The following is a 115343-nucleotide window of genomic DNA, read 5'->3' on the forward strand; positions in this document are numbered from 1 at the left end:
ATCGTCAGCTCTCTATTCCTAGAAAACCCCCAACGTTAATTCGTTGGGGGTTTTCTTTCGTGTGCGGTTTACTTCTTTACAAACATTCGTTGTTTAAAATATTTTGCTTGCAGTCGGTAATCCGTCGAAATTTAGTATCTGAGAGTACTATTAGATTTGTCCATTGAGTTTCGTTAATCTATGCTTATTTTTGAATGGATTATTACCTTATATGCTCAAAATGATTTGACTTATATCATTATAGCTGCTAATTTTATATAGTATATTTATTGCAGATTTATTAGAAAGACGTTTTTACTTTGTAAATGATTAATTATTTCATCGACTTAGAGTGCTAAACGTAAGCTCTACTCCTCATCTCATAATTATCAAAAGGAATTGATAATGAAGCTAGCTCCTCTTTTTTCAATTGGTGCCTTGGCAGCGATTAGTCTTTTAGGCTGTTCTAACCAATCCGCTGATACTACTGATGGCTCATCAGCAACTTCTCAAGAAACCACCGTTTTACGCTTTTCTCACTTTTGGCCAGCAACATCATCTATTAGTACGGAGGTTTTTGAACCTTGGGCTAAACAAATAGAGACAGATTCTAATGGTCGCTTGAAAGTAGAATTGTATCCCTCAGCAGGTCTTGCTAAAGCAGATGTTACCTATGAATCTGCTGCGAAAGGTACGATCGATATCGGCTCACAGGCTCATGGCTACACTAATGGTCGATTCCCTTTAACTCAAATTACTGAGCTCCCCGGACTATCAAATTCAGCCACTCAAATGGGTTGTATGCTCCAGACCCTTTATGATGATGGCACACTTGCTAGTGAGTATGAAGATTCTCATCTCCTGTTTATGTACGGTGCTGGTCCTGGTGCACTTCATACCACTGACAAGCTAATTCGAACGCCTGAAGATATGAAAGGTATGCGTATCCGTCGTCCTTCAGCCGTGGCTGGTGATATCATCGAAAGTGCTGGCGCTTCACCGGTAGGTCTACCTGCTAATGACATGTATACCTCTTTACAGCGCGGAGTTGTGGATGGCTTGAGTTTCCCTTGGGAAGCAGTAACCGCTTTCAAAATCGATGAGATTACGAAATATCATACCAATATTCCTTTTTATAGTTCAGCGCTTATGGTGACGATGAACAAAGATAAATATGATAATTTGCCTGATGATCTAAAACAAGTCTTGGATAAAAACTCAGGGATGGCATTGGCTAATAAGGTCGGTGAAGTGTTTGATAAGCATGACCAGATGGCAATTCAAGCTGCCAAAGATAAGGGTGACGAAATTATCGAAATTCCTGATCCACTAAATGATCCAGATTGGAAAGGTCCGCTCGAAAGAGGAACGCAAAAATATCTAAAAGACGTTAATGCTTTAGGTTTGGATGCTGATAGTGTCTATGAAAAGGCCAAAGCTGCCAGTGCTGCCTGTAAGGTATAACCTATTGGAGGTGTCACATGGCATTTTTAGTCAAAATCAGTACCTTTATTTCTAGATTATGCCAATTTTTTGGTGGTGTCAGTCTTATTATTATTGTTCTAACCACCATGTTGGATGTGACGGCTCGTTATATATTCAAGCTCACTGGTGGTGAGTTTGGATTTACGGTCAAGGGTAGCGTGGAAATTGTGTCTTATTTCATGCTATTTTCCTTGCTTGCCGCCTTTGCCGCTTTCGTCGAACGCTCACAAATCATCGTTGATGTCTTTACTCAAAAGATGCCTCAAGCCGTTAAAGGCTACATGATGGGCATCTTTATGATGGGCTTTTTTGTCATTGGTATTGTGTTCTCATGGGGTCTCTATGAGAGCGCCATTGATGCCATAGAATACGGTAAAGTTACCCAAGATCTTCGACTATCAATGATGCCCATCTATGCATTTAGTGCATTCTTAAGTCTTTTACTCGCTATTCGCTCGCTAATCGAATCCATTAATATCTTTAAAACGGGCGAGTTCTTTGACGCCGAGGAGACAGGCGCATGAGTCCAGAAATTATTGGAGCCATTGGCTTAGTCATCATGATCCTGCTTGTTGTCCTGCGAGTGCCAGTGGCACTTGCCATGTTGGGTGTGGGATTGGTTGGTTTTGGGGCAGTGACTGCGCCAAGCGGTGCTTTACAGATGCTCAAAGACATTCCGGTAGATGTCTTGGCAAAATATGACTTTAGTGCTATTCCGTTGTTTATTTTAATGGGAGTCTTTGCCACACATTCAGGTATGGCAGGAAAGTTGTTTGAAGCTACCCGAACCATTTTTGGTGGAGTACGAGGGAGTCTTGGTATCGCGGGTATCGGATCATCTGGTATTTTTGCTTCTATTTCCGGCTCATCATTAGCTACTGCCTCTACTATGACGAAAGTTGCGTTGCCACAGATGGAGAAGTATGGTTATCAACCTGGTTTTGCTTGTGGTATTTTAGCAGCAGGTGGCACATTAGGTATTATGATTCCGCCTAGTATTGCGCTACTGGTTTATGCCATTCTAACTCAGCAGTCCGTTGGTGACATGTTTATTGCAGGCTTTTTGCCTGGTATGTTAGGGATGGTGATGTACTCAATCACTGTCATGATTATGGTACGCTGGAAACCGCATTTAGCGCGTCGTGGCGAGTCGACTACTTGGAAAGAGAAGCTCATATCGTTAACTGGTTTGATACCGTTTAGCTTTATTTTTATCGTGATTATTGCGGGTATTTTCTTTGGGCTATTTACTCCCACAGAAGGCGCAGCAGTCGGTGCATTTGTCTCTTGGGCTTACGCTTTTGTTAAAGGCATGCGTATGAAAGGCCTTAAGCAATCGTTGATTGAGACGCTCGCATTATCAGCAGTAGTCTTCTTTATGCTACTGGGTGCAGAAGCCTTGGGCTATTTTATCTCAGTGTCACGTTTGTCTTATACATTAGCGACATGGATTGGTACGTTAGCAGTGAGTCCAATGGTCGTACTGATCTGTATCTTGATCATGTACTTCCTCTTAGGGTTGTTCATGGATGCTTTAGCGATGCTGGTTATTACCATTCCAGTGGTGTATCCAATCATTGTTGCTTTAGGCTTCGATCCAGTATGGTTTGGTATTATTGCCGTATTGACGGTAGAGCTTGGATTGATAACGCCGCCGATGGGAATGAATATTTTCGTGATTAAGGCAATGGCTCCGCATATCAAACTGTCCGATATGTTCCGTGGGGTAGCACCATTCATTGTTTCTGATGTGATTCGATTGGTTATTTTGGTCGCGTTTCCAGCGATATCTTTAGTGCTATTAAGTTAATTCCTACATAAAATAACACTGAAGCATTGTTGCGTACTATGTATAACGCTAGAATAAATGAGAGACATCGCTTTTAAGTATCATTATCTACGATAAGCTTGTCTTAAAACACTCATTTTAGAATCACATGGATGCGAGAAATATTATGACTATTGCCAAGAATATCGAGATCAGTAGTACCTCTGAAACCAGTTTTGAAGATGCTATTCAACAAGGTATTGAGCGGATTTCTAAGACCGTTAACAATGTTGAAGGCGCTTGGATAAAAGAGCAAAAAGTAGGGGTTACTGATGGAAAAATTAGTAAATATCATGTCATTATGATTGTAAGTTTTGTCATTAACGATGGTACTGATATTAGCTAAGTGTTGCTTGAAACCTAAAAAAGACTGCGATTGCAGTCTTTTTTTTGTCATAAAAAATATATATTGAGGATTGTTGTGATTAGCAGGAGTAGCCACACAGCTTGCCTATATATGTAGTAAAATAAAACGCTATCATTTTGAATATTTAGAATAGAAGTAAACATTTATGGCTGTCGATTTTAGTAACACGCTCATAGTCGCGATTTCTGCAACCGCGCTGTTTGATTTAGCAGAATCAGAAAATTATTTATTACAGCTATTAGAGCACCGGCCTGAAAGCGCTATAAAAGAGTTTCGTGACTATATGGCAGCGCGTGAAAACGAGCCGTTAAATATTGGCGCGGGCTATCCGCTTATCAAAGCACTGCTAAATTTGAATCATTATTGTGAAGACGATACTGTACAGCTCCCTGATATTGAAGCGCCTTTGGTCGAAGTAGTGATTGTCTCGAAGAGTAGTCCAGATACGGGCATTCAAGTACTCAATGCCATTCGTGAACATGGGCTCAATATTTCTCGATCGGCATTTATATCGGGCAGTCCTGTTTCGCCTTATATCAGAGATTTTAATATCGATCTGTTTTTGACCACCAATCGTGAGGATGCGCAGCAAGTTGCTGATGCCAATATTTGCGCTTGTGCGATACTCGATGCGACCCCTGTTAATACTTATAAATTGGATACCAATCAGCTGCGTATCGCTTTTGATGGTGATGCCGTGCTGTTTGATGATTCAGGTGAGCTACTCTATAAGCAAAAAGGATTGCGTGCCTTTCATGATCGTGAAGCACAAATGCGTGACTTGCCAATTGAGAAAGGGCCTTATGCTGAATTATTAATTAAGCTATCGAACTTGCAAGAGCGTCTACCAGCAGGCCTTCAATATTCTCCCATAAAGATTGCGTTGGTGACGGCTCGCAATGCACCCGCTGACCTGCGTGCGATTAAGACATTGCGAGAGTGGGGCGTCAATGTTGATATGGCATTTTTCTTAGGAGGTCTGGAAAAAACGGCTGTACTTAGAACGTTTGCGCCACATATCTTTTTTGACGACTCTATTAAGCATATCGATGCCGCGCGCAGTTTTGTTCCTACCGCCTTAGTGCCTTATCATTCAACGTCGTTACTGCATGCTAATAGTTATTTAGCAGCGGACAAAGATGCTTCATTATTATCATTTAAGCCGATACAGCAACCACTGTTTTCAGTGAACCATTAGAGTCTGTTGAATAAAATAAAATCAATAGGATAAAAGATTATATGAAGTGGCGGCAATTACTCACGTTGATATTGGTACGAATCAAGCAAGTTATCGGCTTATATGCTTTTGTCTTAGTGCCGATGTGGGGTATGTTTTTTCTCAATAAGTTTGCGCTGTTTGGACTGTGGAATATCTTTGGCATCGTGCCGCGTGCTCTTGATATCGGTAGCATGATTGGGGTGTTTGCTTCATGGACGATGCATGGCAATTTTTCACATTTGCTTGGCAATAGTGTAACTTTATTACAAATTTTATTTTTATTTGGGCTTTTTGAGAACAATGCTTATCGTACGATTGTTAAGCTCATTATTGCTTCCGGTTTGGTCACTTGGGTCATTGGCTCGCCGTTATCAATTCATATCGGGGCGTCGGGGTTATGCTTCGCGATGCTTGGTTATATGATAGGGGGAGCCGTGTTCGCTCGGCGTTGGGGTTATTTAATCGCTTGTATCGTTATGGGGGCAGGGTATTGGCTCACTATCAAAGAAGGCTTAATGCCGCAAGAAGGTATCTCTTTTGCCGCCCATTTTGGTGGTTTATGTGCGGGGCTACTGCTAGGTGCCAATTCTAAACATACTTATACGACAACGTCTCGTCAGTGAAAAGCAAAGCAGATAAATAAGGCGGTATTTTCGGATTTTTTATTCGTCTAAAATATTGCCTTATCATCACATGTCTCTTTGAAGACTTCCCTGTTGATGGATTGACTGTTCCAAATCTCTCTTAATCCGTTAGCTTTGCTTATCAGTGCAAATACTGATAAATAGCGGATCATCTGTTGCTAGGTCACGCCATGCAGTCGTCTGCTTTACATGCTCATCAATGGATAGCGTATTGCCTTTCTCAGGTATCACGTAGTCTGCACGTGCAGGAATACTACAATCGATAACTTGAGGGACTGTCTCTACGGCTCTTCGTCTTTCAAATAAATATAAATTGAATAAATGTATATCTTGGTTATCTACTTGTACACTCGCATTTCCAATATCGGCAGCGATAAACCGTAATATTTGCGGCTTAGCATAAGACCATGGGCGGAACCACTCAGTGCTTTTAGCTGTTTTGATGACTTCTACACCTTTTGGTAGCTTCTCCACTTGTTGACCATACCAGCTGTACTCCTGATTTATCTGAAATGCAAACATACCAATAGCAGCAAATAAGGGAATCAGCCATTTAGGGGCGCGTTTGCCTGCCAGTTTGCTGAGGTGAGTTATGATAAGTGCTAGTCCCGCCATGCCAAATGCGGCAGCGATGGTAGCGATAAACTCAAAAAGCATAAAATATTCCTTAATGCGTGAGATATGTTTAATTGAACTTATTGGATAAATTAAAAATCTAGTTATTATAGCTATAGGATAAAAAAATCACTCACAAGCAGTAACTGCCTGTGAGTGATATATTAACAGAAGATATATCCTCAGTTACAAGCTTAGTGGTCGACTGCACCGCCAGCGCCACGTGGAGAACGTACGCTCTCAACCAACTCTTGGATATGTGCTGGTGGAGGCGCAGTAGCATAAGAGACAGCAAATGCTACGATGAAGTTAAGCAGCGCACCAACTGCACCAAATGATAATGGTGAGATACCAAATAACCAGTACTCTTCGGTATCAGGGAAGTTAGCAGTACCACTGATGAAGAACCAACCTTTGAACATAAAGATATAGACAAGAACGACGATTAAACCAGTCAACATACCTGCAATAGCGCCAAGATTGTTGATGCGTTTAGAGAAAATACCCATCATCAATACAGGGAACAATGAAGAGGCTGCAATACCGAAGGCTAAGGCAACAACCTGCGCAGCAAACCCTGGTGGGTTGATACCCAGATAAGTCGCTACTACGATTGCCACACCCATCGTAATACGAGCATATTTTAGCTCTTGTTTGTCCGTGATATTTGGGTTTAGGTTACGTTTGATTAAGTCATGACTAATCGCTGATGAAATAGCAAGAAGTAGTCCAGCTGCTGTTGATAGTGCTGCTGCCAAACCACCTGCAGCGATAAGACCAATAACCCATGATGGCAGATTCGCGATTTCTGGGTTAGCAAGTACTAAGATATCAGCGTTTACATCAAGCTCGTTACCTGCCCATCCGGCATCAGCAAAACGACCATCAAGTTCTGCATCATGTGCAATGCGAGCTTTTTCTACCGCTGCAGTTGCGGTAGCAACATCGCCACCGTCAGCTTGAGCCGTATTTAGGGCTATTTGAGCGGCACCAAGTCCACTGTCGCTATATAACTGGATACGACCATCATTATTTAGATCGTTATACTTAATAAGACCAGTCTCTTCCCATGTTTTCATCCAGTCAGGACGCTCATCATTGAGAATAGGTTGATTTTCAACACCTTGTGGATAGATAGTATCTACTAGGTTTAAGCGTGCCATCGCACCAACGGCAGGCGCTGTGAAGTACAGTAGCGAGATGAATACCAGTGTCCAACCTGCGGTCCAGCGTGCATCAGCCACTTTAGGAACTGTAAAAAAGCGAATGATAACGTGTGGTAAACCTGCAGTACCGATCATGAGTGTCAAGGTAAATAGCACCATGTTTAGCTTATTAGGCACATCAGCAGTATAGGATGCAAAACCTAAGTCAGTAACCACTTGATTCAACTTGGTCAAGATAGGAACACCTGATTCAACATGATTTGAGAACAAACCAAGGCCTGGAATAGGGTTACCTGTTAATTCAAGTGAGATAAAAACAGCAGGAATGGTATAAGCAATCATTAGAACGACATACTGTGCAACCTGCGTATAAGTAATCCCTTTCATACCGCCCAATACCGCGTAAAAGAATACAACGACTGCCGCGATAATCAGACCAGTGGTACTTTCAACTTCTAAGAAGCGCGAGAATGCAACACCAGCACCGGTCATCTGACCAATAACGTAAGTGGTCGATGCGGTAATCAAACACACCACAGCAATCATAGCTGCCGTCTTGGAATAAAAGCGATCACCGATAAAGTCAGGAACGGTGAACTTACCAAATTTACGTAAGTAAGGGGCTAAGAGCATCGCGAGTAGAACATAACCGCCTGTCCAACCCATCAAATAGGTGGAAGCGCCATAACCGCCAGCAGCAATAAGACCTGCCATTGAGATAAATGACGCCGCACTCATCCAGTCAGCAGCGGTTGCCATACCGTTGACGACTGGATGGACACCGCCGCCAGCCACATAAAATTCACTGGTCGAACCAGCACGGGCCCAAATCGCGATACCGAAATACAGAGCGAAGGATAGACCCACAAATATAAGATTAACTACAAATTGACTCATGGGACTATTCCTCGTCTACGCCATATTGTTTATCTAACTTATTCATACGCCATGCGTAAAAGAAAATCAGAATAATAAACACTCCGATGGATCCTTGTTGGGCAAACCAAAAGCCCAAGTCAGTACCACCGATCTTGATACCAGCTAAGAGGGGACGTAATAAGATAGCAAAGCCGTACGAGCATAGTGCCCAAATAACTAGGCTACCTATGATGAGACGGATATTGGCACGCCAATAACCGGATGGATCGTTATGATTTTCCATAGGACAACTCCTTTTGTCTTACCTAAAAAATACCAACAATATAAAAAAGACAGTGGTTATTTCTTATCAAAAAAATCAATATAAAAAATAGACACGTACTGCTTTATATAATGAAAACGATGACGCGCAATAGTATGTTTATTTATTGGTGGTTTTTTACTTAAAATAAAAGCAACTACTCTTGTAGGCATCAAATTGATTCAAACCATTGATCTAAACCATCGAATGGTAAAAACAGCATTTCTTGAGGAAGGCAGAAAGGGTGGACTATCCAGTGTCTTTTTTGCAATCTCGTCTTCCTGACAAGAGTTTTAATGTTTTGAGCACTCTAACTCTTTGTGCTGACTGGTAATTATAAAAGCAGCACAAATAGGTATGAAATTCATCTTAGCACGATTCAATAAATATCATTGCAAACAACTGAGCATAGATTGTGGGAAATATACTGATAATTAGTTTGGCTACTATTATAAAAGCGACATTACTGAAATTGAACGAAAAATGTTCAGTATATGCAGCTAAATTATTATTTATTTATATTCTATATAATATGAGATACAAGCATTATTTATTTTAGAAATAAATATATGAAACTGATAACCAAACGTGATACTCGCAAGTCATTTAATATCTATATCATGCACAGGATGTTTTAGTATCAAACATTTTGTCCATAACCTTGTGAGGTTTTGAATCGTTAAAATATGATATTAATATAAAATTTAAGTAACGTATATAAAGAGTGAGTAGGGAGCCCATATGAACGAAGGGATAGTAAGTTGGTTTAATAACATCGTAAATTATGGTGTCAGTATTATCTGGGGTAACAATGACTGGTTAATTGCGAGCAATCCTTGGTATGGATTACTGATGTTCGTGCTGATTGGCGCAGGTCTTTATTTTACCGTGGCCACACGTTTTATACAGTTTCGCCACTTTGGTCATATGTGGCAGCTGTTACGTGTCTCAAACCAAGGGCGCAAAGATGGTGGTATCAGCTCGTTTGAAGCCTTGATGACCTCACTCGCGGCGCGCGTTGGTACGGGTAACTTGGCAGGGGTCGCAATTGCTATTTATCTCGGTGGTCCGGGTGCTGTTTTTTGGATGTGGATGACAGCGATAGTCGGCATGTCGACCAGCTTTATTGAGTCTACTTTGGCGCAAGCATACAAGGTGCCGCATAACGACAATGTTTACCGCGGTGGACCAGCTTACTATATTGAAAAAGGTCTGGGGAAACGCTGGCTAGCGATATTTTTCTCGTTATGTTTGTTGGTGGCTTTTGGTTTGGCGTTCAATGGTGTGCAGTCAAATACCATTGCTCAAGCAACCAATGAAGCCTTTGGTATCCCAACATGGATGACAGGCTTAATATTAGTAGTACTGGTGGCGCCAGTGGTGTTTGGTGGTTTACGCTCAGTGGCTCGTATCGCGGGTAAAATTGTGCCGGTGATGGCGATTTTATATATCTTATTGGCACTATTCATTATCGTTACTAACTTTAGCCAATTCCCCGCAGCGATTGCGTTAATTGTAAAATCCGCCTTTGGTTTTGAGCAGGCAGCGGGCGGGGTCATCGGTTACGGTATTGCTCAGGCGATGATTAACGGTATCAAGCGTGGTCTGTTTTCTAACGAAGCAGGTATGGGGTCAGCCCCGAATGCGGCGGCAACGGCCAAAAGTCATCCTGACCATCCAGCAGTGCAAGGATTTATGCAAATGCTGGGCGTATTTATGGACACGCTGATTATTTGTACTGCCACCGCATCGATTATTATCTTATCGGGTGTGGTTGACCCGAACGTTGAGCAAGAAGGTATTCAGCTTACGCAGTTGGCCTTGTCCCAGTATGTTGGCGATTTGGGTGTGGTCTTCGTTGCAATTGCTATTTTCTTTTTCTCATTTACGTCCATTATTGCCAATTACAGCTACGGTGAATCAAATCTTGAGTTTATCTCTGGTGCCAAAAACGCCAAAGTGATGATTATGATTTTCCGTTTTATGGTGTTGGGTATGGTCTTTGTCGGTGCGATTGCTAGTTTGCCTGCCATCTGGAACTTCGCTGATTTGTCGATGGGTCTGATGGCCTTGGTCAACTTAGTGGCGATTTTGCTTTTGTCTCCAGTAGCACTTAGAATTTTGCGTGACTACGAGCGCCAAGTGAAAGAAGGCAAAACAGGAGATCAGATTAAGTTCAATCCTGACGATTTTGTGAAGTTAAAAGATGAAGCCAATCGTGATGCGTGGACGGATTAAGTTGACAGATTAGTTGCGATTGTTAAATAAAATGTATAAGTACAAAAAAACCGCCCTTATGATTAAGAGCGGTTTTTTATTGATTTCTATTTATCTCAATCATGACTTACATGTTTGGATAGTTAGGACCGCCGCCACCTTCGGGCGTTACCCAAGTAATGTTCTGCGAAGGATCTTTGATGTCACAGGTTTTACAATGCACGCAGTTTTGCGCATTGATAACAAACTTAGCACCTTCCGCATCTTTGACCACTTCATAGACACCCGCTGGGCAGTACAAACGTGCTGGCTCAGCATATAGGGGTAAGTTGATTGAAATAGGCACCGTTTGATCAGTGAGTTTCAAGTGCGTTGGTTGATCTTCGGCATGGTTGGTGTTAGAAATAAATACCGACGACAACTTGTCAAATATCAGCTTACCATCAGGCTTGAGGTAGGTTGGCTGATAAGCGTGGTTGGCACGCTCTAACTGATCGTAATCTGGAAGGTTATCGTGCAAAGTAAATGGCATTTTACCTTTCAATAAATTGTGCTCGATAAAGGTAAACGCTCCACCCATGAACAGACCCATACGATGTATCGCAGGTGAGAAGTTGCGTGACTCGTAGTTATCTTTATACAACCATGACTCTTTATACATGGTGGTATAAGCAATCACTTCATCATGCTGACGATCTGCTTGTAATGCTTCAAAAATAGCTTCGGCTGCCAGCATACCTGACTTCATCGACGTGTGCGTGCCTTTGATTTTTGCTGGGTTCAAGAATCCAGCATCATCACCGACCAATACACCACCTGGGAAGGTGAATTTTGGTAGTGAGTTTAAGCCACCTTTAGTCAAAGCACGAGCACCGTAAGAGATGCGCTTACCACCTTCGAGTACATTTTTAATAACAGGATGCGTCTTTAGGCGCTGCATTTCATCAAATGGTGACATGTATGGGTTGTGATAGGACAGATCTGCGACGAGACCAAAACTGACTTGGTTGTTTTCATCGAAGTATAACCACCACCCACCAGTAGAGCCTGTTTCGGTCAATGGCCAGCCAAGTCCGTGCATGACCACGCCTTGCTCGTGTTTCTCTGGGACAACTTCCCACAATTCTTTTAGACCAATACCGTAATGCTGAGGATCAGAGTCTTTATCAAGATCAAAACGGCTGATTAAGCGTTTGCCTAAATGACCACGGCTGCCTTCGGCGAAAATAGTGTATTTTGCAAGCAGCTCATAACCTGGCTCAAAGCTTGGCTTGGCTTCGCCATTGGCGGCGACACCCATATCACCAGTTAAGATACCGCGTACCGAACCATCATCGTTATACAAGATATCATCAGCTGGGAAGCCTGGGAACATCATGACTTCTAGCTCTTCAGCTTGTACTGCTAACCAACGAACCACATTACCTAGCGAGACAATATAATTACCGTCATTGTGCATCGGTGCTGGAATCAATGGATCAGGCACTTTAGTAGAGCGCGTGGCTGAATTTAAGTAGTAGAAGCGATCTTCGGTCGCTGGCACGTTAAGCGGTGCGCCTTTTTCTTTCCAGTCTGGTATCAGCTCATTTAAAGCACGTGGTTCGATGACCGCGCCAGATAAGGTATGAGCACCAAATTCAGAGCCTTTTTCGACCACACAAACCATAAATTCATCGTTGCCAGCTTTAATAGCGAGCTGACGCAGACGAATCGCAGCAGATAGACCAGCAGGTCCACCGCCAACGATAATAACGTCAAATTCCATGGATTCGCGCTCAATCTCAGGCTCTGCCGCGACAGGTTCTACTACTGGCTCAGGTGTTTTTTCAACCACTACTTTCTCAGCAGGCTCTTTATCCACGGCGACAGGTTCGACTGCTGCTTCTGTCGCAGTTTCATTGGTCTCTGCTTTATCGAGGTCGGCGGTTTCGACAGCAACTTCTTCAGCTGGCGCTTCTTTGGTCAGCGTCGTTGACTCGGGTGTTGTGGTGTCTGGCTTGGCCGTATCTGTCGCGACTGGTGCATCAGTGTGAACGCTATCACCGTCGACGACTGGCTTTTGATTGTCTTGCTCTTGCATACCTACTCCTAAACTTTTAGTGGCTTATCTCAGGGCATCATTAGCTTAACAATTGCATAATAAGGCTTGCGGCGCTAATTTCACTCAGACATATGGCTGCTCGACAGAAACTGTCTTTGCGGCATCAATTGACAACGTTGCTAGTAAACTAAACCCAGTTAATGAAAAACTATTAACACATCAGCTAAAATGTGTTGTTAATGCAACGCTCACTTGACTGTTTCAATAAAAAATCGTTACTCATTATAAAAGAAAAGTCCTATAAACACGATACGCATTTACGAGTATCAGTGTTAAGGTGAAATTCATGTAGCAAAGGTATAATGTTGATATGGTCTCATCATACCCGAAACTAAAATTTATAGTAATAACAGATTTGCCAAACTTTAATTACTAGGTAAAGGATCAACTGATGAGTAATGATAATAGTAAGATGGATAATAATACACAAAGTAGCGCTAATAGCCCACAGCACGTGGCATCCAACCAAAATCCGATGAAAGCACTTAACCAGTATTTAAAGTCTGCCGCAGGCACACGCGAGGGAAGAGCGATACCACCACTGGAAAAATGGCACCCTGAACAAGTGGATGATATGGATTTGGTGATTAAAGCCAACGGTGAGTGGTGGCATGAAGGCGGACAAATGACCAGAGAGTCATTGGTGAGCTTATTTGCCACTATCTTATGGAAAGAAGAAAATAATGGCGTAGCAGAGTATTTTTTAAAGACACCCGTACAAAAACTTCGCATTCAGGTAGAAGATGCACCATTATTAATTAATGATGTCGGTATCGTCGATGAAGCTAATAATAGCTGGCTAGAATTTACCACAACGACTGGTGATGTGGTACGTTTAGATGACGCGCATCCAATTACTTTACGGGCTTATAGCCTTGATGGTACTACTGACGACCAATCTGACGTGCAAGTAAGACCTTATATGCCAGTCAGAAACGGTTTGACTGCATTGATTGGTCGTAATGTTTTTTATCATTTGACTGAAATCGGCGAACTGACAGAGCAAAAAGGTGAGACGATACTAACCTTGCAAAGTGGTGGTCGATCTTACGAGCTTTCTATGCCAACTGGCTAATTATTACTAAGTCTTATTTATTATTGCGATAAGCTGCCTTTCTATTTATATTAAGAGTAATATTCTACATTAAGAGTAGTATTCTACATTAAGAGTAGTATTCTACATTAAGAGTAGTATTCTACATTAAGAGTAGTATTCTACATTAAGAGTAAAGCTCTATATTAAGAGTAACATTTGAAAATTGCTATCAAAATGAAGGTATCGATATGAAGACAGCGGTAGCGTACCGATGAATATTGCTGCAACCAATCTATTAAACATGGTTGAGAGGTCATCTATTTCTGTTAAAAAGCGAGATTCTAAAAAATCTGTTATTGATACCGCTAAAAATGCCACTTCGGTTAGCCAAGCTATGATTAATCAAGAGCGCAACGCCCCGATTGGCTTATTTGATTCTGGTATAGGCGGTCTGTCTGTCTATCTGCATTTAGCCCAGCAACTGCCTGCCGAGCGTTATATTTATTATGCAGATACCTTGCATGTGCCGTATGGCAATCGTGATAGTGAAGATATCGAAGCCTTGACCCTGACAGCAGTAGAGTGGCTGTATCAGCAGGGCTGCAAGCTCATTGTGATTGCCTGCAACAGTGCTTCTGCCTATGCTTTAGAGACAGCTAGACGATGTTATCCGCAGTTGCCTATCGTCGGTTTGGTACCAGCGCTCAAGCCAGCAGTGTTGGCCAGTAAGAGCAAACACGTTGCTGTATTGGCTACCAAAGCAACTTTGAATGGCATGTTACTGAATGAAGTCATTACTGCTATTGCCAGTCCTAATCGCACACTAGTGACCAAATATTTCGATCCACAGTTGGTACCTTGGGTAGAGGCAGGTATGCCAGAGAATTGTGAGACTGCGAAGCGGTTACGGCAGCAGCTACAGATATTTGCACAAGATGGAGTGGATCAGTTGGTACTAGGCTGTACCCATTATCCATTTTTTAAAGCATTTTTGTTGGATGGGATTGCGCAGCAGCAACTATCGATACAAGTGGTGGATTCAGGACAAGCGATCGCTGAGCGGGTCAAGCAACTCTTGGTTGCAAACCAGTTGTCTGCCTTACTTGATAGTCGTGCGAAAAATGATGGTATAGAAGGTAGGGAGACGGGTAAAAAAAATCGACCTCCGTTGACTTTTTATGCGACCAAATATGATGATAAGTTGGTTATGCTAATACAGCGCTTACTGGGTAAAGAGACGTGCTTACAGTACTATACTCAGGGCGTGTCCTAAATTCAATTGATCATATATAAACGGAAGCAACCAGATGAGCCAAAATAGCTAAATCTTGCCAAATGGCGTTAAATAGCTGGTCAATAGATTGATATTATCTGTGCTGTTTTTCTTATCTTTATTACTGTTTTCAAAATGAAGATACGGCCTAGTAAGCGTTGACATTGATAGGCGAAGAAAAAACTGTTTATAACCATCTCGCTATATCTGTATTAGACAGCATAGACCTGATTATAAAATAAGCTGAGCGTACCTCCATAGGATTATGCTGGGCTGTGCAAGACATGATATTTGTGCTATTTTTACGTTCATATTTATTCCTGTCATCACCCAAGCGCAGAGGTTATTTTGCCAAACCGTCGTTATCACATTCATGTCATATGCGCTGACAACGATCAGTTGCTAATGCTGGACAGTTTGGCGGTTTTTTTTCAGGCGCGCGCATTTCTAACCTACGATGTTTCCAGCAAATTGCCAAAAGCCTCGTTGTATGGCCGCCAATGTATCGATGCGTGCGATTATGCGCTAATGGTCGTCGGGGATAGCTACGGCACAGTACAAAATACTGGTGTCAGTCAAATGCATTTAAGCTATTTGAATGCCAAAGCCAAACTCAAGCCCTTACTAATATTAGTCAAAAAGCATCACCAGGGTGCAGATATCAGTCGGCAGTTGCAAGAGTTTATCAACACAGTCACCCAGCAAGCCAAGCATGTTCATTATTATGATGCGGATACAGATATCGAGCAACTGCTTATCCAGGCCTACCATAATATGGTGATTCACTATAATGTAAAAGACGTGTGGTTAAAGGTCAGCGAAGAATCGATAAGATTAATCAAACAAGCTTCACCTGATTCGATAATCTCTCGGCCTCCTATGAATACGCCGCTGAAACAAAATAGCGGTGTTGTCGACGGAGGTGTTGCGGATAGTGTTAGCAAGCCGATTGTCTTAACAGATACTTTTTCTATTCAGTATAGCGCGCAAGCCTATGCTGGTGGCAACTTGACAGATGTCACTAGATCGATGACATTAAGTTGGCAGGAAGTATTGTGCACGCTGATGAAGATACCTGCGACTTTCTCAAGTTACGGTTTACAAAGTGCCATGAATCGTCTCATCGCCTCCAAGGCTGAGCATGACATCAAACAAGAGATGCCCAATGTACACGCCGTAGCACGCTGTCAAATCTCCCAAAAGGACCTGAACCATTTGCAACGCCAGCTGGTCGCGGCTAACTGGATACAGTTAACGACTTATGGTACGCGGGTCTCGCAAGAATTGTGGAAATTAACTTTCTATGCTCAAAACCTATTAAAAAATAAACAACCGGCCATTCGGACTCAGTGATGGTCATCATAAGCTTTAATCAATGGCATGGTAAGGATTGTCAACAGATTTCCTGTGCTTCCTACTACGTTTTGTAATACAAAGCATACGCGGTAACGGTTGTGAATTTAGCCAAGACTCTTGATAATAAAGCTCATTAACGTAAAAAATATTTTATGATATTGGTTATTGGAACAATAGTTACTGAGATAATAACTGAGATAAAAACGATTCAAATGATGTACTAGCCTATATAAACTTATCTACCGTAAAAACGACAAACATAAAAGCGCATAATAATATTGACTGATTAAGGAGCACTATCATGAGTAATGATAAACATGACGAGTTAAGAAAAGAGATTGATGGTTTAGAGAAAACCATGCACGATGCTGAACAGTATCACACACTAGAAGAGCAAGTGGCAGACATGAAGCGCCGTGGCATCGACCCTAGTAAAGCCTATAAAGATTGGGACAAAAAACAGGAAGACGAAGATTGGGGCGACGATACTTGGAAAGAAAATGGTAAATGGGAGCCGAAGACGCCTGCGGATTTGGATGATAAAGCCCGTGAAAATTGGGATGGTGATAATGGTAAACCCAATCCACCACCGATCGTATAAATAATTTTAGTAGATAATCGATATCTATAGATAGTCGATTGATCAAAAAAAAGCCACGCTAATCATATTAGCGTGGCTTTTTTTAATCCATAACAATTAGGTTTATCAGAAACTTAGCGCATGTTCTCATTTTAAAAATAGTAATAAAAATGAGGACATGCCGTCGTGCTATGAACCTTCGTCAACACGTACGAGCTTCACGCTACCATCAGCACTCGTCACGCGACGATAACGCGTATTGCCAGAACTCGATGGTTGAACCGATGACTGAGGTGAGTAAGTGTTGGGAGTGCTCGTCTGTCGTTGAATCAACTGTCCCATGCGATCAGCAGAGGCAGGCTGTAAAGGCTGACTGTTCGCTGGTTGACCATATTGATTGCCATATTGTGTACTTCTTGGAGCCGCTTTTCCTGCATTTCCAATGATTGAACGGTAAAATTTCTGTCCTGCGCGTCCATCAGCGGGGAAGATGCCCTTACTGGTTTGGTACTGCTGAATCGCAGTGCGAGTATTGTCTCCAATAATGCCATCGACTTCACCAATATCATAACCAGCATTTAACAGCGCTTGCTGAATGTCTTTTGCTTGCTGGCGACTGATACCCGGATCGTCGGTAGGCCAAGCAGTGACGAAGTCAGTTTTGCTGCTGTCTTCTTTAGTGATTAGGTCTGATAAATGTGCGATGGCTAAAGCGTAATTCTCTGACGCATTGTACGAATAAAACGTATCGAAGTTTTTACCCACTAAGAAAGCAGGACCTTCAGCGCCTGCAGGTAATAGTAATCCTGCACTATTCAAATCGTAGGGCAGTGGACTGCCATTGGCGAGCGTTAGACCTTGATCGCGCCAGTGGCTGATAGACTTTTTGTTCTTTCGGTCAGACGCGGCCCAATAACCACTGGGCAATTTGACTTCATAACCCCACGGCTCGCCAGTACGATAACCACGATTGTCCAAGAAGTTAGCGGTAGAGGCTAGCGCATCAGGGACACTATTAACTAAGTCGCGACGACCATCGCCATCAAAATCAACGGCCAATTCTAAAAAAGTGCTCGGCATAAACTGCGTTTGCCCAAAAGCACCTGCCCATGAGCCAGTCATATCACTTGGCGCGATATCACCATTTTGGACGATTTTTAGCGCATTGGCATATTCACCTTGGAAGTAGCTCTGACGACGGTCAAAACAAGACAGCGTCGCTAACGATTCAAACAACGGCTTTTTGCCCAATGTCTGACCGAAGTTTGACTCAACACCCCAGACGCCTAGCACATGCTCGGCTTTGACCCCGTAGCGTGATTCGATTTTACGCAAAGTATCTGCCCACTGGCGCTTAGCACGAATACCGTCTTCTACGCGCTCGCTATCGACCAGCGATGAGAGGTAATCCCAAACGTCTTTTTGAAACTCTGGTTGATAGTTCAACGATTGAATGACGCTAGGATCAGGCTGGCTCGGGCGATAGTTGTTAAAGGTATAACCATCAACTCCGCTAAACTTGCTAGAGTTTTTTAATCCATCTAGACATTGTTGTAGCTCGGCATTAGACAAGTTTGGTGCTTCTGGTCGGGCGGCTTGGGCAGTGCTAGCAAAACTCAGACCAACAGCAAGGCTAAGTAGCGATAAAGTAGAAACTGGAGTCAAACGCATGAAAATATCCTATAAACGTCAAAGTGGTCATTAAGAAAGGATGCAGAACTGGTTAAGGCAGTATGGACTTAGAGTAACCAATCTAAATAGTAAAGAAAAGGTATCGAAGCACTCAGTTACTATAAATGGACGTTGGCGTGAGGTTGGGATAGGGTTTTGGGTAAGTTGAGGCTTTTTTCCCAAAACAATAGCATTCCTTACTTGTCTTTTAAGTTGTTATACTGATAGGTAAGAATTACCACAGAAATTGATAAAATACCTAAATATTTACTACCTATAAAAATAAGGTAAACAATGAAAGTCAAACACTTACACCTACAAAACTATGGTCGCTTTGAAGACTTAAAAATAGACTTTGCGCCAACTTCTGAAAAGGCGGGTAATGTCACTGTTATCGTGGGTAATAATGGCGCGGGTAAGTCGCAAATTTTGCAGTCACTAGCGACGAGTTTGAGTTGGTTTGTAGGTTCTTTAAAAACGGGTGAAACCATCGGGTCTAAAATAGATCTGCACTCAATAAAAAACGAAAAAAACGAAGCTTCAATAAAAGTGATAATGGATTGTGCAAAAGATAACGAACATGATAATTCTAAATCTCAGTTATCTTGCGTCCAATGGCAATTGTCTGAAGTAAGAGATGGTAGGGTTCGACAACTTGGTAACAACTTCTCTCAACTAAATGCTTTAGCAAAGAGATATAGAAATAAATTAACTCATGTAGAAAAATTATCACTGCCTTTAGTAGTCTTTTACCCAGTCGAAAGAACTATATTACAACATGTTGAAGCTGATATTGTGTCTCATGGTTATGACCAACTTAAAGGATATTATGAATCTTTAGATGGTGCTAGTATAGATTTTTCTAATTTTATTAGCTGGTTTAGGAATGCTGAAGATATTGAAAATGAAGTTAATGTTAGTAGAAATCTAAATACAATTCAGCACCTAAACGCTTCTAGTGAAGAAAGAAGAAGTCAGCTTGAGAGTGAAATCTCTCAAATTAAAAAATCTATCGAGCTAGAAATAGATATAAATGAAAGAGTTAAATTATCAGAGAGTGTAGTTCACAAGTATGAAGAAATCATTAATACAATCAATCTGGAGTCTCAAAATATAACTCTAGCTCTTAATTTACATACCCAAAACTTATCCTTTATATCTGCTAAAGATGCAATAAAGTATTTCACTGACTTTAAAAACATTCGAATTCGCCGTCAAGGCACACCTACTATGATAGTAGAAAAAGACGGTGAAGAGTTAGACGTCAACCAACTTTCACAAGGTGAAAAATCCTTATTTGCCTTAGTCGGTGATATTGCACGCCGTCTGGCTTTTCTGAATCCTGGCCTTGATAATCCGCTAGAAGGTGAAGGCGTGGTTATGATTGATGAAGTGGATTTGCATCTTCATCCAAAGTGGCAGCATGACTTAATTGATAAATTCGTCAAAACTTTCCCCAATGTGCAATTTATTTTAACTACACATTCGCCACATGTTATCAGTGATCGGCCTGATATTTTGGTTTATTCTCTTGATGATGGTGAGCTAACTCAAGTACCAAATATTTATGGTGAAGATGTCAATACGGTTCTAACTAAAGTATTTGATGTGCCAATTAGAGATCCAGAAGCACAAGCAGACTTCGATAATGTTGCAGAACTTATTTATCAGAAAAATTTTGAGAGTGCAGAGAATTACATTATAAAATTAGAAAAACAGATGCCAGAGAATTTAGAATTACTGCGCTGTCGATTGCATCTCACTCAAGCCCAACTTGCAGCAAAAAAAGAGGGCTAGAAAGTTATGCAGAAGATTAATAAAACAGGCTCTATGCCCGATATAACTGCTAAGTGGATTAAGAAACATAATACGCTCAATTGGAACGATTTACCTTTCAATGAAAAAGAGATTTTAAGAGAGCATTTACATACTGAGCAGCATGGACTGTGCTGTTACTGTTGCAAAAAAATATCTACCAAAAGCGCGAGCGTAGAACATTTGCAAGATAAGCATCAACATCGAAAACTCCAGTTTAGTTATGATAACTTACTGTTAAGCTGTGTTTCGAACAAGCATTGCAACATAGCAAAGCAAAGTAAGGAGATAAAAGTTCATCCGCTGCATACTGACTGTGACGATAGCGTTAAAATGAATCCCTTATCCGCTCAGTTGTTCGGTGATAAACATAAAAAAGATGCCGATGAATCAATAGATATATTAAAATTAAACCATAATGAGTTGATTAATCACCGAGCTGATTTAATTAAGTTGGTTCAAACATATCTACCATTATTTAATGTGTGTGATGATATCTATCAATTGCAAGAAAATAGCACTTTCAAAGATAGTTTTCTAGCATTGGTTAAAGATTTCCCACAGTATAGGGAACTTGAGTATATCGTGAATAAATTGGCATAATACTGCCATTTGAAACCGATGCTTGCTGCCTTTTATGTAGCAAGCATCGCTGATTCTTATAGTTAACCAAACCCAACTACTCCCCCAAAACCCCATCCAACTCATTAATAAAGTTATGAATGCGCTCAGAATTTTTGCCCAAATCACTACCGCCAACCCGTGATTTACTGCGAATATCAAGCAAACGCTCATTGCCGTTATCCGTCACACGTACGACAACGTCGTCTTTAAAGCCGAACCACATCGTACTATCTGTCGCTTCGACAATGCCTTTATCCACATCACTATTTACCAAATCCCAGCCTAAATTATTGACGGCTTGTTCGGTCGCCTTGACCAATTCAGATTGTGATTGCGCATAGCTCAAGGTTTTCAGATCCGGATAGGCGTCACGCTGTTGTTTTGCAGTTGCTTCACCTGCGTACTCAACGGGATTTGGCGCATCAGCGCGTAGTGGGGCAATGGCATCAAACTTAGGTGGATTGATCAAGTCGGTCGATATATCGTGAATATGCGGTACACTTTTGCCTTTATTCATCATGCTAAGCGGCATAGCTATGGCAATAGCCGACAGTAGCAGCGCTATTACCGTGCTACCAAGCGTCACTGTTTTGCGTTTAAATATCATTTGTAAAACGAGCAAGATAAGGGCGGCGATGCCAGCAAACACACCGAATTTAAATCCTGTAAAGGCGGTACCCAAATCGACGATGCCATATTTATAAAGCGGACCGGGTAACGCCACCAATAAAAAAGCGATTAAGCTTACGAGACTAACTAGAACTTTCATTAGGTTTCTCCGTTATGATTTAATCGTCGCTTAATCACTATCGAATCACTGCGATAATTAAGCTTATGTTTAATTCAACAGCCAAATATGCTCAGTGACTTTTAGCTCAGGTGCGGAGCCAATAGTAGCAGGTTCATTTATCAGTTCGTTAATTTGATAGTGCTCGCCATAGTATTGCTGTATTTGTTCGCTACTGATGGAGAAGGGCGGTCCATTCTTTTTATTTTGATCATAATTGAGCGTGATTAATAATTGCGGTGCAAATTTTTTATCAGCAGTATCGCTAAGCTGTCGCACTTGCTCGCTATATTTCACACGCATATTGGCTGGTAAGGCAATCAATGCCGCTTTATCGTATACCGCATCGACAAAGCCAATATCCTCAGCCGATAGCGCAAAAATATCAGCAACCCATAGCGTGATGGTTCGTCCTGCCAGCTGACCTTGATAGGATTTAATGATTGGATTATCCGCATGTTGATATACAGTAGGCACGATATTTTGCTCAGCAAAGAACTCTTGCACGGCTGTCTCAACCAATTCAACGCCAACGACATTATAGCCCTGCGCTGTTAGCCATGCCATATCGATCGACTTACCACATAAAGGCACAAATACTCGACCACCAGCGGGCACGTTCAAATGGTTAAAGTACTTCGTTAATAACGGATTAACTTCAGACTGATTAAAACCAATGCGTTTCTCTTGCCAGCGCGTTTGCCAAAATTCAGGGTTCATACGTTCGCCTTTATTGGTTAAGGTTTATATTATTAGTTATTTTTATAATAATCTTTTGGGTGATGATGCTAAAGGTATTAAAAAGCCAAACACTTATATAATAAGCATTTGGCTATGATTAAAATTTGCTCTAAAAACTATGCTTTTTCAGCAGTTTCTTATTCAACGTTTTGCTTAGCTCACCATGTATTTACTGAACTCTTTACGCAATTTGGCAAGCTTTGGCGGTATGGCGAAGTTGCAATAAGCCTGTCCCGGATTTCTATTAAAGAAGTCTTGATGTGTCTCTTCTGCTTGATAAAACTCAACAGCAGGATGTATTTCTGTGACCACATTGACACCCATATCACGCAATTTATTAATGGTACGGTCGACGGTTGGTTTTTGATCTTCTTCGGTGTAAAACACGACACTGCGATATTGGCTACCGACATCATTGCCTTGACGATCCATCGTGGTGGGATCATGAGTGGCAAAGAAAACATCTAGGATGACTTCTAGCGGGACGATAGAGTCATCGAACTCAACCTTGATGACTTCAACGTGTCCTGTCGTACCACTACAGACTGCCTCATAGTTGGCAGATACCGCGTCACCGCCCATGTAGCCTGACACGACAGATTGCACGCCTTTTACAGATAAAAATACTGATTCGGTGCACCAAAAACAGCCACCGCCTAATATAATGGTTTGCATAATTTTTCCTATTATTATAGATGTTGTTATAGAGATGGGCTAAGGTCTTTATTTGGATGCAATATTGTCATTTTTCAATGACCTATTACTTTGAAGAATTTATTACCCTTAGCGCTACCTAATCAGCTTAGCAGGGCATCTGACCGCGATAAGTAACAAACAGTAATGTTATAATGGGCTTTTGCTACGTTGAGCAGCTTCCAACTAAATTATGACAAGTAAGACTATCAATTGTTTCCTACTTTAAGTTCTATTATCCAAAAACGAGTCGCACCATGAGCCAATCCAAGTCTGCTATCAAACATGACACCCTATTTGACAAACCGTTCACCACGCCACTCGACAAAGCAGCGCGCTTTTCTTTCGATGAGCAAGTGGTGGCTTGTTTCCCTGATATGATTCGTCGCAGTGTGCCTGGTTATGGTCAAGTGCTCGCGATGCTACCTATCTTTGCTCGTCGTCATTGTAAATATCGCCAGCAGGATGATAATGGTCAGCGTGTCAGTCGCATTTATGATTTGGGCTGCTCACTTGGTGCCGCAAGTATGACCTTGGCAGGCGAGTTTGAGCCGCAAGACTTGCAGATTAAGGCGATTGATATCTCACCGGCGATGACGACAGAGGCGACCACGCTGCTAAGTGAGAACTATCCTGAGCACGATATCGAAGTGATTACTGCTGATATTCGTGACGTGACGCTTGAGCCATGCGATATGGTGATTTTGAATTTAACGCTACAGTTTTTGCCAGCGGCCGATAGAGTCGCGGTACTAGAAAAGATTTATGCGGCATTAAGTGAAGGCGGTATATTGGTACTGACTGAAAAAACGCACGCCTTTGATGAGCAATATGATGCATGGTTGGTTGAGCGTTATTACGACTTTAAACGTGCCAATGGCTATACCGAGATGGAAATTAGCGGCAAGCGTAATGCGCTAGAAAACGTCCTTATTACTGATACCTTAGATGAGCATCATGCACGGTTGAGTGATGTTGGTTTTAAGCGTCATCTGACATGGTTTCAGTTTTTGAACTTTGTCTCTATTGTGGCGTTTAAGTAGAATTCATTCTGGGAGCTAACAAGGCACTAATATGATTCCATCTATAACTGAACAAAATATTCATCAAGTGTTAACACAAAAAATGAGCATACAATCATTTGAGCAATGGTTATATGAAGATGATGTATTAGAGTCTAGCAACCCTGCTTTGTATCTTGAACTGATTTCATTTGATTATAGTTCTGAAGATAATTTTTATTACCGTTTTTATGATAATTTTGCGAAATACGTCCATTTTTATAAATTTGAAGCAGGCCGAATAACAGAATATCTACACTCAATTATCAATAAAGATGAAAGTTGTGGTAATGCGATTTGGGTGATGTACGAGTTATATTGTGACGGTTATGGGTTTCTCGGCAAGCTAGGAATTATATATGGGCTCTGCCTAGTAGACTACGAAACTTTGGAATCAAACCATAATATAGATAATATCTTAGATAAGTTATATCCCGAGATTATTGATGATGCTAAAAATGTCTTAAATTGGTTAGAAGAGGGTAAAATTGTTTTCAAGAGTCAGGACAATGGCTATGGTGTTTTTGAATATGAAGACTTTCGTAGTGAAGCGGAAATTCTACAAGGACATGCGTAGTTCACAAGAACTTATATATCAAAACTTATCTTTCTTTGTTCTAACTTCTTTTAATTTTATTCATTTAAATAACAATTAATACGGTAATCTGCTTTTATGCTCAACGACACTATCATCAATGCTGAACGCGAACTATATTTAACTTTATTAAGGCTCGCTCAAACGCATCCAAATGCTTATGAGTGGCTGTCACAATTACCCATTTGGTTAAATGACATAAAGGATAAAGCCAATTATGCGCACGCGCCTGCTTACCAAGCGTCAGTCGCTCGTTTGCCAAATCTAAACGTCAACAACGTTGATCTAAACAGCGATACATTGACTATTGATGCCAGTCTCAATGAGTCTCAGCGTAAGCAAGCAATGGCACTACTAAAGCAATTGATGCCGTGGCGTAAAGGGCCTTTTCAGATTGGCAGTCAAATTGGCAGTCAGATCGGTAATGATGAATCAGCGATAAAAATTGATACCGAATGGCACAGTGATTGGAAGTGGCAACGAGTGGCGCCGCATTTGGGTAAGCTAGAAGGCCGTCGCGTATTAGACGTGGGCGGTGGTTCTGGTTACCATGGTTGGCGTATGGCAGGGGCTGGCGCTGAAACAGTGATTATCGTTGATCCGTCATGCTTGTTTTATCATCAGTTTATGGCGATTCGGCACTTTGTGGGTAATGCCGATAATTATAGGACGCACTATATTCCCGTACCGCTTGAAGCCTTACCTGCGCACAGCCAATTGTTTGATACCGTATTTAGCATGGGCGTGCTTTATCATCGTCAGTCACCGTTTGAGCATTTACAGCAGCTACGTGGTCAGCTCGTCAAAGGCGGTGAGTTGGTACTTGAGACGTTGGTCATCGAAGGCGATGCCAATACCGTACTCGTACCGCACGACCGCTATGCGCAGATGAATAACGTGTATTTCTTACCGTCAGTGGCAGCACTAATTGGCTGGTTAGAAAAAGTAGGATTCTCAGACGTACGCTGCGTGGATGTGGCAGTGACATCGACGAAAGAGCAGCGTAAAACGGAGTGGATGACCTATCATTCGCTAGCAGACTTCTTAGATCCCAATGATTCGACTAAGACCATGGAAGGGTATCCAGCACCAATGCGCGCGACCTTGATTGCCAAGAGGTAGAGCGCTATTAGTATCTTCCATGAATAAATAGACTTCTTGCACAAGTCATTACTAACCCTAGTGACAAGCTAGGTGTTTATGACCCGTCATTGGAAGGTGAAAATATACCCGAATTAAATGAGCCACTTCTTAAAAGCGACTTCTAATAATATCTTGAGTAAAAATCCTACAAAGCCCGCACCCAGCGCCAAGAAAATCCAAAAAGTACCTGCTCGCCCAGCTTCAGATTTTTTAGAGATATCCCAAACAATAAAGAATAAAAACGCAATGAATATAGGTAATAATACGTATAGTCCCCAACTGGTGACGGTACTGGCGGCAATGGCAAACATGGCATAATCCTATAAAGTGGTAACATACCGTCTATTTAACGCTATCATTCTATGGTTTCTTTGATAGAAATCGCCCTAAGAAAAGCGTATCACCCTCAAATAATGAGCAGTAATAAATAAAACAATAAATGAAAATTAAATAGAAGGGAAAAATACAAAGCATCATTATAACGCGGAAGCAAGTGGGTATAAACTGATGCTAATGAGTCGACAACAGTAACGCTACAATTAGCAGGGCTAACTGTTCATGGCCCATCTTAAATTTCAGCCTATTTATACCGTCTCTTTGGGATTTATAATGAACGATAGCATAGGTAGGCCTTTTAACTGCATAAATTACTCGCGTTAACTATTATAACCGTAAGATTTTAGTGCTAATTTTGGTGCAAATGGTGCAATAAAGCGCAAAGATTGTTATATTTACAGGTTACTTATCCTTTTGTACTATTTTATCCCTTGCAATGTCGGTCGCTATTATAATGGGCAGTTATCGACTGCTCGCATTCGCCACATTTTTACACCGTTTTTGTTGTTTATTTAACTGAGTTCAAATCCTTATGTCACAAGCCCAAATTGATACACTTGCATCACTATTCAACGATGCTATTCATACCTTACAAGCCGATGGCTCACTACCTGCTGACTGGCAAAATAACAGCCAAATCACCCGTACTAAAGACTTAAGCCATGGTGATTTTGCCAGTAATATCGCGCTTACTGCTGCCAAAGCTGCCAAGGCCAATCCACGCCAGCTTGCCGAAAAAATCGTCAACGCCTTGCCTGAAAATCAAGACATTCGCCAAATAGAAATCGCAGGGCCAGGGTTTATCAATGTCTTTTTAAACGCTGAAGCCAAATTTGCAGTGTTAGACGATATCTTTAACTTGCAAGATCGTTTTGGTCTAAGTAATCAGTTTGAAGGGCAAAAAATTCAAGTTGAGTTTGTCTCTGCCAATCCAACGTCTAGTTTGCATGTCGGTCACGGGCGTGGTGCTGCATTTGGCATGAGCGTGTCAAACCTGCTAGAAGCGATTGGCTATGACGTCACCCGCGAATATTATGTCAATGACGCTGGCCGTCAAATGGACATCTTAGCGACCAGTACGTATCTACGCTATCTAGAAGCCAACGGCGAGGAAATACAGTTTCCCGTTAATGGTTATCAAGGCGACTATGTCAGTGATATCGCAGAAACGCTAAAAGCGCAACATGGCACGAGCTACGTGCATCGCTTTACAGACGTTGCTAAAGATGCGCCAGAAGATGCACAGTTTGAAATCAATGCCGATGGCGAAAAAGTTTTGCTATCAGGTGATAAAGAAGCCCATATCGATGGTTTGATTGCCAATAGTAAAGCATTGCTTGGCGATGGCTATGAGCTGTTTTTAAATGCCGCATTGAGCAGTATTTTGGCTGATATTAAAGACGACTTAAATGACTTTGGTGTGCGTTACGAGTGTTGGTTTAGCGAAAGATCGATCGATAGCGAGATTGAGCCAGTACTACAAGTTTTAGATGACAAAGGTTATCTGTACGAAAAAGACGGTAATATTTGGTTTAAATCGACCGACTTTGGCGATGAAAAAGACCGTGTGGTACGCCGTGCTAATGGTCAATCTACCTATTTTGCTTCTGATATCGCTTATCATAAAAATAAGTTTGATCGTGGTTTTGATAAAGTCGTCAACGTTTGGGGCGCGGATCACCATGGTTATGTGCCACGGGTAAAAGCGGCTTTATTAGCTTTGGGAATTGATGCAGAACGCCTCGATGTGGTGTTGGTACAATTCGTAGCGCTATGGCGTGGTAGTGAAAAAGTACAAATGTCATCGCGTTCTGGTCAGTTTGTTACCTTGCGCGAGCTGCGTGCAGAAGTCGGTAATGACGCTGCGAGATTCTATTATGTGGCACGTAAGCCTGAAGTGCATATTGACTTTGATTTAGAGCTTGCCAAATCACAAAGCAAAGACAACTTGGTTTATTATATTCAATATGCGCATGCACGGGTTTGCCGCGTATTAGAAAAACTGGCAACCTATGATTTGACAGTAGATGATGCCGTTGGTTTGGCGCATCAAAATCTGCTTAGTGCACCCAATGAAGATGAGCTGATTAAACTGCTAGCAGGATATCCAGCGACACTGTTACGTGCAGCGACAGGCTATGAGCCGCATGTACTGACCAACTATCTAAAAGAGTTGGCAGCGCTATTCCATGGCTGGTACGATACCAATCGTATTTTGCCGGTGAGCTTAACTTCAGGCGAAACACCAAGTCAGGAAGAGATTGAATTGATGCAAGCACGTCTGCGTTTGTCTAAAGCAGTACGCCAAGTATTGGCCAATGGGCTTAGTTTATTAGGGCTATCCGCACCGTCTAGCATGTAGTGTCTTTCTAACATGTGGTAATTTTCTAACATGTAGAATGAGTATAGGCGACCGATAGCAATAATTCGATAATGATAGATTCAGTAGGGAGAAAGAGATCCATGCTAGCCAAAAAACCTAAAGGCGCGACCGAAAAGCGCAAATCAAGTAGCGTATCAGGTTTATTATGGATGTTTGTCGGGGCAGTATTGACCTTAATGATTGGGGTGTTTTTGTACCTTTCGCCATTATTCGATTTCAGCCCCGCTGATAGTACTGCCGGCAATGATCCTGATCGTCAGGTAGAGCCTCGCATCGATACTGACACTGATAATAGCGATTACGAGTTCTACGATATCTTGCCCAATCAAGAGATGGCCACTATTCCTGATGAAAATATCAGTGAGACAGGTAATGATGGTTTGGGTAGTATCGGTGCTTTTGAACCGGACGTCGTCGTTACTCAACCAGAGAACAACTCAGCCAGTCGCAATGATGATACGGGTAACTTCGGTATTTCTGAAAGCACCTCTATCGAGCCGAGCCGTGGTAGCAATGCTGGCACGAGCAATAATAGCGATGATATTGTTATCGTTGAAGAAGACGCTACCTATGACAGTGCGCCGGCTAATGGCAATACAGCAAACCGTACCAATAATGCAGGGGCGAATACGGCTAGTATTCAACCTGCGAAGCCTGCAGCGACTTATATCTTGCAGATTAATAGCTTCGGTGATGCTGATGAAGCCGATCGTCGCCGTGCCCAAGTGCTGATGGCAGGTGTAGACGCTAGAGTGGTCAAAAACACCACAGGTAATGGCTTGCCTATCTATCAGGTTATTTCGCGCCCGATGAATAACCGTCAAGCAGTCACTACCGCTCAGCAGCGCCTGCAAAATAATGGCATTGATTCTATTATTGTTGAGCAGCGCCGCTAAGTTGAGTCTAATAGCTGCCATACTCATTTATTACTAATAAAAAAAGCGTCGCAATGGCGTTTTTTTTATCTCTGTTTTTTGGCAAAGTTATTTTTTCTGTTGGTTTATCATCTCTCATCAAAAATTTCATAAAGAGCGTGGCTATGACTGTCTCTGATTCAGCAACACCGCCTAACGGCTTGATAAAAGCATTTTTCCAAAAGTATTTCATCGATGCATTTACTGGTATGGCTTTAGGGCTATTTGTCACATTGATTGCTGGTTTGATTATTTCACAAATCGGTGGTTGGTTAGACATGCCAGCACTCATTGCGGTCGGGAAATTGGCCTCTATATTAATGGGGGCTGGTATCGGTGTGGGCATTGCGTATTATCTCAAAGCACCGACTTTGGTTATGCTCAGCTGCTTGGTCGCAGGGATGCTTGGTGCTCACTCTGAAGCGTTAATGGCAGGCACGCTTTTTACCCCGCAAGTGGGTGGACCGGCGACGTTTGTGGCTTTGCCCGGCAATCCTATTGGCGCATATTTGACCTCAGTATTTGCTTATCGCGCTGGCACTTGGGTCGCTGGCAAGACCAAACTTGATATTTTGTTAATTCCTTTATTGGTCTGTGCCGTCGCATTGGCAGTTTGCGCCTTGCTTAATCCGCCTATCGTTGCGGCTGTCGCTGCTATTGGTCAAGGTATTCAAGCAGCCACTGAGCTACAGCCACTACTAATGGGCATTGTCATCGCAGTCGTGGTCGGTATTTTGCTGACAATGCCCACTTCAAGCGCTGCCATTTGTATCGCGATTGGACTTGGTGGTGTAGCAGGTGGCGCTGCTGTGGTTGGCTGTGCGGCGCATATGATTGGCTTTGCCGTTGCCAGTTTTAAAGACAATGGGGTTAGCGGTGTGATATCTCAGGGTCTAGGCACGAGTATGCTGCAAATTCCCAATGTGTTAAAAAAACCTGTGGTCCTATTGCCTGCTGTTGTCGCTAGTGCCATCGTTGGTCCTATCGCCACGGTAGGCTTTGGCTTGGCGTGTACGGCGACAGGCGCGGGTATGGGCACTGCTGGACTGGTCGGGGTGTTTGGGGTCATTGAAGCGTCACAAGAGATTATGAGTAGCGCTCAGTTATGGACAGCGATTATTTTATTGATGTTCGTATTGCCTGCACTGATTGCTGGCGTCGTCGCTTATATGATGCGCCGGCTGGGCTGGTTAGTTGATGGTGATATGAAACTGCCTTAATCCTCAAAGACTATTTGACCTTTTCGATATTTCGATAAGGCTAAAAATCAAAAAAGCCCTGCTAGTGTAGCGGGTCTTTTTTGACTGTCTTTATCTTTATCTGAATCTTATAGCGATTAGGCCGATTTACGAGCACCAGTTCTGGCAGGTTTCTTGCCTTTGAATTTGCGTGATAGCTTATGGACGTCATTCAGTATCTTGCTATAGCTTGATGGAAACACGCGCTGTACGGCGTCGATTATTTTGGCATCGTTACCGATCAAGCAGCGTGGCTGATTGGTCGCGGCGGCTTGCAGAATAATCCAAGCCGCTTCACTGGCATCGAACTTTAAGAATTTATTAAAACTACTGATCGCTTTGCTGCCACCCCGCATGCCGAGGTCACTGATGCTGTCATTACCACGCGCACTATTGGCGATATTGGTTTTGATGCCACCTGGATGGATGCAAGTGGCTGAGACGCCGCAGCGCTGAATATTCAGCTCTTGACGCAGACTTTCGGTAAAGCCACGTACCGCAAATTTGCTGGAATTATAGGCAGATTGCGAAGGCTGAGCGGTCAAACCAAAGAGGCTTGAGATATTAATGATGTGACCGTGCTCAGTAAATTGGCGTGCTTTGCTGTCTTTACCACTTTTAGTCGATTCGCTTCCTTTGACGCTATTTTTGATTAAGGGTAAAAAGGCTTTGGTGCCATAGACCACGCCCCAAAAATTGATATCCATGACCCATTCTAGCTCATCGATACTGCTACCTTCTACGGTCGAGTATAGCGCTACGCCTGCATTGTTAAAGATAAAGTTTACTTTGCCGTGATCGCTCATGACATCGTCTGCCCATGCTTGCACTGCTTTATTGTCTGAGACATCGAGTACGGTCATGGTGACTTTGACATCATAACCGACGAGCAGTTCTTTGGTTTGGGCTAACTGTTCGGGATTGATATCGGATAGCGCGACATGACAGCCCATTTGTGCTAAATGAATGGCAAGCTCGCGACCCATACCAGATCCTGCACCGGTAATGGCGGCAACATGATTGCGATAATAAGGGGCAATATTATGGTCTTTATTGGCAGAAAAAGGTAGGTGCTGACGCAGGGAGCTTGCTATAGAAGTAACGTTATTAAGCATGATAAACAGTCCTTTGTATCATCTGTGATGGAGTCTGGATAGTGCATTTGGCCTTCGCTCTACTGGGCATAGACTCTGAGAGTAAAGCATAAATAGAACCTCTACCTTAGCATGGTTTATAAGGTTAGCTGCCTGCGATTGATAAACGCAGCTGTCATTTTTTGAGCCACTTATAGTCAGTGAAAAGCAATATCGAACCATGACGCACTGCTGATATCAGTTTTTCTTGCTTGCTGTGCCTGCGCAGACAGAGGCGACAAAAAATAGACATAAAAAAAGCGTCTTAGCATAATGCCAGACGCTTTTTTTGATGACAGCCAATTAAGGAATTAGCTGTTATCACTGAACTATAAATTAAGCCATTTCAAATTAAGCAATTTCAGGGGTTTTGCCGTCATTAATCACTTCTTCATCGACGAGCACGGTCTTCGCGTCTTTCATAGATGGCAGCTCATACATAGTATCAAGCAAAGCATTTTCTACGATAGAGCGTAAACCACGAGCACCCGTTTTGCGTGCCATTGCTTTTTTGGCAATCGCATCAAGCGCTTCTTTGGTAAAGCTAATATCAGCGCCTTCCATATCGAACAAGTACTTATATTGCTTAACCAAGGCGTTCTTTGGCTCCGTCAATATCTGCACCAACGCTTCTTCATCAAGCTCTTTTAGGGCAGCGAGCACTGGCAAACGACCAATCAGCTCAGGAATCAGACCGAACTTGATTAAATCTTCTGGCTCGACTTGCTGTAGCAAATCTGAGCTACGTTTACTATCGTCTTTTGAGCTGACATCAGCATTGAAGCCAATACCGGTTTTTTCTGTACGCTGCTGAATCACCGCATCAAGACCGGCAAACGCCCCACCGACGATGATAAGGATGTTACTGGTATCAACTTGGATCAGCTCTTGCTGTGGATGCTTACGACCACCGTGCGGCGGGATAGCAGCAACCGTACCTTCGATAAGCTTTAACAAGGCTTGCTGTACGCCTTCACCTGATACATCACGCGTGATAGAAGGGTTGTCGCCTTTCTTACTGATTTTGTCAATCTCATCAATATAGATGATGCCTTGCTCAGCTTTAGCTACATCGTAATCTGACGCTTGTAGCAGCTTTTGTACGATGTTTTCAACGTCTTCACCCACATAACCTGCTTCAGTCAAGGTAGTCGCATCTGCCATTGCAAAAGGTACATCAAGTAGACGAGCCAAGGTTTGTGCCAGTAGCGTTTTACCAGAGCCTGTCGGACCAATTAGCAAGATGTTACTCTTAGCCAATTCAACCATAGCATCGTCAGCGCCAATCTTAGATTTTTTGCTGTCATTGGCTAAAGTCTGGCTGACTTTGAGACGCTTATAATGGTTATAAACAGCGACCGCCAGTGCTTTCTTAGCAGCGTCTTGTCCGATGACATATTCATCGAGCTTGGCACGCAACTCTTTTGGCGTTGGTAGCTTTTTATTGACCCAAGAGGTATCAATCTCGCTATCAGCATCGTCATTGTCATTGTCGGTATCTGCAATGAGGTCGGTACACAATTCGATGCACTCATTACAGATATTGGCATCATCAGCGGCGATTAGCTGTTTTACTTCGCTTTTTTCTTTGCCACAAAAAGAGCAATGCGGTGTTTTATCTTTTGCCATATAAAGGCGCTCCTAAAATTTAAAACTTACAAATATTTTGATTTTTGACATCAAAGCCAAAACGCATAACGTTCAGGCTTTTGATGCTCATCAAAGCTTGTGCTCTTATGCAGTAATTATAAAGAAGCAGGGCGACGCTCTAATACTGCATCGACCAGACCGTATTCTTTGGCTTCTTCGGCATCCAACCAATAATCACGCTCGACGTCTTTTTCAATTTTTTCTACTGGCTGACCCGTACGCTCAGCTAATATCTTATTCAAACGTGCGCGAGTTTTTAGAATTTCGCGCGCATTAATTTCGATATCAGTTGCTTGACCTTGTGCGCCACCTGATGGCTGGTGAATCATCACTCGAGCATTGGCTAGGGCATAACGCTTGCCTTTCTCTCCAGCTGCCAATAGGAATGAACCCATGCTGTATGCGCCGCCCATGCAAATGGTCGATACTTCAGGCTTGATAAAGTTCATGGTATCAAAAATAGCCAAACCAGCACTTACTGAGCCGCCTGGTGAGTTGATATACAAGTGAATATCTTTATCAGGATTTTCAGCCTCTAAAAACAATAGCTGTGCGACGATCAAGTTGGCCATATGGTCTTCGACTTGACCGGTCAAAAAGATAACGCGCTCACGTAATAAGCGTGAGAAAATATCGAACGAGCGTTCACCGCGCGCTGATTGTTCTACAACCATAGGCACTAATGCAGCCTGAGGTGCGCTTTGAGTGTGTTGCGCGCTTTGGGCAGTATTGTGCGCACTCATCAGCATATCAAAATGCGGGTTAGCAGTAATACGATCATAATCTGTCATAGAGATGTCCTGTTTATAAGTACATAAAATAAAGAGATAGAGATTAGCGAACAGCCAAGCTTTTATTAATGCTTATCATTGTAAATGTTGCCATCTTTTAATAATACTAACTGGCTAAAATAATAAGCGCTAGATGTTGCTAAAAATAATTGAACCAATGGTAACTTTTTTATGGGGGCAATAGTAACGTTTTAATGTGACAAACGATAAATGACTCCCTATTAATAAGGCGTCTATATGGATTTATCAAGGGGAGCTGCTATAAAGTATGGATAAAGATAGCACATAAGCCACCAATAAAAATGCCCCAACAAAATGTTAGGGCATCGCTCAAGCATGGTTACCGATTAGCGCTGATGTGACGACACTGATGAATAATCAGAGCATCATCTTACATCGCTTGCTGCTGCTGTTGCTGAGCAGCTAGCAAGTCTTGGTAGCTAACTTCTTTGTCAGTTACTTTACCTTGCTCGATTAGATAATCAACCACTTGGTCTTCTAGTACCACAGACTCAATGTTAGCGCGCTGCTGCTTATCAGTGGTGTAGTACTCGATTACCTCGCTTGGATCTTCGTAGTTTTCAGCCGCTTCTTTGATGAATGTCTCAACGCGTGCTTGATCTACTTCTAAGCCTTTGGTATCGATAACACGAGCAACAATGATGCCAAGACGGGCAGCACGTAGCGCTTGCTCTTCAAATAGCTCATTTGGTAGCATGTCTTTATCGAAGCTTTCAGCGTTAGAGCCGAACTGTTGAGAAAAACGTTGCATCATCATGTTGCGTTGACGCTCGATTTCTTGCTCTAGCATAGCGTTTGGTACGTCAAACTCGTTCTTTTCTAGCAATGCGTCAAAAGTCGCTTGCTTAACTTGGCTACGCGCAGCGTTTTTGATTTCGCGTTCCATGTTTTTGCGTACGTCGTCTTTTAGTTTTTCAACGCCGCCTTCTTTTACGCCGAATAGCTCTAGGAACGCATCGTCGATTTCAGGTAGCTTAGATTTTTCAACCAATTTTACGTTGATTTTGAACTGAGCTTCTTTACCCGCTAAGTTTTCAGCTTGGTAATCTTCTGGGAAAGTCACTTCGATGATTTTTTCTTCGCCAGCTTTCATGCCTTTGATACCCGCTTCAAAGCCAGGAATCATTTGGTTGCTACCGATAACCAATTTGAAGTCTTCAGCAGAGCCGCCTTCAAATTTTTCGCCGTCGATTGACCCTTCAAAGTCAAAAGTCACTTGGTTGTCTTTCGCCGCCATGCCTTTTTTCTCAACGAATTCTTCACGTTGCTTTTGTAGGTTTTCGATCATGGTGTCAACGTCAGCTTCATCAACCTTGGCAGTATGACGCTCAACTTCGATTTCATCGATACCTTGTACGTCTACTTCTGGGAAGATTTCAACAGTCGCTTGATAAACCAAGAAATCGTCTTCAAGTTTTACGTCGTCGATGTTAGGCATGCCAACAGCGCGGATGTCTTCAGATTTGATCGCTTCAAAAACAGTATCACGGATCACATCGTTGATAACTTCTTGTTGAATGCCAGCACCGTACTGAGAGCGGATGTGTGACATAGGGACGTTACCTTTACGGAAACCGTCAATCTTGGCAGTTTTCGCAACTTGGCGAATACGGCCTTCAACTTTGTTTTGAATTTTTTCGACAGGTACTTTAACTGTCAATTGGGTTTCTTTGTTAGATAGCTTGTTGGTTGTGACTTGTAAATCTGTAGCCATGTTAATTACACCTTTAGGATTAGATAGTACTTAAAATTAAGCAGTACTTAGGATTAAATGGTAATAGACAAACCGAGCCTCAAAATACGGGCGTGTACAACGGATTGCCGTTGGAATAAATAGGGGACAATGATAGCCCGCAACGTCCATATCAGTATCAGTAGCAATCGCTGCCAGCACAAAATATAAAACTGCTGAGGTTGTAAATGCTATCAAATATCAATAATAAACCGTTAATGCACCGCATAATAACGCTTTTTGGTGAATTATACAGACATATAACGGTTTTCGACAAAATTTTTAAAAGTAGAACAGTATAATCTATCTGATTATTAAAGTAAAAATTATCTGTTTGGTGTCATGTTTCCTTATGTTGCTCACCTTTATAAGCGCACTTATTAAGGACACTTATAAAGGCAGCTGCGCCAATAGCTGCTGAATGGCCTGACCGCGATGACTGATACTGTTTTTATCAGCAGCGCTTAAGCTGGCTGCACTGGCTTGTAAGTCAGGTAACCAAAATAATGGGTCATAACCAAAGCCACCATCACCATGCGCTGTCTCTGAAATCTCGCCATGCCATAATCCTTGAGCGATAATCGGCAATGGATCATCAGCATGACGCACCATTGCCAGTACGCAAACAAATAACCCTTTAATAGGCTCGTTAGCGTGCTCAGTACGAATAGGCTGTAAGTCAGCGATGAGCTTGGCGTTATTTTTACTATCGTTACCATGCTCACCAGCATAGCGAGCAGAGTAGATGCCCGGTGCGTTACCGAGTGCAGGTACACACAGTCCTGAGTCGTCAGCGATAGCAGGCAGTCCGCTGATACGGCTAGCATGACGGGCTTTTATAATGGCGTTTTCGACGAAGCTTAGTCCGTCTTCTATCGCATCTTCGATATCGAGCTGACCTTGCGGGATGATGGTCACCTCTAGATTTTCCTCAGCGAATAACCGTTTGAACTCAGCCAGCTTGCCTTTATTATTACTGGCGAGCACCCATTGGGTAATTGGTGCTGATTGTGTCGCGTGTAGGGGAGTGTCGATGGTGCTCGTGTTGCTCATAGTGTCTTTCCGTTAAGTGTCGATATAAATTTTGGCTACTCTGAATTTTGCCTTTTGGCGTTCTTTTAGTATTGCTATAAGCCTGTTCAATAGTCATATTTGACCTATTATTTATCTCTTTGAGATAGGTTGGGCTATCTGCTGATACATAGCTAATGGCTATACTGATTGTACGGTCTATAACATTTGGTAACTGATACTTTTGGTCATTGTTGCTATAATACTTGCCAAGCTACAGCGAGTTATATCCTGTAACTTTTGAATATTTAATTAATAAATGCTTATGAAGTCAAACACTTGGCTTTTAAGCAAAGAATAATAGCAAGCAGTAACCGCTAGGTTCATTTTGGATTCATAATAATACGTGATATTGTATTGAGCAGTACCCTGTATCAAGCAATAATATTCGTTTCAAACAATAAACTCAGCCAATTTAGTCCGCTATTTTATAGTGTTTTTTGCGGTGTAAAAATAGCGTAAAATTCAGTTTCTATAATCAGTTTTATAAACTAACGGCTAAACAGCAAGGATAAAATAACTATGTCAAACATTACATTGCCAGAACTACCATACGCAAAAGACGCACTAGAGCCACATATCAGTGCCGAGACGCTAGAGTATCATCACGATAAGCATCATAATGCATACGTGACTAAGCTTAACGATTTGCTACCAGGTTCTGGTCTAGAAGACAAAACGTTGCCAGAAATCATCCTAGCGACTGCTAACGATGACAGCAAGCAAGGTATGTTCAACCAAGCAGCTCAAGTATGGAACCACACGTTCTACTGGAACTGCATGACGCCAACGAATGGCGGCGGCGAACCTACTGGCGATCTAAAAGCTAAAATCGAAGAAGATTTCGGTAGCTATGACAAGTTCCGTGAAGAGTTCAAAAACGCAGCCTTGACTCAGTTCGGTTCAGGTTGGGCATGGCTAGTCGCTGATAAAGTCGGTGGCAAATTGTCAATCGCTAAAACCCCTAACGCTGGTACGCCACTAGCGAACGGCCAAGTCGCTGTATTGACTTGTGATGTATGGGAACATGCTTACTATGTTGATTACCGCAACCGTCGTCCTGACTATGTAGACACGTTCCTAGACAAGCTAGTGAACTGGGACTACGCAAACGCAAAATATAAAGGTCAAGATGCTGGCGTTGAAGAGTAATCTTTAACCACTAAGTATTTGATTGATAAAAAAGGACGCTGAGAGGCGTCCTTTTTTTGGTTTTGATTAATGGTTTTTTATACACTGTGCTTTTTCAAAGATTTCAGGTATGAGTTAGTATGGTCTCCAACTTTCACATGGTAGTCAAGCACGCTTTGAATCCACTCAAGAGCTTTAATTTCAATATCTACCTTTTCTTTTGTAAAGTAATTCCTACCTAAAAATCTTACAGGTTGTCCTGAATCTACAGTATCTCTAGCATACTGCGCTGAATAATATAATGGCAGTTTTTTTATCTCCTCTGTTTCAAAACCAACATATATTCTCTCAAGCTCTATTGCAGAGGAAGAGTGAATGAGGTCATTTCTAAACTGAGTTAATTCTGGGATTTGATTACTAGTATTTTGGAGTTGTACTATATTGTCTAAGACTTGGCCTGAAATGAAATTTGGTTTTAGTTTCTTTACTTCATGATATTGTTTATCCCACACTTTTTTATATTCAATTTTTGAGCTGTTAATATTGTTTATGAAATGGATAAGCTTAGCGGATAGATCTAGTGAAGAACATAGTGATATAACAAGGGATGTGACAGCGGATGCAATAGAATATGAATCACTTCCTCTATAAATAATTTCAGCTGTGCTAAATTCATCAATCTCTCCAAATTGATGAATTAATTTGTGAGACTTAATAATGCAGTTTCGCTGAGAGTCTAAAAGCCCTACATAGTAGGTTATAGAGCGTTGCATAAGAGACATAATATCATTACATATTCTGCTAACCTGATTAATGACTAAGAATATATTTAAGTCTTCTTCGACAACGATAGAGTTTTCTGTATTACATTGTTTTAGAAAGTTGTTATGCATAAACTCTAATGTTTCTTTTGATGCGTCTGTATAGCTAGTGTCAATGTAGCCAATAGGAAAAGTAACTGATATTCTGTGATAACGATTCTTTTCTTCAGAGTTCAGTAGAGAGTCTAATAAAGAATTGTCAATTTGAGTTATATAGTACCTTTCTAGCTTATTCCAGCCAAAATCTGAAAAGTCTGGAGATTCAAAGTCTGTAAACGTACTAGCTTTGATTAGTCTTTTAATATTAGCCAAAGATGATGTAGTTGAATCTAAATCTTCTTCGCTAGAAGTGAAATGTGATGAGCTATTACCAAGTACGTCTTCTATAACGTAAGTGTTGTTACTGACTTCTCTAATAAAAAGTCCTTTACTAGCAAAATATTTCACTTCTATACCTCAGATATTATGGAATATTTTTATTTTTTAAGTGAAAGACTTATTATTTACAGCACCTCAAACCCAAACTTACCCAACGCTTCACGCAGCATTGCAATATTGTAATAAGCATGCGCTTTGGTGGTGTTTTGGAAGAATATATATAACGTATCAAAATGCTGACGCTGATTGGCGATCGCTTGCGCCCAGTCCTGCATCTCAGCTTCGCTATAACGATAGTCATGACGATCAGCCGCGCTCATCGCATCCCACCAGTTTAGATTATTGCCATGCATACGCAGATAGCCAGTGTGTTCAGTGAATATCAATCGTGACGGTGGCAGTCCGCTGACTTTGGGGTAATCCACGCTGCACCAAATCAGACTTTGCTGCCGAAAGCTATCGACCACTTGCGGCGTATGCCAAGCGTTATGACGAAACTCAATGGTTAAGGGATAATCTTGAAACCAACTGACAAGATTGGCTAGATAGAGACGATGCTCGCGAGTACGGTCAAAGCCATGCGGAAACTGTAATAGTAAAGGCGCTAAAGCATTTGCTTCGATAAGTGGAGATAAAGCGTTTAAAAATGCCTGTGCGTGCTCGGCAGTGCCTTTGCGTGCATGAGTAAAGTCTTGATGCAGTTTGACGGCAAATTTTAACTGGCTGTCCGTTTGTACATAAGCTTTATTGATCATGCCCGCGAAGGCTTTTTGTCCGATGGGCGCGTAGAATGTGCTATTAATTTCGACTGCGCCATATTGCTTGGCATACTCACGTAAAAAGTCCGTTTTCTTTGTGCCCGTTGGATACAGTGTACCGAGTAGATCGGTATCGCTATAGCCGCCAGTGCCGAGGTAAATACGCGGGGTAGGACTACTATCCATGTTGACCACTCACTGCCGTTTGGGTAATAAAATTTGCTGAGCTGTTTTTATTCAGCGGCTATTTGCTAAACTATTTCTTACGCGACCATAGCCATTCAATTAATGCCAATAGTGCGTTGTTGTCTGTGTCAATGTTGTCGGTACTACTGCTCAAATCACCATTAGTCATTTCGCGAATGATGGCAGCACGCCCATCATTAAACAGCGATTGCGCATAGCTGGTCGCCTGATCAACACCCATCAGTTTCACGTAAGTAGATTTGTCTAACTTTTCATCACTGCCAGCAGGCTTGCCAAGCGTATCGGTGCTGGTGGTGACATCTAAAATATCGTCCTGCACCTGAAAAGCCAGCCCAATGTGTTGCGCACATTCTTGCAATGCCATACGCTGCGGAGCCGTCGCGCCAGCACATATACCACCCATAAGCATGGCTGCTTCAATCAATGCACCCGTTTTATCACGGTGAATGGCTTCCAAATCGGTTTGTGAAATGCTATCACTGGCTTCTGCATTGAGATCTAGCATTTGACCGGAGACCATACGTCTGGCACGCGGCGCAAATATAGCGATTAGCTGACTTGCGATATTTGAGTCATAAGGCGCAAAGGTAGGCAGCTCTGCGGTCAATACTTCAAAAGCTAGCGTCTGTAATACGTCACCGGCGAGTAGGGCGGTCGATTCTTCAAAGACGATATGAGCCGTTGGCTGACCGCGGCGCAGGTCATCATCGTCCATACAGGGCAAATCATCATGCACCAACGAATAGGTATGCAATAGCTCTACCGCCAATGCCGCGCGGCGCGCCATATCATAATCTGAGTCGTTTTTTAATAACGATGCTAATTCATCGCTGACTGCCGTATCTGTATCAAACTTATTATCAACATTCTTATCACTGTGATCATTCACGTTGGCAAAGGCGCTGGCGACCAGCAGTGGACGCACCAATTTACCTTGACCCGTCATCACATAACGGCAAGCATCCAACAGTGGGCTTGGTAACTGGGCATAAGCAAACAACACATCGATATCTTTGGCTAATTGCGCGCGCACAGCACTATGGAATTGCTTGGTGCTATTATTGGCATTGCTATCGGTGCTGCTGTCAGAGCGATTAAAAGACTTAAAGCTAGTAGGCATAACGCTTGGCGTAGAAGAAACAGTCATAATCCAACCATTTATCAGAGGAGTAATAAAATTATCGTTAGTGTAGCATGAACGATTATATTGCTTGTGTGAGACAGAGTATCAATCGATTGTTTTTGGCATTTTTCTGTTGCGGTCTGTTTGGGACAAGGCTCACTTAAGCCGAAAGATAACAACAAGATTTCGTTACGCATAGATGATTTCACTCATTGGTTGAATATGTTCTGATAAAAGAGCAAGCTAAGCGAGGTACAATTAATCGGATAGCACCAACGGTCTACCATCTTTGAGATGGTACTCATTCAAGATTAGGTTCATTGTTTATCTAAGTTAGTGATTCAATTCGATAACTAAGTATACAGTTGTTCACTAAATAACTTTTAGCGTAAGGTAAATGCCTGCAAGCGATTTAAGAGTGACTTGCGAGTATGGCATTAGCTTGTGACAGTGAGGGGCATAATCCCCTACACTAATTGACGTGAAAATGATCTGGTGACGATGGCAATAGGTTTTTACTCAGGTTATTTGGTCGTCGATGCCTCATATCGCACCATATCTCAGTCAATATTTATAACATCAACACTTGCAACAGCAGCACCTTGAAAGAAATTATATAAATGAAGTGTCATATGATGTCATGTAAGAAACGCAAAATAAGTGCATCATCATGAGCGCTAGATAATAAAGACATCTTCACTCGTGCGTAGACTCTGTGTTGGTTTTTATGACACAACAGGCGCACAGTGCTATTACCCATTTTACTAACAGTAACTGGCTATTTATTTTAATTCAAAACGTAGCTTTCGTTATATAGAAAGGAGTTTCAGATGGTATACCAAGGAAATCGCATCACGGTGACAATGCTAGAGGATGGCATCGCCAACATGCAGTACAACGCCGAAAATGAGAGCGTGAACAAGTTTGATGCCGAAACCAACAAGCAGTTTGGTGAAGCCGTCACCGCTTTAGAAAAAGCTGATGACGTAAAAGGTCTTATCGTAACTTCGGCGAAAGGCGTGTTTATCGCTGGTGCTGACATCACAGAATTCGTCGGTTCTTTCAAAAAATCAGAAAGCGAGATCAAAGATTGGGTCGTTCATGTTAATGACGCTTTCAATCGTTTTGAAGACTTGCCGTTTCCAAAAGTTGCTGCCATTAATGGTGCGGCAATGGGCGGCGGTTGTGAGATGACATTGGTTTGTGAATACCGTGTCATGAGTGACAAAGCGATTATCGGTCTACCAGAAACCCAATTGGGCATCTTCCCAGGTTTTGGTGGTACGGTTCGTAGTACGCGTATTATTGGTATCGATAATGCACTTGAGCTTATCGCGACTGGCGCTCCTAAAAAAGCATTGGCAGCACTAAAGCTAGGCTTGGTTGATGCGACGGTTCCTGCTGACGACTTGCAAGATGCAGCCATTGACTTGGTCAAAAAATGTATCTCAGGTGAGCTTGATTGGAAAGCAAAACGTGAAGAGAAATTGGTACCTGTTAAGCTAAATCAGCTTGAGCAAGCCATGGCATTCAACAGTGCCAAAGGTATGATCTTTGCCAAAGCAAATCCTAAGCAATATCCAGCACCAGCGCTCGCGATCGAAGCAATCGAAAAGCATGTGAATTTATCACGTGATAAAGCGATCGACGTTGAAGCGACCTATTTTGCAAAAGCGGCGAAAACCCCGCAAGCAGAAAGCTTGGTTGGTCTATTCTTAAACGATCAATTGGTTAAGAAATTAGCGAAGCAGCATAGCAAGCAAGCACATGAAATCAATGAAGCGGCTGTATTAGGCGCTGGTATCATGGGCGGCGGTATTGCTTATCAGGCAGCCAGCAAAGGCTTGCCAATCATTATGAAAGACATCAAGTCTGAGCAATTAGACCTTGGTATGGGCGAAGCCAGCAAGCTACTTGGCAAAATGGTCGATCGCGGCAAAATGACCCCAGCAAAAATGGGCGAAACCTTAAGCCGTATCCGTCCAACGCTTAACTATGGTGACTTTGCTGAGACTGACATCGTTATCGAAGCGGTCGTAGAAAATCCAAACGTCAAACGTGCGGTTCTTAAAGAAGTAGAAGGTCTAGTAAAAGAGGATTGTATCCTAGCGTCAAACACTTCAACGATTTCTATTACTTTCTTAGCTGAAGCGCTTGAGCGTCCAGAAAACTTCGTCGGTATGCACTTCTTTAACCCAGTAAACCGTATGCCGCTAGTAGAAGTTATTCGCGGTGAAAAATCTTCTGAAGAAGCTATTTCAACGACCGTTGCTTTGGCCACAAAAATGGGCAAAGTGCCTGTCGTCGTGAATGACTGCCCAGGTTTCTTGGTAAACCGCGTATTGTTCCCATACTTTGGTGCCTTTGATTTGCTGCTTAAGCAAGGCGCTGATTTCGTCCATGTTGATAAAGTCATGGAAAAATTCGGCTGGCCAATGGGTCCTGCTTACCTAATCGACGTTGTTGGTCTAGATACGGGTGTACATGGCGCAGAAGTCATGGCAGAAGGTTTCCCTGACCGTATGAAGCCTGATTATAAAGGCGCGATTGAGCTTTTATATGAAAACAAACGCTTAGGTCAGAAAAACGGTGTTGGTTTCTATAAGTACGAAATGGACAAGCGCGGCAAGCCAAAGAAAGTTGCTGACGAAGCCACTTATGAGCTACTCAAAACCACGACAGATAGTGAAAAGCAAACGTTTGATGATCAAGCGATTATCGACCGTACTATGCTGGCTTTCTGTAATGAAACCGTACGCTGCCTAGAAGACAATATCGTTAGCACGCCATCTGAAGCTGATATGGCGATGATTATGGGCGTTGGTTTCCCGCCATTCCGCGGTGGTCCTTGCCGTTATGTCGACCAAATGGGTCTAGATAACTACTTGGCATTGTGTGAAAAATACGCCCATCTTGGCAAAGCCTATGAAGCGCCGCAAAAGATTCGCGACATGGCAGCAGCAGGCGAGACCTTTTACGCCACAGCGTAATAGGCAGTCACTACTAGGATGAAGTGCCGTACGTTTGCTATTTAGGCTAAGAGCAATTGAGACATGAATCGTCTCCAATAGTGAACGTACGATTATAGTTGATTCAATTTAGAGCTAGCACAAGGAACTCAATCGCTAATGTACCTATTGTACTTTAGGCGAGATTGACGAGTTGATAGCACTAAATTGAACTGACTACACTGACAATAAAAATTGAAAAGGAAGATAGTATGACAATTTTAAGTCCAAAAGACGTGGTCATCGTAGATGGCGTACGCTCAGCGATGGGTAAAACCAAAAACGGCATGTTCCGTCACGTTCGCGCTGATAGCATGTCTGCTGAATTGGTACGTGCATTGGTTGAACGTAACGATTTCGATCCACGCGACGTTGAAGACATCATCTGGGGTTGTGTCAACCAGACCCTAGAGCAAGGTCTAAACATCGGTCGTAACATCGGTCTGCTGGCTGGTATTCCAAAGACTGCAGGTGGTCAAACTGTTAACCGTCTATGTGGTTCTTCTATGCAGGCGCTACACACTGCCGCTGCCCAAATCATGACCAACCAAGGTGATGTGTTCATCATCGGTGGTGTAGAGCACATGGGTCACGTCGGCATGATGCATGGCGTTGATCTTAACCCTGAAGCATCAAAGCATTATGCAAAAGCCTCAAACATGATGGGCTTGACCGCTGAGATGCTGGGCCGTATGAATGGCATCACCCGTGAAGAGCAAGATGCCTTTGGTCTTGAGTCTCATCGCCGTGCATGGGCTGCGACCACTGAAGGTCGTTTTGACAATGAAATCATCGGTATCGAAGGTCATGATGCTGCTGGTCGCTTGCAACTATGTACCGTTGATGAAGTGATTCGCCCTGATGCTACGATGGAGCAAATGCAAAATCTACGTCCAGCCTTTGATCCTAAAGGTGGTACGGTAACGGCTGCTACCTCATCTGCATTATCTGACGGTGCGTCTGCAATGCTAGTGATGAGCGCCCAAAAAGCCAAAGAGCTAGGTCTTAAGCCGCGCGCTCGTATTCGCAGTATGGCTGTGGCTGGTTGTGATGCCGCTATCATGGGTTACGGTCCTGTACCTGCTACGCAAAAAGCACTTAAGCGTGCTGGCATGAGCATCGATGATATGCAAACCATTGAGCTAAACGAAGCATTCGCAGCGCAAGGCTTGTCAGTACTAAAAGCCTTGAACTTGACGGACAAGCAAGACATCGTCAATATCAACGGTGGCGCGATTGCGCTAGGTCATCCACTAGGGTGTTCTGGTGCTCGTATCACGGTTACCTTGCTAAACGCGATGGAGCAATCAGATACTGAAATCGGTCTAGCCACCATGTGTATCGGTCTTGGTCAAGGTATTGCTACTATCATTGAGCGTGTGTAATTTTAGTCTGACTTCCAAATAGTAGTAAATATTAATAAAACTGATATTTGTCGATTAAATTTGCACTAATGTCTTGTAAAATGAGCGCCTCTCACTTAATGTTGGAGGCGCTTTTTTGTGTTTAGAACAAATATAGTTTTGTGTGTGAAATAATGTTAATTAAAGGAAGACTAATTGACTGTAGTTCAGTTGAGAATGGTTTGGTTGATGGTGACAATGTATGTTGGATAAGAAGTCTACTAAGATAAAACTCAAACTTATATTTCTACCTTTTTTATGGTTAAGTCTTTTAGCAGCGTTACTCTATAATGTCGTACGCTGGATTTTAGATATTTACTTAGATATATGGCCACTCAAGGATAGTATTTGGGATCTGATTATTCCGCTACTGCTTAGTGTTATAGTTGTGATTGTTTGTATGCGTACGCGGATTCGGCTGTTACGTTTTAATTTTTTTAAAGAAGATAGCGCTAATATATTTTATTTGGTGATGGTGCTAGCTTTGTTTCCACCTCTATCTATGAGTCAAGTTTATCTATCAAAAGTGTCGTACAGTGTTATCGATATAAATAACGTTGATGAGGCTCGACAGTACCTAAAACAAAAGTATTTTAGAGTAGCTGATTTCAATGTCGAAAAACAAGAGGTTGTATCTCATACTACTACCGAAGTAACTGGTAAATATCAGAGTGAGCTGCTAGTTTATCTGTATCTAGCTACCCCATTTTCTGATGCTAATAATGTTTGGTTAGGACAATACTTTCGTATTGTTATTGACAATAATCTGCCTGAACAGAAAAAGCGACAGCAATTTGAAGCATTTATTAAAACGTCAAAACATGTATATAAAAACTCAGGAGTACCCTTGGCTGATTATTTTGAATACTTAAAAAATTCAGATGTTAAAAGCGGCTATTTACAGGCTATTGAATCATCACCTCAAGGATACGAGAGTGAACCTTACATAGTCATTGCTAAGGTGGGTACGCTCGGAGAAGCTGCTACTAAGGAGTTACTAAAAACGATTAGATTTTTTATCATTGGAATGTTTATTTGCTTACTATTAATATTAAAAGCAAAGTTCGATAAAAAAGCGTTTCAACAGTTTAACGTAAGCTAGAGCAGTGGTAACGATGTATGCGAGATAACAATAAGCGAAGCCAATATAGATATAAGAATAAAAATAGAAATAAAAACAGAAATAGAAGCAGAGTAGGTAAACAGGAAAGACGTAAACTTGCTAAGCGCAAAGAACAGAAAGCCAAACGTCCCAAAGGATCGATTAAACTAAAATTAAAGCAGGTGTTTTTGCCTTATTTGGGTTTAAGTATCCTGACCATTCTGCTTTTTGGTGCTTTGCGTTGGGTACTTGATATTTATCTAAATATTCTGCCTTTAAAGGAGGGCTACTGGGATTTTGGTATTCCTCTCCTTTTATCTATTTCAGTCGTTAGTATTTGGATGTGGCCGAGGTACGAGCTTTTAACCTTAAAGTGGGTTAAGCGTAGTAGTTCAGGCTATTTTTTTATCACGATGGTTTTAGCATTAGTGATACCACTTTTGATCAGCCAAAACTATTTGTCCAAAGCGGCTTATGACGTCATTGAAGTAGACAGCTTGAATGATATTCGTCATTATCCAAAACAAAAATACTTCAAAGTTGGTAATGTTGAGCCAGTAAAATCAGAGAGAGTTTCTTATATAGAGACACAAGTAGTAGTCAATGGACGATACTTCGAATCGACATTGCATATTGATTATTACATTGTTACACCGTTTGCCGCTGCTGATAATATCTGGCTAGGTTCTAGCTACCACACGAAATACGATAATCGCGCAGATCAAAACATTAAAGACAGACAATACTCAGCGTTTATTAATGAATCACGCCATAAGTATGCCACCGAAGATTTCTCTAATATCAGCTATTTTAGAAAGCTGAAGTCATCAAATGACAGAAGCGCCTATTTGTACACGATTTCTAAAGCTAATAAGCAGTCTAATTTGCCACCCTTGGTATTAATGCCTGAAACAGGATTGCTTACTGACAGTTTAGGTCGTGATTTCGTCTGGGGGTTTGGTTCATTTTTTATCGGCATGGGGCTGTGCTTGTTGCTCGTTCTCGCAGCAGAGTTTGATAATCAAGAAAAAAAGGGCACGCGAAAACATAGAGCTATCAAAAAACAAAAGCCCGTAAAAAAACGAGCACCAGTGAGTGATCTATCAAAAAGCCTAGTAGCTCTGTTTAAAAGTAATAAAAAACGACCTGCAACGTTAGTATTGATGCTGACCTGTATAGGTGCATTTATACTGACCGTATTCATGGGTATGGATATCATTGACCCTTTATCTAGACAGGTAAATAGTGTAGGTGGGTTAACGGTGGACGCGCTGCAAGCTGGTAAGCATTGGCGGGTGGTCACAGCACTTTTTGTACATGCAGGAATTATGCATTTAGTAATGAGTCTGGGAATGCTGTTTGCTACAGGTTATATTTTGGAAAAAGTATTGGGTCCTATACGTTTTACGATTGCCTTTTTTATATGTGGTATTTTCGCTAATATTTTAGGGGTTCTCTATTATGATATGGACATGGCGGGTGCTTGGGGCGCTATATTAGGCATGTTTGGTATTGCGATAACATTAGTTATTTATAAGATTTATAACAAAAAATATAGAGAAATATATGGTGCTACTGTGGCTGTCATATTGACCATCCTCTTATCCAGTATGTTTGTTGCTTTCATAAACACGCTCAGCTATATGGTGTATTATCTTCTGACCTTATGTGTTGGTATGATTTTCGGTGTGGTCATGGTCATGACTCAAAAACAGGCTTTGTTACGTAATGCTAGGCGCCACAATATATAGTTACTCACTTTTGGGTAAGTAACAGTTTGAGTCAAGAGTGACAAGTTGTGATTAAAAATTATCTCCATTGACGCACTCAGCAAACTATGACTAAATGAGCATAAGGCTAATAAAGACAATATCCATGATAAAACTAACGTAGCCTTTAACAATAAAGTCAGCCGTACAAGGAGTGTGCCATGTCTACTATGATTACCGATCGTACCTATCGAATCGCTCGCGAAAATACCCAAGCGATGATAATCGATGTCCAAGAACGCTTAACGCCGCATATTTATGACCATGAAAATATCGTCAAAAAGACAGTCACTTTGATCAAAGGTCTACAAGCCCTCAACATCCCAATTATGCTCAACGAGCAGTACAAAAAAGGTTTGGGCGATACGCTACCTGAGATACGTGAAGTATTAGAAGGCGACAATGCCAAAAGCTTTGAAAAGGTCACGTTTAGCGCTTGTGATAATAATGATTCATGGCATTATCTAGCGCAGCAAAATCGCAGCATTGTCCTATTATTTGGTGTCGAAGCCCATGTTTGCGTCATGCAAACGGCGCTGGATTTATTGGATAATGGGATGCAGCCAGTTATTATTGGCGATGCCGTTGGATCGCGCTTTCCTTATGACAAAAAGCAAGCCATTCGTCGTATTCGACGCGCTGGCGGTGTAATTACGACAGTAGAATCCATTCTGTTTGAATTATGCCGCAGTAGCCAAGACCCTGCCTTTAAGACTATTAGCAATTTGATTAAGTAGCGGATGCAATAAAGGGTCGAGAATGAACGACAAACTCTTAGCGTTGTTGTTTCAATCATTGTAAATTATTTTCGTGAAAACAGCGCTTGATAAGACAGGCGCTGTATTGCATTTAACCAGAGAGAAATATGTCCTCAAACATACCTATAACATTGACCGATCCAACGCGCGACGCAAATATTAAGATAGATGACGTCACGCATTTCTTATTAGAGCTTGATGCCCTAAAACGTGTCAATCGGCGCAGCTATGTGACGGGGACGACTCGCTTGGAAAACTCTGCTGAGCACTCATGGCATCTAGCAATGGCATGCTGGTCAATCGCTGAATTGTTTGAGTTGGACGTCAATCATGAAAAATTGCTTAAGATGGCACTGGTGCATGATTTGGGTGAGATTGATGCGGGCGATACTTTTTTATATGCTGATACCCGTCGTGATGCGCACTTCGAAGAGCGCGAGGGTATTGCTCGATTACAACGCGAACGCGGTAACGGTATTGCTGATTTAAGTGAGATCTGGGAAGAGCAGGAAACGGGTAATAGTAAAGAGGCTGATCTACTTAGAGTGGTTGATCGTTTGTTGCCATTTTTGCTTAATTTAAATACTGAGGGCAAAACGTGGATTGAGCTTGGTGTTACACGCTCGCAAGTGGCTGGCGCGCATGGATTTATCAAAGACAGCTTTCCTCCCATCCATGATTGGTTATCACAAAACATTGAATACGCGACCCAGCAAGGATGGTTGGTTGATAAGTAAATTGATAGCGTCACCTTGTTACTGACTCGCAACGTTTGACGCTGTTTAAAACCTTTATATTGAATAGTGTTAATAATAATAGAGAGGTTCCATGCACTTATTTAAAAACTATAAAACATGGTGCAAATCGCTAGCCTTTGTCAGCATGCTGGGACTAGCGCAAATGGCGCAAGCGCTTGCTCCTATCAGTGATGGCGATAAATTGGCGCACGATGCTAAAAAACAGATCGGTGTCACGGTGAGTTATGATCCTACTTACCGTGAGCTGGACTTTCCGCGTGGCGATATACCAATAGAGACTGGCGTCTGTACCGATGTGATTGTCCGTGCTTATCGTTTGCAAAATGTGGATTTGCAGCAGTTGGTCAACCATGATATGAAAGGAAATTGGTCCGCCTACCCAAAGACTTGGGGCTTAAAGTCAACGGACAAAAATATCGATCATCGACGCGTGCCCAATCTTGAAACGTTTTTTGCGCGTCATGGACAGACGTTATCTACGACCGATAAAGGCAGTTTTCAAGCGGGAGACGTTGTGTCATGGCGGCTGCCAAAGAGTAACTTGCCGCATATCGGTATCGTCTCAGATAAAGTAGCTGCTGATGGTACGCCGCTGATTATTCATAATATCGGAAGTGGTACGCAGGAGGAAAACATCCTATTTGCTTATCCTATCCATAAGCATTTTCGATATTGATAAAGGCTTTTGGACAAGGTAGCCCAAAGTAGTAAAAACAAGCAATACAAAATCGAAGTAGTACAAACTAACAGCCATTAAAAAGCCCAGTCAAACGTCATTATCTACGTTTAACTGGGCTTTTCAGTATTATGAGTTTCTTACAAATTAAGCTTGATGAGCTTTTGCTTGACCCAATAACTGTCCCATTTTTACCACGCTATTGGCTTTCATGCTGTCCTGCCAATCTGCTTTTGCGGCTTTTGGCAAAACGACAATCGCCGTTGAACCCAAATAAAAGCGTCCAAGCTCATCGCCTTTCTCAAAGCTCATGTCGTGATCTGCTTCTTGGATGTCTTCAGTGCGGCTGATTTTACCGGTGGCGACGGTTTCGATGCCAGCGACAATCATAGCGCCGACCATTACCACGGCAGCTTTGCCGTATTCTGTATCAAATAAACAGACCAAACGCTCATTACGAGCAAATAAATCAGGCACGTTCTCGGCCGTGGTATTATTGACAGAGAACAGTGTACCTGGCACATAGCGGGTCTTAGTTAATGTACCCGAAAATGGCATATGCACACGGTGGTAATTACTGGGCGCGAGATAAACAGTCGCAAAGCTACCATCAGCGAAGTAGCTACCATCTTCGCTGTCAGCAAGTAATTGGCCAACATCATAATGACGACCTTTTGCTTGGAGTAGTTTATGATCTTCAATTTGACCTAGCTGCGAGATGATACCATCAGCAGGACTGACAATACCGTTGGCGCTGCTGTCGATAGTACGTGCATTTTCTTTGAGCTCACGGGTAAAAAAGTCATTAAAGCTCTCATAAGCATTAAAGCTCTGACGCTCATACTCACCTAAGCTGACGCCGTAAGCTTTGGCAAAGCCACGAATAAAGGCACGTTTGACGTACGGATGACGGCTGGCGGCTAGACGCCCAGCGACTTTACTCAGCTGCTGCTGCGGGACAAGCTGTTGTAAGGTGGTAAATACATTCATAATAAGGCTACCAAAATAGGATTGGAAATGAGAATAAAAATTAGGCAAGTTAATGGCTGTATTTTATCATGGACAGCACATTATTGTCTGAGCATAATCTGTTAAGGAATCAGTAAATGAAAGCACTTATACAACGGGTGGGCCATGCCAGCGTCGTCGTCGATCAGCATTGTATTGGCAAAATCGATCATGGGATATTGGCATATATTGGCTTGGGGCATGAAGATAGCCTGCAAACTGCCCAACGCATGATCGACAAAATCTTGACCTATCGTATTTTTGAAAATGATGAAGATCCTGCCAAGGTCGGCAAACTGGATAAAAATGTGCAACAGGTCTGTGGCGGACTGTTGTTGGTGTCGCAATTTACTTTGATGGCAAAAACAGATAAGGGTCGTCGCCCTGACTTTGGTGGTGCGATGGCACCTGATGCTGCTCAAGTGCTGTTTGCACAACTGGTTGATTATGCCAACACTCAGCATCACAATGTTGCCACTGGTCAGTTTGGCGCTGATATGCAAGTTGCCAGCGTCAATGATGGGCCATTAAACTTTTTATTAGAAGTATAAAAATTATCTGTCATCAAGCTGTCATAATTAGTCCGTTTAATAAGTAGAAACGGGCGAGTGTTTATCGCCTCTTTCTGTATTTTAATTTTTTGAATGCTAACTTTTTGAACGCTGATATTTTGACTATAATAATAAGGTTGCCGTATGTACAATGAGCAAATTTTGATCGTCGAGGATGAGCCTGCGATTCGTGAAATGATTGTGATGACGTTAGAGATGGCTGGATTTGATAGCTTGCAGGCTGCGGACGCATCAGAGGCACATCAGCAAGTGGTCGATCACCGTCCGTCGCTCATATTATTGGATTGGATGCTGACCGGCGAAAAAAGCGGTATTGATTTTTGTCGTATGCTCAAAAACGACGATTTGCTCGCTGAGATACCGGTTATTATGCTAACGGCCAAAAGTGAGGAAGACAGTAAGGTTCATGGTCTTGATGCAGGTGCTGATGACTATATGACCAAGCCTTTTTCGACACGGGAATTAATCTCAAGAATCAAGGCAGTGCTACGTCGTAGTAGTACATTGAGCGCCGATAAGCCTATCGAAATCGGCAAGCTTAGCTTAGATCCCAAAAGCCAGCGTGTAACGGCGGCAGGTCAGCTCATTGATATCGGCCCGACAGAGTATCGGTTGTTGGCATTTTTTATGAGTCATCCAGAGCGTGCGTATACACGGACACAGCTGTTAGATCAGGTTTGGGGCGGCAATGTCTATATTGAAGATCGAACGATTGATGTGCATATTCGGCGTTTACGTAAATTACTACAGCCTTATGACTGTGCTACGCTGATACAAACGGTGCGCGGTACTGGGTATCGGTTTTCCAGCTTGATTGAATCCAATTAAACCAAGACAGAACAAGTCGTGGCAAGCGTAAAACAACGCAGAAGACAGTAGTAAGGATAACGATGACGATAATGCCGATAAAAAATGAGCAACAGGGTGAGCAAGAGCAGGTTGCCCAGCACAATACAACGGATCAACTCAAAAAAATCCGCAGTGCCTTACTAGCACTACGGGATGCGGTCATTTTGCTCAATGATGATGATGGTTTGGAATGGTGGAATCAGGCAGCGGAAGATTTATTGTTATTGCAGTCAAGCAACAAAGGTCAAAGCATTTTTGACTTTATCACCGTGCCTGAATTTCGCCAGTATTATCAGGCTATCACGCCACCGAGCGATGGTGTGCACATGGTGTCATGGCGAGATCCTAAACGTTATCTAAAGTGTGAACTGACGCCTTTCGGTGATGAAAAACTATTGATAATTTATGATGTGACCCGCTTGCAGCATTTAGAGCAAATGCGCCGTGATTTTGTGGCCAATGTCTCGCATGAGCTGCGTACGCCATTGACCGTACTGATGGGCTATCTAGAAAATTTCTCCGATCAAGAGGATATGCCCCCGCAGTGGCGGCGTGGCTTTGAGCTAATGACTCAGCAGACTGCCCGTATGAATCGAATTGTGAATGACTTATTGCTGTTGTCTCGCATCGAAATAGAAGAGACGCATGAGCTAAATGATATCGATATGACCAAGTTACTGACGCATATCTATGATGATGCGCAGGCGTATAACCAAGAATACGGTCATACTATTCATTTGCAGATAGACACTTACGATGGACTGTATGGCTCAGAGATGTACTTAACAAGCGCCTTATCCAATTTGGTGATTAATGCTATCAAATATACGCCAAAGGGTGGCAACATCGCTATCAGCTGGACAAAAACATCGGAAGGCTGCCGCTTTGCCGTCGAAGATGATGGTCTCGGTATTGCGCCCCAACATATCGAGCGCTTGACGGAACGCTTCTATCGCATCGATAGCGGACGCAGCCGTGCTACGGGTGGTACGGGCTTAGGGTTGGCAATTGTAAAACATGTCTTATATCAACATGAGGCGCAACTGACCATAGAGTCGGTAGAAGGCAAAGGCTCGACCTTTAGTGCGGTATTTCCAAGCGCTTATGTACGTTCTGCCCATGCCCCTTAATCTTTTTGCAAAAGTGGGTAGGGGTTCACCGCGCTGCCATTGATATAAATACCATAATGAACATGGGTTGGTGTTCCTTTAGCATTACCGCTGTCGCCAACATAGCCAATGATATCACCAGCATTGACCCAGTCATTGGGTACGATGTCGGCATAATCCTCTAGATGGGCGTAATAATGTCCTGCGCCGCCCGGTCCGACCACCACTACCACGCGTCCCCCTAATGTATTTTCGCCAACTTTGCTGACGATGCCTTGCGTCGTAGCTTGTATCGGTGTGCCCCGCGCTGCAAAAATATCAATGCCCTCATGGGAGCGCCCTTGGCTACGTGCTGCGCCCCAAGTGTCTGTCAGACGCTGCTTTGGTAGTGGACTGGGAAGGCTGTTTTCTATGGGCAACTCTTGCTGCAATAAACTCAGTTGCTGCCATTTTGCCACGACAAAAGACTGTGTCTGTTGGCTAATGCTGGGTAGTAATTTGTCAAATACAAATAACAGCGCTAGCAATACCGTAGCCCTTATTATTAGGCTTAGCAAACGGCTGAATAGTGTTGGCTTTGGTGGTCGATTATTGCCATCTGCTAGCATTGATGTCTCTTATATATCTGATGTAGTTTGAGTTAGTATTATAAAACCCCTATCTTCCAAGGTGTGTATAGCATTGTTATCTATGGTTTTTACCCCCATAAATACAAGTACAATAAATAGAGTTTTATCTATTTATTGTTCCTATTCAGCCACGATGGTGCTATTGATGGTTAATTTTCTATGACTGATGCTTTTAATTCTGCGGACATTTCTACCATGGCTGATACGGCGCTGGTTATCGATACCGAAACCGATCAAGGCCGTGACCCACGACCGATTCAGGTGGCGACGATTAATGTGGCTAGCGGATTTGAGTGGATGAAATACTTTAACAGTGGTCGCTCGATATCTCCAATCGTCATCAGGGTGCATGGTATTACGGATGACGACGTGGCTGGGCTTGAGCGTTTTGATTTGGATCAATTTGAATTGCCCAAGTACTTAATTGGTCATAACGTACGTTTTGATTGGCGGGTGATTGGTAGCCCTTCTGCCAAGCTGATTTGTACCGTGAGGCTGGCGCGCGTGGCCTTCCCAGAGTGGAGCGCTTACAGTCAATCTAAGTGTATCGAGCAATTATTGGGCAAGTCTGAGGCGAGCAGAATGACGATAGCCGCTCATGACGCGCTAGGTGATGCCCGTATGTGCTACTTACTTTATCAAGCTTGCTGTGAGCGTCTAGAGATTGCGCCGACTGATTTTGCGGCGGCACATGCTATCTCTAACAAAGCCAATCCCGTGAGCAAGATGCCCTTTGGTAAGTATAAAGGGGCGCTGATTAAAGACGTGCCCATCAACTACGTGAAATGGATGCTCGGTAACATCCATAACATGCAGCCGTCGCTTTATTCAGCGTTGACGAAGCGTATTAAGGCAGCAGACGTAGAAAATGCAAAAGAGTAAAGCGCATTATCAGCTGTTCTATTTTTATTCATGCTCGAAGCTGTAGTTTTGGAAGTTATAATACTTGAAGTTATTGTTGCTGATTTAACCAATCTACCGCCATTTGCCATAACTCAGGTGCCTTGGCATTGGTTCGACCACTAAAATAACGCATATGACCGATGCTGCTTAAGCCAAAATCTTTTGGCTCAAAAAAGCGTTTTTCGACCGGCATCTTTGTATAGACGCGAATCATGTCGTCGATGTTTTTGCTATTCGCAATTTCGTCATCGCTAAAGCCTAACCACAGCGCTGGCATGCGAATGTCATCATAAAAATGCGTGTGAATACTTTTGCCAAAGGCAGTCTTTATATAACCTGAGCCATTGCACCATTCGCGCCACTGACGAGCCACGCCACGTGGTAGCGGCTCACCCATGCCGATTTTATCTGATGGGGTGTAACCTAATGCAAAGTTAGTGACAGGAATGAACGCATCCATAAAACCCATCGCTTTAATTTTATACGGCATGTCCATGTTCTTGATACAACCTGACGAGCAAGCGACATTGAACACCGAGGCGATAGCATCATAATTGCGCATCAAACCAATCAGCTGACCGCCTGCGCTGTGACCGATGAGATGGTAAGACGCATCAGGAAATTCATCTTGCAACGCATCGAGGACGGCTGGCATGTCATGACGACCCCAACTTATCAGTGAGGAATCACATTTGGCCAAATCGGTTGCTAGTGACTCGCCGATACCTTCGTTGTCAAAGGTCAGGACACCAAAGCCCTGCGCTGCTAGATGGCTCGCAAAATTATGATAAAACTGACGCTTGATACCAGTGGCAGGCGCTATCATGACAGCGGCTTTGACCGTTTCTGTAGGGCGATAAACCGTTGCTGCCAACGCTTGATTACGCTCAGTCATGATACTTAGTGAGTAGCTGCCGTTATCGTCGTTGCTTTCATGGTCATTATTAGCGTCGATTGTGTCACCTTGTTGCGTTCTAGAAGATGGCGCATGATTATTATGCATAAAAATACCTTGATAAGTTTTGTCGTTTTTATTGAAGATTGATGAATGTGGATCTACAACGTTTTATAGCAAGTCAGTGCTAAAAAATGTAGTCATTGCGTAGCGATAAATCGTTGCTACCGCGTGATAGCACGGCTTATGTTAAGATAAACGCTAGCAAATAGCAGGATAATGAGCGTTATTTGATTTTCTCTGTGAGCAACCAGATTTATGCTATTTTTACTGACCACTTATAAAAACAAATATAAAAATCACAAATAGGTGTGAGTTTGACGGATGCTTATTATGCGTAATTAATAGACTGCTGACAACACTTTAGACCTTATGAGAACGCCTCATCATAAGCTCTTATCAGCAAAGCATAAAAAGAGTAAAAGGTGGCAGCACTACAGAATACAGCGAGTTAACGTTAGTGATAAACGTCATATTGTGTCATTCTAACAAACGATAAACCCCTTTACCGAACCATTCAATACAATAATCTAAGCAAACTTAGGAGCGTTATATGCAAATGAAAATTAATAATGAAAATTATGAAGTTATTACCAGCCAAGATATCACTCATATCGAGAAAGCCGTGGATAAATCAACATTAGCGATGCCGCTGGTGGCTGTTTATTGTGGGTCACGACTGGGTAATAGTGAGGTTTATGAGCAAGCAGCCCGTGAGCTTGGTCGTGCTCTAGCAGAAAACGGGTTGGGTTTGGTTTATGGCGGTGCCAGTATTGGTCTAATGGGTGCAGTGGCTGACGACGTTATCAAAGGCGGCGCGCAAGCTGTTGGTGTGATTCCCACCTTCATGCTCAAACACGAAATCGCCCATGAGGGTCTGACTCGTCTGCATCTGACCGATACCATGCACACGCGCAAGACGGTCATGGCAGAGTACGCGGATGCTTTTATTACTTTACCCGGTGGTCTTGGTACACTCGAAGAGATTATGGAAATCGCCACATGGCGTCAGCTGTACCAACATGAAAAGCCGATGATTATTCTGAATATTAATGGCTTTTATGATCGCATGATTGAGCACTTAAAATATACCACGGAACAGGGCTTTATGAAGCAGCAAGATCTTGAGCGTTTGGTGGTTTGTAATACCATCGCTGAAGCGATTGATTTGTTACGGACAATCGTGACGATAGATGATGCGGTCGATACTGAAAAAATGGCAGGCAATTAAATATATGTCTATCGGAATATAATCTGTTAAATGGTCTCATTGTATATAAGAAAAAAGGAGGTCGTCGCTAATCACTAGCGACGACCTCCTTTTTTCTATACTCTTTAGCGTTGGTTTCTACCAGATTTATCGAACGTATTAACAGACGGCAAACGCCTAAGGCTGAGCTGGTGTTAAATTCTCTAACGCCATCTCGCGAATGCTATGATTGACATCCGCCATTGCCGCTGGGAAACCACGATCTTCAGCCAAGACGCGTGCCACTTTATCAATCGTTAAGCTATCGTTGTTGGCTAGATAGGCCCATTCATGCGCATGGCGACTACGATTTTCTGCTGTGTCATTGTCGATTAAGCCAAGAGTCGTCAATTCATTAACGATTTGATCAGCAGCGATTAAGGTGGACGACGCTTTGACATTTTCTGCGCGGGCGTAACGTATATTAGAGTATAAACTCACATCTGCTACCCGTAAGGTATCGTCCTGACCCGGGATTTGCTGCCCGCCGTATAAGGCATTACCGACGGTACGCGCACTGTTAAAGGTAGGCACAAACTCTGCTACGTACTCAATCGCTTGCTGGCTACGGGCTTGTAGCGGTGCTTTGTCCCAGCCATCTTCGATATAATGTACATACTGAGGCGGTAATTGAGGTTGTGCACTGGCTTTATCAGAAGCGACCAAGCCATCAGTAAATAGGGTAATGGCTTTACTCATACCGTGGATTTGAAAGTAACCGCCTGGATAAGGGGTCAGCTGCGCCATACCTTCTGGCGTACCGCGACTGCCATACACGATAATCTCGGGTATTTGTCCACCAGCGTCGCCCCAGTGCGTGATATAAGAAGATTTGAACTCAACCATACGCTCGACTTTGACACCGACCATATCGTCGATAACACCAGTGCGAAAACCACAAGCATTGACCAAGTAATCGACTTCGATAGACTCAGATTGAGACTGGCTCGCTTGCTGGTAATCGACGCGCCATTTTGTGACATGGTGATCAGCGTTGGTACAGTTCTCACAATCCACAGGCATGACTTGCTTAATTTCCGTATTGGTAAAGACATGCGCATGCTCATAGCCTTCTAAGGCGAGTTGAGCAGAAGCTGCTAAACGAAAAATATTCCAGCCATACTCTTGCACGACAATGAGCGGAAACTTCACTTTATTTAAGTCCAGATATTTGGTAACCGGTATCACCCATTCGTCAACCGTGCTCGGTATCGCAACTTGCTCACGTTCAGACAGCGCAATCAGTTGCTCATGACTATAGAGCTGATAGTAGTTTTCCGGTTCGCCCAGTACTTTGTTATTGCTGTCTTGTGCGATGAGCTCGCGATAAGCATTCGTCAAGATATCGAGACGCGGGAGTAAATCCTCGGGCAAGCCTTCGTCGCGCGTTGGGACAGCAAATACGGTTGGACGTACATCGATGGTATAAGGATAAAGGCGCAGAATATCGATACACTGCTTAAGCAAAGCAACGCAGTCTTCGTCAGGGATTTCACGGTATAGATTACCACCCGCGTGCAAATGGCACATTGGTGGACCATCGATAAGCGATTTTTTCTTTTCAAAGACGTAGGTCTCAAGCCCTAATGCAGCGAGGCGAATAGCAATCGTTGCCCCTGCAGTACCGCCGCCTAGAATGCCGACGCGTTTTTTAGATAGCTCGTCCTTTGTGGCAGCCGCTGCTGTATCAAGTTTAGTCTCTGAAAATTCGATATCTTTGAGATCAATATCTTGAGCATCAGTATTCTGCGATTCAGCATCGTGCAGGATGGCTTGAGAGGCATTTTTGCTAAAATTATCGGTCATTGTCGTTGTTATATCCTTGATAGCATCAGCGTCGGGACATGCTCTGCTTATTCATATAATTGTTTGGGCATATAAGTTTCTGATCATGTCAGTATCTTGAATCTTGTTGTAGCTATTGATATGCGTGCGGATACAGTCAAGTTCAACATTCATATGAGACCGCTATAGTCATACTTTTGATTATATGGCTCTTCTCATATACTGCTTATCATTTATAGCGCTATTTTACGAAAACCTATTGTGCATATGATGGCAAATACGTAAGTAGATGCATTAGTTTTGTCAACAACTTGCCATGGACTGTCTTGACCATGAAAACAAAAATAGAAATGAGACGCTTAGCATCATTTAAGTATCATCACTCTTTTGAACGTCCATCAATATGAAATACCTTTGCTCATAAGATTCACGTCGTGGTTTATTAATTTGTAATATTCGCAGGTTTTTGTAAGTTTATATTCTGGCAAAAACGACCGTTTTAGAGCATATGCTATAGTAAAACGACTTGAAATCCTCTGTGAGAGTAAAGCGTATGAAAGTAAAGCAACTGTCTGAGCGTATGACTTAACTATCGCACAAATCAGCAGATTGCAATATTGATAATTAATGAACACCATGTTCAATAAAAATTTAGTTCTATAAAATCCAGATTAATGAGATGTTTTTTTTAAATACTTTTAAATACAAGGAAGTGATTATGAAACGTATTCTGATGTTATCTGCTCTAGCCAGTGTGTTGACCGTAACGGGTTGTTCGACGCTAAACAATGTGTTTGGCAATGACGATTCAGGCATGCATGACGTACAAGCTACCATGAGCAATAAAGCGCCAGTTGCCAGTATGAATGGGATGTTAGTGGATGCTACCAACAAAATGACGCTATATACCTTTGACAAAGACTCCATGAACAAATCAGAGTGTGGCTCGGCATGTCTGTTAGCTTGGCCTGCTTTTATGGCTCCTAGCAATGCCCAAGCTTCTGGTCAGTTTGCCGCTTTCCAACGGGAAGACGGTAAATATCAATGGGCTGTCAATGGTAAGCCTTTATACTTTTATGCCAATGATACAAAAGTTGGCGATACAGACGGTGATAACAAGCTTGGCGTTTGGCATATCGTTAAAACTAAATAAAACAAGTAGGTTTCAAGTCGAAAAAAAGCAGCCATCATAGTGGCTGCTTTTTTAGGTAAAGTTTTTTTAAAAAGTATTTCAGCGCTATTTTGTTGTTTTCTGTACCAATTCACCATCGATTTGAATGGGAACATCGGTAGTGATGCCGGCAGCAAACGCCGTCATACCATAGGCTGCGCGATCAATGATACCAGTAGCACGAAAACCAATGACTGGCTCTTTCGTAAGAGGGCTGTTGGCGATTTTATTTAACGTTACATCTAGTGTGAGGGGCTTAGTTTGACCAAGCATTGTGAAATCACCCGTTACTTTGGCTTGTTGTGGGTTGCTAAAAGTGACTTGGGTAGATTTAAAAGTCATTGCTGGGTATTTAGCCACATTAAAAAATTCATCCGTTCTTAGATGCTTATCACGGGCATCCCAATTGGTATCGATACTATCGGTTGCAATTGTAAAGCTCATATTGGTTTTGCTAGGGGCTTTGATATCGTAATTGACCACACCTTGCACATCATTAAAGCGACCCATGGTCGTTGAAAACCCTAAGTGATTGACAGAAAATCCGACACGGGTATGCGAGTCATCTAATTGCCATTGGCTAGGTAATGCCGCGCTTGCCATGGTGGTGACCGCAAGTGCTGAGCTGATGAGTAGAGCTTTCGTGGTGGCCTTTAGGGCAGTATTTATCATTGTTTATTATCCTTATTTAGTGACTGTTAATGAGGAGTACTTCATTTAATAACCGTCAATTTAACGATGATTAATTTACGAGTATTGAATGGTCACTGAGGTGACGTTTGTCATAATAGCAGTAAGTATTTATAAAAGCAGGCTACGGGCAACGCGACTAATCTTTTATGAATCTTAATACTAAAAACTCAATACTAGGGCGTGTCCTCAATTCAATTGATCATATCTAAACGGGCTAAAAATGGCTAAATTTTGCCAAACATCGTTAAATAGCTGGTTAATATCCCGATATTATCTGCGCTATTTTCCTCGTTTGACTGCAATTTATCTCATTTTTATCACCATTTTTAAAATGAGGACATGCCCTAAAAAGCAGGTATTATTTAAATAATCTACAAATTTAGTCGCTATTGAGTGGTTTATCTAATCAAATATTATAATAGCATAAAATACTTATCTCAATAACATTGTCGGTTTTCTGGTGCTTTATCCTCTATGATGATCGCAACTGCTGCTTGCATCAAACGCCAAAAACCGTTAAAATCGCGGTTTAATTTTCCCGCTGGGGAAGGCTAGGTAAGCAGAGGTATGGTGTTGGGTGCTGGAATAAGCCAGTGACGCAGCTGCCAGCCTTGCAAATGTCCTTAGTGCCTCAGTTACGTATCCTCAGTTTTATAAGTGCTTTTTTATGAGAGCTTCTTTATAAGAACTTTTTTATAAGAGTTTCTTTATAAAGGCTTCGACACATTGTCAATAAGACTGTAAATACATCGGACATAGAGAGTTTATTATGCGTAAAGATATCCATCCTGATTACCAAGAAGTTTTGTTCCACGACACTAACGCTGACGTGTTCTTTTTGACTCGTTCAACGGCTAAAACCAAAGCCACTCGTGAATACGAAGGTAAAGAATACCCATACTACCCACTTGATATCTCAAGTGCGTCGCATCCATTCTATACTGGTGAGCAACGTAAAACTTCTACCGAAGGTCGTGTTGCTAGCTTTAACAAACGCTTTGGTGCGTTTGGTGGCCGTAACAAGAAAGCTGCTGATTCTACTGAACAAGCTGCTGATTCTGCTGAATAAATTACGCTTATCGCGTCAATTTATTTTGCTAAGCCATAAAAAAACCGCTGATTATTCAGCGGTTTTTTTTGTTTAAACTTCAACGTTAAGTTTTAGGTTGTTAAATCTTGAGCTGTCATTTTTCAAGCTATCAGTTTTGAGCTATCAGTTTTGAGATATCAGCTTTGAGATACTAGCTTTTAGAAAGCAGGGCGGCTCAATTTGGCAGCTGATGAATTAAGTAACTTGACAATGAGCTCTGCCAACTGCTGCGCCCAGTAGCCATACATTAAACTACTAGGGTGGAAGCCATCACTGGCAAACATCACCTTAATATCAATTGGCATGCCCTTAGAGTGCTCTTCTATCATCCGTGGAAAATCAGTGGCCATATAAGTGACACCCTCATTACTTGCACATACTTGTTGTAATGTTGCATCAAGCATTGAAGCTTTAGCACCGACGAAGTTATTCAAAGGGGCAGGTATCGCAGGCATTTGCGCCATGGGCGGCAGACTCAAAAAAATCAATTGCCGTACGCCAAATTTACGCTGAGCGATCGCAACAATGTCTTCGATTTGCTGCTGCCATTTACCTACAGAGACGTTCGAGGTGGTGTCATTGACGCCAACACTCAGCACCATTACATCGATAGGGTGGCTAGGCGCGGGCAGCACATAAAGCCTGCGCAAGATATCAAAGCTGGTATGTCCGGTGGTCGCTTGCAACGACCAGACCAAGTTAGCAAACTGAGTATTAATCACAGATTGCTGCGCTAAGATAGGCATCAAATTACCAACGAGTGCCTCATGCTGTGTCTGACTACCAACACCCGCTGCTGCTGAATCGCCAACGATCATGAGGTTTAGCGTTTGCTTGGTCTCATTTTTTGCATTATTAGCAATGGTATCAGTCGGTTTGCCTAATTGAATATGTCCGTGTCGCTCTCCGTTTGGCTCAGGCAAGCGCACCGTATCACGCTTGATTTTGCGGCCTTGATAAAGATAAACAGGGGCGAGTAGGACGTCGCGTGCAACCGACGCCATTTTATTGCTATTTATCATATTGCTACCATCCTGCACGCTCCCGAATTGTAGTGAGGCTGTCTTCGACGAGTAATTTGCCATCGACATACACGTCACGTAACAGGTTATCTGCACCAGCGGGTAGATTATCCGCTTTGATGGTTGTTGGCTGTCCGTTGCTGTCTTCGACCAACGCCAAGCGACCTTTTTTTGAGCGTTTTGAGCGGCTAGTGATAGGGTCTTTATAAATGTCTTTCCATGCACCATCGATAGAGATGGCACTGGCTTTCATCGCCCAGCTCATGGTATCGCGATTGACTTGTTGTAGTAATCCACCACCCATACCAAAGGTCACGTTTTCAGCGCTAAATCCTGCCTTCATGACCACGTCGATAATTTTGCTCAAGCTTTGCGGACTAATGCCATCCCCTTGGATAACACGTACATAGTCTGGCAAAACTTTGTAGCCTTTGCTATTAACCGTCGTGCCAAACTTCACTGCCAAGCGCTCCAGTGCCTCGCGGACTACTTTAGCAGGCTCACCACTATCAGGTCTGATGACTAAAGTACCGCCCATGTTTTTTACGTCGTCCTTCAAGCTGCCACCCCAAATATTGTCAATGGCGTTCCATAAGTCATAGCTGTCAGAGACCACTGAAAAACTCTTACCCGCCCCACCAAACTGCTCAATCATATTGGCAAAAGCAGCAGTTTCGCCATCACGACCCCATGCAGTCATGGTGCTATGCTCAGCGGCAGGGATAGAAAAGGCAGGCATGTCTTTATCCATTTGATACCAGCGACTGGCAGCCACCAAAGCGGTCATGGAGTCTGTACCGGCAAAATTTACCAAATGAGCAAGACTACCAAGTGCCACGGACTCCTGACTAGACGCACCACGCGAACCAAAGTCATGCAAGCGAAAGGTTAATGACTCAGTATTGTCCGCTGATTTTTCTAGCGCTTGACGAATGATACCTTTGCAATAGTGCGAGACGCTGGCGACCGTTGATGGATACCAGATAGCACGGAGTAATGCCGTTTCGATATAGCTTGGCAGCCAATAGAATTCTGGATCGGTATTGATAATCTGACAGACCACATTGGATACTGGAACGATGCTGCCTTCAGGTATGGCTTCGATACGTAGTGGCAAATAGCCACCATGTTTATCAACTAAGCGCTCCCACCCTGCACGATTAAAGGTCAAGCCATGCGCTTGAATCAGTATTTCAGCTTCATCAATATCTTGGTGGGTAATAGGGGTACTCAGGTATTCTTTGATAAAGGCTTGCAGCCCAAAAAATACCACATCGTAATCGCCTTTACGCGCTTCAATATAGCTGGATAGATACTCACTACCTTTGGGATATTGCACCCAATGTGAGGTTTTATAGCTGTCGCTATTTAAGATTAAATTATTTAAATTGCTGGTATACATCACAGAACTCCTCTGCTTTGAGTGAAATGAACGACTCGCATCATTGTTGAGCCTTAAATGGACTAAAAGTATTTTATGTACATTAGCATCAATTTATTGCTCAACAGTCTAACGATTCATCCATTGACAGCATCTAGTAAGGATAACTAAATGCTGCTTAGTAACCCTTGCCGTCTATCGGCTTGGGCGGTGAAAATATAAGTGGCACTGATAAAACCAAACTTATAAGATAAATTATATAGAGTGTCATTGATTGAAAATGAGTCATTAATGCACTAAACAGTCAATGACACAACGTCTTACAAGCCAACCATTTTGGTGATAATCGCATAGTGATCTTCGAACATCATGGTGGCATCCAACTCGGCAAGTGGTAGCCAAAATGCTTTGGCCGCGTCATCACCGCCTTTTACTTTGGGCAGACCTTTTGGATCGTTTTTTAGCTGAAAGTAAAAGGCTTGGGTAATCGTGCGACCACGCGCTGAGCGGTAAGGGTCGTCAAAGGTATGTTGACTATGACAAGAGCCACGTAATACTGGCTCTGGGACTTTAAGGCGCGTCTCTTCGCGTAGCTCACGGATACAGGCATCAAAGAGGGTCTCTTTTGGATTCAAAAAACCACCGGGCAGTGCCCATAGTCCGCGCCCTGGCATGCTGCGACGTTCTACCAGTAGGATATGACCCGACTGGACGACCAAGGCATCTGCCGTCATAAAGGTAGGCGGGTAAGGCGCAGACTCCCACTGTCTTTTATACTTATCAACGAAGTCAGCTTCTTCGTGCAGCTGCTGATAATCCTCGGTTTTTTTGAAGTCATTTAGGACGTTGCGGGTCGACTCAGGGGTGCGCTCAGGCGTTGGTGTGGCACCCATGAGATAGCTGTCCCGAATAGGGGTCGCCGATAGATTATGATAATTGGGTACAGAGACCGACGCCCAATTGGGGAATAGCGATAAATAATACGATGAGCTGTCTTTTGAATGACCAATGAGACCAATATCGGTCTGCAAGTCGCCAGTGACCGATTTCACGCCTGCTTGCACGTATTGCAGCCAGCGTGTGTCATTGTAAAGCGCATCATCGAGTCCAACGCAGTGAATACGCGCAGCATCTGCTGTTGAATACGCGTCTTTAATCATCGCGGCGCGCTCAGCCACGCTAAAGGGGTTGCGTAAGCTACGTGGTAAGTTTGCGGAGCCGATGAGCATGATGACATTGTCGGCACGCTTCAATGCTTCATCCACGACCGCTTTGTGCCCGCAATGAAACGGCTGAAAGCGCCCAATAAACACCAAATAACGATAGTGTTTTTTGTCCTGCTTATCTGGATTTTGTGTATCTAGATTTTGCTCTGATAATCCACTCATAGACGCCACTTTCCTACGACTTATTTTTTATTGGTTAAAAATTGATGACGCTAATACTGACACAGCCTATGACTTTCTGACAAGTATAAAGATGTGTAGGGGTGTGTCATCGTTACCTTGCATGCTTCTCTATCCATGCTGTCACCGTTGGCCAAATCTCTGTAGCAGCATTACGGCTTATCATAATGCGGCTATGGGTATAATCATCCAAGTCTCCATGGTCAAGGGAATACTCTCGAAAGACGTTTTTTGGGTTAGCAAACTTATTAAAAAACAACTGACAGCCACGGGTTGGCGAAATAAAATGGTCACCTTTAGCACTGATCGCATAGATAGGCGTGGTAATAGTTGGCATATGCTGACGATAATCGAAGTGGCTTTTATTAGATACAGTATTAGATGCAATATGAGATGCAGAGTTTTCAGATGCGATGTTAGAGGGCGTATTTTCATCAATTGTCGTTGTTTCAAATTTACTTTGTTGTATAAAGCTGCTTTTAAAGTCTTTGTTCAGGTTCCAGTCGTACCACTGGTTCATCGTATAATAGCTTTCGTTAAAAGGACCCATTTTAAGCTTCTTAGCTGGGATAAAGCCTAGTAGTCTCGTAAATACTTTGGCTGCGAGAATTTTAGTGTAGCTAATCGGGTTCGATACTGCGCCATAAACTTGACAGGCAAACATACTGATGCTGTTGATGTGGTCAATATACTGGGGGTTTTGGATTAAAAACATGGTTAGGCAGGCACCGCCGCCACTGTGGGTGACGCAGTGTAGATTATCCAGTTTTAACTCAGCAAACAAGTAACGAAAGGTGGCCTCAAAATCATAGGTTGCGACGGTTTCGAAGTTGAATTTGTCTGTTGGTATCGAGCTTGCACCATGACCACGCCATTCCATAATGTAGCAATGATGACCAAGCTGCGCCAGATAGTGGGCGATTTTTAAACAAGTTTGCTTGTCCGAAAAGGTACCGTGGGTCAATAAGATGTTTTGCGCTTTTACCCTAGGCGCATTGGTGGTGAGGACATCAGTCTTCTTTTCATCTTTTGCAGTATCCACAATCTTCCAAACGGCTATTTTTTCGCCGTCTTTGGTCGTTACTAGGGTTCGCATTTGTATCATCATAAGATTGATTCAATTAAATATGAAATTGCTATTAGCTCAAATGTAATGTTTAACAATGAAAATTATAGTAATAAGTATAATAATACTAAAAAATTGCGTTATAAAATAACGCTTGAACATACTCTTTTCTTCGATATCTAAGCGATCTCTATAGTCAATATAAAAGAATATCAACTGGAGTAGTGGATTACGAAAAAATGCTAACGCTACAGGAATCTTGATATAGCGAGACATAATGTCTTTTACAGCTTTGGTATAGTTAACGTCCTCCGGTACTAAAAGCGCGATAACTATAATAAATACAATAATAATGCCCAGTATGATAATCAATAGAAACCTATAAAAAAATATTTAGGAGAATACACTCTACCTTTTAAATATAATTAAAACTAGCGCTAGGAAACAGCAAGTATGATAAGCGCTTTGATTGTATGGTCTCGCATAATGTTAGACGTGCTGTAGCTCTCGGATAAGAAAGTAGGTGACTAGTTAAATGTTCTAGGTGCTTGATAATCAATCAAGCAGCCTTAATATAAACAATAGCAGACGCGGTGTGGGTAATTAAATAATTTTGCGTAGCATTATTAGCCGTAGCTATTATCTATATTAACGTCACCTATTTATCTTTTATATGTCACCATTAAAAAAACCAATAGTGGCTATTTATAACGGTCACGCTTTAATTCGCAGTAGCGCAGTCGGAATTATTGACTGAATGCGCTATAATAGTGGTTATAAAATCATCAAACCTTTATCAAGATTGCCGTTAGAGCACTATAATATCAACCGTTATGCTTGATAACTGTTAAACCAAATTGCCCAAATTCACGACACAGCAGCTATGACAGCAGTCGCGTTTGTGTCATAACGCATAGGAAAAATTATGAGTGAGCACAATCAAGCCAGCCAATCAGATCAATCTGCAGACTATGAATCAGCGCTAGATACTGAGCAAGCAGAAACGAAAAGTAATATTACCATTACCGAGTCAGCCCAAGGTTATTTGGCCGATTTACTGTCCAAGCAAGATACCGACGGTATCGGTGTGCGTATCTTCGTCGAGCATCCTGGTACGCCGCGTGCCGAGTGCTGTATGGCTTATAACCAACCGGGCGAAGAAGACAGTGCTGATCTACGTTTTACCTACGATGATTTTTCTGCTTTTATTGAAGCGTCGTCAGTCCCTTATTTAGAAGATGCGGTCATTGATTACAATAAAGATCGTTTCGGTGGTCAGCTAACTTTCCGCGCGCCAAACTCTAAAATGCCAAAAGTGGGTGCTGATGCCAGCGTAGAAGAGCGTATCAACTACGTATTACAGTCTGAGATTAACCCAGGCTTAGCGGCGCATGGTGGTGACGTACAGTTGCTTGAGTTGATTGATGAAGAAGGCGTTGGTCTCACTGCTGTACTGAAATTCGGTGGTGGTTGCCAAGGCTGTTCAGCCGTTGACATGACCTTGCGTCAAGGCGTCGAAGTGCAACTTAAGCAGCAAATACCAGAGCTGACACAAGTCATCGATGAGACGGATCATACTCGTACAGAAAACGCTTATTACAAATAAGTGGTAAGTATCAATACAATCAGAAGTAGATTGAAATAGGGTCGCTTATGCTGGGTGGTTATTAATAAACCCAACATTGGCTATTCTTTTCATAAAGAAGCTGGGTTATGATTAACTCAGCTTTTTTTTATGGCTATCATTTATAAGATGGCTTTTTTAGAGATTATTGATCAATCGATACCTTTAAATGATCTATTTTGATTGATGCTTTTTTTAGTGACTACCAAGGAGTTTGTGATGAGTGATGGACAACCAGAGACCAATTCAGATAATGGAGCAAAACCAATGCAGCGCTTAGAGACCTTAGCGATTCATGCCGGTTATAGTGTTGAGCCAACGACCAAAGCGGTCGCTGTGCCTATTTATCACACCAGCTCGTATGCGTTTGATAATACCCAGCATGGCGCAGATTTGTTTGATTTAAAAGTCGCGGGTAATATTTATACGCGCATTATGAACCCAACCAATGCGGTATTAGAAGAGCGTGTTGCGGCGCTTGAAGGCGGTATCGGCGCGCTTGCCGTAGCATCTGGTATGGCTGCCATCACTTATGCGATTCAAACCATCTGTGAAGCGGGTGACAACATCGTTGCTGTATCGACCTTGTATGGCGGTACTTACAATTTATTTGCCCATGCTTTGCCGCGTCAAGGTATCGAAGTCCGCTTCTTTGACCACAAAAACCCTGAGGCGATTCGTGATTTAATTGATGATAAAACCAAGATGGTCTTTGCTGAAAGTATCGGTAATCCACTGGGTAACATTATTGATATTCAAGCACTCAGTGACATCGCGCACGAATATGGTGTGCCAGTGGTGATTGATAGTACGGTTGCCACGCCAGCGATTTGCCGTCCGTTTGAGTTTGGGGCGGATATTGTCATTCATTCGTTAACCAAATATATGAGTGGTACGGGCACCTCGATTGGTGGCGCGATTGTCGATAGTGGGACTTTCCCTTGGGGTGATTACCCTGAGCGTTTCCCATTGCTGAACACGCCAGATCACAGTTATCACGGTGTGAACTTCGTCAAGGACGTTGGTGCAGCGGCCTTTATCGCTCGTGCTCGCGTGGCACCGCTGCGTAATACTGGCGCGGCACTTAGTCCATTAAATGCCTTTGGTATCTTGCAGGGTATGGAGACGCTGAGCTTGCGTATGGAGCGTCATGTACAGAACGCGCAAGCAGTGGCTGAGTATCTGCGTGACCATGATAAAGTTGCTTGGGTAAAGTATGCGGGTCTGCCAGATCATCCTGAGCACGAGCTTGCAAAGAAATACATGAAGGGTACGCCTTCAGCTATTTTGACCTTTGGGGTAAAAGGTGGCCTTGAAGCTGGGGCGCGCTTTATTGATGCGTTGCAGCTGATTACGCGTTTAGTCAACATTGGTGATGCCAAATCATTGGCGTGTCATCCAGCGACGACCACACATCGTCAGTTGAACGAGCAAGAGTTAGAGAATGCTGGTGTGAGTACTGATATGGTGCGATTGTCGATTGGTATTGAACATATCGACGATATCAAAGCCGATTTAGAACAGGCATTAGCCTCGGCTTAATCTGCAAGTTTCTTATTTCTTAATAATTTTCTTAACAATAAAATAATTTGCAAAAGAAAAAGCCCATGTCGATTTGATATGGGCTTTTTTATTAGGGCTGTGACGTCCTAAAATATGTTCAGAGATTAAGCAGACAGTACCCGTTTGGCAATCTCTTTATAATCCTGCGGCATGAGTCGTGGGCCAAATTGTTGAATAACTTGTGCTGACACTTCGCTGGCAAGATGACCACATTCTGGTAAGGTGTACTGCTGCGATAAAGCGTATAAGAACGCCCCCGCATAGTTGTCGCCAGCCCCATTGGTATCGATGACATTGGCAACGACTGGCGTAGCAATATCATATACCACAATCTCTGACTCGGCATCAGGTTTATGAGCGATAACCGCCCCTTTTTCGCCATCCGTCACTACCGCAATTTGGCAATGCTCAAGTAAGGCACGCGCGGCTGCTTTGACTTGTTTTTTATCCGTAAAGAGCTTGGCTTCTTCACTATTACAAAATATCACTGCTACTTTGTTGCCCAGCATATTGAGCAAACCGTCTTTGGCAAATTTAACCACCGCTGGATCGGCGAAGCTCACCGCTATCTTGGCATTATGAATGCCAGCTTGCTGACGTAACTGAGTCATGGCTGGCTGGATGCCCTCGGACATGGCTAAATAGCCTTCTAGGTATAACCAATCTGCTTGCGTTAGCGCATCAAAATCGACGTTATCAGCGACAATATCGCTTGAGGTGCCTAGATAAGTCTGCATGGTGCGTTCACCATCTTCTGTAACAGCAACCACACAAGATCCAGTTACACCGCCTTCATGGATAGATTTGTCTGAGGTGGCGACGCCTGCTTCGTGCAAGTCCCTGAGGTAAAAGGCGCCTTGATCATCATCGCCCACACGGCAAGCATAAAACGGCTTGCCACCTAAACTGGCAAAGGCATACATGGTATTGGCTGCTGAGCCACCACCCGCTTGTTTTGATGGCGCAATTTGTGCAAGTTGGAAGTAGGCCAACAGTTGCTGCTGCTCTTCGATACCTGCCAAGGTCATATTGCCTTTGGTCAACTCTGTCTCTTCCAACGCTGCATCAGATAGCACATATTCGTGGTCAACCAAGGCATTCCCTATCGCCATTACATCGTACATTGCTCACTTCTCCTCAATTAAATTATAAACGCTTATCTTTTATATTCGAAAGTCATTCAGCTTGTAGCTCAAGCAAACGCTGATAGAGGGCATTCTTTTTGACACCCGTAATATCGGACGCCAATGCAGCGGCTTTTTTGACCGATAAATCCTCTAACAATCTTTGCAATAATTTGTCATGGATGCTGATATCGTCAGTATCTTGTGCCGCATCAACGCCAGCGACCACTACGACTATTTCGCCACGCTGCTGATTATCATCTGCTTTGACAAACTCAACCAAATCGCCTAGCGTACTCTTACGGACGGTCTCAAAAGTTTTGGTCAATTCGCGGCAAAAAGCCACGTCGCGATCTGCGCCAAATATCGTCGCCATATCTTCTAAGCTGGTAATAATACGATGCGGTGCTTCATAAAATATCAATGTTTCGGTACGCGAGGTGAGGGCACTCAGTTGTTTTTGGCGACCATGGGTTTTCGCTGGTAAAAAACCAATAAAGCTAAAACGGTCTGACGGTAATCCCGCTACAGACAATGCCGCAATCGCCGCAGAAGCACCAACGATAGGCGACACAATAACCCCAGCAGCATGGGCAGCTTGCACCAATTGATAACCAGGGTCACTGACCAGCGGCGTACCGGCATCACTGATTAAGGCGACCGAATGACCTTGCTGAATCATCTCAATAATTTTAGGCGTTTGAATGGCGCTATTGTGCTCATGGTATGCCCAAAGCTTATTGTGTCCTTTTTGCTTACCTACAGCCTCAGAATCATCCAAGTTATTATGAGTGGCTGGCGCTTTGGTATCGTCCGTTTTACTGCTTTTTTTATCTTTAGTGTCGATGCCAAAATGCGACAACAGCTTACCCGAAGTGCGGGTGTCTTCGCAGGCAATGATAGCGACTTGCTTTAAGATATCAACCGCATGCGGTGTCATATCGGTAAGATTGCCAATCGGCGTGGCAACGATATATAGGCAAGCTGGCATCGCAGTAGGGGTAGACATAAAACCTCGAAGTATTAAAAACTGGAATTAAAAAATAAGGTGGCGCTGACATTTATCATATATCGTTCAGGTAAATAGTGAATAATCAATAATGACAAAAGGGCGCAAAAGTGGTTAGTTTAGCATGTTGTGCTATGATAATTATGAAATGTTGACCAGACCCATGGACGCTATGGCAGATCATAAACCTTTGACCCTTACTTCACCAAAACAGCGCCAAGGCAGCCGCTTTGAACAACGAGCGTGTGAGTTTTTACAAGCGCAAGGATTACAGCTGATTGCACAAAACTGGCAGCAGCCTAAAGTTGGTGAATTAGATTTAATAATGCTAGAGACGGGGCAGGCGTGGTCGATGCTGGTATTTATTGAAGTACGTCAGCGCCAGCATTCAGGTTTTGGTGATGCTGCACTTAGCGTCACGGCAAGCAAACAACGTAAAATTATAAAGACGGCTCGTTATTTTTTACAAGCGCACCCTGAGTATAGTCATTATGAGTGCCGCTTTGATGTGATTGCTTATGATACGAATAAGATTAATACTCACAGCATTGCTGCAAATAATACGGATAAAAATAACAGGGATTTTACGAATAAATCGAAGAGTCAGACAGAATGGCTAAAAGGCGCTTTTATAGCCAGCGCATGGTAATAGTGCGTTTTGACTGTGTTACCAAACAGGCAAAGAAAGTACGACCCTATGTTATCGTTACCAAAAACCTAACCGCCCACCGTAAAAATTAAGTAAAGTGATTGAAAGAAAATGGCTAGTCGTAGAAACAACGACGTTAGCGATTACTCAGTCGATAATTCTTATTTTGATATTTGATATTTGATATTTGATATTTGATATTTGATATTTGATATTTGATATTTGATAGTTACTCAGTTAAAACGGCTAAACCAATTGATCTCATACAATCGTCACCATCATGCTTTAAGAGGTAAATAATGACACGGATGCATTTGCGCACTGCTATTTTTGGTTCATCACGTCGCACAGCGATAGGCGTTATGCTAATAACTGGTCTCGTTCTCGTCAGTACAGGTTGTAGCACCAATTATCTGACCAATAGTACTGAGGGCACCTATGGCGTGCCAATGACTGAGCGTACGATTCCACAGCGTCTGCTCGATCGCAGTATTGAGCATACGGTCAAAATCAATGTCTATGGGCTCAAAGAAGACCTACAGCAAAGCAGCCGTATGGGTATTGATAGTTTTAACAGTGAAGTGTTATTGACAGGCGAAGTACCAACTGAGGCAATCAAAGCAGAAGTCGAAAAAGTTGTCAGCTCCATGCCAGATGTGCGCCGTGTCTACAACGAGCTGAATGTTAGTGCCTCTAAGGGTTATAGCTCAACCGTTCACGATGGTTATATCACCTCAAAGCTATTGGCAAAAGTCGCAGCGAATGACGGCGTCAAAGCCTCACAAATCAAAGCGGTGACTGATAATGGTGTGGTCTATATTATGGGGCGCATGACGCCTACCCAACAAAGCCATCTGATTGATATCGCTAACGACACAATCGGTATTACAGAGCTGGTATTGCTGACCACCGTCGTCGATGATAGAGGGGTGAAGTTGGCTGAAGACGATATTATGTATGAAAATAATTTGGCCAATCCTACGATGGTGCCTGCTATTGACTCTAATGTAGCGTCTAACGTTAACCCTAATGTAAACAACGCTGTGACGCCTAATGCTACTAGTACTGCGACACCTATTGTCATAACAGAGGAAGGGGAGTCGGTTAATCAGCCGTCATCCAGCCCTTATATTGATCTTTATCAGGGTCAATAAGTATTTAATCAATAAGCGCATTGTTAAGTAATCACAATAATCCTAAACAGTGGCAACAGTAAAAGCACGATAATGCTTCGGCCAGCCAGTAAGATATAAAAAGTAAAAAACAACTGTGACAGCGTGAGGCTCATTCATCATAAAACGTCATTATGTTTTATGATGAATGAGGTACAGAACCCATACGGCTGTTATAAGGCAATCCACTGTTGATTGAAAATAAATATAATAGGAATACTGGCTATGAAGGATTCAAGCACGCGCGCTCCAGCTATTGATTCATGCAATACCGAACAACCAAATATTAAAGCCCGCACGCTCAAACTTACAGGGGCAGGCGTTACTGCTGCATTGGCGATAGGCGGCATTGCACTCGCTGCGCAAAATGCGCAAGCTTTGTCACCACTTGCTGTGGTCAATGGTATTACGTCAAGTGGCGGCGTTGGCGTCAGTAAAAACATTCTATATGGTGATGAGCCATCGCAAGACTTAGATATTTATTATCCCAAGCCATTGGCACAAGCGATGAAAGCCCAAAGCGCTATCAACGACAGTTATCCAATGGTGGTTTTTGTCCATGGTGGTTCGTGGGAGAGTGGTAATAAAGAACAGTACGCCTTTGTCGGTCAAAGCTTGGCGCAGGCAGGCTATGTCACCGCCGTGATTAATTATCGCAAAGCACCTGAACATGTGTATCCTGATTATGTCGAAGATGCGGCACAAGCGATTGCTTGGAGCATCGACAATGCGACCAGCCTGCATGCCGATCCAAAACGCTTGGCGGTGGTCGGACATTCTGCTGGTGCATTCAATGCGGTTGCTGCTGTTGCCAATGAGGATTTTTTAGCGCCTTATGGTGTTAAGCCAAAAGACATTAAAGCGGTTGTTGGTATTGCTGGTCCTTATAGTTATGACTTTCGTAAATTTGACAGCGCAACAGCCTTTGCTGCTGATGCCACGCCAGACGAGGTAATGCCAGATCGTCAAATCAAAGGTGAGCAGCCCCCTTATCTATTGCTGACTGCCGAAAAAGACAAAGTGGTGTATGCAACCAATACGATTAAAATGACCAAAGCGCTGCAAGAGGCGGGTGTTACTGTGCAAAACGGTGAAATCAAAGGGGCTAGCCATGCCACCAGTATCGGTGCGATGGCACCGCCGCTACGATGGGTCAATGATGTGCGTGCGCAAGTACTGACTTATCTAGATAAAGAGCTGAAATAGTTTGATAAGAGTAAATTTACTCAATTAATTATTTAATATAAATAATCCCCAGTTTGGCATACCGCCAGCTGGGGATTTTTTGTGTACTTTAATGTAGATGATAAAAAATTTAAGAACTTAAGAGTTGTACTTAGATAGCAGAATATTTTTTATAAAAACCTGTCAATTTGATATTATATCGCTCTATTATAGAGTAGCTCTGTTAAAAGAATGAGTCCTCATCGCTTTAGCTGATAGCCACATGAAAGCAATAAAAAAATAACGGCTCTAAAACCAAGCTCTAAGTATTAAGCTCTATGGCCAAGCATTAAAATATGGAAAGCCAACTTAACCTAAGGGATGATTCTCATGAAACTACTCAAACTCTCACTACTGAGCCTAACGATAGCACTGCCGTCATTAGCCCTCTCATCACTGGCACTGGCAGCAGGCGGCAGTGATCCTATTATAGGGATTGATATTATTATCAAGAAGGATCCTAGCTCTCAGCCTATCGCCAATATACCCTTCACTGATTCAGAGATGAGCCAATATAATGAGCTAAGAGAGAATGATCGCCCTGCCTATTTGAGTAAAGTCATCGTCCCGAAGCTTGAGCGCGTCAATAAAAAGTACAATTATGATATTAAATGGAATCCAATCATCGAAAAAGGCATCGAGCAGCAATGGTGTATCACTGTGCCTTGTGAGGCCAAGAGCAACATGATCATTCAGCTCACCATTCCTGAGAGTATGCGTCAGTCTGATGTTAAGTTTACTTTGGCCAGTAAGCCAGACGCCGTGATTGAAAGACGAACTATAAAGCGTGCTGCTCAGATGAGAATGCGTTAAGGCTAAGATAAAGCACTTAGCTGTTAAATAATAATTAAAGCCGTTATTATCACTATAGTAATGTGAATATCGTCTGTGTATATGTCATGTGCGCTTATACACAGACAGTGCTGTAAGATAGTCAAACTCTTGTTATAATATCTACATTCAAAAATAAAACCCTTTTTTACCGCTATTAACAGGATATTCTATGAGCATGAACGCTGACGATTTGATTGCATTTTTACAGACTCACTTCCCAGACGCTTTTATTCAAGCTGCCAATCAAGGTAATAAGTTTGATGTACGCGTGGTTGATGCCAGTTTTGAGGGCAAACGCGCCGTGCAACGTCAGCAAGCGATCTATGCTTTAGTCAATGACAAGATTGCCAGTGGTGATATTCACGCGCTCAATATTCAAGCGCTGACACCTGCTGAATGGGATGTTCAGTCAAAAGGTTAAATTTTTTATATACGATTGGCTTTTAAAGAACGGATTGTTTTAACAATTATTACAATGATTGGTTCGATAAGTCTGATTTTCACTATTTTTAATACTCATCGCTAGGTTGTCACTTCTATGGATCAATTTTTAATCACTGGTAGTAGTCGTATCGCAGGGGAAGTTACTATCTCAGGCGCCAAAAATGCTGCTTTGCCATTACTGGCAGCTATGATATTGGCCGAGACCCCAACGACATTGCACAATGTGCCCTCATTACAAGATGTGCGGACGTTGATTGAATTGATCGGTGGCATGGGTATCAAAATCCAAAAGCAGGACGATACCGTTACCTGTGATACCAAGACTATTGACAATTTTTATGCACCTTATGATTTGGTAAAGACCATGCGTGCCTCGATTTTAGTCCTTGGGCCTTTGCTAGCACGTTTTGGCGAGGCAGAAGTCTCATTGCCAGGCGGCTGTGCGATTGGGTCACGTCCTGTCGACCAACATCTAAAAGCCTTTGAGGCGATGGGTGCTGAGATTAGTGTCGAGAATGGCTATGTAAAAGCACAAGCGCCAAAAGGTGGCAAGCTGATTGGCTGTAACTACTTTTTTGACATGGTGACCGTTGGCGGTACTGAAAACGTCATCATGGCAGCGGCTTTAGCCAAGGGAACGACTGTTCTTGGCAACTGTGCGCTTGAGCCAGAAGTGGTTGATTTGGCCAATATGTTGGTCGCGATGGGTGCCAAAATAAGCGGTATTGGTACTTCTATCATGACCATCGAAGGCGTTGAACGCTTGCACGGTTGTGAGTATTCAGTGGTGCCAGATCGTATCGAAACTGGCTCTTACCTTGCTGGCGCGTTGATGACTCGCGGTGATGTGTTGACCAAAAACACTTCTGCACTATTATTAACGCCTGTGTTAGAAAAATTCGAAGACATGGGTGCCGTGATTACCAGTGGCGATGATTGGATTCGCGCCCAAATGAAAGGTCGTCCACTGCCTGTCGATATCCGTACCCAGCCACACCCTGGCTTTCCCACTGATATGCAAGCGCAAGTCATGGCGATTGCTTGCTTGGCGAATGGTACGAGTACTTTCATCGAAAATATCTTTGAAAACCGCTATATGCATGTGCCTGAGCTCAATCGTTTAGGCGCATCTATTCAAGTAGATGGTCATACTGCTGTGGTTAAAGGCGTCGAAAACTTCACGGCCGCCCCTGTCATGGCGACTGATCTGCGTGCGTCTATGTCATTGGTGATGGCGGCGGCGACTGCGGAAGGTGAAAGCTTAATCGACCGTATTTATCATATCGATCGTGGCTATGAGCATGTTGAAGAAAAACTGCGTGCGCTTGGGGTTAATATCGAACGTATCAATACCAACGATTAAACCAGCGATTAAACCAGCGATTAAGCTTGATTGGCTGATGAGATTTTGTAGAGCCAACTATTGTTAGGATTGGCGTTATAAAATTGAACGTTTGGCGTTATAAATTTAAAAAATCCTCTTTAGTGGGGATACTCACTGTACATGGACATGATGTCATTATGACTGAAGCAAGTAACAATCTACCGAGTAATGGTTTATTAAACGAAGTAAATGATGAGTTTTCAGGCTTAACACTGGCCTTGTCAAAAGGCCGTATTCTAGAAGAAACCATGCCATTGCTACGCGCAGCTGGTGTTGAGCTTTTAGAAGATCCTGAAGCCTCACGCAAACTTATTTTCCCGACCTCAAATCCTAATGTGCGTGTTTTGATTCTGCGTGCCAGCGATGTACCAACCTACGTTGAACACGGTGCTGCTGACTTTGGGGTAGCGGGCAAGGATGTGTTGTTAGAGCATGGTGCCAATCATGTCTATGAGTTGCTTGATTTGAAAATTGCTCAATGTAAGCTGATGACCGCTGGTGTAAAAGATGCGCCACTGCCCAATCGTCGCCTACGTATTGCCACCAAGTATGTCAATGTTGCCCGTGCTTACTTTGCCAGTCAAGGTCAGCAAGTCGATGTCATTAAGCTATACGGTTCGATGGAGCTTGCCCCATTAGTCGGTTTGGGTGATTTAATCGTCGATGTGGTCGATACAGGTAATACCTTGCGCGCCAATGGTCTGGAAGCTCTCGATCATATTTGTGATGTGTCATCACGTTTGATTGTCAATCAGGTCAGCTACAAGCGCAAATTTGCGCTACTTGAGCCGATCTTGGATAGCTTTAAAGACAGCGTTGCTAGCAACTCATAAAACAGAAATGCATAAAGATGCCTATCATCGATAATATGAAGTATGTATTGATAATATAAAGCATGGTCATGCAGATTTTTAAACCAGTTTAGCGCTCTATGATAGACATAGCATGCTAAACTGGTTTTATTGTGTTGGCTTGTCAAATAGTAAGTGTTCAGTATAATCTGAATAAAATAATTATAGATAAGCTGACGAAAGCTTTTGCCACATTTATACCATTGGCTTTATTTTTCCATCGTTTATTTTTTAGCAGTATTTTATGCCCAGACATAGGATGAGGTCATGCGCCAGTTAAGTACCCAAGATGCCAGTTTTGATAGTGAATTGACACAGTTGCTTGCTTTTGAAACGGTCAATGATGCCGATTTACTAAAAACCGTTGATGATATCATCGCCCGAGTGCGCCACGATGGCGATAGCGTCGTATTGGCGTTAACCCAGCAGTTTGACCAGCATCCAGCGACGACAATGCAAGAGCTGGAGCTCTCTAAAGAATCACTTGCTGAGGCGTTTGCTAACCTTGACGAAAAAGTAAAAACAGCATTGACGACGGCAGCGACACGGGTACAGACCTTCCATGAGCGCCAAGTACAAGAAACTTGGCAATACGAAGATGAGCTGGGCAATCGTTTAGGTCAAAAAGTCACGCCACTTGATCGCGTCGGTATCTATGTACCCGGTGGTCTGGCGTCTTACCCATCCTCTGTATTGATGAATGCTATTCCTGCCAAAGTAGCTGGTGTTAATGAAGTGATCATGGTGGTACCTGCGCCTAAAGGTATACTCAATCCATTGGTATTGGCAGCAGCACATTTGGCACAAGTTGACCGTGTCTTTACCATCGGCGGTGCGCAAGCAGTGGCGGCATTGGCGTACGGTACTGAAACGATTCCAGCGGTAGATAAAATCACCGGACCTGGTAACAAGTACGTGGCAGCGGCGAAGCGTGCGGTATTTGGGCAAGTTGGTATCGATATGATTGCTGGTCCTTCTGAAGTATTGGTGTACGCAGAGGGCGAGGCGCAAGATCGCGCTGATTGGCTAGCGATGGATTTATTGTCACAAGCTGAGCATGACCGTATCGCTCAAGCCATTTTTGTCACGACCAGTGAACAGCAGCTCGCAGAAGTGGCTGCTGAAATTGAAAAAGCACTGGCAGAATTACCAAAGGCTGATATCGCTCGTGATTCGCTAAAAAACCGTGGTGCGTTAATACTAGTAAAAGATAGAGCTGAAGGGTTGGCGCTCATTAATCGTATTGCCCCTGAGCATTTAGAGTTGTCTGTTGATAATCCTGATGCACTATTAAGTGACATTCGTCATGCTGGTGCTATTTTCATGGGACGTCACACGCCTGAAGCGATTGGTGACTATTGCGCAGGGCCCAATCATGTATTGCCAACATCTGGCACCGCACGTTTTTCTTCGCCACTCGGCGTTTATGATTTCCAAAAGAAGTCTTCAATTATTTATTGTAGTGAAGCAGGCAGCAAGCCATTGGCTGAAACGGCAGATATTTTAGCGCAGCGTGAGGACTTAGAAGCCCATGCACGTTCAGCTCGCTATCGTTATCAGTAAGATAGCTTGGATGGTTTAAGAGTTGTTTTTGACATTTTTTTAGACATTTACTTTTAATAGTCTTCGTGGCTAATTTTAGGATAATTTATGAGTGAGTCAAAGATAGATACCAGACTTTGGTCATCTAAAGCACGTAACTTGTCACCTTATGTCCCTGGTGAGCAGCCGCAACACGACAATTTATGTAAATTAAATACCAATGAAAACCCATTCCCACCCTCACCGAAAGTAGGGGAGGCAATCGCAAAGGTTTTAGAGCAGCAAGCGGATGATTTACGCTTGTATCCTGCGCCCGAATCTGATGATTTGCGTGCCGCATTGGCACAGCTTTATAGTATTGAAGCAAACCAAGTCTTTGTCGGTAACGGTTCAGACGAGGTGTTGGCGCTCGTTTTTGCCAGTTTTTTCCTAAAAGAGCGTCCTGTGTTAGCCCCTGATATCAGCTATAGTTTTTACCCTGTATATGCGCAGACTTTTGGTATCGATTTGATACAAATTGCGCTAGAAGAGGATTTTAGTATCGACCCTGATGCATATCGTCAGCCTTGCAGTGGTATCATCATTGCCAATCCTAATGCGCCAACCGGTTTATTATTATCGCTTGATGACATTCGTAAGCTGGCGGGCGAGCACACTAATGCAGTGATTGTGATTGATGAGGCGTATATTGATTTTGCTGGGGCAGCTGATGGCAGCTCAGATTCAGAAGTTTCAGCAGTGAGCTTAATCAATGAGTTTGACAACATTCTTGTGACGCAAACCTTTTCGAAATCACGCTCACTCGCGGGTTTACGCGTCGGTATGGCCTTTGGAAATATCTCATTAATCGAAGCACTGACACGCATGAAGAATAGCTTTAATAGCTATCCACTCGATAAACTGGCGCAAGCTGGGGCGACGGCCAGTGTCTTAGATACTGAATATTTTGAGCAGACGCGTCAGCAGGTTATTGACCTGCGTGAGTCACTAACAGCAGACTTAGTGGCATTGGATTATCAAGTGCTGCCGTCACATGCCAACTTTGTATTTGTGCGTCCAAAAGAGGGTAATGCGAGTGCGGTAGCGAATGCGTTACGAGAGCAAGGCATCATCGTCCGTCATTTTGACAAACCCCGCATCAGTGAGTACCTACGTATTACGACCGGTACGGCTGAGCAAAACAACCGTTTAATCGATGCTTTGCAAGCATTGCAGAAAAAGGCTGAAATCGTTGCTGATTAATATCTCGTTCGCGGTTTTGATGGTTTGAAATTGTAGTAATAAAAAATCCTGCTCAACATAACGTTAGCAGGATTTTTTAGTCGTCTTTTTGAGTGACGCTTAAGTGTATTTATAGAGATGTTCTTGACTTAAGACACTTAACAGATTACCTACCTTATCGAGACATTCTTGATATTCAGCATCACAATCAGAAGCGACAGTGATACCACCACCTGCCCATAAACTGACGTGTTTTTCTCTATTTAAATCACCATTCGATGAAGCGTTGGCTTGCAACGTGCGAATGAGTACATTCCATTGACCACTACCATCAAAGTTCATATAACCCATGGTGCCGCAATAAGCACCACGCGGTGCAGTTTCCAGTTCAGATATAATCTCAACCGCCCGCTTTTTTGGTGTGCCGGTAATAGAGCCAGCGGGCAAACTGCCAAATAATACGGCTAATGGATGAGTATCTGGCTTTAACTCAGCCGTGATGGTACTAACCATATGATGCACATTGCTAAAGGTCTCAATCGCAAATAACTGTGGCACTTTGACGCTACCAGTTTTGGCGTATTTGCCCAAATCATTGCGCAGTAAATCAACGATCATGACGTTTTCGGCACGATCTTTTTCACTATCGATCAGTTGCTGTTTATAAGCATTATCTTGTGCAGTATTCAATCCGCGAGGCATCGTTCCTTTGATCGGTTTGGTGCGAATGTGATGTTTGCCGGTATTAGTGTCTTTTGTAAAAGTAAAAAATAACTCAGGGGAGCAGCTTAATAATTCGAATGGATGCAGTGACGTAAGGTCTTTGACTTTATGGTTAAAATGATTAGCGGCTAAGTACCCTGCAAAGGGAGCTTTTGTATTCCGATATAGGGCAGGTAAATAATCAACGAGTTTCGATAACTTATCGTTATAGGCAAGACAACCTTTCCACTCTTGGGTCAGATTGATTTGATAGCAGTCGCCCTGCTGTAGATAATCTTGGGTTTTTGCAAAAGCCTTTTGATAATCATTTTTATGCCAGCGCTCGTTCAATATTAAGGGCGCTAACGATGATGCACTGTCATTAGAGGGTTTTTTTCTATTGAATAATTCATGGTCTAGCATGTCTAAATACGATATAAGCGCTGATAGTGTTGCGTCTGTTGCCTCGCTATCAGTATTTAAACCTAGTGTATTTAGTCTCCAGCCATTTTCTTTATCAGACGGAGTTAGGTAGATATCATAATGACCTAGTACCGCACAAGGCTGCGCTGCCAGCTCGATATTTGCAGCTGGGCTGAGCTCATGAGCAGCAATATCATAACCGATAAAGCCTATCAGACCATGATGATAACTTGGCTTCTCATTTACATCGCTTGCTGGCTTTGAGTCTTTATTAGCATCCTCACAAGCTTGGCTATAAGCAATTAATTCATCCTGCCATTTAGCATAGCTCATATATGTCGTTGTTGACGTAGGGCTATCATCAAGACAAGAACCACGGCAATTTTTACTAACTTTATAAGCGCCTGACGGATCGTCAGTTGGCTTATTATTGGCAGCATCATAGTGGACGGACCAGCTTACTTTAGGGAGCAAACCAATCACTGGTCGGTCATCATTACTTAACCAAACCAATTGCCAGTTGGCTTCAGTATCTTTTGCTATTAGATGACTTTGCAGTTGTGGTATTAATTCGGCATCCGTTAGCTCACCAAAACGCCAGCTAGGTTGAGTAGCTGGCGATAGGGCAGAAACTGTCTGCTCAGTATTCTTATGATTTTCTGCGGGCATAATTTACGCGTCAAACTTTTTGATAATTAAGGTAGCATTCGTACCACCAAAGCCAAAGCTATTACTCATCAAGGTTTTGAGATTGGCATCACGTTTTTCGGTGACGATATCAAAGCCTTCAGCCGCAGGGTCTAAATTTTCAACATTAATACTTGGCGCGATAAAGCCTTCTTGTAGCATCAATAGGCAATAAATTAATTCTTGAGCACCGACGGCACCCAAGCTATGACCAGTCATTGACTTGGTCGAGCTGATAGGTGGTACTTTGCTGACATCATTACCGAATACTTTAGCAATCGCTTTAAGCTCAGTGATATCACCTAGTGGCGTACTCGTACCATGGCTGTTGATATAATCGACGCTTTCTAGACCAGCTTCGGCTAGTGCTTGCTGCATACAGCGTACAGCGCCTTCACCGCTTGGTGCGACCATTTCTGCACCATCAGAGCTGGCACCGTAGCCGACGATTTCAGCCAATATATTGGCACCGCGTGCTTGAGCATGTTCTAGGCTTTCTACAACAACCATCGCGCCACCAGCAGCAATCACAAAACCATCACGGTCTTTGTCATAAGCTCTTGAGGCAAGTTTTGGCGTATCATTATACTGAGTACTCACTGCGCCCATCGCATCAAACATACAAGACTGCGTCCAGTGTTCAGCTTCACTACCACCAGCGAGGACGATATCGGCTTTGCCTAATTGAATAAGCTCAGCGGCATGACCGATACAATGCGTTGAGGTTGCGCAAGCAGAGGCAAGAGAGTAGGACACTCCTTGAATTTTTAGACCAGTGGCTAATGCGGCGGATACCGAGCTGCCCATAGTTTTTGGTACTGCCATCGCACCGACACCGCGCAGACCTTTTTCACGCATCGCATCTATCGCATTGACGATATTTTCTGTCGATGCACCGCCCGAGCTGGCTACGACGCCCACACGTGGATTGCTATTGATAGTCTCAAGCGATAAGCCAGCGTGCTCAATCGCATTTAGGGCGCTGACATACGCATAGAGGCTGGCATCACTAAAGAAGCGCTTTAACTTACGATCTATAGCGGAGGTGTCGAGTTCTGCTTTATCGATACTGCCACTAATGTGTGATTTAAATTCATGTTCAGCATAAGAGTCATTAAATGTAATGCCAGACTGCCCTTGCTTAAGAGCGGCAGTAACCGTGGCTAAGTCATGTCCGATACAAGAGACAATCCCTGCTCCAGTGATAACAACGCGGCGCATATTCTATTCCTTATTAATAACGATTTTTGATAATTACCTTTAATAATCGCTTTTGAGTCCATCATTCTATTATGTAGCGGTTGGTATGGCTGTCTTGTGATAGCAGTAGCTGGTTAAAGGTAGTCTAGACAATTAAATAATGGCATCTCTAAGAAGTTTTTTAACTTTTAAAGGCTACTTAACTTCTAAAGGTTTCTTTAAAATGATTGTTTTTATCATCATAGAACTAAATACATCATTGCCAGCTAATGCCTTAGCCTATGTCATATGATAACGTATCAAGGGTTCAAAATCTTTGGATAAGTGCAAAATAACCACAAAACATTGATTGCGGTTAAAAGTAGCCATGACAGACTTTTTTGCGATATGATAATCGTGGTTTTAGCCGCCAAGATACCGCTATTTTTATACAGATAAAAGTAGGGCAGAGACGCAGAAAAAGATCGATAACTACGAATAAGCTGTACTTTTAGATACAAAATTTGTGAGCGCGATAACATTGTTCGCACTGACAGCTGTTTGCCTCATTGGCTAAAATGACCCATTCATTACTACTATAAAAAATGACCAATCATCATATTAAGGACATAACGATGGCAAAGCGTAGCACTCTCTCTAAGGGTATCAATACTATTGGCTATTTTGCTCGCAACAACCTAGAACGTATGGGTGCAGCGATTGATAGCATGAATGCAAAGACGGGTAAACCGAGTCACTATAAAGCGGTAGATCTAGGTGATGAAGACTATCAGCAAGATTTATTTCGTGAACAAACCCTAAAGGCGACTCAGCAATTATTAGGCACTCGTTTTGCCACCTATGGTAAGTATGCCAAAAAAGTAGTGCCGAATAGCCTATTTCAATCGACAGTTGATGGCGCTTTTGCGCAAATTGCTAAGCTCGCCGCTACTTGGAGTCAAATTGACCTGCCCAATGAGCATCGTTTTGCTAGCGTTGCAAGTTTAGACGATGAAGAGCGTTATGCACTGGCGACCGATATTGCCAATCAAAACCGTGCGCTTGCTACGATTGGTGGCTTAACGGGCTTGGCTGGATTACCAGGTTTGCTGGCTGATACTTTATGGTTATTGCTAGTGTCTTTGCGTACTGTTTATCAATTGGCTGCGGTTTATAATAAGCCGTTGACAGGTAAGCAAGGGGTCAAAATGGCGTATGAGCTGCTTGCCAATGCTGACCTAAGTAAGATGCAAGAAAAGCAAGCGCTGCTTGCTGGTATTGGTATCGGTAAAGGCTTGCTGGACAACGCGCAAAGCAATGGTCTGCATAGTGAGCTTAAAAACCTAGGCCTTAAAAACAAAAATGTGAATTTCTATGCTGAACAAGTAGACAATATTGCCAGTCAGGTAGGTATCGATCTTGATCAGATTAATTTATCATGGATACGTCGTTTTTTGCCAGGCACTGCGGTAGTGGTAGGCATGCGTTATAACAGCCAACTCATTGACGAAGTGATCGGTGTGGCGCAAGCGACTTTTGCCCCAGAAGCCAAACTTGCCAATCGTGCGATTACCGATGATAGCGGTAGCGAGGAAGAGGTGAGCAAAACCGCCAGCAATGATGATAAAGGTGCTGATAAAAGTACTGATAGTAAAAATACTGATGATAAAAGCAACGATGAGCGCAAAGACCCAAAAGACAAAGAGAGCAAAAAAGACAACTCAAATAAATCGTCAGACAGTAAATCAAAAAGCACAGACAAAGCAGTAGATAAACAAAATAAGTAAATTGAAACAACCGTCCATATTTAAATGTAGCGATATTGTCTTAGCTGTCTTGAAAAGTAAGATAATATCGCCATTTAATCGTCACGAACTGCCAGGTATCTATCTCTAAACACCTTTTATTGATAATGCTTGTGTTCATAGTATGTAAGTCTGCCAACACCACCATATTTAACGTCTTGTTTTTCAGCTATTTTTCAGTGCAGAACAGATAAAGTGTTATAGTGGTAGGCTTAATGCATATATATCGAATGTTGTAAAGTAAAACAACTCATAAGTGGTTGAATTAGCAGCAACAACTCTTTATAATATACTGTCCTAAAAATGGGTGTGCCGAAATCTGCGAATTGCGTCAGATCGATGGTGCATTTCCCCATTTTTTTGTTTTATACCAAACGGGAGAAGGATGCCTTATGGCAACAACTAACCAATTGATTCGCAAGGGTCGCAAAACCATCAAGGAAAAGTCAAAAGTTCCTGCGTTGCAAGCGTGCCCACAACGTCGCGGTGTATGTACTCGTGTATATACTACCACGCCTAAAAAACCTAACTCAGCCATGCGTAAAGTATGTCGTGTACGTTTGACTTCAGGCTATGAAGTATCAAGCTACATCGGCGGCGAAGGTCATAACCTACAAGAGCACAGTGTTGTTCTTATCCGCGGTGGTCGTGTAAAAGATCTACCAGGTGTACGTTATCACACTGTTCGCGGTGCACTAGATTGCGCAGGCGTTAAAGACCGTAGACAAGGTCGCTCTAAATATGGTGCCAAGAAGCCTAAAGCTTAATATTAGCTTAGCTTATTTGCATCACCCAATAACTGTGCATGGGTTTGGTGTCAACAGTAGTATTGGTTAATATAAATTACTTTATATTGGCTAGCTACACCTAAACATACCACCATGCAGTAAGGCTAACTGACAACTCATTACTATGTCCTATGATGACGAGTATGATGTTGTGAATGTTGGACACTCCTGAAGACAAGGAAATTTATTATGCCAAGACGTCGCGTCGTTGCTACCCGTGAGATCCTACCGGATCCTAAGTTTGGTAGCCAAACTGTTGCAAAATTCATCAACCATGTAATGAGTCATGGTAAAAAATCTACTGCTGAGCGTATCGTTTACGGTGCCCTTGAGACAGTCAGTGAAAAACGTAAAATCGAAGATCCAGTATCTTTCTTTGAAGAAGTTTTAGAGAATGTACGCCCAATGGTAGAAGTAAAAGCTCGCCGTGTTGGTGGTGCTACCTATCAAGTACCAATGGAAGTACGCCCCTCCCGTCGTACTGCCTTGGCTATGCGTTGGTTAGCTGAAGCTGCTGCTAAGCGTTCTGAAAAATCAATGGCTTTGCGTTTGGCTGGCGAATTGAATGATGCCGCTGACGGCAAAGGCAACGCTATGAAGAAGCGTGACGAAGTTCACCGTATGGCAGATGCTAACAAAGCGTTCTCTCACTACCGTTTCTAGACTATTTTTTAGGCTACTTGTTAAGAGTGGTTTTAAAGCAATAGTTTATGCTAGTTAATTATTTATTCTATTGATTGCCGCCATCCTCATCAGGTTATTGATATTTTTTCATCGTAAGATAATAAAATACTCACATAATCTGGATGGCGGACATCTGTCAAGATGCTGTCCTGAAAAGGATACTGTTCTTTATAGACAGCATCCCCAATTTGATGCCGCTATATTCTAAGTATTTGCTCTTTTTTTGTCCGTATTAGGCCCAATAATCAGTAAGTAATATTATGAAGCTGACTGCTTTGTCATAGAGTATGAGGTAGAGATACAACACATTAATATATACACGAATTTCCCTAGGAAAACACTATGGCTCGTAAAACTCCCCTAAAACGCTATCGCAATATCGGCATTTCTGCGCACATTGATGCTGGTAAGACGACCACGACAGAGCGTGTCTTATTCTATACCGGTGTTAGTCATAAAATTGGTGAAGTTCATGATGGCGCAGCCACCATGGATTGGATGGAGCAAGAACAAGAGCGCGGTATTACTATTACTTCAGCGGCGACGACTTGCTTCTGGTCAGGTATGGCTAAGCAGTTTGACGAACATCGTATCAACATTATTGACACCCCAGGTCACGTTGATTTCACGATTGAAGTTGAACGTTCTATGCGTGTACTTGATGGCGCTTGCATGGTTTACTGTGCAGTAGGCGGCGTTCAGCCACAGTCTGAGACCGTATGGCGTCAGGCTAACAAATATAAAGTTCCACGTCTTGCATTCGTAAACAAAATGGATCGCGTTGGTGCTGATTTTTATCGTGTTATCGATCAAATCAAAACTCGTTTAGGCGGCAAGCCAGTACCATTGGTTATTCCAATTGGTAAAGAAGATGCTTTTGAAGGCGTAGTAGATCTTGTGACTATGAAAGCCATCTATTGGGACGAAGCGTCTCAAGGTATGGAATATGACGAGCGCGAAATCCCAACAGAACTTCAAGAAAAAGCAGAAGAGTATCGTGAGTATTTGGTAGAAAACGCTGCTGAAGCTTCTGAAGAACTCATGAATGAGTATCTTGAGAATGGCGAATTGACAGTAGATCAAATCAACACTGCTATCCGTCAATTGACTATCGATAACGAAATTATTCCACTACTTTGTGGTACTGCCTTTAAAAACAAAGGTGTACAGAAGATGTTGGATGCGGTTATTCAGTATCTGCCTGCTCCAATAGATGTACCAGCTATTCGCGGTATTCTTGATGACAAAGAAGAAAGCGAAGGTACTCGTGAAGCATCAGACGACGCACCATTCTCAGCACTTGCTTTCAAAATCATGAATGATAAGTTCGTCGGTAATTTAACCTTCGTTCGTGTTTATTCAGGTGTTATCAAGCAGGGCGGCAGCGTTTATAACCCAGTTAAAATGAAGCGTGAGCGCGTTGGCCGTATCGTACAGATGATGGCAAACACGCAAGAAGAGCTTGAAGAAATCCGTACTGGTGATATCGCTGCATTGGTTGGCATGAAAGATGTAACGACTGGTGATACTTTATGTGACGAAAGCAACGTTATCACGCTTGAGCGCATGGAATTCCCAGATCCAGTTATCAGCCTAGCGGTTGAACCTAAGACCAAAGCTGACCAAGAAAGAATGTCAATCGCTTTAGGTCGTTTGGCTAAAGAAGATCCATCGTTCCGTGTACACACTGACGAAGAATCTGGTCAGACTATCATCAGTGGTATGGGTGAGCTGCATCTAGAGATTCTTGTGGATCGTATGAAGCGTGAGTTTAACGTTGAAGCCAACATCGGTGCGCCGCAGGTTGCTTATCGTGAGACGATTCGTGAGACGGTTGAACAAGAAGGCAAATTCGTACGTCAAACGGGTGGTCGTGGTAAGTTTGGCCACGTTTGGTTACGTCTTGAGCCTATGGATCCAGCTGGTGACGTTCTTTATGAATTCTCTGAAGAAGTTGTTGGTGGTACGGTACCAAAAGAGTTCCACGGTGCGGTTGATAAAGGTATTCAAGAGCGCATGAAAAATGGCGTACTTGCTGGCTATCCAATCGTTGGCGTAAAAGCGACATTGTATGACGGTTCTTACCATGACGTTGACTCGGATGAGCTATCATTCAAAATGGCTGGTTCTATCGCTTTCAAAAAAGGCTTCATGGCAGCAAACCCTGCACTACTTGAGCCAGTCATGAAAGTTGAAGTTGAGACACCTGAAGATTACATGGGCGACATCATGGGCGATTTAAACCGTCGTCGTGGTATGGTTCAAGGTATGGAAGATCTGCCTGGTGGCACTAAGCAAATCCGTGCAGAAGTACCATTAGCCGAAATGTTTGGCTATGCTACCCAAATGCGCTCAATGTCTCAAGGCCGTGCAACGTACTCAATGGAATTCCAAAAGTACGCTGAGATTCCAAAATCAGTAGCCGCTGACATCATCTCTAAGTTCAACTCTAAAGATGGCGACGAGTAAGTAAAGTCTATTTAATGGTGACAATATAGGGCAGGTCTCTATATTGTCATTGAATAATACGTCAATAATTGGTTAAAAGACTTGTTATTGGCCGTGATTTTCTTATAATATCTGCACATTAGTATGTGCGACCTTTTAACAATTATCTTAATGTGGTCAGGATTGTCTCAATTATTGTATTTATACTAGTTGAGCACTGCCCCCAAAAAAAGAGGAAATACCCATGGCAAAGGCCAAGTTTGAACGCAGCAAGCCACACGTCAACGTCGGTACCATCGGACACGTTGACCATGGTAAAACAACCCTAACAGCCGCTATCGCAACCGTAGCAGCAATCACCTCAGGTGGCGAAGCCAAAGACTACGCGTCTATTGACTCAGCCCCAGAAGAAAAAGCACGTGGCATCACCATCAACACCTCACACGTAGAATATGACACCCCAGCACGTCACTACGCTCACGTTGATTGCCCAGGTCACGCCGATTATGTTAAAAACATGATCACCGGTGCAGCCCAGATGGACGGCGCAATCCTAGTCGTATCAGCCACTGACGGCCCTATGCCACAGACTCGTGAGCACATCCTGCTTTCACGTCAGGTTGGCGTACCGTACATCGTCGTATTCATGAACAAGTGCGACGTTGTTGATGACGAAGAATTGCTTGAACTAGTAGAAATGGAAGTTCGTGAATTACTAAGCGACTATGACTTCCCAGGTGATGACACCCCAATCATCCATGGTTCAGCTACTGAAGCCCTAAAAGGCTCACAAGAAAAATATGGTCAACCAGCTGTCGTAGAACTACTAAACGTTCTTGACACCTACATCCCAGAGCCAGAGCGTGACATCGACAAAGCATTCCTAATGCCAATCGAAGACGTATTCTCAATCTCAGGTCGTGGTACTGTTGTAACTGGCCGTGTTGAATCTGGTATCGTTAAAGTTGGTGACGAAATCGAAATCGTCGGTATCCGTGACACTCAAAAAACCACCTGTACTGGTGTAGAGATGTTCCGTAAACTGCTTGACGAAGGTCGTGCAGGCGAAAACTGTGGCGTACTACTACGTGGTACTAAGCGTGAAGACGTACAACGTGGCCAAGTACTTGCTAAGCCAGGTTCAATCACCCCGCATACCAAGTTTGACGCTGAAGTATATGTGCTTAGCAAAGAAGAGGGTGGTCGTCACACACCATTCCTAAACGGCTATCGTCCACAGTTCTACTTCCGTACTACTGACGTAACTGGCGCAATCCAATTACAAGACGGTACTGAAATGGTAATGCCTGGTGATAACGTTGAGATGGGCGTAGAGCTTATCCACCCAATCGCTATGGACAAAGGTCTTCGCTTCGCTATTCGTGAAGGCGGCCGTACTGTAGGCGCTGGTGTTGTTGCTAACGTATTGAACTAATCTATCAGTCTCAGTAATGAGCTTATGAGTTAGTTATGAAAAAGCCATCCTTGAAAAAGGGTGGCTTTTTTTTGGATGGTAGAATGTTGTTTTATAATTCTTAGAGAAATTTAAATTGAATGCCATATCTGCTATGTTTCCTATTGTAATATAGTGCTTGGCTTGTTATATTAATGCTGCTTCTCACGAAGCATTTTTTATGAAAAGAGCGTTTGTTGATTAGAAAAATTAGTTAAAATATACAATTTTAACGCTAAAGGCTTGCATTCTATGCTCAATATTGTATAATGCTGTCCTTTACACCCATAGGCGATTGGCTCAATTGGTAGAGCATCGGTCTCCAAAACCGAGGGTTGTAGGTTCGAGTCCTACATCGCCTGCCATCTTCTTATCACATCTTTGTTATACCTCACCATCTCCGAAGCGAGTTCTTTATGAGCAATAATCAAGATAACCTCGAGAATAAGTTATCTGATGCCAAGGCGGGTGCTGGTGGAATGCTGTCTAAAGGTCAGCACATCTCAGCAGGCAATCAAACGACGGCTGTTGAAGTGGCTAAAACTGGCTCAATGAAAGATGTGATTCTGTGGCTACTTGCTGCAGCAGTTTTAATTGGGGCGACGTTAGTTAATCAATATTTACCTGGCTATTGGCAGCCTGCCAATGATGTCTGGGTACGTATTGGTATTATCGTTGCCCTTATTGTATTTGCTTTAGTCTGTTTAGCATTAACGCATCAGGGTCGCGCTTTTAAAATATTGTTAAAAGATGCTGCCGTTGAATTACGCCGCGTGACATGGCCAGGCAAAGACGAGACTTTTCAGTATACTTGGCAAGTTCTTGTGATGATTGCCATTGTTGGATTTCTAGTTTGGTTATTAGATAACTTTTTCAACTGGTTCGTTGGCCTCTTTATTGGTTAATAGCACGTATTAGTGCATATTAACCCAAAATTTACTTATAATGATCAGGAGCGCGACATGCGTTGGTATATTGTCCAAGCGTTTTCAGGATATGAAAAGCAAGTACAGCGTTCATTAACTGATCGTATTAATCGTAGTGACTTCGCTGAATCATTCGGTGACGTATTGGTTCCTACTGAAGAAGTCGTCGAAATGAAAGACGGCAAAAAGCGTAAAAGCGAGCGTAAATTCTTTCCAGGTTATGTATTGATCCAGATGGAAATGAATGACAACACTTGGCACATCGTCAAAGACTGTCCACGTATTATGGGTTTCATCGGTGGTACACCTGAAACACCAGCGCCAATTACCCAAGTAGAAGCAGATCGTATTCTAAACCGTTTGAATCAGACTGAAACTGACCCACGTCCTAAGACTCTGTTTGAGCCGGGCGAAGAGTTGTTGGTTATCGATGGTCCATTTACTGACTTTAAAGGGTTGGTTGAAAAAGTGGATTATGAAAAGTCTAAACTACATTTAACGGTAAACGTATTTAATCGACCGACTCAGGTCGAGCTTGAGTTTAGTAAAGTTGAGAAGCTAGACTAAACCCGTAAAGATTCATCAACCGGGGAGCTGTTAGTCAATAAGGTTTATACCACGTTGATTTGGCGCTATTACCCATTTAGGAGAGTATCATGGCTAAGAAGATTGATGGTTACATCAAACTGCAAGTGCCTGCAGGCAAAGCAAATCCTTCACCACCGATTGGTCCAGCATTGGGTCAAAAAGGCGTGAACATCATGGCATTCTGTAAAGAATTTAACGCTGCAACCTCAAACCAAGAGCCGGGTCTACCGATTCCTACTGAGATCACTGTATATAGCGATAAGTCTTTTACCTTTATCATGAAGTCACCACCGGCTGCATACTTACTACGTAAGGCTGCTGGTATCGCTAAAGGTTCTGGTACGCCAAACACCGCTAAAGTCGGTAAAGTTGACCGTGCACAATTAGAAGATATCGTTAAGACTAAAGATGCAGATTTAACTGCTGCTGATCTTGATGCTGCTGTTCGTACCATCGCTGGTACTGCACGTTCAATGGGTATTACCGTGGAGGGTGTGTAAATGAGTAAACTTACTAAGCGTCAAAAGTTAATCGCTGAGCGTGTAGAAAACGAAAAGTTATACACGATTGAAGAAGCGGTTCAAATCTTAAACGATTTGCCAGCACTAAAATTCAAAGAGTCTATCGACATTGCAGTAAACTTGGGCGTTGACCCACGTAAATCTGATCAAGTCGTTCGTGGCGCTACCAACCTACCTGCTGGTACTGGTAAAACCAAACGCGTTGCTGTATTTGCTCAAGGTGCTGCTGCTGAAGCCGCCAAAGAAGCTGGTGCTGACATCGTTGGTTTTGAAGACCTAGCAGAACAAATCAAAGCTGGCAACATGGACTTTGATATCGTTATTGCTGCTCCTGATGCAATGCGTGTTGTTGGTCAGTTAGGTACTATCTTAGGTCCACGTGGCCTAATGCCTAACCCAAAAGTTGGTACAGTAACGCCAAACGTTGCTGAAGCTGTGAAAAATGCCAAAGCTGGTCAAGCACAGTATCGTGTAGACAAAGCGGGTATCATTCATACTACTATTGGTCAAGTTGGTTTCACTGCTGAGCAAGTTATTCAAAATGCTGAAGCATTAATCACAGATCTAAAACGTGCTAAACCTGCTACGTCTAAAGGTACTTTCATTAAGAAAATTACCTTGTCTAGCACTATGGGTCCAGGTATCACTATTGATGCTGTTCCTTATCGCACTGCTAAATAATTAAGTATTCACTCTTCAAATATTTTGAATAATGAATACAAAAAAATTCTAAAAAATTAGGTCAGCGTAGCATATGCTACGCTGTCTAAGACCGTAGGTAGAGAGTGGTTTAGTGTCATAGATAGCAATTTTCGAATGGTTAAATATGATAACAAGCTGCTTTTTTTAATCGACCACAGATGAAAATCTTAGTTGTCCTACGCAGACGGTGATCCACCCAGTTGTTGATAAAAGCCGATAGTTCAATCTATCACTTGATGTCATTCTGATAACGGTGCCGTAATCAGTCGTTACGAGTAGGTTTTATTTTTATAGAATTTATGAATAACGTGTCGTATCAAGTCAGTCTAATTCAGTGGTTTAATAATTGAAAATTTCGGTTTTCAGGAATTAAAATACTGAGCAGACTGATAAGATTAAAGGAGTCAACTTATGGCATTAACGCTAGAGCAAAAACAACAAGTTGTGGCTGAAGTGTCTGAAGTTGCTGCTAATGCTTACTCAGCAGTAGCTGCCGAATATCACGGTATTGGTGTTGCAAAGCTTACTAAGCTGCGCGAACAAGCCCGTGAGAAAGGCGTGATTTTGAAAGTGGTAAAAAATACCCTAGCAAAACGCGCGTTTGAAGGCACTAAGTTTGAGAGCATGTCAGACCGTATGACTGGTCCACTACTTTTGGCTTTCTCTATGGAAGATTTGGGATCTGCTGCTCGAGTCGTTTTCGACTTTAGCAAAGATAACAAAGCTTTAGAGACCAAATTAGTATCAGTCGGTGGTGTTGTTTATGGTCCAGAAGAGCTAGAGCGCGTATCGAAGCTACCAACTCGCGACGAAGCAATCTCTATCTTGATGGCTACTATGAATGCACCAGTGACCAAGCTTGTCCAGACTATGAACGCTGTTCCTGGCAAGTTCGTTCGCACTGTAGCGGCAATCAAAGACGCAAAAGAAGCTGCTTAATTGCTTGTTTTAACGTAACTTTGACATCGCTGATTGTACTTTATTGCCAACCCTATTTGAAAATTTGGCAAACAATCAAAGCGATATTAAAATCAATTAAATTTTATCAGATAACGGAGAGTTCTCATGGCACTATCTAAAGATGATGTGTTAAACGCAATCGCTGAAATGTCAGTAATGGATATCGTTGAGTTAATCAGCGACATGGAAGAAAAATTCGGCGTAACAGCTGCTGTTGCTGCTGCACCTGCTGCTGCTGGCCCTGCCGCTGCTGCTGCTGAAGAAAAAGACGAGTTTGACGTAGTTCTTGCCAGCTTTGGCGAGAAGAAAGTTGGCGTTATTAAAGCCGTACGTGAAGCTACTGGTCTTGGCTTGAAAGAAGCGAAAGATTTGGTTGAAAGCGCTCCAGCTCCAATCAAAGAAGGCGTTAACAAAGCTGAAGCTGAAGAGTTGAAAAAGAAACTTGAAGAAGCTGGTGCAACTGTTGAACTAAAATAAGCTGAGCTTATCTTAGTGTTGTACAAAAAAAGCTGGTAATGCCTTGCATTGCCAGCTTTTTTTTATTATAATTCGTAGCTTGACCTTTTGTGTCTGCCAACATACGTATGCAACAACACGGTGGATACCCATCAAAAGGACAGACAATAGCTATGCAAATAAACACAGTGCAAGCACACATACCAGTTTTTGAAATCAGTTAATATCAGCTAAACGTCCATAGATGTTTGGCATTTTTTTGTGTCTGCATGCTTTCCCATTAACACTATAGTTTATACTGATTCTAAAAGTTATAGTTACCCCAATTATTATTAATTCTGAAAAGCTGTTAATCTTAGGTTATCCATTTAGCATGGTTTTACTGTCAGTAGGTAGGCTCGTAGACGGTATATATCAGCGACGACATTGGTTTTGATGGTAAATAGATTAGGATAACCCTAATAGAAGTTGTTTCTTCTCAAGAGTATTGGTAAGTATTAACCTATAAATCAATTTATTATAGATTGACTTATATTGAAACTGTCGGTCTTAACCATCATACAGAGTGGCTTAGATACTGATGAGAAGACTAGATTGATTTGTAAGATTAAATGCAGTTGCAACATTAAATGCAGTTGTAACATTAAATGCAGTTGTAACATTAAATGCAGTTGTAACATTAAATGATAGTGTCATAGTGGCGCACTGATGAAGCACATACCAATGTATCACCTGTACGAATGGATAAACAGTCACTAGCTGAGTATTAACACCCGTTTTATATTATCGTTTACGTTGCCAAGTTTGCATAATATTAATATCAAATAGTATTGATGCATGCTGGCCACGCTTTCAATTTGTTTCCACGTTTACTGTAAGGACTCTCGATGGCATATTCTTATACTGAAAAAAAGCGTATTCGCAAAAGTTTTGCTGAATTGCCCACTGTGATGGACATTCCCTATTTACTGTCTATTCAAGTAGATTCCTACGAGCAATTTTTGCAAGAGCATAAAAAGCCAAAAGCTCGTGAGAATAGTGGCCTGCAAGCTGCGTATTCCTCTATTTTCCCAATTGAGAGTCACTCTGGTAATGCTGAGTTACAATTCGTTGAATATTATTTGGGCGATCCTGAGTTTGATGAGCGTGAGTGTATCTTACGTGGCTCAACGTTTGCAGCACCAATGCGTGTCAAAATCCGCTTAATTATCAAAGATAAAGACAGCAAAGACAAAGACAGTAAAGCGGCAATCAAAGATATCCGTGAGCAAAGTGTCTATATGGGTGAAATCCCATTGATGACCCAAAACGGTACCTTTATTATCAATGGTACTGAGCGTGTTATCGTATCGCAATTACATCGCTCACCTGGCGTGTTCTTTGACCATGATAAAGGTAAGTCACATTCAAGTGGTAAAGTGCTTTATAACGCACGTATCATCCCTTACCGTGGTTCATGGCTTGACTTTGAATTTGATGCAAAAGACTTAGTCTTTGCTCGTATTGACCGTCGTCGTAAATTACTGGCATCTATTATCCTTCGTGCCCTAGGCTTGAGCACTGCTGAAATCTTAGATCTTTTCTTTGATAAAGTAGCGGTTTATAAAGGTGAAGAGCAGTTTGAGATTGATCTGGTTGCAGATCGTCTGCGTGGCGAGATGGCTCAGTTCGATATCGTATCACCTGAAGGTGACGTCATCGTAGAGCAGGGCAAACGTATCAATGCCCGTCGTATCCGTCAGCTTGAAGAAGCAGGTATGACTAAAATCTCTATCCCTGATGAATACTTATATGAGCGTATTTTGGCCGAAGACATCGTCGTTAACGATGAAGTCATCGCTAAAGCCAATACGTTAATTGACCATGAATTATTGGTTAAATTAAGCGCATTTGAAGCCAGTGACTCTATCAAAGAGTTCAGCATTCTGTTTACCAATGATATCGATCAAGGCAGTTATATTGCCGATACGTTACGTGCTGACAGTACTTCAAGCCGTGAAGAAGCATTGATTGAAATCTATAAGGTCATGCGTCCAGGTGAGCCACCAACGGTCGAAACTGCTGAAAAACTATTTGATAGTATGTTCTTCAACGCTGATCGTTATGACTTATCAAATGTTGGTCGTATGAAATTCAACCGTCGTCTAGGGTTAGAATTTGATAACACGGATGATCCAGATATCCAGCGCGAACGTAGCGTATTGACCAATGCCGATATCGTTAACGTGCTAAAAGAGCTGATCGAAATTCGTAACGGTCGCGGCGAAGTCGACGATATTGACCATCTAGGTAACCGCCGTATTCGTTCGGTTGGTGAAATGGCAGAAAACCAATTCCGTGTTGGTCTAGTGCGTGTTGAACGTGCAGTTAAAGAGCGTTTAAGCTCAGCGGAATCTGATAACTTGTCACCACAAGATTTGATTAACTCAAAGCCTGTTGCGGCTGCGGTTAAAGAGTTCTTTGGTTCAAGCCAGTTGTCACAGTTTATGGATCAGAACAACCCGTTGTCTGAAGTTACCCATAAGCGCCGTGTATCAGCATTAGGACCCGGTGGTCTGACTCGTGAACGTGCAGGCTTTGAAGTACGTGACGTACATGATACCCATTATGGCCGTGTATGCCCAATTGAGACTCCTGAAGGTCCAAACATTGGTCTTATCAACTCATTGGCAACATTTGCTAAAACCAACAGCTTTGGCTTCTTAGAAACGCCTTATCGCCGTGTGGTTGATGGTAAAGTCACAGATGTTATTGAATATCTATCCGCCATTGAAGAAGTAGGTACAGTCATTGCACAGGCTGATTCACCAGTAACCGCAGAAGGCGCGTTATCTGATGAAATGGTCAGTGTGCGTAGCTATGGTGAATTCGTTCGCATGCCGCCAGAAAAAGTGACGCATATGGATGTGTCACCAAGTCAGGTCGTATCAGTTGCAGCTGGCCTAATTCCGTTCCTAGAGCATGATGATGCTAACCGTGCCTTGATGGGTTCGAACATGCAGCGTCAGGCTGTTCCTACGCTACGTGCTGATAAGCCGTTAGTCGGTACGGGTATGGAGCGTCACGTTGCTCGTGACTCTGGTGTTTGTGTCATCGCTAAGCGTGGTGGTGTGATCGAAGACGTTGATGCCTCACGTGTTGTGGTTCGTGTAAATGAAGATGAGATGATTGCTGGTGAAGCCGGTATTGATATCTATAACTTAGTTAAATATACGCGTTCTAACCAAAACACTTGTATCAACCAACGTATTATCGTTAACCAAGGCGATGCTATTGCTGTAGGTGATATCTTGGCTGATGGTCCGTCAACGGATCTTGGCGAGTTGGCATTGGGTCAGAACATTCGCATCGCATTTATGCCGTGGAATGGTTATAACTTCGAAGATTCAATCTTGTTATCTGAAAAAGTGGTTAAAGAAGATCGTTTCACCACTATTCATATTCAAGAATTGACCTGTGTGGCGCGTGATACCAAGCTAGGTACTGAAGAGATTACTGCCGATATTCCAAACGTTGGTGAAGCGGCGCTATCAAGCCTTGATGAAGCGGGTATCGTTTATATCGGTGCTGAAGTTGACGCTGGTGATATCTTAGTTGGTAAAGTGACGCCAAAAGGTGAAACACAACTAACGCCAGAAGAGAAACTCCTCCGGGCTATCTTTGGTGAAAAAGCCGCTGATGTTAAAGACACGTCTTTGCGTGTTCCAACATCAAGCAAAGGTACGGTTATTGACGTTCAAGTCTTTACCCGTGATGGCGTCGAAAAAGATGCGCGTGCAAGAGCGATTGAAAAATCACAGCTTGATAGCTACCGTAAAGATTTAAAAGAAGAGCTACGTATCTTTGAAGAAGCCGCTCGTGGTCGTATTGGTAATTTGCTTGATGGTCAAAAAGTCAGTGGTGGTTCAGGTCTAAAAGCCGGTACAGTGATGGCATTGGCTGATATGAAAGATATGAGCCTTGAGACTTTGCTTGATATTCAGCCAGTTGAAGAAGAAATCTCTGAGCGTTTAACGCAAATCGCTGATTACTTAGTTGATAAGCAAAAAGACATCGATGTGAAGTTTGCTGAGAAAAAACGCAAATTGACTGCCGGTGATGACTTGCAACATGGCGTACAAAAAATCGTTAAGGTATATCTAGCGGTTAAGCGTCGTATTCAGCCTGGTGATAAGATGGCTGGTCGTCATGGTAACAAAGGTGTTGTATCGCGCATTATGCCGGTCGAAGACATGCCTTATGACGAAAATGGTAATACCGTTGACATCGTACTGAACCCACTAGGTGTTCCGTCTCGTATGAACATCGGTCAGGTGCTAGAGACGCATTTGGGTATGGCAGCAAAAGGTTTGGGCGAGAAAATTGACGGCATGCTCAAAGCACAAGCCGCGATCAAAGACTTACGTGATTTCTTAGACCAAATCTATAACAAAGTAGGCGGTGAACAAGTTGATCTAGATAGCTTGAGTGATGACGACATCATGGCGTTATCAGACAACTTGCGTGGCGGTGTACCGATGGGCACGGCAGTATTTGATGGTGCGCATGAGCATCAAGTCAAAGACTTGTTAGAGCTTGCTGGTCTAGCCAGAAACGGTCAGCAGACGTTGTATGATGGTCGTACGGGTCAGAAGTTTGATCGTCAAGTAACCGTCGGCTACATGTATATGCTCAAGCTTAACCATTTGGTTGATGACAAAATGCATGCACGTTCAACCGGTTCTTATTCACTAGTGACGCAGCAGCCACTTGGTGGTAAAGCACAGTTCGGTGGTCAGCGCTTCGGTGAGATGGAAGTATGGGCACTAGAAGCTTACGGCGCGACTTACACGCTGCAAGAGATGTTGACAGTGAAATCGGATGATGTTGAAGGCCGTACCCGTATGTATAAAAACATCGTCGATGGTGAGCAATATATGGATCCAGGTATGCCTGAATCGTTTAACGTCTTGACCAAAGAAATCAAATCATTGGGTATTAACATTGAGTTAAAACAAACCCATTAAGAATGGCTGGCTGACTGAATTAAGATTATTGCAGTCAGTTATTAACCTTAGTGGTTAGCTAAAAGCAGTATGCTAAATTGCTGCTGCTTTTAGCCATTTATCTCAACCCTATTCATTGCCTTCATTCATCTTATCCGCGTTAATAGTACGCTGTCAGATGATTATAAAGATAACGGAGAAGCAACTTGAAAGATTTACTCGATATCATGCAAAGCCCTACCGGCAACGGTAATCAAGAGTTTGATAGCATTCAAATTACTTTGGCCTCACCTGACGTGATCAAGTCATGGTCGCATGGTGAAGTGAAAAAGCCTGAAACCATTAACTATCGTACGTTTAAGCCTGAGCGTGATGGTCTTTTTTGTGCCAAAATTTTTGGCCCAGTAAAAGATTTTGAATGTCTATGTGGTAAGTACAAACGCCGTAAATTCCAAGGCGTTATCTGTGAAAAATGTGGCGTTGAAGTCACTACTGCCAAAGTCCGTCGCGATCGCATGGGTCATATTGACCTAGCCAGTCCTGTGGCGCACATTTGGTTCTTAAAATCATTACCAAGCCGCATCGGTCTCTTGCTAGACATGACGCTACGTGATATTGAGCGCGTTCTATATTTTGAAAGCTATATCGTCACTGAGCCGGGTTTAACTTCTTTAGAGAAGTACCAATTGCTTGACGATGAAGATTACTACCGAGCGCTTGAAGAGTTTGGCGACGAATTCACTGCCAAGATGGGTGCAGAAGCGGTACAAGACCTATTAAAAGATATCGACTTAGACTTAGAAATCGATGAGCTGCGTGAAGCGATTCCGCAAACGGGTTCTGAAACTAAGCTTAAAAAGATGTCTAAGCGTCTTAAACTATTAGAAGCATTCCGTGATTCTAATAACAAACCTGAATGGATGGTTATGACCATCTTGCCAGTATTACCACCAGATTTACGTCCTCTAGTACCACTAGAAGGTGGTCGTTTTGCGACTTCAGATCTAAACGATTTGTATCGCCGTGTGATCAACCGTAATAACCGTCTCAAGCGTCTGCTTGAGCTGAGCGCCCCTGATATCATCGTACGTAACGAAAAACGTATGTTGCAAGAGTCAGTCGATGCGTTGCTAGATAACGGTCGTCGCGGTCGTGCGATTACTGGTAGTAATAAGCGTCCATTGAAATCTTTGGCAGATATGATCAAAGGTAAGCAAGGTCGTTTCCGTCAAAACTTACTTGGTAAGCGTGTCGATTATTCTGGTCGTTCGGTAATCGTTGTAGGTCCAACACTACGCCTACATCAGTGTGGTCTACCGAAGAAAATGGCACTTGAGTTATTCAAGCCATTTACTTATAACAAACTATTATCTCATGGTTTGGCGACTACAATTAAAGCTGCCAAAAAGATGGTTGAGCGTGAAGAGCCGCAAGTGTGGGACATGCTGGCCATGGTTATTCGTGAGCATCCAGTACTTCTTAACCGTGCACCAACGCTTCACCGTTTGGGTCTACAAGCGTTCGAGCCAGTACTAATCGAAGGTAAAGCAATTCAATTGCATCCGCTCGTATGTACTGCATTCAACGCCGATTTTGATGGTGACCAAATGGCCGTTCACGTGCCATTGACGCTAGAAGCTCAGCTTGAGTCACGTGCTTTGATGATGTCGACCAACAACATCTTGTCACCTGCGAACGGCGATCCAATCATCGTACCGTCACAGGATGTGGTATTGGGTTTGTACTACATTAGCCGCTCATCAGTGAATGCTAAAGGCGAAGGCATGATCTTTGCCACCGTCAATGAAGCATTGCGCGCGATTGGCTCAAACGATTTGCATGTAAACGCGAAAATTAAAGTTCGTGTGACTGAAACGCATTTCGATGAAGAAGGCAACGAGACCAAAGAAATCAGTATCAAAGATACGGTTGCTGGTCGTTTACTTATCTGGAACATCATGCCTAAAGGTATGACGTTTGATGAATGTAACCAAGAGATGACGAAGAAAAACATCTCACGCTTGATCAACTCTTGCTATCGTAAAGTAGGTGTTAAAGACAGTGTTATGTTTGCTGACCAATTGATGTATCTAGGTTTTGCGCAAGCAACGTTATCTGGTGTGTCTATCGGTTTGGATGACATGGTTATTCCACCGAGCAAAAAGCAAATCATCGAAGTTGCTGAAGGCGAAGTGCGCGAGATTGAAGATCAGTTTGAGCAAGGTTTTGTGACGGCTGGTGAGCGTTATAACAAAGTGGTCGATATCTGGTCACGTACCAATGACAAAGTCGCGAAAGCGATGATGGATAACTTGGCGACCGATAAAGTTATCAACGCGCAAGGTGAAGAAGAAGAGCAGAAGTCATTTAACTCTATCTTTATCATGTCAGATTCTGGTGCTCGTGGTAGTGCGGCACAGATTCGTCAGTTGGCTGGTATGCGTGGCCTGATGGCTAAGCCGGATGGTTCAATCATTGAGACACCGATTAAAGCCAACTTCCGCGAAGGTTTGACGGTACTACAGTACTTTATCTCTACGCATGGTGCACGTAAAGGTCTAGCAGATACGGCATTGAAAACTGCCAACTCGGGTTATTTGACTCGTCGTTTGGTTGATGTTGCACAAGATTTGGTTATCACCAGTGATGACTGTGGTACCGAGCAAGGCTTGCTCATGAAACCACATATTCAAGGTGGCGAAATCATTGAGAAATTGGGTGAGCTAGTACTTGGTCGTGTGACCGCGCGTGATGTCACTTACAATGATGACGCTGATAAGATATTGATTCCAGCGGGTACGTTGATCGATGAGCATTGGGTCAATGTGCTTGATGAAAACGCGATCGATGATATCTGGGTACGTTCAGTTATTACTTGTAATGTTGAGCATGGCGTTTGTTCACAGTGTTATGGTCGTGATCTTGCTCGTGGTCATAAAGTGAATATCGGCGAATCAGTCGGTGTTATGGCGGCACAGTCTATCGGTGAGCCGGGTACTCAGTTAACCATGCGTACGTTCCACGTGGGCGGGGCAGCAAGCTCAGCCTCTGTAGACAACAGCATCTCTGTACGTAATGCTGGTCAAGCGCATTTCGAAAACATGAAAACGGTTCAACATACCGATGGTCACTTAGTCATCGTATCGCGTTCTGCTGAAATCGCGTTGACTGATGAGCTTGGTCGTGAGCGTGAACGCTATAAAGTACCTTACGGTTCTAGCGTACTTGTGAAAGATGAAGATCAGGTCGAAGGCGGCCAGACCATCGCTAAATGGGATCCGCACACGCATCCTATCATCACAGAATTTGCTGGTACAGCACGTTTCAGTGATATTACTGATGGTCTAACAGCGACTGTGAAGGTTGATGATGCGACCGGTATGAGCTCGTTTGAGATTCTAGCCACTCGTGACCGTTCAAGCTCAGCAAAAGATTTACGTCCTGCGATTATCTTGAACACAGACGAAGGCAAAGAAGTGGTTTACTTCTTACCAGCTGAAACCATCATTCGTGTGAGCGATGGTGAAAAAGTTGCCGCAGGTTCGATCCTAGGTCGTGTACCACAAGCATCTTCAGGTACCAAAGATATTACTGGTGGTCTACCACGTGTTGCTGATTTGTTTGAAGCACGTCGCCCAAAAGATCATGCCATCATGGCAGAAATGTCAGGTGTGGTGAGCTTCGGTAAAGAGACTAAAGGTAAAAACCGCTTTATTATCACCAATGAAGATGGTGAAGTACATGAAGAGCTGATCCCGAAATGGCGTCAAATTAACGTCTTTGAAAACGAGACAGTTGCTCGCGGTGAAGTGATCGCTGATGGTCCACAGAACCCACACGATATCTTGCGCCTGAAAGGTCAAACGGCACTTGCTGATTATATCGTTAACGAAGTACAGGACGTTTATCGTCTGCAGGGCGTAAAAATCAACGATAAGCACATCGAAGTTATTATTCGTCAGATGCTGCGCAAAGTTGAAATTACCGATGGCGGCGATTCAAGTCACTTTAAAGGTGATCAGGTCGAGTACGCTGATATCAAAGCGTTGAATGCCAAACTAGAAGCGGAAGATAAATTCCCAGTACAGTTCGAGCGTCAATTACTAGGTATCACCAAAGCCAGCTTGGCAACGGAAAGCTTTATCTCAGCAGCGTCGTTCCAGGAAACGACTCGTGTTCTAACTGCTGCTGCCGTTACTGGTAAAGTCGATGAACTACGTGGTCTGAAAGAAAACGTCGTCGTTGGTCGCTTGATTCCAGCTGGTACTGGTCTTGCTTATCATAAAGCACGTAAAGAAAAAGCGGATCAAAAGCTACAAGACAAAGACCTCAATGCAGCGTTTGATATGACTGCTAGCACTGATAGTAAAGACTTTGCTAGCTTTGATGAAGCCTTTGCACAAGAGCTGAACCAAGATAACTAATAGTATTAGACATCTTTGATTCATTGTTAACTTAATAAAAAAGCCAGCCTACGTTGCTGGCTTTTTTATGCGCTGGAAAAACAGATAAAAATGAATGATTGAAAGTACATATAATGAAAGACAATTCTCTTAGAAATCTGTTTCAAAAAATAGTAAACTGAAAAGTAGCTTATTTTTTATGAATACTGAACTCCCAATATAAGGATAATTAAAGCATGGCAGGTAAAACGCGCGTTGCTAAATATCAAGCAGATCGAACCAACCAAAAGCTGTATTTTTGTCGTTTATCTTGCCAAGCGGCTGGAAGTACCAACGATAAGCAGTTATATCAAGCACACTGTGAAACTGCTATTTTTCATTTGTATGGCAGTTTTTTAGCTTTTATCCAAGAGCTTGGTCATTTTTATAGCTTAAACATGACGGCACCCACTTTGTCAGATATCGAGCAAGCACTGAGCGAACGTACTCAAGTGTCACCTGAAATTCAACGCTTGCAGCAGTTACAAGAACAAGGCTTTCTTGCCAATGTAGAGCGCGCTTATCAACGTTGCCTGTATGCGGTACTGCCAGATAATTCGGCGGCTGAAAATGCTAATATGGTTGAGATAGAGCCAAAAGATCTTATCGTTAACGTTGTCACTTTATCGAATCAATGGTTGCCAGATGAGGCGACCATACGTGAGTGGCGGCAGCAGCTTTTAGAGCTGATTGAGCAGTTGCGTGCGGGCATGGTTGAGTTTTAGTAGGGTAGGACTTAACTGATTTTATAAGCAGATCTTTAAGATTATAGTTTTAAAATAAAAAAGGGCTGGTTCAGTGATTACTGAACCAGCCCTTTAATGCTAAATAGCCGTTACCCTCGCAAAGTGTTTACTCTGGCATGGGTGGCATACGTTCGACAGAGGTGACCGTTAAAGGATTTTGTGGCACGCTATCGGCGTTATTATTGCTTGGCTGTGACACGGGCGAACGCTCAGGTTCTGATGGCTTACGTTGCTGTGCTTTGGTCTTGACGGGTTTGGCTGACGTGTTAGTATCGGCATCATCGTCTTCGCTGTCAACAATGCCATCATCTGTCATCTCTAGGATTTGTTGCATCTGTTTCTTAGATTTGGCACGGTTGTTAACAGACACCCATTGATTAGGCACATCTTTAAGCTGCGCTCTCATAAAGTCCATCCATACAGGCAGCGCCGCCACGCCACCATACTCACGGCGACCCATGGTTGATGGTTGATCAAAACCCATCCATACGACAGTAGTGTTAGTAGGATGAAACCCTGCAAACCATGCGTCTTTCGCATCGTTGGTTGTACCAGTTTTACCACCAATATCATTACGTCCCAACGCTTTTGCTCGTACAGCTGTACCACGCTGCACGACATCACGCAAGATATCAGCCATATCGTAAGCCACTCTTGGCTTCAAAATACGCGGTGCTTGCATGGCAGTAATGTACTGCACGACAGGTGCTCTCAAACGATCTGAGGCTGGACTCCCATCATAAATATTTAAATCAAGTGCCTCGTTATCTTTTGCCGTATTGTCGCTATTTTCTGCATTAAAGTCAGCAGCTGATTTATTCTCTGCTGCTTTGTCTTTAGCGTTGGTTTTTTCCTCTTTTTTAGCAGCAAGCGCTGCATTCTCTTTTTCTATTTTTGCCTCATAATCTACGATAAGCTTTTTATTGAGATTTTCAAGTTGTTCGTTAAAGCATACAGCACAAGCTTGCTGCGGATTGGCTTGGAATAACAATTTGTTTTCGTAGTTGTAGATCTGTTCTATAAAGTAAGGCTGAACACGGTGACCACCATTGGCGAACGTGGAGTAAGCCGTTGCCATTTGTAATGGCGTTGCTTGCCCTGCGCCTAATGCCAACGATAAAGTCGTTGGTAGCTTTTCTTTATCAAGACCGAATTCGTCCAATAGATTGCGGGCATCAGAAATACCAATAGCCTGTAATAAGCGGATAGAGACTAAGTTACGCGATAAATACAAGCCGCGACGTAAAGTGATGTCACCTAAGAAACGTTGATCAGAATTTTTCGGTTTCCAGTCACCTACTTGAATCGGACGATCCGAAACAATACTATCTGGTCGATAGCCTTTTTCTAATGCAGTGGTGTAAACCAGTGGCTTAATCGTTGAGCCTGGCTGACGCCATCCTTGCAAGGCACGGTTAAACTTACTGTGGTTAAAGTCAAAGCCACCGACCAATGCATTAACCGCTCCAGTTTCTGGATTCAAGGAGACCAGACTTCCTTGTATTTTAGGAATTTGTCCCAACTGCCAATTACCATTCGCGGTCGGTATCAAACGAATGATATCGTTTTTATTAACAATTTGGCGAGCATTGTCAGGAAAGTAACCGATACGATTGGCAGAAATATACTTGCGTGCCCAGCTCATCCCAGACCAACCAACAGTCACATTTTCACCAGAGGGCATTGTCGCCTCAAAACTGCGAGCATTTACTTTGGTGACTTTGGCAGGAGTCATATTACTATAACGACGGAAATTTTCTAGCGGTTCATCATTTGCTTCAGCCCCGCGCCAACCATGACGATGTTCGTAAGCCACCAAACCTGTCAGTATCGCCGCTTCCGCATCTGTTTGTGCTTTGCTATCAACCGTAAGGCGTACCCGCCATCCACTATGCATCACTTGCTCACCATAGCGATCAACTAAGGTAGAGCGTGTCATTTCTGCCAAATAAGGCATATTAACGTCTAGCTTTTCTTGATATAAATTGATGGCTACCGGAGAGTTTACCGCTTCGTCGTGTTGCGCTTTATTGATATAGCCCAGCTCAAGCATACGGCCAATGATCCAGTTACGGCGAGTAAGGGCGCGGCTAGGGTTGGCAACAGGGTTATATTTAGAAGGGGCTTTTGGCAGACCTGCTAACATTGCCATCTCAGCAATATTCAGGTTTTCTAACGATTTACTATAATATTTTTTGGCGGCGGCACGAATGCCATAAGCGCCTTCACCGAGGTAAATTTTATTGACATAGAGAGTCAAAATATCATTTTTACTGAGTTCGTCTTCAATCTTACGAGCCAAAAACAATTCCGTCAATTTACGATTTAAGGTACGTTCTGGGCTTAAAAAGTAATTTTTGGCAACCTGCATGGTGATGGTAGAGCCACCAGTTTGGCTGTCATCGTCAGTCACCACTTCAGTCACCGCACGACCAAGACCTTTAATACTAATACCACTATGCTGGAAAAAGGCCGCGTCTTCTGCGGCTAAAAAAGCATGCGTGAGATCTTCAGGAATGTCATCAAAAGTAACAGGTAGGGAGAGACGATTGCCATACTGACCGATTAATTTGTCATCTCGGCTATAGATCTGCAATGGCATCTCTAAATTGGCAGTTTTGATTTCTTGGGTGCTAGGCAAGGTGGGTGATAGATACATCGCCATCCCATAGAAACCAATAGGCACAGCAAGCGCTAAGATAACAGCGAGCGCCAGACAGGCAATGAAAAGCCCCACCAAAAAGCGAATGAGACGAACGGTAGCATTTTTTTTAGCCATAATGAGACTTATCAATTAAAATTTGCAACAAATGAGGCATTATACCTTGAACAAAATAGGGAGGTCATAATAAATGTGTAAGTTGACCTTAATAACTTATTTAAATGCTTGAATCTATCTGGTAAGTAAAGTATTGTACTAAAATATTACAAATCACTATCAGATTGTACACTTAATATAAGGTATAGAGTTTGTGAGGCTATTTACTTCCAAGAGTCGACATTTGATTGGCATAGATATCTGTGCCACTTCGGTCAAATTGGTTGACATACAGCGCCAACAAGGGATGTTTCATCTAAAATCCTATGGTATTGAAAGACTACCGGAAGGCGTAGTCGTTGACAAACTTCTTGTAGATACTGAGGCAGTGGGTAATATTATAGCTGGCTTGGCGCGACGCTGTCAGGTAGCGGGCAGCGATGCCGCCGCCGCTGTCTCAGGCTCAGCAGTGATTACTAAAATCATTGATATGGATATGGTGCTAAGCGATGTTGAGCGCGAAGCGCAAATCCGTCTGGATGCTGATCAATATGTGCCTTATCCCTTAGAAGATGTCAATCTGGATTTTGAAGTATTGGGCCCTTCTTTAGTAAATGACGAGATGGTACAAGTATTGCTTGCTGCCTCACGCTCGGAAAATGTCGACCAAAGAGTTGATGCTTTAACCTTTGGTGGCTTGCAAACCAAGGTCATGGATATTGAAACACATGCTATTGAGCGTGCGTTCGGTTTGATGGCAGACAACTTGCCAAATATGCCAGAGATTGTCGCCTTGGTCGATATCGGACACAACCAAACCACATTATACATCGCCAAAAATGGTGAGTTTATATATAGCCGTGAACAGTTATTTGGTGGCTCTCAGCTCACAGAGGCGATACAAAATCGCTATGGACTATCAGCTGAAGAGGCAAATATCAGTAAGCGCGCGGGTACTTTGCCTGATGATTACTATCCAGATGTATTGACCCCTTTTATAGAAAATACTATCCAACAAGTCACTCGCTCTCTACAGTTTTATTTTTCCTCGAGCCAATACAGTAGTATCGATCATATCGTACTGGCAGGTGGTAGTAGCTCTATTGCAGGTCTGGCCGGTATGGCGCAACAAAAACTGGGTGTGACGGTTAGTATTGCCAATCCTTTCACCAACATGACCATTGCGCCGCACATTGATAATGAGCAGCTGGTCATTGATGCCCCGAGTTTAATGGCCGCATGCGGTCTTGCGTTAAGGAGCTTCGACTAATGGCTCGTATTAACCTACTGCCCTGGCGGCAAGAAGAACGCGCGCGTCGCAATAAAGAATTTCTTACTTTAGTAGTGGCGGTAACTTTATTTGCCTTACTAGCAGCGTTCGCTTCATGGAGTTATTTTAATAATGAGCTTGATGAACAACGCAATGCGAATGTACTGATTGAGCAAGAGAACGCTCGCTTAGACAAAGCATTGATCGAAATTGATAGCCTAGAGCAACGCCGTGAAGATATTATCTCTCGCATGCAGGTGATTCAAGATTTGCAAGGTCGACGACCTGTGCCTGTACGTCTATGGGATGATTTGGCCAAAGCCATTCCGCCTGCGCTTTATCTAAATAACTTAAAGCGCGAAGGCGATATCCTTACTTTGACGGGTCTTGCGGACAATCCAAATGTCGTATCAAGTTTGATTCGCAACCTTGATAGTAGCAAATGGATGGGCAACTCAGCGGTCAGCAATATTCAGCAAAATATTAGCGCGTATACACCAGCGCCTGCGCTTAATGAGCCGGTAACAACTGATGGACAGCCACGTCCCATTTATCCTGAGGACAGTTACGTACAGTTTGTCGTAACGACCAAGGTGCAATCAGAGACTGCTGTAGCCGTTGATGCTGATGGTAGTACTGGGCTGGGAGGTGAGTTATGAAGCTGAGCCGTAAAAAAAGCCTAATCAAGACTAAAAAGAGCGCTGTCAATCCTAAAAAACAGTTTGACTTGAATGAGTTTCGCCGCAGTTTTGAGTCTTTGGATTCTGAAAACTACGGCAGCTGGCCAGTTCCGGTAAAGATAACGGTCATTGGATTTATCATTGCACTGATAGCGGCGCTATCGTGGGCGCTACCGATTAGCAGCAAGATTGATGAGATTACTGCGGCAGAAAGTCAGCAGCAAACCTTACTTGATAGTTACCGTGAAAAAGAATCACGTGCACGTCACTTAAAAACTTATCAAGCACAGGTTGTCCAGATGGAGACGGAGTTCAACACCTTACTTGACCAACTGCCAAAAGACACCCGCGTGTCAGAGCTGGTAGAGGGTATTAACATGACGGGTGTTGGCAGTAATATACGTTTCCAAGATATTTCTGTAGAGCCTGAGATTGAAAATGAATTCTTTATCGAGCAGCCTATTCGCATTGCAGCGTTAGGGGAATATCATCAGTTTGGTAGCTTTATCAGTGGTCTTGCTGCCTTACCACGCATTATTACGATGCACGATTTTGAAGTCAGTAATCCACAGCCTACTTTAGATGTGTTGCCGGAGCTGAATTTGGTATTACAAACCAAAACGTATCGCTCAAAAGAAGCGGCGCCTGAAGGTGAAGAGGCTGTTGCTACTGATGCCGCTACGACCGATGCTGCAGGAGGCAACTAATGAATATCAAAAAACTGCCCATGCTACTGATTTTGAGCGCCGCTGCTTTATCAATCACAGGTTGTAGTGATCGTATTGGTATGGCAGAAAAGGCGATGACCGATATTCGCAATCAGCCTGCTCAGCCTATCGAGCCACCGCCAAAAGCTGAGCTGGTAGAAGATTTTGTCTATAGTGCCAGTACGCAGCGCAGCCCGTTTTTGCCGCCAAGCTTAGTCAATGTACAAGGTCCTAGCACCTCTATCGATGGTGTACGCCCTGATATCACCAGAGTAAAAGAACCGCTTGAGCAATATGAGCTCTCACAGCTGACTTTTCGTGGCGTCGTAATTTCGCCAGAAGGTCAGCAGTATGCACTTGTACAGCGTCCTGATGGTTCGGTTGCTAGTGTGAGAGTAGGTGATTATCTTGGATTAAATGACGGCCGTATTGTTGAAATCACGCCGACCCAGATTAATTTGATTGAAATTGTGCCAGACAGTCGCGCCGGGTTTATTGAAAAACCCCAGTCGCTGGTCTCCCCTATAAGTTAAGTCGGCAGATTTTTTGAGGAATAAATAATGACAGTACGCAATAACAAGGTAATGATGATGAGCAACCGCGTCTCTTCTGCTTTTGCCATTTCTGCATTGGCAATCAGCATGGTAGCAGTTAGTAGCAGCGCCCATGCCGCCCAGCGCATTAATAATGTCTCTGTGGTACAGACTGCACCAGCAGTGACACAAATGCGTTTAGGCTTTGTAGGCTTGCCAGTATTACCTGCCGCTTACCAGCTTGATGATCCTAGCCGTCTGGTGTTGGATTTTGAACAGGTGCAAAACGGACTTGCCAGTCGCTTTAACGAATACAATATTGGTATAGTAAATGATGTTACGACGCTAAGCAGTGACAGTACGACGCGTCTGATCGTTGGGCTTAAACAAGCGGGCAACTATACGACAGCGATTGATGGCAATGATCTGCTGTTGACCCTTACCGATCCCAGTCGCCCAGTCATCACCAATGACCCGATTCAAGACGTACTCAATGACAATAATGGCATTACCACGACGGCAGTGGTCACACCGATTGTAGAAACCAGTACCGCGCCTGTCACTTCAGTGAGAACAGTCGCAACTAGCACGACCGTGGTGAATAACCAAGTGCCGACGGATACAATGATAGTGCGAGTCAATCCGCTACTAAATCCACAGCTTGCTGCCTCTCAAGTCAGTAAGCAGTATAGCTATGATGGCTTAACGGCGGTGAATTTTTCGGCAGGGAGTAACGGCGGTGGCAACGTCAGTGTTGCGCTTGCTAACGAAGCGATTCCGGTTGATGTACAGCGCCAAGGCAATAAATTGGTCGTACGCCTAACTGGTAGCACGGTACCGAGAAACTTATTGCGTCGCTTGAATATTAATAGTGGTCTCGTTAGTAGTATTGATACCAAAAACCAAGGTCAAAATGGGGTTATCACCATTAATATGACTGAAGATTATGAGTATCAAGCGTATCAGTCGGGTAACCAGCTAAATGTCAGTATCAGTAAACCTGAGCTGCTACGAGAGCCAACACTGGAAGAGAGAGTGTACAGTGGCGAAGCGCTATCTATGGAATTCCAAGATGTTGAAATCCGTAGCGTCTTAGATATCTTAGCGCAGTTTACCGATATGAATATCGTCGCTAGTGATTCGGTGGCGGGTAACATCACCTTGCGCCTGATCAATGTGCCTTGGGATCAAGCGCTTGATATTATTCTAAAAAGTAAAAATCTGGGCAAACGCGAGAATGGCAATGTGATTTTAGTCGCGCCATCTACAGAACTTGCTGAACAAGAAGCGCGTGAGCTTGAAGCGCAGCAAGCGGTTGAATCTTATGCGCCACTGCGTACCGAATACATTCGCTTAAGCTATGCAAAAGCGCAAGATGTATTGACGCTTATTTCGCAAGGTAGTGGTTCATCTGGTGGCAGCAACACTGGCAATTCAAATACTAATGACAACAATACTTTATTGTCTAATCGTGGAACGGTTACGGTTGATGAGCGTACCAATACTCTGATTATCAAAGATGTCGCGGATAGTATCGAAAATATCCACAATCTAATCAGCAAAATTGATATTCCGGTCCGTCAAGTGATGATTGAAGCGCGTATCGTTAGTGCGACTGATAGCTTTAGTAAAGAGATTGGCGTTCGTTGGGGTATCCTATCGAATGGCGCAGCGAATAACCGTAGCCTATTGGTCGGCGGTAGTAATCAGACTTTGGCAGATCTTAAGGATTTTGATATTGAAACGACGACTGTCAATGGTCAAACGGTTTCTTATCCTTCTTATGATATCAGCCGTCCCGATAACTTAAACGTTGATTTAGGCGTTGCCAATCCAGCGGGTAGTATCGCTTTTGGCTTGTTAAGTATGTCTGATGTGATGCTGGATCTTGAATTGTCAGCACTGCAAGCCGACAATCGCGGTGAAGTTATTTCAACGCCGAAGATTTTGACAGCGGACAAACAAACAGCCAAAGTATCATCGGGTACGCAGATTCCTTATCAAGAAGCGTCTGCCAGTGGAGCAACCACGACC

General features: G+C 43.0%; 95 protein-coding genes and 1 tRNA gene (1 of these 96 running past the window's edge). 65 read left to right on the forward strand and 31 right to left on the reverse strand.

Translation table 11 applies throughout. The annotated features are described in order from the left end of the window. The first annotated feature begins 384 nt into the window (after positions 1 to 384). The 6 genes from ACTQ9T_RS00005 to ACTQ9T_RS00030 all read left to right on the forward strand — a co-directional run bounded on the left by ACTQ9T_RS00005 (position 385) and on the right by ACTQ9T_RS00030 (position 5501). Complete coding sequence (locus ACTQ9T_RS00005) at positions 385 to 1443, forward strand: TRAP transporter substrate-binding protein (RefSeq protein ID WP_189586626.1); 1059 nt, start codon at positions 385 to 387, stop codon at positions 1441 to 1443. A 17-nt stretch (positions 1444 to 1460) separates the two neighbouring features. Next, the gene (locus ACTQ9T_RS00010; RefSeq protein ID WP_010197787.1) at positions 1461 to 1988 is read left to right on the forward strand and encodes a TRAP transporter small permease; all 528 of its coding nucleotides are present in this window, start codon (positions 1461 to 1463) and stop codon (positions 1986 to 1988) included. After that, the gene (locus ACTQ9T_RS00015) at positions 1985 to 3274 is read left to right on the forward strand and encodes a TRAP transporter large permease (protein ID WP_194621109.1); all 1290 of its coding nucleotides are present in this window, start codon (positions 1985 to 1987) and stop codon (positions 3272 to 3274) included. The genes ACTQ9T_RS00010 and ACTQ9T_RS00015 overlap by 4 nt, the downstream gene beginning before the upstream one ends. Positions 3275 to 3419: 145 nt before the next feature. Then, the gene (locus tag ACTQ9T_RS00020) at positions 3420 to 3638 is read left to right on the forward strand and encodes a dodecin family protein (RefSeq protein ID WP_201593600.1); all 219 of its coding nucleotides are present in this window, start codon (positions 3420 to 3422) and stop codon (positions 3636 to 3638) included. A gap of 166 nt (positions 3639 to 3804) precedes the next feature. Then, positions 3805 to 4857, forward strand: a complete 1053-nt coding sequence (locus tag ACTQ9T_RS00025; protein WP_440463702.1) for a 5'-nucleotidase — start codon at positions 3805 to 3807, stop codon at positions 4855 to 4857. A 41-nt stretch (positions 4858 to 4898) separates the two neighbouring features. After that, complete coding sequence (locus ACTQ9T_RS00030) at positions 4899 to 5501, forward strand: rhomboid family intramembrane serine protease (protein ID WP_440463703.1); 603 nt, start codon at positions 4899 to 4901, stop codon at positions 5499 to 5501. 129 nt (positions 5502 to 5630) lie between these two features. Here ACTQ9T_RS00030 and ACTQ9T_RS00035 read toward each other — a convergent pair whose 3' ends face one another. The 3 genes from ACTQ9T_RS00035 to ACTQ9T_RS00045 form a co-directional block, all read right to left on the reverse strand. Next, a complete protein-coding gene (locus ACTQ9T_RS00035; RefSeq protein WP_440463704.1) occupies positions 5631 to 6179 on the reverse strand; it encodes a hypothetical protein in 549 nt (182 codons plus the stop codon). Positions 6180 to 6331: 152 nt separating this feature from the next. Beyond that, entirely contained in the window at positions 6332 to 8200 is a 1869-nt protein-coding gene (locus tag ACTQ9T_RS00040) for a sodium:solute symporter family protein (RefSeq protein ID WP_201593598.1), read from the reverse strand. A gap of 4 nt (positions 8201 to 8204) precedes the next feature. Beyond that, positions 8205 to 8465 (reverse strand): DUF4212 domain-containing protein, encoded by a 261-nt coding sequence (locus tag ACTQ9T_RS00045; RefSeq protein WP_439293095.1) that lies wholly within the window; start codon positions 8463 to 8465, stop codon positions 8205 to 8207. Positions 8466 to 9224: 759 nt separating this feature from the next. Between ACTQ9T_RS00045 and ACTQ9T_RS00050 the strand changes: the two genes are divergently transcribed. Next, positions 9225 to 10721 carry an alanine/glycine:cation symporter family protein gene (locus tag ACTQ9T_RS00050; protein ID WP_194621102.1) on the forward strand — a complete coding sequence of 499 codons (1497 nt, stop codon included), beginning with the start codon at positions 9225 to 9227 and terminating at the stop codon, positions 10719 to 10721. Positions 10722 to 10827: 106 nt separating this feature from the next. On the opposite strand, the gene ACTQ9T_RS00055 is transcribed toward ACTQ9T_RS00050, so the two are convergent. Then, positions 10828 to 12465, reverse strand: coding sequence for an electron transfer flavoprotein-ubiquinone oxidoreductase (locus ACTQ9T_RS00055; protein ID WP_440464437.1), 1638 nt, complete (start codon positions 12463 to 12465; stop codon positions 10828 to 10830). 727 nt (positions 12466 to 13192) lie between these two features. On the opposite strand from ACTQ9T_RS00055, the gene ACTQ9T_RS00060 reads away from it, so the two are divergent. The 4 genes from ACTQ9T_RS00060 (at position 13193) to ACTQ9T_RS00075 (ending at position 17067) form a co-directional block, all read left to right on the forward strand. Continuing rightward, positions 13193 to 13876 (forward strand): DUF1285 domain-containing protein, encoded by a 684-nt coding sequence (locus tag ACTQ9T_RS00060; RefSeq protein WP_440463705.1) that lies wholly within the window; start codon positions 13193 to 13195, stop codon positions 13874 to 13876. Positions 13877 to 14108: 232 nt separating this feature from the next. Then, positions 14109 to 15110, forward strand: coding sequence for a glutamate racemase (murI, locus tag ACTQ9T_RS00065; RefSeq protein WP_194621100.1), 1002 nt, complete (start codon positions 14109 to 14111; stop codon positions 15108 to 15110). 348 nt (positions 15111 to 15458) lie between these two features. After that, entirely contained in the window at positions 15459 to 16463 is a 1005-nt protein-coding gene (locus tag ACTQ9T_RS00070; protein WP_194621099.1) for a DUF4062 domain-containing protein, read from the forward strand. A 304-nt stretch (positions 16464 to 16767) separates the two neighbouring features. Then, positions 16768 to 17067 (forward strand): hypothetical protein, encoded by a 300-nt coding sequence (locus ACTQ9T_RS00075; protein ID WP_010197759.1) that lies wholly within the window; start codon positions 16768 to 16770, stop codon positions 17065 to 17067. A gap of 168 nt (positions 17068 to 17235) precedes the next feature. Here ACTQ9T_RS00075 and ACTQ9T_RS00080 read toward each other — a convergent pair whose 3' ends face one another. Continuing rightward, entirely contained in the window at positions 17236 to 18717 is a 1482-nt protein-coding gene (locus ACTQ9T_RS00080) for a lytic murein transglycosylase (RefSeq protein ID WP_440463706.1), read from the reverse strand. A gap of 294 nt (positions 18718 to 19011) precedes the next feature. Between ACTQ9T_RS00080 and ACTQ9T_RS00085 the strand changes: the two genes are divergently transcribed. Next, complete coding sequence (locus ACTQ9T_RS00085; RefSeq protein ID WP_440463707.1) at positions 19012 to 20514, forward strand: AAA family ATPase; 1503 nt, start codon at positions 19012 to 19014, stop codon at positions 20512 to 20514. 6 nt (positions 20515 to 20520) lie between these two features. Next, entirely contained in the window at positions 20521 to 21135 is a 615-nt protein-coding gene (locus ACTQ9T_RS00090; RefSeq protein WP_413191212.1) for a retron system putative HNH endonuclease, read from the forward strand. Positions 21136 to 21211: 76 nt separating this feature from the next. On the opposite strand, the gene ACTQ9T_RS00095 is transcribed toward ACTQ9T_RS00090, so the two are convergent. The 3 genes from ACTQ9T_RS00095 to msrA form a co-directional block, all read right to left on the reverse strand. Next, the gene (locus ACTQ9T_RS00095) at positions 21212 to 21925 is read right to left on the reverse strand and encodes a DUF1499 domain-containing protein (protein WP_440463708.1); all 714 of its coding nucleotides are present in this window, start codon (positions 21923 to 21925) and stop codon (positions 21212 to 21214) included. A 69-nt stretch (positions 21926 to 21994) separates the two neighbouring features. Further along, positions 21995 to 22663: a thiopurine S-methyltransferase gene (gene tmpT / locus ACTQ9T_RS00100; protein ID WP_440463709.1), complete on the reverse strand. Its 669-nt coding sequence runs from the start codon at positions 22661 to 22663 to the stop codon at positions 21995 to 21997. A gap of 174 nt (positions 22664 to 22837) precedes the next feature. Then, positions 22838 to 23359: a peptide-methionine (S)-S-oxide reductase MsrA gene (gene msrA / locus ACTQ9T_RS00105; protein WP_189586668.1), complete on the reverse strand. Its 522-nt coding sequence runs from the start codon at positions 23357 to 23359 to the stop codon at positions 22838 to 22840. A 275-nt stretch (positions 23360 to 23634) separates the two neighbouring features. On the opposite strand from msrA, the gene cmoA reads away from it, so the two are divergent. From cmoA to cmoB, 3 genes are all read left to right on the forward strand, one after another. Then, on the forward strand, positions 23635 to 24420 hold the full coding sequence (cmoA, locus tag ACTQ9T_RS00110) for a carboxy-S-adenosyl-L-methionine synthase CmoA (protein WP_440463710.1): 786 nt from the start codon (positions 23635 to 23637) through the stop codon (positions 24418 to 24420). Positions 24421 to 24451: 31 nt separating this feature from the next. Then, the gene (locus ACTQ9T_RS00115; RefSeq protein ID WP_440463711.1) at positions 24452 to 25015 is read left to right on the forward strand and encodes a hypothetical protein; all 564 of its coding nucleotides are present in this window, start codon (positions 24452 to 24454) and stop codon (positions 25013 to 25015) included. A gap of 96 nt (positions 25016 to 25111) precedes the next feature. After that, complete coding sequence (gene cmoB, locus ACTQ9T_RS00120) at positions 25112 to 26155, forward strand: tRNA 5-methoxyuridine(34)/uridine 5-oxyacetic acid(34) synthase CmoB (protein ID WP_440463712.1); 1044 nt, start codon at positions 25112 to 25114, stop codon at positions 26153 to 26155. Between the two features lie 113 nt (positions 26156 to 26268). On the opposite strand, the gene ACTQ9T_RS00125 is transcribed toward cmoB, so the two are convergent. Continuing rightward, the gene (locus tag ACTQ9T_RS00125) at positions 26269 to 26487 is read right to left on the reverse strand and encodes a DUF2788 domain-containing protein (RefSeq protein WP_010200696.1); all 219 of its coding nucleotides are present in this window, start codon (positions 26485 to 26487) and stop codon (positions 26269 to 26271) included. A 557-nt stretch (positions 26488 to 27044) separates the two neighbouring features. On the opposite strand from ACTQ9T_RS00125, the gene argS reads away from it, so the two are divergent. The 3 genes from argS (at position 27045) to ACTQ9T_RS00140 (ending at position 31029) form a co-directional block, all read left to right on the forward strand. After that, the gene (argS, locus tag ACTQ9T_RS00130) at positions 27045 to 28874 is read left to right on the forward strand and encodes an arginine--tRNA ligase (RefSeq protein WP_440463713.1); all 1830 of its coding nucleotides are present in this window, start codon (positions 27045 to 27047) and stop codon (positions 28872 to 28874) included. A 101-nt stretch (positions 28875 to 28975) separates the two neighbouring features. After that, entirely contained in the window at positions 28976 to 29791 is an 816-nt protein-coding gene (locus ACTQ9T_RS00135) for an SPOR domain-containing protein (RefSeq protein WP_194621091.1), read from the forward strand. Between the two features lie 143 nt (positions 29792 to 29934). Continuing rightward, positions 29935 to 31029, forward strand: a complete 1095-nt coding sequence (locus ACTQ9T_RS00140; RefSeq protein WP_194621090.1) for a PTS transporter subunit IIC — start codon at positions 29935 to 29937, stop codon at positions 31027 to 31029. A 116-nt stretch (positions 31030 to 31145) separates the two neighbouring features. Here ACTQ9T_RS00140 and ACTQ9T_RS00145 read toward each other — a convergent pair whose 3' ends face one another. The 5 genes from ACTQ9T_RS00145 to rdgB form a co-directional block, all read right to left on the reverse strand. Beyond that, positions 31146 to 32162, reverse strand: coding sequence for an SDR family NAD(P)-dependent oxidoreductase (locus tag ACTQ9T_RS00145; protein WP_440463714.1), 1017 nt, complete (start codon positions 32160 to 32162; stop codon positions 31146 to 31148). A gap of 369 nt (positions 32163 to 32531) precedes the next feature. Then, positions 32532 to 33809: an ATP-dependent protease ATP-binding subunit ClpX gene (clpX, locus tag ACTQ9T_RS00150; RefSeq protein WP_189586686.1), complete on the reverse strand. Its 1278-nt coding sequence runs from the start codon at positions 33807 to 33809 to the stop codon at positions 32532 to 32534. A gap of 116 nt (positions 33810 to 33925) precedes the next feature. Further along, positions 33926 to 34573 carry an ATP-dependent Clp endopeptidase proteolytic subunit ClpP gene (gene clpP, locus ACTQ9T_RS00155; protein ID WP_010200686.1) on the reverse strand — a complete coding sequence of 216 codons (648 nt, stop codon included), beginning with the start codon at positions 34571 to 34573 and terminating at the stop codon, positions 33926 to 33928. Between the two features lie 439 nt (positions 34574 to 35012). Beyond that, positions 35013 to 36356, reverse strand: a complete 1344-nt coding sequence (tig, locus tag ACTQ9T_RS00160; RefSeq protein ID WP_194621088.1) for a trigger factor — start codon at positions 36354 to 36356, stop codon at positions 35013 to 35015. Between the two features lie 408 nt (positions 36357 to 36764). Further along, the gene (rdgB, locus tag ACTQ9T_RS00165; RefSeq protein ID WP_440463715.1) at positions 36765 to 37427 is read right to left on the reverse strand and encodes an RdgB/HAM1 family non-canonical purine NTP pyrophosphatase; all 663 of its coding nucleotides are present in this window, start codon (positions 37425 to 37427) and stop codon (positions 36765 to 36767) included. 540 nt (positions 37428 to 37967) lie between these two features. Here rdgB and ACTQ9T_RS00170 point away from each other — a divergent pair. Beyond that, the gene (locus tag ACTQ9T_RS00170) at positions 37968 to 38597 is read left to right on the forward strand and encodes a superoxide dismutase (RefSeq protein WP_201593112.1); all 630 of its coding nucleotides are present in this window, start codon (positions 37968 to 37970) and stop codon (positions 38595 to 38597) included. Between the two features lie 77 nt (positions 38598 to 38674). Here ACTQ9T_RS00170 and ACTQ9T_RS00175 read toward each other — a convergent pair whose 3' ends face one another. From ACTQ9T_RS00175 to ACTQ9T_RS00185, 3 genes are all read right to left on the reverse strand, one after another. After that, on the reverse strand, positions 38675 to 39844 hold the full coding sequence (locus ACTQ9T_RS00175) for a hypothetical protein (protein ID WP_440463716.1): 1170 nt from the start codon (positions 39842 to 39844) through the stop codon (positions 38675 to 38677). Positions 39845 to 39900: 56 nt separating this feature from the next. Further along, complete coding sequence (locus ACTQ9T_RS00180; RefSeq protein ID WP_440463717.1) at positions 39901 to 40719, reverse strand: DUF72 domain-containing protein; 819 nt, start codon at positions 40717 to 40719, stop codon at positions 39901 to 39903. 70 nt (positions 40720 to 40789) lie between these two features. Continuing rightward, complete coding sequence (locus tag ACTQ9T_RS00185) at positions 40790 to 41887, reverse strand: polyprenyl synthetase family protein (protein WP_440463718.1); 1098 nt, start codon at positions 41885 to 41887, stop codon at positions 40790 to 40792. 806 nt (positions 41888 to 42693) lie between these two features. On the opposite strand from ACTQ9T_RS00185, the gene fadB reads away from it, so the two are divergent. The 7 genes from fadB to ACTQ9T_RS00220 all read left to right on the forward strand — a co-directional run bounded on the left by fadB (position 42694) and on the right by ACTQ9T_RS00220 (position 51337). After that, a complete protein-coding gene (fadB, locus tag ACTQ9T_RS00190; protein WP_440463719.1) occupies positions 42694 to 44853 on the forward strand; it encodes a fatty acid oxidation complex subunit alpha FadB in 2160 nt (719 codons plus the stop codon). Positions 44854 to 45083: 230 nt separating this feature from the next. Next, positions 45084 to 46256, forward strand: a complete 1173-nt coding sequence (fadA, locus tag ACTQ9T_RS00195) for an acetyl-CoA C-acyltransferase FadA (protein ID WP_189586714.1) — start codon at positions 45084 to 45086, stop codon at positions 46254 to 46256. 220 nt (positions 46257 to 46476) lie between these two features. Beyond that, entirely contained in the window at positions 46477 to 47376 is a 900-nt protein-coding gene (locus ACTQ9T_RS00200; RefSeq protein WP_440463720.1) for a hypothetical protein, read from the forward strand. A 17-nt stretch (positions 47377 to 47393) separates the two neighbouring features. Then, entirely contained in the window at positions 47394 to 49127 is a 1734-nt protein-coding gene (locus ACTQ9T_RS00205; protein WP_440463721.1) for a rhomboid family intramembrane serine protease, read from the forward strand. 179 nt (positions 49128 to 49306) lie between these two features. Then, positions 49307 to 49882 (forward strand): isochorismatase family protein, encoded by a 576-nt coding sequence (locus ACTQ9T_RS00210; protein WP_189586717.1) that lies wholly within the window; start codon positions 49307 to 49309, stop codon positions 49880 to 49882. Between the two features lie 128 nt (positions 49883 to 50010). Beyond that, complete coding sequence (locus ACTQ9T_RS00215; RefSeq protein ID WP_440463722.1) at positions 50011 to 50640, forward strand: HD domain-containing protein; 630 nt, start codon at positions 50011 to 50013, stop codon at positions 50638 to 50640. Positions 50641 to 50731: 91 nt separating this feature from the next. Beyond that, a complete protein-coding gene (locus tag ACTQ9T_RS00220) occupies positions 50732 to 51337 on the forward strand; it encodes a DUF1287 domain-containing protein (protein WP_440463723.1) in 606 nt (201 codons plus the stop codon). Between the two features lie 147 nt (positions 51338 to 51484). Here ACTQ9T_RS00220 and asd read toward each other — a convergent pair whose 3' ends face one another. Continuing rightward, on the reverse strand, positions 51485 to 52327 hold the full coding sequence (gene asd, locus ACTQ9T_RS00225; protein WP_440463724.1) for an archaetidylserine decarboxylase: 843 nt from the start codon (positions 52325 to 52327) through the stop codon (positions 51485 to 51487). Between the two features lie 116 nt (positions 52328 to 52443). Here asd and dtd point away from each other — a divergent pair, with 116 nt between their 5' ends. The 3 genes from dtd (at position 52444) to phoR (ending at position 54896) form a co-directional block, all read left to right on the forward strand. Continuing rightward, positions 52444 to 52896 carry a D-aminoacyl-tRNA deacylase gene (gene dtd / locus ACTQ9T_RS00230; RefSeq protein ID WP_440463725.1) on the forward strand — a complete coding sequence of 151 codons (453 nt, stop codon included), beginning with the start codon at positions 52444 to 52446 and terminating at the stop codon, positions 52894 to 52896. A 144-nt stretch (positions 52897 to 53040) separates the two neighbouring features. Beyond that, positions 53041 to 53745 carry a phosphate regulon transcriptional regulator PhoB gene (gene phoB / locus ACTQ9T_RS00235; RefSeq protein WP_201593199.1) on the forward strand — a complete coding sequence of 235 codons (705 nt, stop codon included), beginning with the start codon at positions 53041 to 53043 and terminating at the stop codon, positions 53743 to 53745. 62 nt (positions 53746 to 53807) lie between these two features. Further along, positions 53808 to 54896 (forward strand): phosphate regulon sensor histidine kinase PhoR, encoded by a 1089-nt coding sequence (gene phoR, locus ACTQ9T_RS00240; protein WP_440463726.1) that lies wholly within the window; start codon positions 53808 to 53810, stop codon positions 54894 to 54896. On the opposite strand, the gene ACTQ9T_RS00245 is transcribed toward phoR, so the two are convergent. Then, a complete protein-coding gene (locus tag ACTQ9T_RS00245) occupies positions 54893 to 55483 on the reverse strand; it encodes a M23 family metallopeptidase (protein ID WP_440463727.1) in 591 nt (196 codons plus the stop codon). The two genes, phoR and ACTQ9T_RS00245, sit on opposite strands and share 4 nt — an antisense overlap. A gap of 180 nt (positions 55484 to 55663) precedes the next feature. Here ACTQ9T_RS00245 and ACTQ9T_RS00250 point away from each other — a divergent pair, with 180 nt between their 5' ends. Continuing rightward, on the forward strand, positions 55664 to 56386 hold the full coding sequence (locus ACTQ9T_RS00250) for a putative quorum-sensing-regulated virulence factor (RefSeq protein WP_440463728.1): 723 nt from the start codon (positions 55664 to 55666) through the stop codon (positions 56384 to 56386). A 70-nt stretch (positions 56387 to 56456) separates the two neighbouring features. Here the strand turns inward: ACTQ9T_RS00250 and ACTQ9T_RS00255 are convergent, their stop codons facing one another. Continuing rightward, complete coding sequence (locus tag ACTQ9T_RS00255; RefSeq protein WP_440463729.1) at positions 56457 to 57410, reverse strand: alpha/beta hydrolase family protein; 954 nt, start codon at positions 57408 to 57410, stop codon at positions 56457 to 56459. A 505-nt stretch (positions 57411 to 57915) separates the two neighbouring features. On the opposite strand from ACTQ9T_RS00255, the gene ACTQ9T_RS00260 reads away from it, so the two are divergent. Beyond that, on the forward strand, positions 57916 to 58593 hold the full coding sequence (locus ACTQ9T_RS00260) for a TIGR00730 family Rossman fold protein (RefSeq protein WP_010200649.1): 678 nt from the start codon (positions 57916 to 57918) through the stop codon (positions 58591 to 58593). 156 nt (positions 58594 to 58749) lie between these two features. On the opposite strand, the gene ACTQ9T_RS00265 is transcribed toward ACTQ9T_RS00260, so the two are convergent. Next, the gene (locus ACTQ9T_RS00265; RefSeq protein WP_440463730.1) at positions 58750 to 60417 is read right to left on the reverse strand and encodes an FAD-dependent oxidoreductase; all 1668 of its coding nucleotides are present in this window, start codon (positions 60415 to 60417) and stop codon (positions 58750 to 58752) included. A 697-nt stretch (positions 60418 to 61114) separates the two neighbouring features. Between ACTQ9T_RS00265 and ACTQ9T_RS00270 the strand changes: the two genes are divergently transcribed. Further along, positions 61115 to 61549 carry a COG4315 family predicted lipoprotein gene (locus tag ACTQ9T_RS00270; RefSeq protein WP_010200644.1) on the forward strand — a complete coding sequence of 145 codons (435 nt, stop codon included), beginning with the start codon at positions 61115 to 61117 and terminating at the stop codon, positions 61547 to 61549. Positions 61550 to 61633: 84 nt separating this feature from the next. Here ACTQ9T_RS00270 and ACTQ9T_RS00275 read toward each other — a convergent pair whose 3' ends face one another. Continuing rightward, positions 61634 to 62239: a YceI family protein gene (locus ACTQ9T_RS00275; protein ID WP_440463731.1), complete on the reverse strand. Its 606-nt coding sequence runs from the start codon at positions 62237 to 62239 to the stop codon at positions 61634 to 61636. A 790-nt stretch (positions 62240 to 63029) separates the two neighbouring features. On the opposite strand from ACTQ9T_RS00275, the gene ACTQ9T_RS00280 reads away from it, so the two are divergent. Continuing rightward, positions 63030 to 63329 carry a type B 50S ribosomal protein L31 gene (locus ACTQ9T_RS00280; RefSeq protein ID WP_010200640.1) on the forward strand — a complete coding sequence of 100 codons (300 nt, stop codon included), beginning with the start codon at positions 63030 to 63032 and terminating at the stop codon, positions 63327 to 63329. Between the two features lie 179 nt (positions 63330 to 63508). On the opposite strand, the gene ACTQ9T_RS00285 is transcribed toward ACTQ9T_RS00280, so the two are convergent. The 4 genes from ACTQ9T_RS00285 to ACTQ9T_RS00300 all read right to left on the reverse strand — a co-directional run bounded on the left by ACTQ9T_RS00285 (position 63509) and on the right by ACTQ9T_RS00300 (position 68255). Further along, a complete protein-coding gene (locus ACTQ9T_RS00285) occupies positions 63509 to 64372 on the reverse strand; it encodes an SGNH/GDSL hydrolase family protein (protein ID WP_440463732.1) in 864 nt (287 codons plus the stop codon). A gap of 4 nt (positions 64373 to 64376) precedes the next feature. Then, the gene (locus ACTQ9T_RS00290; protein WP_440463733.1) at positions 64377 to 65774 is read right to left on the reverse strand and encodes a nicotinate phosphoribosyltransferase; all 1398 of its coding nucleotides are present in this window, start codon (positions 65772 to 65774) and stop codon (positions 64377 to 64379) included. 299 nt (positions 65775 to 66073) lie between these two features. After that, positions 66074 to 67141, reverse strand: coding sequence for a bifunctional nicotinamide-nucleotide adenylyltransferase/Nudix hydroxylase (locus ACTQ9T_RS00295; RefSeq protein ID WP_010200636.1), 1068 nt, complete (start codon positions 67139 to 67141; stop codon positions 66074 to 66076). Between the two features lie 112 nt (positions 67142 to 67253). Next, positions 67254 to 68255 (reverse strand): alpha/beta fold hydrolase, encoded by a 1002-nt coding sequence (locus tag ACTQ9T_RS00300; protein WP_440463734.1) that lies wholly within the window; start codon positions 68253 to 68255, stop codon positions 67254 to 67256. A gap of 895 nt (positions 68256 to 69150) precedes the next feature. On the opposite strand from ACTQ9T_RS00300, the gene nfuA reads away from it, so the two are divergent. Beyond that, positions 69151 to 69831 (forward strand): Fe-S biogenesis protein NfuA, encoded by a 681-nt coding sequence (nfuA, locus tag ACTQ9T_RS00305; protein ID WP_010200634.1) that lies wholly within the window; start codon positions 69151 to 69153, stop codon positions 69829 to 69831. A 285-nt stretch (positions 69832 to 70116) separates the two neighbouring features. Next, positions 70117 to 71391 carry an O-acetylhomoserine aminocarboxypropyltransferase/cysteine synthase family protein gene (locus ACTQ9T_RS00310; protein ID WP_413191401.1) on the forward strand — a complete coding sequence of 425 codons (1275 nt, stop codon included), beginning with the start codon at positions 70117 to 70119 and terminating at the stop codon, positions 71389 to 71391. Positions 71392 to 71516: 125 nt separating this feature from the next. Here ACTQ9T_RS00310 and ACTQ9T_RS00315 read toward each other — a convergent pair whose 3' ends face one another. Together ACTQ9T_RS00315 and rsmI are read right to left on the reverse strand one after the other, a co-directional pair. Continuing rightward, a complete protein-coding gene (locus ACTQ9T_RS00315; RefSeq protein WP_189586750.1) occupies positions 71517 to 72536 on the reverse strand; it encodes an adenosine kinase in 1020 nt (339 codons plus the stop codon). 52 nt (positions 72537 to 72588) lie between these two features. Continuing rightward, a complete protein-coding gene (gene rsmI, locus ACTQ9T_RS00320; RefSeq protein WP_440463735.1) occupies positions 72589 to 73545 on the reverse strand; it encodes a 16S rRNA (cytidine(1402)-2'-O)-methyltransferase in 957 nt (318 codons plus the stop codon). 124 nt (positions 73546 to 73669) lie between these two features. Between rsmI and ACTQ9T_RS00325 the strand changes: the two genes are divergently transcribed. The 9 genes from ACTQ9T_RS00325 (at position 73670) to hisC (ending at position 82887) form a co-directional block, all read left to right on the forward strand. Beyond that, positions 73670 to 74194, forward strand: coding sequence for a YraN family protein (locus tag ACTQ9T_RS00325; protein WP_440463736.1), 525 nt, complete (start codon positions 73670 to 73672; stop codon positions 74192 to 74194). 299 nt (positions 74195 to 74493) lie between these two features. Continuing rightward, complete coding sequence (locus ACTQ9T_RS00330; protein WP_440463737.1) at positions 74494 to 75348, forward strand: BON domain-containing protein; 855 nt, start codon at positions 74494 to 74496, stop codon at positions 75346 to 75348. Between the two features lie 243 nt (positions 75349 to 75591). Then, a complete protein-coding gene (locus ACTQ9T_RS00335) occupies positions 75592 to 76572 on the forward strand; it encodes an alpha/beta hydrolase (protein WP_440463738.1) in 981 nt (326 codons plus the stop codon). A gap of 348 nt (positions 76573 to 76920) precedes the next feature. Then, positions 76921 to 77403, forward strand: a complete 483-nt coding sequence (locus ACTQ9T_RS00340; RefSeq protein WP_440463739.1) for a hypothetical protein — start codon at positions 76921 to 76923, stop codon at positions 77401 to 77403. A gap of 196 nt (positions 77404 to 77599) precedes the next feature. Further along, positions 77600 to 77845 (forward strand): BolA/IbaG family iron-sulfur metabolism protein, encoded by a 246-nt coding sequence (locus tag ACTQ9T_RS00345; RefSeq protein WP_025652491.1) that lies wholly within the window; start codon positions 77600 to 77602, stop codon positions 77843 to 77845. A 117-nt stretch (positions 77846 to 77962) separates the two neighbouring features. Beyond that, positions 77963 to 79231: a UDP-N-acetylglucosamine 1-carboxyvinyltransferase gene (murA, locus tag ACTQ9T_RS00350; RefSeq protein ID WP_440463740.1), complete on the forward strand. Its 1269-nt coding sequence runs from the start codon at positions 77963 to 77965 to the stop codon at positions 79229 to 79231. Between the two features lie 158 nt (positions 79232 to 79389). Beyond that, entirely contained in the window at positions 79390 to 80085 is a 696-nt protein-coding gene (gene hisG, locus ACTQ9T_RS00355) for an ATP phosphoribosyltransferase (protein ID WP_189586767.1), read from the forward strand. A gap of 285 nt (positions 80086 to 80370) precedes the next feature. Next, positions 80371 to 81666 carry a histidinol dehydrogenase gene (hisD, locus tag ACTQ9T_RS00360; RefSeq protein WP_189586770.1) on the forward strand — a complete coding sequence of 432 codons (1296 nt, stop codon included), beginning with the start codon at positions 80371 to 80373 and terminating at the stop codon, positions 81664 to 81666. An 87-nt stretch (positions 81667 to 81753) separates the two neighbouring features. Further along, entirely contained in the window at positions 81754 to 82887 is a 1134-nt protein-coding gene (hisC, locus tag ACTQ9T_RS00365) for a histidinol-phosphate transaminase (protein ID WP_189586773.1), read from the forward strand. Positions 82888 to 82986: 99 nt separating this feature from the next. Here the strand turns inward: hisC and ACTQ9T_RS00370 are convergent, their stop codons facing one another. Then, positions 82987 to 84660, reverse strand: a complete 1674-nt coding sequence (locus ACTQ9T_RS00370) for an anthranilate synthase component I family protein (RefSeq protein ID WP_440463741.1) — start codon at positions 84658 to 84660, stop codon at positions 82987 to 82989. 3 nt (positions 84661 to 84663) lie between these two features. After that, complete coding sequence (locus ACTQ9T_RS00375; protein ID WP_440463742.1) at positions 84664 to 85899, reverse strand: beta-ketoacyl-ACP synthase II; 1236 nt, start codon at positions 85897 to 85899, stop codon at positions 84664 to 84666. 593 nt (positions 85900 to 86492) lie between these two features. Between ACTQ9T_RS00375 and ACTQ9T_RS00380 the strand changes: the two genes are divergently transcribed. The 15 genes from ACTQ9T_RS00380 to ACTQ9T_RS00450 all read left to right on the forward strand — a co-directional run bounded on the left by ACTQ9T_RS00380 (position 86493) and on the right by ACTQ9T_RS00450 (position 107340). After that, positions 86493 to 87644, forward strand: coding sequence for an EcsC family protein (locus ACTQ9T_RS00380; protein ID WP_240216893.1), 1152 nt, complete (start codon positions 86493 to 86495; stop codon positions 87642 to 87644). 410 nt (positions 87645 to 88054) lie between these two features. Beyond that, positions 88055 to 88429 carry a 30S ribosomal protein S12 gene (gene rpsL / locus ACTQ9T_RS00385; RefSeq protein ID WP_010200611.1) on the forward strand — a complete coding sequence of 125 codons (375 nt, stop codon included), beginning with the start codon at positions 88055 to 88057 and terminating at the stop codon, positions 88427 to 88429. 210 nt (positions 88430 to 88639) lie between these two features. Continuing rightward, entirely contained in the window at positions 88640 to 89113 is a 474-nt protein-coding gene (gene rpsG / locus ACTQ9T_RS00390) for a 30S ribosomal protein S7 (protein ID WP_010200608.1), read from the forward strand. Positions 89114 to 89476: 363 nt separating this feature from the next. Continuing rightward, the gene (fusA, locus tag ACTQ9T_RS00395) at positions 89477 to 91603 is read left to right on the forward strand and encodes an elongation factor G (RefSeq protein ID WP_189586785.1); all 2127 of its coding nucleotides are present in this window, start codon (positions 89477 to 89479) and stop codon (positions 91601 to 91603) included. A 223-nt stretch (positions 91604 to 91826) separates the two neighbouring features. Next, positions 91827 to 93017 carry an elongation factor Tu gene (tuf, locus tag ACTQ9T_RS00400; RefSeq protein ID WP_010201720.1) on the forward strand — a complete coding sequence of 397 codons (1191 nt, stop codon included), beginning with the start codon at positions 91827 to 91829 and terminating at the stop codon, positions 93015 to 93017. 307 nt (positions 93018 to 93324) lie between these two features. Then, a tRNA-Trp gene (locus tag ACTQ9T_RS00405) sits at positions 93325 to 93400 on the forward strand. Between the two features lie 51 nt (positions 93401 to 93451). After that, a complete protein-coding gene (secE, locus tag ACTQ9T_RS00410) occupies positions 93452 to 93940 on the forward strand; it encodes a preprotein translocase subunit SecE (RefSeq protein WP_194619557.1) in 489 nt (162 codons plus the stop codon). Positions 93941 to 93997: 57 nt separating this feature from the next. Further along, positions 93998 to 94528: a transcription termination/antitermination protein NusG gene (gene nusG / locus ACTQ9T_RS00415; protein ID WP_010201718.1), complete on the forward strand. Its 531-nt coding sequence runs from the start codon at positions 93998 to 94000 to the stop codon at positions 94526 to 94528. An 89-nt stretch (positions 94529 to 94617) separates the two neighbouring features. Beyond that, positions 94618 to 95049, forward strand: coding sequence for a 50S ribosomal protein L11 (gene rplK / locus ACTQ9T_RS00420; RefSeq protein ID WP_010201717.1), 432 nt, complete (start codon positions 94618 to 94620; stop codon positions 95047 to 95049). Continuing rightward, the gene (rplA, locus tag ACTQ9T_RS00425) at positions 95050 to 95751 is read left to right on the forward strand and encodes a 50S ribosomal protein L1 (RefSeq protein ID WP_010201716.1); all 702 of its coding nucleotides are present in this window, start codon (positions 95050 to 95052) and stop codon (positions 95749 to 95751) included. A gap of 432 nt (positions 95752 to 96183) precedes the next feature. Then, positions 96184 to 96711 carry a 50S ribosomal protein L10 gene (rplJ, locus tag ACTQ9T_RS00430; RefSeq protein WP_010201715.1) on the forward strand — a complete coding sequence of 176 codons (528 nt, stop codon included), beginning with the start codon at positions 96184 to 96186 and terminating at the stop codon, positions 96709 to 96711. A 126-nt stretch (positions 96712 to 96837) separates the two neighbouring features. Then, positions 96838 to 97209: a 50S ribosomal protein L7/L12 gene (gene rplL / locus ACTQ9T_RS00435; protein WP_010201714.1), complete on the forward strand. Its 372-nt coding sequence runs from the start codon at positions 96838 to 96840 to the stop codon at positions 97207 to 97209. Positions 97210 to 98075: 866 nt separating this feature from the next. After that, complete coding sequence (rpoB, locus tag ACTQ9T_RS00440; RefSeq protein ID WP_189585786.1) at positions 98076 to 102194, forward strand: DNA-directed RNA polymerase subunit beta; 4119 nt, start codon at positions 98076 to 98078, stop codon at positions 102192 to 102194. A gap of 185 nt (positions 102195 to 102379) precedes the next feature. After that, positions 102380 to 106597, forward strand: a complete 4218-nt coding sequence (gene rpoC / locus ACTQ9T_RS00445) for a DNA-directed RNA polymerase subunit beta' (RefSeq protein WP_010201712.1) — start codon at positions 102380 to 102382, stop codon at positions 106595 to 106597. Positions 106598 to 106812: 215 nt separating this feature from the next. Further along, entirely contained in the window at positions 106813 to 107340 is a 528-nt protein-coding gene (locus ACTQ9T_RS00450) for a DUF6586 family protein (protein WP_189585783.1), read from the forward strand. 127 nt (positions 107341 to 107467) lie between these two features. Here the strand turns inward: ACTQ9T_RS00450 and ACTQ9T_RS00455 are convergent, their stop codons facing one another. Next, positions 107468 to 110140 carry a penicillin-binding protein 1A gene (locus tag ACTQ9T_RS00455; protein WP_440463743.1) on the reverse strand — a complete coding sequence of 891 codons (2673 nt, stop codon included), beginning with the start codon at positions 110138 to 110140 and terminating at the stop codon, positions 107468 to 107470. Between the two features lie 193 nt (positions 110141 to 110333). Between ACTQ9T_RS00455 and pilM the strand changes: the two genes are divergently transcribed. The 5 genes in view from pilM to pilQ are tightly spaced (at most 27 nt apart) and all read left to right on the forward strand, a layout consistent with a single transcriptional unit that may run on beyond the window. Continuing rightward, positions 110334 to 111389 (forward strand): type IV pilus assembly protein PilM, encoded by a 1056-nt coding sequence (pilM, locus tag ACTQ9T_RS00460; protein ID WP_439293058.1) that lies wholly within the window; start codon positions 110334 to 110336, stop codon positions 111387 to 111389. Then, positions 111389 to 112048 carry a PilN domain-containing protein gene (locus tag ACTQ9T_RS00465; protein ID WP_415196261.1) on the forward strand — a complete coding sequence of 220 codons (660 nt, stop codon included), beginning with the start codon at positions 111389 to 111391 and terminating at the stop codon, positions 112046 to 112048. Before pilM ends, ACTQ9T_RS00465 begins: the two co-directional genes overlap by 1 nt. Continuing rightward, positions 112045 to 112776 (forward strand): type 4a pilus biogenesis protein PilO, encoded by a 732-nt coding sequence (locus ACTQ9T_RS00470; RefSeq protein WP_010201707.1) that lies wholly within the window; start codon positions 112045 to 112047, stop codon positions 112774 to 112776. Before ACTQ9T_RS00465 ends, ACTQ9T_RS00470 begins: the two co-directional genes overlap by 4 nt. Beyond that, complete coding sequence (locus ACTQ9T_RS00475; RefSeq protein WP_010201706.1) at positions 112776 to 113309, forward strand: pilus assembly protein PilP; 534 nt, start codon at positions 112776 to 112778, stop codon at positions 113307 to 113309. Before ACTQ9T_RS00470 ends, ACTQ9T_RS00475 begins: the two co-directional genes overlap by 1 nt. Before the next feature lie 27 nt (positions 113310 to 113336). Further along, a protein-coding gene (pilQ, locus tag ACTQ9T_RS00480) for a type IV pilus secretin PilQ (protein WP_440463744.1) crosses the window boundary here: on the forward strand, positions 113337 to 115343 show its 5' portion. 354 nt of this gene lie beyond the right edge of the window; 2007 of the gene's 2361 nt are visible here — the first part of the coding sequence; it begins with the start codon at positions 113337 to 113339; its stop codon lies beyond the right edge, outside the window.

The organism is Psychrobacter sp. ASPA161_6, assembly GCF_051970285.1.
GTDB lineage: Bacteria > Pseudomonadota > Gammaproteobacteria > Pseudomonadales > Moraxellaceae > Psychrobacter > Psychrobacter glaciei.

Excerpts from the sequence above, each read along its gene's own strand:
- ACTQ9T_RS00005 (WP_189586626.1), top strand. The coding sequence starts at position 385 with ATGAAGCTAGCTCCTCTTTTTTCAATTGGTGCCTTGGCAGCGATTAGT.
- ACTQ9T_RS00010 (WP_010197787.1), top strand. The coding sequence starts at position 1,461 with ATGGCATTTTTAGTCAAAATCAGTACCTTTATTTCTAGATTATGCCAA.
- ACTQ9T_RS00015 (WP_194621109.1), top strand. The coding sequence starts at position 1,985 with ATGAGTCCAGAAATTATTGGAGCCATTGGCTTAGTCATCATGATCCTG.
- ACTQ9T_RS00020 (WP_201593600.1), top strand. The coding sequence starts at position 3,420 with ATGACTATTGCCAAGAATATCGAGATCAGTAGTACCTCTGAAACCAGT.
- ACTQ9T_RS00025 (WP_440463702.1), top strand. The coding sequence starts at position 3,805 with ATGGCTGTCGATTTTAGTAACACGCTCATAGTCGCGATTTCTGCAACC.
- ACTQ9T_RS00030 (WP_440463703.1), top strand. The coding sequence starts at position 4,899 with ATGAAGTGGCGGCAATTACTCACGTTGATATTGGTACGAATCAAGCAA.
- ACTQ9T_RS00035 (WP_440463704.1), bottom strand. The coding sequence starts at position 6,179 with ATGCTTTTTGAGTTTATCGCTACCATCGCTGCCGCATTTGGCATGGCG.
- ACTQ9T_RS00040 (WP_201593598.1), bottom strand. The coding sequence starts at position 8,200 with ATGAGTCAATTTGTAGTTAATCTTATATTTGTGGGTCTATCCTTCGCT.
- ACTQ9T_RS00045 (WP_439293095.1), bottom strand. The coding sequence starts at position 8,465 with ATGGAAAATCATAACGATCCATCCGGTTATTGGCGTGCCAATATCCGT.
- ACTQ9T_RS00050 (WP_194621102.1), top strand. The coding sequence starts at position 9,225 with ATGAACGAAGGGATAGTAAGTTGGTTTAATAACATCGTAAATTATGGT.
- ACTQ9T_RS00055 (WP_440464437.1), bottom strand. The coding sequence starts at position 12,465 with ATGGAATTTGACGTTATTATCGTTGGCGGTGGACCTGCTGGTCTATCT.
- ACTQ9T_RS00060 (WP_440463705.1), top strand. The coding sequence starts at position 13,193 with ATGAGTAATGATAATAGTAAGATGGATAATAATACACAAAGTAGCGCT.
- murI (WP_194621100.1), top strand. The coding sequence starts at position 14,109 with ATGAATATTGCTGCAACCAATCTATTAAACATGGTTGAGAGGTCATCT.
- ACTQ9T_RS00075 (WP_010197759.1), top strand. The coding sequence starts at position 16,768 with ATGAGTAATGATAAACATGACGAGTTAAGAAAAGAGATTGATGGTTTA.
- ACTQ9T_RS00080 (WP_440463706.1), bottom strand. The coding sequence starts at position 18,717 with ATGCGTTTGACTCCAGTTTCTACTTTATCGCTACTTAGCCTTGCTGTT.
- ACTQ9T_RS00085 (WP_440463707.1), top strand. The coding sequence starts at position 19,012 with ATGAAAGTCAAACACTTACACCTACAAAACTATGGTCGCTTTGAAGAC.
- ACTQ9T_RS00090 (WP_413191212.1), top strand. The coding sequence starts at position 20,521 with ATGCAGAAGATTAATAAAACAGGCTCTATGCCCGATATAACTGCTAAG.
- ACTQ9T_RS00095 (WP_440463708.1), bottom strand. The coding sequence starts at position 21,925 with ATGAAAGTTCTAGTTAGTCTCGTAAGCTTAATCGCTTTTTTATTGGTG.
- tmpT (WP_440463709.1), bottom strand. The coding sequence starts at position 22,663 with ATGAACCCTGAATTTTGGCAAACGCGCTGGCAAGAGAAACGCATTGGT.
- msrA (WP_189586668.1), bottom strand. The coding sequence starts at position 23,359 with ATGCAAACCATTATATTAGGCGGTGGCTGTTTTTGGTGCACCGAATCA.
- cmoA (WP_440463710.1), top strand. The coding sequence starts at position 23,635 with ATGAGCCAATCCAAGTCTGCTATCAAACATGACACCCTATTTGACAAA.
- ACTQ9T_RS00115 (WP_440463711.1), top strand. The coding sequence starts at position 24,452 with ATGATTCCATCTATAACTGAACAAAATATTCATCAAGTGTTAACACAA.
- cmoB (WP_440463712.1), top strand. The coding sequence starts at position 25,112 with ATGCTCAACGACACTATCATCAATGCTGAACGCGAACTATATTTAACT.
- ACTQ9T_RS00125 (WP_010200696.1), bottom strand. The coding sequence starts at position 26,487 with ATGTTTGCCATTGCCGCCAGTACCGTCACCAGTTGGGGACTATACGTA.
- argS (WP_440463713.1), top strand. The coding sequence starts at position 27,045 with ATGTCACAAGCCCAAATTGATACACTTGCATCACTATTCAACGATGCT.
- ACTQ9T_RS00135 (WP_194621091.1), top strand. The coding sequence starts at position 28,976 with ATGCTAGCCAAAAAACCTAAAGGCGCGACCGAAAAGCGCAAATCAAGT.
- ACTQ9T_RS00140 (WP_194621090.1), top strand. The coding sequence starts at position 29,935 with ATGACTGTCTCTGATTCAGCAACACCGCCTAACGGCTTGATAAAAGCA.
- ACTQ9T_RS00145 (WP_440463714.1), bottom strand. The coding sequence starts at position 32,162 with ATGCTTAATAACGTTACTTCTATAGCAAGCTCCCTGCGTCAGCACCTA.
- clpX (WP_189586686.1), bottom strand. The coding sequence starts at position 33,809 with ATGGCAAAAGATAAAACACCGCATTGCTCTTTTTGTGGCAAAGAAAAA.
- clpP (WP_010200686.1), bottom strand. The coding sequence starts at position 34,573 with ATGAGTGCGCACAATACTGCCCAAAGCGCGCAACACACTCAAAGCGCA.
- tig (WP_194621088.1), bottom strand. The coding sequence starts at position 36,356 with ATGGCTACAGATTTACAAGTCACAACCAACAAGCTATCTAACAAAGAA.
- rdgB (WP_440463715.1), bottom strand. The coding sequence starts at position 37,427 with ATGAGCAACACGAGCACCATCGACACTCCCCTACACGCGACACAATCA.
- ACTQ9T_RS00170 (WP_201593112.1), top strand. The coding sequence starts at position 37,968 with ATGTCAAACATTACATTGCCAGAACTACCATACGCAAAAGACGCACTA.
- ACTQ9T_RS00180 (WP_440463717.1), bottom strand. The coding sequence starts at position 40,719 with ATGGATAGTAGTCCTACCCCGCGTATTTACCTCGGCACTGGCGGCTAT.
- ACTQ9T_RS00185 (WP_440463718.1), bottom strand. The coding sequence starts at position 41,887 with ATGACTGTTTCTTCTACGCCAAGCGTTATGCCTACTAGCTTTAAGTCT.
- fadB (WP_440463719.1), top strand. The coding sequence starts at position 42,694 with ATGGTATACCAAGGAAATCGCATCACGGTGACAATGCTAGAGGATGGC.
- fadA (WP_189586714.1), top strand. The coding sequence starts at position 45,084 with ATGACAATTTTAAGTCCAAAAGACGTGGTCATCGTAGATGGCGTACGC.
- ACTQ9T_RS00200 (WP_440463720.1), top strand. The coding sequence starts at position 46,477 with ATGTTGGATAAGAAGTCTACTAAGATAAAACTCAAACTTATATTTCTA.
- ACTQ9T_RS00205 (WP_440463721.1), top strand. The coding sequence starts at position 47,394 with ATGCGAGATAACAATAAGCGAAGCCAATATAGATATAAGAATAAAAAT.
- ACTQ9T_RS00210 (WP_189586717.1), top strand. The coding sequence starts at position 49,307 with ATGTCTACTATGATTACCGATCGTACCTATCGAATCGCTCGCGAAAAT.
- ACTQ9T_RS00215 (WP_440463722.1), top strand. The coding sequence starts at position 50,011 with ATGTCCTCAAACATACCTATAACATTGACCGATCCAACGCGCGACGCA.
- ACTQ9T_RS00220 (WP_440463723.1), top strand. The coding sequence starts at position 50,732 with ATGCACTTATTTAAAAACTATAAAACATGGTGCAAATCGCTAGCCTTT.
- asd (WP_440463724.1), bottom strand. The coding sequence starts at position 52,327 with ATGAATGTATTTACCACCTTACAACAGCTTGTCCCGCAGCAGCAGCTG.
- dtd (WP_440463725.1), top strand. The coding sequence starts at position 52,444 with ATGAAAGCACTTATACAACGGGTGGGCCATGCCAGCGTCGTCGTCGAT.
- phoB (WP_201593199.1), top strand. The coding sequence starts at position 53,041 with ATGTACAATGAGCAAATTTTGATCGTCGAGGATGAGCCTGCGATTCGT.
- phoR (WP_440463726.1), top strand. The coding sequence starts at position 53,808 with ATGACGATAATGCCGATAAAAAATGAGCAACAGGGTGAGCAAGAGCAG.
- ACTQ9T_RS00245 (WP_440463727.1), bottom strand. The coding sequence starts at position 55,483 with ATGCTAGCAGATGGCAATAATCGACCACCAAAGCCAACACTATTCAGC.
- ACTQ9T_RS00250 (WP_440463728.1), top strand. The coding sequence starts at position 55,664 with ATGACTGATGCTTTTAATTCTGCGGACATTTCTACCATGGCTGATACG.
- ACTQ9T_RS00255 (WP_440463729.1), bottom strand. The coding sequence starts at position 57,410 with ATGCATAATAATCATGCGCCATCTTCTAGAACGCAACAAGGTGACACA.
- ACTQ9T_RS00260 (WP_010200649.1), top strand. The coding sequence starts at position 57,916 with ATGCAAATGAAAATTAATAATGAAAATTATGAAGTTATTACCAGCCAA.
- ACTQ9T_RS00265 (WP_440463730.1), bottom strand. The coding sequence starts at position 60,417 with ATGACCGATAATTTTAGCAAAAATGCCTCTCAAGCCATCCTGCACGAT.
- ACTQ9T_RS00270 (WP_010200644.1), top strand. The coding sequence starts at position 61,115 with ATGAAACGTATTCTGATGTTATCTGCTCTAGCCAGTGTGTTGACCGTA.
- ACTQ9T_RS00275 (WP_440463731.1), bottom strand. The coding sequence starts at position 62,239 with ATGATAAATACTGCCCTAAAGGCCACCACGAAAGCTCTACTCATCAGC.
- ACTQ9T_RS00280 (WP_010200640.1), top strand. The coding sequence starts at position 63,030 with ATGCGTAAAGATATCCATCCTGATTACCAAGAAGTTTTGTTCCACGAC.
- ACTQ9T_RS00285 (WP_440463732.1), bottom strand. The coding sequence starts at position 64,372 with ATGATAAATAGCAATAAAATGGCGTCGGTTGCACGCGACGTCCTACTC.
- ACTQ9T_RS00290 (WP_440463733.1), bottom strand. The coding sequence starts at position 65,774 with ATGTATACCAGCAATTTAAATAATTTAATCTTAAATAGCGACAGCTAT.
- ACTQ9T_RS00295 (WP_010200636.1), bottom strand. The coding sequence starts at position 67,141 with ATGAGTGGATTATCAGAGCAAAATCTAGATACACAAAATCCAGATAAG.
- ACTQ9T_RS00300 (WP_440463734.1), bottom strand. The coding sequence starts at position 68,255 with ATGCGAACCCTAGTAACGACCAAAGACGGCGAAAAAATAGCCGTTTGG.
- nfuA (WP_010200634.1), top strand. The coding sequence starts at position 69,151 with ATGAGTGAGCACAATCAAGCCAGCCAATCAGATCAATCTGCAGACTAT.
- ACTQ9T_RS00310 (WP_413191401.1), top strand. The coding sequence starts at position 70,117 with ATGCAGCGCTTAGAGACCTTAGCGATTCATGCCGGTTATAGTGTTGAG.
- ACTQ9T_RS00315 (WP_189586750.1), bottom strand. The coding sequence starts at position 72,536 with ATGTACGATGTAATGGCGATAGGGAATGCCTTGGTTGACCACGAATAT.
- rsmI (WP_440463735.1), bottom strand. The coding sequence starts at position 73,545 with ATGTCTACCCCTACTGCGATGCCAGCTTGCCTATATATCGTTGCCACG.
- ACTQ9T_RS00325 (WP_440463736.1), top strand. The coding sequence starts at position 73,670 with ATGTTGTGCTATGATAATTATGAAATGTTGACCAGACCCATGGACGCT.
- ACTQ9T_RS00330 (WP_440463737.1), top strand. The coding sequence starts at position 74,494 with ATGACACGGATGCATTTGCGCACTGCTATTTTTGGTTCATCACGTCGC.
- ACTQ9T_RS00335 (WP_440463738.1), top strand. The coding sequence starts at position 75,592 with ATGAAGGATTCAAGCACGCGCGCTCCAGCTATTGATTCATGCAATACC.
- ACTQ9T_RS00340 (WP_440463739.1), top strand. The coding sequence starts at position 76,921 with ATGAAACTACTCAAACTCTCACTACTGAGCCTAACGATAGCACTGCCG.
- ACTQ9T_RS00345 (WP_025652491.1), top strand. The coding sequence starts at position 77,600 with ATGAACGCTGACGATTTGATTGCATTTTTACAGACTCACTTCCCAGAC.
- murA (WP_440463740.1), top strand. The coding sequence starts at position 77,963 with ATGGATCAATTTTTAATCACTGGTAGTAGTCGTATCGCAGGGGAAGTT.
- hisG (WP_189586767.1), top strand. The coding sequence starts at position 79,390 with ATGACTGAAGCAAGTAACAATCTACCGAGTAATGGTTTATTAAACGAA.
- hisD (WP_189586770.1), top strand. The coding sequence starts at position 80,371 with ATGCGCCAGTTAAGTACCCAAGATGCCAGTTTTGATAGTGAATTGACA.
- hisC (WP_189586773.1), top strand. The coding sequence starts at position 81,754 with ATGAGTGAGTCAAAGATAGATACCAGACTTTGGTCATCTAAAGCACGT.
- ACTQ9T_RS00370 (WP_440463741.1), bottom strand. The coding sequence starts at position 84,660 with ATGCCCGCAGAAAATCATAAGAATACTGAGCAGACAGTTTCTGCCCTA.
- ACTQ9T_RS00375 (WP_440463742.1), bottom strand. The coding sequence starts at position 85,899 with ATGCGCCGCGTTGTTATCACTGGAGCAGGGATTGTCTCTTGTATCGGA.
- ACTQ9T_RS00380 (WP_240216893.1), top strand. The coding sequence starts at position 86,493 with ATGGCAAAGCGTAGCACTCTCTCTAAGGGTATCAATACTATTGGCTAT.
- rpsL (WP_010200611.1), top strand. The coding sequence starts at position 88,055 with ATGGCAACAACTAACCAATTGATTCGCAAGGGTCGCAAAACCATCAAG.
- rpsG (WP_010200608.1), top strand. The coding sequence starts at position 88,640 with ATGCCAAGACGTCGCGTCGTTGCTACCCGTGAGATCCTACCGGATCCT.
- fusA (WP_189586785.1), top strand. The coding sequence starts at position 89,477 with ATGGCTCGTAAAACTCCCCTAAAACGCTATCGCAATATCGGCATTTCT.
- tuf (WP_010201720.1), top strand. The coding sequence starts at position 91,827 with ATGGCAAAGGCCAAGTTTGAACGCAGCAAGCCACACGTCAACGTCGGT.
- secE (WP_194619557.1), top strand. The coding sequence starts at position 93,452 with ATGAGCAATAATCAAGATAACCTCGAGAATAAGTTATCTGATGCCAAG.
- nusG (WP_010201718.1), top strand. The coding sequence starts at position 93,998 with ATGCGTTGGTATATTGTCCAAGCGTTTTCAGGATATGAAAAGCAAGTA.
- rplK (WP_010201717.1), top strand. The coding sequence starts at position 94,618 with ATGGCTAAGAAGATTGATGGTTACATCAAACTGCAAGTGCCTGCAGGC.
- rplA (WP_010201716.1), top strand. The coding sequence starts at position 95,050 with ATGAGTAAACTTACTAAGCGTCAAAAGTTAATCGCTGAGCGTGTAGAA.
- rplJ (WP_010201715.1), top strand. The coding sequence starts at position 96,184 with ATGGCATTAACGCTAGAGCAAAAACAACAAGTTGTGGCTGAAGTGTCT.
- rplL (WP_010201714.1), top strand. The coding sequence starts at position 96,838 with ATGGCACTATCTAAAGATGATGTGTTAAACGCAATCGCTGAAATGTCA.
- rpoB (WP_189585786.1), top strand. The coding sequence starts at position 98,076 with ATGGCATATTCTTATACTGAAAAAAAGCGTATTCGCAAAAGTTTTGCT.
- ACTQ9T_RS00450 (WP_189585783.1), top strand. The coding sequence starts at position 106,813 with ATGGCAGGTAAAACGCGCGTTGCTAAATATCAAGCAGATCGAACCAAC.
- ACTQ9T_RS00455 (WP_440463743.1), bottom strand. The coding sequence starts at position 110,140 with ATGGCTAAAAAAAATGCTACCGTTCGTCTCATTCGCTTTTTGGTGGGG.
- ACTQ9T_RS00465 (WP_415196261.1), top strand. The coding sequence starts at position 111,389 with ATGGCTCGTATTAACCTACTGCCCTGGCGGCAAGAAGAACGCGCGCGT.
- ACTQ9T_RS00470 (WP_010201707.1), top strand. The coding sequence starts at position 112,045 with ATGAAGCTGAGCCGTAAAAAAAGCCTAATCAAGACTAAAAAGAGCGCT.
- ACTQ9T_RS00475 (WP_010201706.1), top strand. The coding sequence starts at position 112,776 with ATGAATATCAAAAAACTGCCCATGCTACTGATTTTGAGCGCCGCTGCT.